General features: G+C 67.6%; 107 protein-coding genes, 5 tRNA genes, 1 pseudogene and 1 riboswitch (2 of these 114 only partly in view). Of the genes and pseudogenes, 46 read left to right on the top strand and 67 right to left on the bottom strand.

Annotated elements, in window-relative coordinates:
- The 5 genes from NBE95_RS15540 to NBE95_RS15520 all read right to left on the bottom strand — a co-directional run.
- Positions 1-1815, bottom strand: partial view of a heme lyase CcmF/NrfE family subunit gene (locus NBE95_RS15540; RefSeq protein ID WP_289895136.1) — the 5' portion only. It extends 147 nt beyond the left edge of the window; the window shows 1815 of its 1962 coding nt (coding positions 1-1815); its start codon is at positions 1813-1815; its stop codon lies beyond the left edge, outside the window.
- 88 nt (positions 1816-1903) lie between these two features.
- Positions 1904-2416 (bottom strand): holin family protein, encoded by a 513-nt coding sequence (locus NBE95_RS15535; protein WP_289895135.1) that lies wholly within the window; start codon positions 2414-2416, stop codon positions 1904-1906.
- The gene (locus NBE95_RS15530; RefSeq protein WP_289895133.1) at positions 2407-3018 is read right to left on the bottom strand and encodes a holin-associated N-acetylmuramidase; all 612 of its coding nucleotides are present in this window, start codon (positions 3016-3018) and stop codon (positions 2407-2409) included. The genes NBE95_RS15535 and NBE95_RS15530 overlap by 10 nt, the downstream gene beginning before the upstream one ends.
- 77 nt (positions 3019-3095) lie before the next feature.
- Positions 3096-3539, bottom strand: coding sequence for a cytochrome c maturation protein CcmE (ccmE, locus tag NBE95_RS15525; RefSeq protein WP_289895132.1), 444 nt, complete (start codon positions 3537-3539; stop codon positions 3096-3098).
- A gap of 18 nt (positions 3540-3557) precedes the next feature.
- A complete protein-coding gene (locus tag NBE95_RS15520; protein WP_289895131.1) occupies positions 3558-4370 on the bottom strand; it encodes an aspartate/glutamate racemase family protein in 813 nt (270 codons plus the stop codon).
- A gap of 401 nt (positions 4371-4771) precedes the next feature.
- Between NBE95_RS15520 and NBE95_RS15515 the strand changes: the two genes are divergently transcribed.
- Positions 4772-5692 carry a LysR family transcriptional regulator gene (locus tag NBE95_RS15515; RefSeq protein WP_289895130.1) on the top strand — a complete coding sequence of 307 codons (921 nt, stop codon included), beginning with the start codon at positions 4772-4774 and terminating at the stop codon, positions 5690-5692.
- Between the two features lie 340 nt (positions 5693-6032).
- The gene (purL, locus tag NBE95_RS15510; protein ID WP_289895128.1) at positions 6033-8204 is read left to right on the top strand and encodes a phosphoribosylformylglycinamidine synthase subunit PurL; all 2172 of its coding nucleotides are present in this window, start codon (positions 6033-6035) and stop codon (positions 8202-8204) included.
- A 315-nt stretch (positions 8205-8519) separates the two neighbouring features.
- On the opposite strand, the gene NBE95_RS15505 is transcribed toward purL, so the two are convergent.
- From NBE95_RS15505 to coaBC, 10 genes are all read right to left on the bottom strand, one after another.
- Positions 8520-8596 (bottom strand) — tRNA-Arg (locus tag NBE95_RS15505).
- A 47-nt stretch (positions 8597-8643) separates the two neighbouring features.
- Complete coding sequence (locus NBE95_RS15500; RefSeq protein WP_289895127.1) at positions 8644-9855, bottom strand: cysteine desulfurase; 1212 nt, start codon at positions 9853-9855, stop codon at positions 8644-8646.
- Positions 9852-10439: a YIP1 family protein gene (locus tag NBE95_RS15495; protein WP_289895126.1), complete on the bottom strand. Its 588-nt coding sequence runs from the start codon at positions 10437-10439 to the stop codon at positions 9852-9854. Before NBE95_RS15495 ends, NBE95_RS15500 begins: the two co-directional genes overlap by 4 nt.
- The gene (locus NBE95_RS15490; RefSeq protein WP_289895125.1) at positions 10436-10924 is read right to left on the bottom strand and encodes a hypothetical protein; all 489 of its coding nucleotides are present in this window, start codon (positions 10922-10924) and stop codon (positions 10436-10438) included. The genes NBE95_RS15495 and NBE95_RS15490 overlap by 4 nt, the downstream gene beginning before the upstream one ends.
- Positions 10921-12282 (bottom strand): SufD family Fe-S cluster assembly protein, encoded by a 1362-nt coding sequence (locus tag NBE95_RS15485; RefSeq protein WP_289895124.1) that lies wholly within the window; start codon positions 12280-12282, stop codon positions 10921-10923. Before NBE95_RS15485 ends, NBE95_RS15490 begins: the two co-directional genes overlap by 4 nt.
- On the bottom strand, positions 12282-13037 hold the full coding sequence (gene sufC, locus NBE95_RS15480; protein WP_289895123.1) for a Fe-S cluster assembly ATPase SufC: 756 nt from the start codon (positions 13035-13037) through the stop codon (positions 12282-12284). The genes NBE95_RS15485 and sufC overlap by 1 nt, the downstream gene beginning before the upstream one ends.
- Before the next feature lie 9 nt (positions 13038-13046).
- Positions 13047-13358: a heavy metal-binding domain-containing protein gene (locus NBE95_RS15475; protein ID WP_028712396.1), complete on the bottom strand. Its 312-nt coding sequence runs from the start codon at positions 13356-13358 to the stop codon at positions 13047-13049.
- Positions 13355-14881, bottom strand: coding sequence for a Fe-S cluster assembly protein SufB (gene sufB, locus NBE95_RS15470; protein WP_289895122.1), 1527 nt, complete (start codon positions 14879-14881; stop codon positions 13355-13357). The genes NBE95_RS15475 and sufB overlap by 4 nt, the downstream gene beginning before the upstream one ends.
- Position 14882: 1 nt before the next feature.
- Positions 14883-15950: a cysteine desulfurase family protein gene (locus NBE95_RS15465; RefSeq protein ID WP_289895121.1), complete on the bottom strand. Its 1068-nt coding sequence runs from the start codon at positions 15948-15950 to the stop codon at positions 14883-14885.
- Positions 15947-17218 carry a bifunctional phosphopantothenoylcysteine decarboxylase/phosphopantothenate--cysteine ligase CoaBC gene (coaBC, locus tag NBE95_RS15460; protein ID WP_289895120.1) on the bottom strand — a complete coding sequence of 424 codons (1272 nt, stop codon included), beginning with the start codon at positions 17216-17218 and terminating at the stop codon, positions 15947-15949. The genes NBE95_RS15465 and coaBC overlap by 4 nt, the downstream gene beginning before the upstream one ends.
- A 134-nt stretch (positions 17219-17352) precedes the next feature.
- Here coaBC and NBE95_RS15455 point away from each other — a divergent pair, with 134 nt between their 5' ends.
- Positions 17353-18867: a YifB family Mg chelatase-like AAA ATPase gene (locus NBE95_RS15455; protein WP_289895119.1), complete on the top strand. Its 1515-nt coding sequence runs from the start codon at positions 17353-17355 to the stop codon at positions 18865-18867.
- Positions 18868-20041: 1174 nt separating this feature from the next.
- Here NBE95_RS15455 and gshB read toward each other — a convergent pair.
- The 3 genes from gshB to rsmI all read right to left on the bottom strand — a co-directional run bounded on the left by gshB (position 20042) and on the right by rsmI (position 22379).
- Positions 20042-20992, bottom strand: a complete 951-nt coding sequence (gene gshB / locus NBE95_RS15450; protein ID WP_289895118.1) for a glutathione synthase — start codon at positions 20990-20992, stop codon at positions 20042-20044.
- A 68-nt stretch (positions 20993-21060) separates the two neighbouring features.
- A complete protein-coding gene (locus tag NBE95_RS15445; protein ID WP_289895116.1) occupies positions 21061-21474 on the bottom strand; it encodes a YraN family protein in 414 nt (137 codons plus the stop codon).
- Entirely contained in the window at positions 21471-22379 is a 909-nt protein-coding gene (gene rsmI, locus NBE95_RS15440) for a 16S rRNA (cytidine(1402)-2'-O)-methyltransferase (RefSeq protein ID WP_289895115.1), read from the bottom strand. Before rsmI ends, NBE95_RS15445 begins: the two co-directional genes overlap by 4 nt.
- 103 nt (positions 22380-22482) lie before the next feature.
- Between rsmI and NBE95_RS15435 the strand changes: the two genes are divergently transcribed.
- The 3 genes from NBE95_RS15435 to murJ are packed head-to-tail and all read left to right on the top strand — an operon-like array spanning position 22483 to position 28053.
- Entirely contained in the window at positions 22483-23685 is a 1203-nt protein-coding gene (locus NBE95_RS15435; RefSeq protein ID WP_289895114.1) for a penicillin-binding protein activator, read from the top strand.
- Between the two features lie 2 nt (positions 23686-23687).
- On the top strand, positions 23688-26498 hold the full coding sequence (locus NBE95_RS15430; protein ID WP_289895113.1) for a [protein-PII] uridylyltransferase: 2811 nt from the start codon (positions 23688-23690) through the stop codon (positions 26496-26498).
- Between the two features lie 10 nt (positions 26499-26508).
- Entirely contained in the window at positions 26509-28053 is a 1545-nt protein-coding gene (murJ, locus tag NBE95_RS15425) for a murein biosynthesis integral membrane protein MurJ (RefSeq protein ID WP_289895112.1), read from the top strand.
- Here the strand turns inward: murJ and NBE95_RS15420 are convergent.
- Positions 28044-28757 (bottom strand): rhomboid family intramembrane serine protease, encoded by a 714-nt coding sequence (locus NBE95_RS15420; protein WP_289895111.1) that lies wholly within the window; start codon positions 28755-28757, stop codon positions 28044-28046. The two genes, murJ and NBE95_RS15420, sit on opposite strands and share 10 nt — an antisense overlap.
- 83 nt (positions 28758-28840) lie before the next feature.
- Between NBE95_RS15420 and trpS the strand changes: the two genes are divergently transcribed.
- Positions 28841-29860 (top strand): tryptophan--tRNA ligase, encoded by a 1020-nt coding sequence (trpS, locus tag NBE95_RS15415; protein WP_289895110.1) that lies wholly within the window; start codon positions 28841-28843, stop codon positions 29858-29860.
- Positions 29861-29938: 78 nt separating this feature from the next.
- Complete coding sequence (gene bmt, locus NBE95_RS15410) at positions 29939-30898, top strand: betaine--homocysteine S-methyltransferase (protein ID WP_289895109.1); 960 nt, start codon at positions 29939-29941, stop codon at positions 30896-30898.
- Here the strand turns inward: bmt and NBE95_RS15405 are convergent, their stop codons facing one another.
- The gene (locus tag NBE95_RS15405; protein ID WP_289895108.1) at positions 30899-31981 is read right to left on the bottom strand and encodes a PA0069 family radical SAM protein; all 1083 of its coding nucleotides are present in this window, start codon (positions 31979-31981) and stop codon (positions 30899-30901) included.
- Positions 31982-32135: 154 nt separating this feature from the next.
- Between NBE95_RS15405 and NBE95_RS15400 the strand changes: the two genes are divergently transcribed.
- Complete coding sequence (locus NBE95_RS15400) at positions 32136-32303, top strand: hypothetical protein (protein WP_289895107.1); 168 nt, start codon at positions 32136-32138, stop codon at positions 32301-32303.
- Between the two features lie 83 nt (positions 32304-32386).
- Positions 32387-32470: transfer RNA gene (locus NBE95_RS15395), tRNA-Leu, on the top strand.
- A 164-nt stretch (positions 32471-32634) separates the two neighbouring features.
- Here NBE95_RS15395 and NBE95_RS15390 read toward each other — a convergent pair.
- Together NBE95_RS15390 and puuE are read right to left on the bottom strand one after the other, a co-directional pair.
- Complete coding sequence (locus tag NBE95_RS15390) at positions 32635-33462, bottom strand: bifunctional allantoicase/(S)-ureidoglycine aminohydrolase (protein ID WP_289895105.1); 828 nt, start codon at positions 33460-33462, stop codon at positions 32635-32637.
- 85 nt (positions 33463-33547) lie between these two features.
- The gene (gene puuE, locus NBE95_RS15385; RefSeq protein ID WP_289895104.1) at positions 33548-34960 is read right to left on the bottom strand and encodes an allantoinase PuuE; all 1413 of its coding nucleotides are present in this window, start codon (positions 34958-34960) and stop codon (positions 33548-33550) included.
- Between the two features lie 216 nt (positions 34961-35176).
- Between puuE and NBE95_RS15380 the strand changes: the two genes are divergently transcribed.
- On the top strand, positions 35177-36541 hold the full coding sequence (locus tag NBE95_RS15380) for an NCS2 family permease (protein WP_289895103.1): 1365 nt from the start codon (positions 35177-35179) through the stop codon (positions 36539-36541).
- A gap of 67 nt (positions 36542-36608) precedes the next feature.
- Here NBE95_RS15380 and alkB read toward each other — a convergent pair whose 3' ends face one another.
- Entirely contained in the window at positions 36609-37265 is a 657-nt protein-coding gene (alkB, locus tag NBE95_RS15375) for a DNA oxidative demethylase AlkB (protein ID WP_289895102.1), read from the bottom strand.
- 67 nt (positions 37266-37332) lie between these two features.
- Here alkB and NBE95_RS15370 point away from each other — a divergent pair, with 67 nt between their 5' ends.
- Entirely contained in the window at positions 37333-37962 is a 630-nt protein-coding gene (locus NBE95_RS15370; protein ID WP_289895101.1) for a DsbA family protein, read from the top strand.
- 17 nt (positions 37963-37979) lie between these two features.
- On the opposite strand, the gene trpB is transcribed toward NBE95_RS15370, so the two are convergent.
- The 10 genes from trpB to NBE95_RS15320 form a co-directional block, all read right to left on the bottom strand.
- The gene (trpB, locus tag NBE95_RS15365) at positions 37980-39212 is read right to left on the bottom strand and encodes a tryptophan synthase subunit beta (RefSeq protein ID WP_289895100.1); all 1233 of its coding nucleotides are present in this window, start codon (positions 39210-39212) and stop codon (positions 37980-37982) included.
- 69 nt (positions 39213-39281) lie between these two features.
- On the bottom strand, positions 39282-39734 hold the full coding sequence (locus NBE95_RS15360; protein WP_289895099.1) for a GNAT family N-acetyltransferase: 453 nt from the start codon (positions 39732-39734) through the stop codon (positions 39282-39284).
- A complete protein-coding gene (locus NBE95_RS15355) occupies positions 39731-40378 on the bottom strand; it encodes a phosphoribosylanthranilate isomerase (RefSeq protein ID WP_289895098.1) in 648 nt (215 codons plus the stop codon). Before NBE95_RS15355 ends, NBE95_RS15360 begins: the two co-directional genes overlap by 4 nt.
- 4 nt (positions 40379-40382) lie before the next feature.
- Positions 40383-40784, bottom strand: a complete 402-nt coding sequence (locus NBE95_RS15350; RefSeq protein WP_289895097.1) for a LapA family protein — start codon at positions 40782-40784, stop codon at positions 40383-40385.
- Between the two features lie 36 nt (positions 40785-40820).
- Complete coding sequence (gene ihfB / locus NBE95_RS15345; protein WP_199259836.1) at positions 40821-41108, bottom strand: integration host factor subunit beta; 288 nt, start codon at positions 41106-41108, stop codon at positions 40821-40823.
- 223 nt (positions 41109-41331) lie between these two features.
- Positions 41332-43011, bottom strand: coding sequence for a 30S ribosomal protein S1 (gene rpsA / locus NBE95_RS15340; protein ID WP_289895096.1), 1680 nt, complete (start codon positions 43009-43011; stop codon positions 41332-41334).
- 163 nt (positions 43012-43174) lie between these two features.
- Entirely contained in the window at positions 43175-44254 is a 1080-nt protein-coding gene (locus NBE95_RS15335) for a nitronate monooxygenase (RefSeq protein WP_289895095.1), read from the bottom strand.
- Positions 44251-44835, bottom strand: a complete 585-nt coding sequence (locus tag NBE95_RS15330) for a d(CMP) kinase (protein WP_289895094.1) — start codon at positions 44833-44835, stop codon at positions 44251-44253. The genes NBE95_RS15335 and NBE95_RS15330 overlap by 4 nt, the downstream gene beginning before the upstream one ends.
- 148 nt (positions 44836-44983) lie before the next feature.
- Positions 44984-45059 (bottom strand) — tRNA-Thr (locus NBE95_RS15325).
- A 59-nt stretch (positions 45060-45118) separates the two neighbouring features.
- A complete protein-coding gene (locus NBE95_RS15320; RefSeq protein ID WP_289895093.1) occupies positions 45119-45526 on the bottom strand; it encodes a response regulator in 408 nt (135 codons plus the stop codon).
- Between the two features lie 354 nt (positions 45527-45880).
- Between NBE95_RS15320 and rpsB the strand changes: the two genes are divergently transcribed.
- Positions 45881-46660 carry a 30S ribosomal protein S2 gene (gene rpsB / locus NBE95_RS15315; protein WP_289895092.1) on the top strand — a complete coding sequence of 260 codons (780 nt, stop codon included), beginning with the start codon at positions 45881-45883 and terminating at the stop codon, positions 46658-46660.
- Between the two features lie 109 nt (positions 46661-46769).
- Positions 46770-47681 (top strand): translation elongation factor Ts, encoded by a 912-nt coding sequence (gene tsf, locus NBE95_RS15310; protein WP_289895091.1) that lies wholly within the window; start codon positions 46770-46772, stop codon positions 47679-47681.
- A gap of 318 nt (positions 47682-47999) precedes the next feature.
- Here the strand turns inward: tsf and NBE95_RS15305 are convergent, their stop codons facing one another.
- Positions 48000-48878, bottom strand: a complete 879-nt coding sequence (locus NBE95_RS15305; RefSeq protein WP_289895090.1) for a LuxR family transcriptional regulator — start codon at positions 48876-48878, stop codon at positions 48000-48002.
- A 312-nt stretch (positions 48879-49190) separates the two neighbouring features.
- On the opposite strand from NBE95_RS15305, the gene NBE95_RS15300 reads away from it, so the two are divergent.
- Complete coding sequence (locus tag NBE95_RS15300; protein WP_289895089.1) at positions 49191-50066, top strand: hypothetical protein; 876 nt, start codon at positions 49191-49193, stop codon at positions 50064-50066.
- Positions 50067-50134: 68 nt separating this feature from the next.
- Here NBE95_RS15300 and NBE95_RS15295 read toward each other — a convergent pair whose 3' ends face one another.
- On the bottom strand, positions 50135-50386 hold the full coding sequence (locus tag NBE95_RS15295) for a DUF2312 domain-containing protein (protein ID WP_289895088.1): 252 nt from the start codon (positions 50384-50386) through the stop codon (positions 50135-50137).
- Between the two features lie 93 nt (positions 50387-50479).
- Between NBE95_RS15295 and NBE95_RS15290 the strand changes: the two genes are divergently transcribed.
- The 5 genes from NBE95_RS15290 to NBE95_RS15270 all read left to right on the top strand — a co-directional run bounded on the left by NBE95_RS15290 (position 50480) and on the right by NBE95_RS15270 (position 54650).
- The gene (locus NBE95_RS15290) at positions 50480-50707 is read left to right on the top strand and encodes a hypothetical protein (protein WP_289895087.1); all 228 of its coding nucleotides are present in this window, start codon (positions 50480-50482) and stop codon (positions 50705-50707) included.
- A 1-nt stretch (position 50708) separates the two neighbouring features.
- Positions 50709-51158: a D-aminoacyl-tRNA deacylase gene (gene dtd, locus NBE95_RS15285; RefSeq protein ID WP_289895086.1), complete on the top strand. Its 450-nt coding sequence runs from the start codon at positions 50709-50711 to the stop codon at positions 51156-51158.
- 182 nt (positions 51159-51340) lie between these two features.
- Positions 51341-52783: a DEAD/DEAH box helicase gene (locus NBE95_RS15280; RefSeq protein ID WP_289895085.1), complete on the top strand. Its 1443-nt coding sequence runs from the start codon at positions 51341-51343 to the stop codon at positions 52781-52783.
- A gap of 83 nt (positions 52784-52866) precedes the next feature.
- A complete protein-coding gene (locus NBE95_RS15275; RefSeq protein WP_289895084.1) occupies positions 52867-53445 on the top strand; it encodes a thymidine kinase in 579 nt (192 codons plus the stop codon).
- Complete coding sequence (locus NBE95_RS15270; protein ID WP_289895083.1) at positions 53442-54650, top strand: cytochrome b/b6 domain-containing protein; 1209 nt, start codon at positions 53442-53444, stop codon at positions 54648-54650. Before NBE95_RS15275 ends, NBE95_RS15270 begins: the two co-directional genes overlap by 4 nt.
- A 119-nt stretch (positions 54651-54769) precedes the next feature.
- Here the strand turns inward: NBE95_RS15270 and ndk are convergent, their stop codons facing one another.
- Positions 54770-55192 carry a nucleoside-diphosphate kinase gene (gene ndk, locus NBE95_RS15265; protein WP_289895082.1) on the bottom strand — a complete coding sequence of 141 codons (423 nt, stop codon included), beginning with the start codon at positions 55190-55192 and terminating at the stop codon, positions 54770-54772.
- Positions 55193-55356: 164 nt separating this feature from the next.
- On the opposite strand from ndk, the gene NBE95_RS15260 reads away from it, so the two are divergent.
- The 4 genes from NBE95_RS15260 (at position 55357) to NBE95_RS15245 (ending at position 59011) form a co-directional block, all read left to right on the top strand.
- Entirely contained in the window at positions 55357-57201 is a 1845-nt protein-coding gene (locus NBE95_RS15260; RefSeq protein ID WP_289895081.1) for an ABC-F family ATP-binding cassette domain-containing protein, read from the top strand.
- A gap of 103 nt (positions 57202-57304) precedes the next feature.
- Positions 57305-58039: a MipA/OmpV family protein gene (locus NBE95_RS15255; protein WP_289895080.1), complete on the top strand. Its 735-nt coding sequence runs from the start codon at positions 57305-57307 to the stop codon at positions 58037-58039.
- A gap of 67 nt (positions 58040-58106) precedes the next feature.
- Positions 58107-58466, top strand: a complete 360-nt coding sequence (locus tag NBE95_RS15250) for an SUF system Fe-S cluster assembly protein (protein ID WP_019352663.1) — start codon at positions 58107-58109, stop codon at positions 58464-58466.
- Positions 58463-59011 (top strand): sugar O-acetyltransferase, encoded by a 549-nt coding sequence (locus NBE95_RS15245; RefSeq protein ID WP_289895079.1) that lies wholly within the window; start codon positions 58463-58465, stop codon positions 59009-59011. The genes NBE95_RS15250 and NBE95_RS15245 overlap by 4 nt, the downstream gene beginning before the upstream one ends.
- Here the strand turns inward: NBE95_RS15245 and NBE95_RS15240 are convergent.
- Together NBE95_RS15240 and hemF are read right to left on the bottom strand one after the other, a co-directional pair.
- Entirely contained in the window at positions 59008-59568 is a 561-nt protein-coding gene (locus NBE95_RS15240) for a histidine phosphatase family protein (protein WP_289895078.1), read from the bottom strand. The two genes, NBE95_RS15245 and NBE95_RS15240, sit on opposite strands and share 4 nt — an antisense overlap.
- Positions 59568-60428, bottom strand: a complete 861-nt coding sequence (hemF, locus tag NBE95_RS15235) for an oxygen-dependent coproporphyrinogen oxidase (protein WP_289895077.1) — start codon at positions 60426-60428, stop codon at positions 59568-59570. Before hemF ends, NBE95_RS15240 begins: the two co-directional genes overlap by 1 nt.
- A gap of 80 nt (positions 60429-60508) precedes the next feature.
- Between hemF and NBE95_RS15230 the strand changes: the two genes are divergently transcribed.
- Positions 60509-60925 carry a hypothetical protein gene (locus tag NBE95_RS15230; protein ID WP_289895076.1) on the top strand — a complete coding sequence of 139 codons (417 nt, stop codon included), beginning with the start codon at positions 60509-60511 and terminating at the stop codon, positions 60923-60925.
- On the opposite strand, the gene NBE95_RS15225 is transcribed toward NBE95_RS15230, so the two are convergent.
- The 3 genes from NBE95_RS15225 to clpS are packed head-to-tail and all read right to left on the bottom strand — an operon-like array spanning position 60922 to position 63068.
- The gene (locus NBE95_RS15225; RefSeq protein WP_289895075.1) at positions 60922-61731 is read right to left on the bottom strand and encodes an SDR family oxidoreductase; all 810 of its coding nucleotides are present in this window, start codon (positions 61729-61731) and stop codon (positions 60922-60924) included. The genes NBE95_RS15230 and NBE95_RS15225 overlap by 4 nt on opposite strands.
- A complete protein-coding gene (locus NBE95_RS15220; protein ID WP_289895074.1) occupies positions 61728-62747 on the bottom strand; it encodes a methyltransferase in 1020 nt (339 codons plus the stop codon). Before NBE95_RS15220 ends, NBE95_RS15225 begins: the two co-directional genes overlap by 4 nt.
- 3 nt (positions 62748-62750) lie before the next feature.
- Entirely contained in the window at positions 62751-63068 is a 318-nt protein-coding gene (gene clpS, locus NBE95_RS15215; RefSeq protein WP_199259112.1) for an ATP-dependent Clp protease adapter ClpS, read from the bottom strand.
- 302 nt (positions 63069-63370) lie between these two features.
- Here clpS and NBE95_RS15210 point away from each other — a divergent pair, with 302 nt between their 5' ends.
- Entirely contained in the window at positions 63371-64993 is a 1623-nt protein-coding gene (locus NBE95_RS15210) for a serine hydrolase (protein WP_289895945.1), read from the top strand.
- Between the two features lie 83 nt (positions 64994-65076).
- Here the strand turns inward: NBE95_RS15210 and ccoS are convergent, their stop codons facing one another.
- The 8 genes from ccoS to ccoN form a co-directional block, all read right to left on the bottom strand.
- Entirely contained in the window at positions 65077-65235 is a 159-nt protein-coding gene (ccoS, locus tag NBE95_RS15205; RefSeq protein WP_019353195.1) for a cbb3-type cytochrome oxidase assembly protein CcoS, read from the bottom strand.
- 13 nt (positions 65236-65248) lie between these two features.
- On the bottom strand, positions 65249-67450 hold the full coding sequence (locus NBE95_RS15200) for a heavy metal translocating P-type ATPase (protein WP_289895073.1): 2202 nt from the start codon (positions 67448-67450) through the stop codon (positions 65249-65251).
- Between the two features lies 1 nt (position 67451).
- Positions 67452-67916 carry a FixH family protein gene (locus NBE95_RS15195; protein ID WP_289895072.1) on the bottom strand — a complete coding sequence of 155 codons (465 nt, stop codon included), beginning with the start codon at positions 67914-67916 and terminating at the stop codon, positions 67452-67454.
- A complete protein-coding gene (ccoG, locus tag NBE95_RS15190) occupies positions 67916-69373 on the bottom strand; it encodes a cytochrome c oxidase accessory protein CcoG (RefSeq protein ID WP_289895071.1) in 1458 nt (485 codons plus the stop codon). Before ccoG ends, NBE95_RS15195 begins: the two co-directional genes overlap by 1 nt.
- Before the next feature lie 288 nt (positions 69374-69661).
- The gene (gene ccoP, locus NBE95_RS15185) at positions 69662-70708 is read right to left on the bottom strand and encodes a cytochrome-c oxidase, cbb3-type subunit III (RefSeq protein WP_289895070.1); all 1047 of its coding nucleotides are present in this window, start codon (positions 70706-70708) and stop codon (positions 69662-69664) included.
- The gene (locus tag NBE95_RS15180; RefSeq protein WP_019352316.1) at positions 70708-70896 is read right to left on the bottom strand and encodes a cbb3-type cytochrome c oxidase subunit 3; all 189 of its coding nucleotides are present in this window, start codon (positions 70894-70896) and stop codon (positions 70708-70710) included. The genes ccoP and NBE95_RS15180 overlap by 1 nt, the downstream gene beginning before the upstream one ends.
- Positions 70897-70904: 8 nt before the next feature.
- On the bottom strand, positions 70905-71630 hold the full coding sequence (gene ccoO / locus NBE95_RS15175) for a cytochrome-c oxidase, cbb3-type subunit II (RefSeq protein ID WP_289895069.1): 726 nt from the start codon (positions 71628-71630) through the stop codon (positions 70905-70907).
- A gap of 9 nt (positions 71631-71639) precedes the next feature.
- The gene (ccoN, locus tag NBE95_RS15170; RefSeq protein WP_289895068.1) at positions 71640-73259 is read right to left on the bottom strand and encodes a cytochrome-c oxidase, cbb3-type subunit I; all 1620 of its coding nucleotides are present in this window, start codon (positions 73257-73259) and stop codon (positions 71640-71642) included.
- Positions 73260-73497: 238 nt separating this feature from the next.
- On the opposite strand from ccoN, the gene NBE95_RS15165 reads away from it, so the two are divergent.
- The gene (locus NBE95_RS15165) at positions 73498-74331 is read left to right on the top strand and encodes a universal stress protein (RefSeq protein ID WP_289895067.1); all 834 of its coding nucleotides are present in this window, start codon (positions 73498-73500) and stop codon (positions 74329-74331) included.
- 60 nt (positions 74332-74391) lie between these two features.
- On the opposite strand, the gene fnrL is transcribed toward NBE95_RS15165, so the two are convergent.
- The gene (gene fnrL, locus NBE95_RS15160; RefSeq protein ID WP_289895066.1) at positions 74392-75141 is read right to left on the bottom strand and encodes a transcriptional regulator FnrL; all 750 of its coding nucleotides are present in this window, start codon (positions 75139-75141) and stop codon (positions 74392-74394) included.
- A gap of 48 nt (positions 75142-75189) precedes the next feature.
- Here fnrL and hemN point away from each other — a divergent pair, with 48 nt between their 5' ends.
- Complete coding sequence (gene hemN / locus NBE95_RS15155; protein WP_289895065.1) at positions 75190-76545, top strand: oxygen-independent coproporphyrinogen III oxidase; 1356 nt, start codon at positions 75190-75192, stop codon at positions 76543-76545.
- Between the two features lie 2 nt (positions 76546-76547).
- On the opposite strand, the gene NBE95_RS15150 is transcribed toward hemN, so the two are convergent.
- From NBE95_RS15150 to NBE95_RS15140, 3 genes are all read right to left on the bottom strand, one after another.
- Complete coding sequence (locus NBE95_RS15150; RefSeq protein ID WP_289895064.1) at positions 76548-77474, bottom strand: cation diffusion facilitator family transporter; 927 nt, start codon at positions 77472-77474, stop codon at positions 76548-76550.
- A gap of 73 nt (positions 77475-77547) precedes the next feature.
- Positions 77548-80361, bottom strand: a complete 2814-nt coding sequence (gene polA / locus NBE95_RS15145) for a DNA polymerase I (protein ID WP_289895063.1) — start codon at positions 80359-80361, stop codon at positions 77548-77550.
- A gap of 155 nt (positions 80362-80516) precedes the next feature.
- On the bottom strand, positions 80517-80705 hold the full coding sequence (locus NBE95_RS15140; RefSeq protein ID WP_289895062.1) for a zinc-finger domain-containing protein: 189 nt from the start codon (positions 80703-80705) through the stop codon (positions 80517-80519).
- A 69-nt stretch (positions 80706-80774) separates the two neighbouring features.
- Between NBE95_RS15140 and NBE95_RS15135 the strand changes: the two genes are divergently transcribed.
- Positions 80775-81734 carry an ABC transporter ATP-binding protein gene (locus NBE95_RS15135; RefSeq protein WP_289895061.1) on the top strand — a complete coding sequence of 320 codons (960 nt, stop codon included), beginning with the start codon at positions 80775-80777 and terminating at the stop codon, positions 81732-81734.
- Here NBE95_RS15135 and NBE95_RS15130 read toward each other — a convergent pair.
- Positions 81722-82096: a histidine triad nucleotide-binding protein gene (locus tag NBE95_RS15130; protein WP_019352952.1), complete on the bottom strand. Its 375-nt coding sequence runs from the start codon at positions 82094-82096 to the stop codon at positions 81722-81724. The two genes, NBE95_RS15135 and NBE95_RS15130, sit on opposite strands and share 13 nt — an antisense overlap.
- Before the next feature lie 13 nt (positions 82097-82109).
- Entirely contained in the window at positions 82110-83687 is a 1578-nt protein-coding gene (locus tag NBE95_RS15125) for a DUF5928 domain-containing protein (protein WP_289895060.1), read from the bottom strand.
- A 162-nt stretch (positions 83688-83849) separates the two neighbouring features.
- Between NBE95_RS15125 and NBE95_RS15120 the strand changes: the two genes are divergently transcribed.
- The 4 genes from NBE95_RS15120 to NBE95_RS15105 all read left to right on the top strand — a co-directional run bounded on the left by NBE95_RS15120 (position 83850) and on the right by NBE95_RS15105 (position 87293).
- Positions 83850-84668: a sulfotransferase family protein gene (locus NBE95_RS15120; protein WP_289895059.1), complete on the top strand. Its 819-nt coding sequence runs from the start codon at positions 83850-83852 to the stop codon at positions 84666-84668.
- Positions 84669-84985: 317 nt separating this feature from the next.
- A complete protein-coding gene (gene rpmF / locus NBE95_RS15115) occupies positions 84986-85192 on the top strand; it encodes a 50S ribosomal protein L32 (protein WP_155037761.1) in 207 nt (68 codons plus the stop codon).
- A 17-nt stretch (positions 85193-85209) separates the two neighbouring features.
- The gene (plsX, locus tag NBE95_RS15110) at positions 85210-86322 is read left to right on the top strand and encodes a phosphate acyltransferase PlsX (RefSeq protein ID WP_289895058.1); all 1113 of its coding nucleotides are present in this window, start codon (positions 85210-85212) and stop codon (positions 86320-86322) included.
- Positions 86322-87293, top strand: a complete 972-nt coding sequence (locus NBE95_RS15105) for a beta-ketoacyl-ACP synthase III (RefSeq protein ID WP_289895057.1) — start codon at positions 86322-86324, stop codon at positions 87291-87293. The genes plsX and NBE95_RS15105 overlap by 1 nt, the downstream gene beginning before the upstream one ends.
- 4 nt (positions 87294-87297) lie before the next feature.
- On the opposite strand, the gene NBE95_RS15100 is transcribed toward NBE95_RS15105, so the two are convergent.
- Entirely contained in the window at positions 87298-87573 is a 276-nt protein-coding gene (locus NBE95_RS15100; RefSeq protein ID WP_289895056.1) for a DksA/TraR family C4-type zinc finger protein, read from the bottom strand.
- Positions 87574-87785: 212 nt separating this feature from the next.
- Here NBE95_RS15100 and ihfA point away from each other — a divergent pair, with 212 nt between their 5' ends.
- From ihfA to NBE95_RS15080, 4 genes are all read left to right on the top strand, one after another.
- A complete protein-coding gene (gene ihfA, locus NBE95_RS15095; protein WP_289895055.1) occupies positions 87786-88094 on the top strand; it encodes an integration host factor subunit alpha in 309 nt (102 codons plus the stop codon).
- Positions 88094-88705, top strand: coding sequence for a MerR family transcriptional regulator (locus NBE95_RS15090; RefSeq protein WP_289895054.1), 612 nt, complete (start codon positions 88094-88096; stop codon positions 88703-88705). The genes ihfA and NBE95_RS15090 overlap by 1 nt, the downstream gene beginning before the upstream one ends.
- Positions 88706-88829: 124 nt before the next feature.
- Positions 88830-88907 (top strand) — tRNA-Pro (locus NBE95_RS15085).
- A gap of 60 nt (positions 88908-88967) precedes the next feature.
- Positions 88968-90035, top strand: a complete 1068-nt coding sequence (locus NBE95_RS15080; RefSeq protein ID WP_289895053.1) for a 2'-deoxycytidine 5'-triphosphate deaminase — start codon at positions 88968-88970, stop codon at positions 90033-90035.
- 82 nt (positions 90036-90117) lie between these two features.
- Here NBE95_RS15080 and NBE95_RS15075 read toward each other — a convergent pair whose 3' ends face one another.
- The 6 genes from NBE95_RS15075 to argS form a co-directional block, all read right to left on the bottom strand.
- Positions 90118-90312 carry a hypothetical protein gene (locus NBE95_RS15075; RefSeq protein ID WP_289895052.1) on the bottom strand — a complete coding sequence of 65 codons (195 nt, stop codon included), beginning with the start codon at positions 90310-90312 and terminating at the stop codon, positions 90118-90120.
- Between the two features lie 18 nt (positions 90313-90330).
- Positions 90331-91005: an SMC-Scp complex subunit ScpB gene (gene scpB / locus NBE95_RS15070; protein WP_289895051.1), complete on the bottom strand. Its 675-nt coding sequence runs from the start codon at positions 91003-91005 to the stop codon at positions 90331-90333.
- A complete protein-coding gene (locus NBE95_RS15065; RefSeq protein ID WP_289895050.1) occupies positions 91002-91814 on the bottom strand; it encodes a ScpA family protein in 813 nt (270 codons plus the stop codon). Before NBE95_RS15065 ends, scpB begins: the two co-directional genes overlap by 4 nt.
- Positions 91815-91874: 60 nt before the next feature.
- Positions 91875-92861, bottom strand: coding sequence for a beta-N-acetylhexosaminidase (gene nagZ / locus NBE95_RS15060; RefSeq protein ID WP_289895049.1), 987 nt, complete (start codon positions 92859-92861; stop codon positions 91875-91877).
- Between the two features lie 10 nt (positions 92862-92871).
- On the bottom strand, positions 92872-94011 hold the full coding sequence (locus tag NBE95_RS15055) for an SPOR domain-containing protein (RefSeq protein ID WP_289895048.1): 1140 nt from the start codon (positions 94009-94011) through the stop codon (positions 92872-92874).
- Positions 94012-94079: 68 nt separating this feature from the next.
- A complete protein-coding gene (gene argS, locus NBE95_RS15050) occupies positions 94080-95825 on the bottom strand; it encodes an arginine--tRNA ligase (protein WP_289895047.1) in 1746 nt (581 codons plus the stop codon).
- A 281-nt stretch (positions 95826-96106) separates the two neighbouring features.
- Here argS and NBE95_RS15045 point away from each other — a divergent pair.
- The 3 genes and pseudogenes from NBE95_RS15045 to metK all read left to right on the top strand — a co-directional run.
- Positions 96107-97600: pseudogene (locus NBE95_RS15045) on the top strand (DEAD/DEAH box helicase); the annotation flags it as partial.
- Positions 97601-98308: 708 nt separating this feature from the next.
- The gene (gene lnt / locus NBE95_RS15040) at positions 98309-99823 is read left to right on the top strand and encodes an apolipoprotein N-acyltransferase (protein WP_289895045.1); all 1515 of its coding nucleotides are present in this window, start codon (positions 98309-98311) and stop codon (positions 99821-99823) included.
- 32 nt (positions 99824-99855) lie between these two features.
- A riboswitch (SAM-SAH riboswitch) is annotated at positions 99856-99903 on the top strand.
- 5 nt (positions 99904-99908) lie between these two features.
- Entirely contained in the window at positions 99909-101075 is a 1167-nt protein-coding gene (metK, locus tag NBE95_RS15035) for a methionine adenosyltransferase (RefSeq protein WP_289895044.1), read from the top strand.
- Between the two features lie 173 nt (positions 101076-101248).
- Here metK and NBE95_RS15030 read toward each other — a convergent pair whose 3' ends face one another.
- Positions 101249-101875, bottom strand: coding sequence for a DnaJ domain-containing protein (locus NBE95_RS15030; RefSeq protein WP_289895043.1), 627 nt, complete (start codon positions 101873-101875; stop codon positions 101249-101251).
- 69 nt (positions 101876-101944) lie between these two features.
- Between NBE95_RS15030 and NBE95_RS15025 the strand changes: the two genes are divergently transcribed.
- The 4 genes from NBE95_RS15025 (at position 101945) to NBE95_RS15010 (ending at position 105217) form a co-directional block, all read left to right on the top strand.
- Positions 101945-102196: a BolA family protein gene (locus NBE95_RS15025; protein WP_289895042.1), complete on the top strand. Its 252-nt coding sequence runs from the start codon at positions 101945-101947 to the stop codon at positions 102194-102196.
- A gap of 81 nt (positions 102197-102277) precedes the next feature.
- Positions 102278-103243 carry a class II fructose-bisphosphatase gene (glpX, locus tag NBE95_RS15020; RefSeq protein WP_289895041.1) on the top strand — a complete coding sequence of 322 codons (966 nt, stop codon included), beginning with the start codon at positions 102278-102280 and terminating at the stop codon, positions 103241-103243.
- 49 nt (positions 103244-103292) lie between these two features.
- A complete protein-coding gene (gene recJ, locus NBE95_RS15015) occupies positions 103293-105032 on the top strand; it encodes a single-stranded-DNA-specific exonuclease RecJ (protein ID WP_289895040.1) in 1740 nt (579 codons plus the stop codon).
- Between the two features lie 110 nt (positions 105033-105142).
- Positions 105143-105217 (top strand) — tRNA-Glu (locus tag NBE95_RS15010).
- Positions 105218-105301: 84 nt separating this feature from the next.
- Here NBE95_RS15010 and NBE95_RS15005 read toward each other — a convergent pair.
- Both NBE95_RS15005 and NBE95_RS15000 read right to left on the bottom strand, forming a co-directional pair.
- Positions 105302-105673 (bottom strand): tyrosine-type recombinase/integrase, encoded by a 372-nt coding sequence (locus tag NBE95_RS15005; RefSeq protein ID WP_289895039.1) that lies wholly within the window; start codon positions 105671-105673, stop codon positions 105302-105304.
- Between the two features lie 44 nt (positions 105674-105717).
- Positions 105718-106299, bottom strand: a complete 582-nt coding sequence (locus tag NBE95_RS15000) for a hypothetical protein (RefSeq protein ID WP_289895038.1) — start codon at positions 106297-106299, stop codon at positions 105718-105720.
- A 627-nt stretch (positions 106300-106926) separates the two neighbouring features.
- On the opposite strand from NBE95_RS15000, the gene NBE95_RS14995 reads away from it, so the two are divergent.
- Both NBE95_RS14995 and NBE95_RS14990 read left to right on the top strand, forming a co-directional pair.
- Positions 106927-107262 carry a helix-turn-helix transcriptional regulator gene (locus NBE95_RS14995; RefSeq protein ID WP_289895037.1) on the top strand — a complete coding sequence of 112 codons (336 nt, stop codon included), beginning with the start codon at positions 106927-106929 and terminating at the stop codon, positions 107260-107262.
- A complete protein-coding gene (locus NBE95_RS14990) occupies positions 107252-107500 on the top strand; it encodes a hypothetical protein (protein WP_289895036.1) in 249 nt (82 codons plus the stop codon). Before NBE95_RS14995 ends, NBE95_RS14990 begins: the two co-directional genes overlap by 11 nt.
- Positions 107501-107727: 227 nt before the next feature.
- On the opposite strand, the gene NBE95_RS14985 is transcribed toward NBE95_RS14990, so the two are convergent.
- Both NBE95_RS14985 and NBE95_RS14980 read right to left on the bottom strand, forming a co-directional pair.
- Positions 107728-109377, bottom strand: a complete 1650-nt coding sequence (locus NBE95_RS14985) for a type I restriction-modification system subunit M (RefSeq protein WP_289895035.1) — start codon at positions 109375-109377, stop codon at positions 107728-107730.
- On the bottom strand, positions 109374-109510 hold the final stretch of the coding sequence (locus NBE95_RS14980) for an anticodon nuclease (protein ID WP_289895034.1). 991 nt of this gene lie beyond the right edge of the window; the window shows 137 of its 1128 coding nt (coding positions 992-1128); its start codon lies off the right edge, out of view; the stop codon is at positions 109374-109376. The genes NBE95_RS14985 and NBE95_RS14980 overlap by 4 nt, the downstream gene beginning before the upstream one ends.

Genomic DNA, 109510 nt, shown 5'->3' with positions numbered 1-109510 from the left:
CACCGCCCAGCCGCCATTCTTCTGCTCGTCACCGATCACCAGGTAGAGATCGCGGAACAGCCCGTTCTGGATCGCCGCCTCGGTCGTCGGCATGGCCTGCACCGGATAGACCCGCTTTTCGGGATGCAGCAGCGCGACCTGCCGGCCGTCGCGGCTGACCTTCATCGTGGCGATGGTCGCGTCGTAGTTCGGGCCGGGGCGTTCCTCGACCGCCTCTAGCGTGATGTCATAGCCGGCGACGGTGAAGGTCTGACCGACCTGCGCCACGCGGATATCCTCGACCTGCCAGGCCATCAGCAGGCTGATGCCGATGAAGGTGACGCCCAGCCCGGCATGCGCCACCGCCTTGCCCCAATCGGCGCGCGGCAGGCGGCGCAGGCGGGAAAGGCCGGAATTTCCAGTGCGCAGCCACAGATCGACCACCGCGCCACCGACCAGCCAGGCGCCCAGCCCGGCGCCGATCACCGCCAGCGCCGAATGCCCGGTCGAGACGGCATAGACCAGCGCCATGACGGCGGCGGCAAGCAGCAGCGCGCCGCGCAGCGGATAAAGCACGCGCTTCAGCCGGCCGCGCTTCCAGGGCAGGATCGCGCCCAGCGGCAGGATGATCGCCAGCGCCACCATGAAGGGGGTGAAGGCCTTCTCGAAGAAGGGCGCGCCGACGGACAGCTTCTTGCCCCAGGCCATCTCGGCCACCAGCGGCCAGACCGTGCCGATGAAGACCACGAAGGCCGAAACCGCCAGCAGGATGTTGTTCAGCACCAGCGCCCCCTCGCGCGAGACCGGGGCGAAGGCGCCGCGCGCCTGCATCGAGGCGGCGCGCACGGAAAACAGCAGCAACGCGCCGCCGACGAAGAAGGCCAGGATCGCCAGGATGAACACGCCGCGCTCGGGGTCGCTGGCGAAGCTGTGGACCGAGGTGATGACGCCCGAGCGCACGATGAAGGTGCCGATCAGCGAAAAGCCGAAGGCCAGGATCGCCAACAGGATGGTCCAGCTTTTCAGCACTTCGCGCTTTTCCACCACGATGGCGGAATGCAGCAGTGCGGCGGCGATCAGCCAGGGCATGAAGCTGGCGTTTTCCACCGGATCCCAGAACCAGAAGCCGCCCCAGCCGAGCTCGTAATAGGCCCACCAGGACCCAAGCGCGATGCCGATGGTCAGGAAGACCCAGGCCGCCAGCGTCCAGGGCCTGACCCAGCGCGCCCAGGCGGCATCGACCCGGCCCTCGATCAGCGCCGCGACGGCAAAGCTGAAGGCCATGCTGAGCCCGACATAGCCGAGATAGAGGAAGGGCGGATGGAAGGCGAGGCCGGGATCCTGCAGCAGCGGATTCAGATCGCGCCCGTTGAAGGGCGGGCTGGCCATGCGCAGGAACGGATTCGAGGTGAACAGGATGAAGGCCAGGAAGGCGGCGCCGATCGCCGCCTGCACCGACAACACCCGCGCCCGCAGCCGGGGCGGCAGGTTGGCGTCGAAGCTGGCCGCCGCCGCGCCGAACAACGACAGGATCAGCACCCAGAGCAGCATCGAGCCCTCGTGATTGCCCCAGACGCCGCTGATCTTGTAGAGCATGGGCTTGGCGGTATGCGAATTCTCGTAGACCAGCGCCACCGAGAAATCCGAGGTCACGAAGGCCATGGTCAGCGCCGCGAAGGCGATGCCGATCAGTCCGAACTGCGCCAGCGCAGCGGGCCGGGCGCTGTCGATCCAGCCGCTCCAGCCCTTGGCGGCGCCGATCATCGGCACGGTCATCTGGAACAGGGACACGGCAAAGGCCAGGATCAGGGCGAAATGGCCGAGTTCGGCGATCATGGACTTCCTCCGGATGGCTGGCCCGTAGAATAGCCGCGGCGCGGGCGGCAAGCCAGCCCCCCGCGCCCACCAGATTGTCACAGCCTCGCTATTTCGCCGCTTCCGCCTCGGCCCAGTCGCGCAGGGCGGGGTTGTCAGCGAAGGGATCGCCCGCTTCCGCCGCCCGCGGGATCAGCGGCGCCTGCGCCGGCTTGGCAATGATCGGCCGGCTGCGGAAGTAATGCGCTTCGCGCGCGCCGAAATAGAAGCTGATGACGGCGCCCAGCAGCCACCACAGCGGCTCGGGCACCAGGTTCAGGTTCTGCATCCGCAGCCCGAAGCCCTCGGGCTCGGCCATGGCATAGCCGAACAGCGCCAGCGTTCCCAGCGTCATCAGCGGCCGCGGCAGCCGGTTCAGCCCGTTCATCATGCCGTCGAACCAGCCCCGCGGCGCGGCGGCAAATTCGGCACCGTGCTGGGCGATGGCGCGGGCATAGGCCTGCTCGTCCAGCTCCATGCGACGGGTGGCGTTCTCGCGGAAGACCTCGGCCATGCCGGTGGCGGCATTGGCGACGCTGGTGACGGCGGCGCCGGCACCCAGGAAACGGTCGATCACCCCCATGCCGCCACCCTTGCCCGATGTTCGGCCAGCGTCAGGTGATAGCGGGGCGAGACGAACGCCTCGGCCCGCAGGATCCAGCCGCCCTTGCCGCCCGACCGCGTGCGGGCATATTTGCGGCTGGCCGGGCGCGCATCGCCCAGCGAATAGTAATAATTACGCCGCGCGATGCCGTAGGCGTCGCCGAAATGGCCCGGCGCCGCCGCCTCGGCCTGCCGCGCCGCCAGGATGGTGCGCGGCCCGACCAGCCCGTCATCGGTCGCGGCGAAGCCCATGCGCGTCACCAGCCGCTGCAGGATCTTCACCGCATTGCTGCCGGCATTGACATACATGTCGAAGACCGACGCCTGCACCGAGGCGGGCAGCTCCGCCAGGCGCGGCCGGCGGAAATAATGCTCGACGAAGATGCGCTCGGCATCGGCGCGGGTCAGCGCCTTGACGTCGCGGATGTCAACGCGGCCGTCGCCGGTCCTGTCGATGCCCAGCCGCCGCAGCGTCGCCAGCGTCACGCCGAAATTCGTCGCCCCCCCCGGATCGTCGGGGTCGTTGACGTAGCCCCCCTCACGCGCGACGATCTCGGCCGCGATCTGTTCCACCGTCTTCATGACCAGCCCCCGTTTGCAAAAACGGGCCAAGGCTGGGGCAGCGCGGTTAACGGCCCGTTAAGCCGGCGCGCGTTGCATCAGGAATTCGGGTCCTCGTAGACGCCCTGTTCCTTGAGCGAGTCGATGACCTCGCGCGGCATGTAGTTCTCGTCATGCTTGGCCAGGATTTCGGTGGCGATGAAAGTGTCGCCCTCCATCCGGCCGGTGCCGATCATGCCCTGCCCTTCGGCGAACAGGTCGGGCAGCACGCCGGTAAAGCGCACCGGGATCGAGGCGCCGCCATCGGTGACGCGGAAGCTGACCGTTTCGCTGGCGCCGCGGACCAGGCTGCCGTCCTCGACCAGCCCGCCCAGGCGGAAGACCTCGCCGGCCTCGGGCGGGTTCTCGACCATCTGGCTGGGCGCGCGATAAAGGTTGATCCCGTCGCGGAACCCGTAGCCGATCAGCCCGACCGCCAGCACCAGGGCGATGGCCGCTGCGGCAAGAATCTGGATTCTACGTTTTTTCTTGAGCGATTTCATGATTTTACTGTTATAACCTCAGGCGCTTTCGAACCTGATCGGCTGGCGGAGGAATTGTGTGGCCTTGCCCGAGACCCGCTCGGCATCGCCAGTGGTCAGGAAGCGCGAGACCGTGCCGCGGCCGGGCATCTCGGGATGGCGATCAAGATAGTCGGCCAGGCTTTCGGCGACCAGATCGGGCTGGGAATAGACCTTGACCTGCGGCCCCAGCGCCTTCTGGAAAGCGGCCTGCACCAGCGGATAATGCGTGCAGCCCAGGATCGCCGCCTCGGGATGCGGCATGCGGCGCAGCAGCGCCTCGACATGGCTGGTCACCAGCGCCTCGGCCAGGATCTCGTCGCCCATCTCGATGGCATCGACGACGCCGCCGCAGGGCTGCGCCTCGACATCGACACCGATGGCGCGGAAGGCCAATTCGCGCTGGAAGGCGCGGCTGGCGACGGTGGCCGGGGTGGCGAACAGCGCCACATGCTTCACCGCCACCTCGCGCGGCGGCGAATTGTCGCCCCAGCGCCGCTCGGTCAGCGCCTCGATCATCGGCACGAACACCCCCAGCACGCGCTTGTCAGCGGGCAGCCAGGTTTCCTGCATGCGCTTGAGCGCCGCGGCCGAGGCGGTATTGCAGGCCAGGATCACCAGGTCGCAACCCTCGTCCCAAAGCCGCTCGACCCCGGCGCAGGTCAGGTCGAAAATGTCATCGGCATCGCGCACGCCATAGGGGGTATGGGCATTGTCGCCCAGATAGACCAGCGGCAGGTCCGGCAGCCGGGCAGCGACGGCGCCCAGGACCGTCAGACCGCCCAGACCCGAATCGAATACGCCTACTGCCATGACTAGCCTCCTGCTCGCGACGCGCCTTTTTAGGACGCAGCGGGACAGAACGCCATGATTTATGTCAGGAGAAGGCGGCGCGGAACCGCCGCCGCGCGGCGCTGAGCCGGCGGATTGCGGCAGAAGGTCGCGGCGCCGGCGGGTGGATCTGGAAGATCGGATCCCGGGCGACCATATGGGTCAAAAATGCGTGACGCGCCGCCCGGCCGAATCACCCGGCCAAAGAGGATTTCCGCCCGCTTCCCCAGCCTGCCGCAGCCGGCCGACTGGCATGGCGGCATAATGGGTCAGCAAGGCTGCCGGATAAAGGGTTTCCTTCGCGTTTTGCAGGGTTGTTCACCTTATCTTCTGTGATAAGGGTTGCACTGATTGCATGGCTGATGCCGCAAGAAAGCACTGTTATGGATTGGGATAAGTTAAGAATATTTCATGCTGTCGCCGACGCAGGGAGTTTGACCCATGCGGGCGATGTTCTGCATCTGTCGCAATCCGCCGTCAGCCGCCAGATCCGCGCGCTGGAGGATTCGCTTGCGACCACGCTTTTTCACCGTCACGCGCGCGGTTTGATTCTGACCGAACAGGGCGAGCTGCTTTTCGAGGCCACCTCGTCCATGGTGCGCAAGCTCGACACCACCGCCGCCCGCATCCGCGACAGCGAGGAGAACGTCTTTGGCGAACTGAAGGTCACCACGACCACCGGCTTCGGCACCATGTGGCTGGTGCCGCGGCTGGCCAAGCTCTACGAACGCTATCCGGACCTGAAGATCGACCTGATGCTGGAGGAGCGGGTGCTGGACCTGCCCATGCGCGAGGCCGACGTCGCCATCCGCATGAAAGAGCCCAACCAGCAGGATCTGATCCGGCGCCGGCTGCTGAACATCCGCATGCGGCTTTATGCGACGCAGCAATATCTGGAGAAGGCCGGCGTGCCCGACACGCTCGAGGATCTGAAGCCGCACCGGCTGATCTGCCAGAATCCGCAGACCCCGCAGGTCAGCTCGGGCGCGGTGCTGTCGCAGATGCTGCTGGGGCTGAACATGACCTCGACGCTGATGGTCAACAATTACTTCGGCGTGCTGCAGGGCGTGCTGAACCATGTCGGCATCGGCGTGCTGCCGGATTATCTGACCTCGGATTTCCCCAATCTGGTGCGGGTGCTGCCCAGCATCGAATCCGGCGAGGTTCCGGTCTTCCTGGCCTTCCCCGAAGAGCTGCGCACCTCGCGCCGGGTGACGGCGTTCCGCGACTTCGTGCTGGAGGAGATCCAGGCCATCCGCAAGCAGCAGAGCGAGGATCAGGCCGCCCTGCCCTCGGCCAAATGACGGCCCTGCGGGCAGGGCTTTGCCGCAGCTGCGAGAGATATTCGCAGAATGCATATCGGCCATGTCCCGCAATCGGCATTTGAACCTTGAACCGTTCGCCGACTGCACATATTTCCCATCTCGAAGGCGATGATTTGAAGCAATTCTCATCACCTTCAACCTCCCTGTTGGACTTGAGCCGGGCTTCGTGCCCGGCTTTTTTTTGCCCGCCTCGCGGACCTTCGCCGCAGCGCGGCAAAACCGCTTCGGACCATCGCTGCCCCGCACCGCGCGCGGCCCCTTTCCTAAAGCCCCGCCTGCGCTTAAAAGGCCGGGGAAACCGGGGAAAAGGGCGCCAGACATGAACGAACCGCAGATCACCGAGGACCTGATCGCCGCGCACGGGCTCAAACCCGACGAATACCAGCGCATCCTCGAGATCATCGGGCGAGAGCCGAGCTTCACCGAACTCGGCATCTTCTCGGCCATGTGGAACGAGCATTGCTCCTACAAGTCCTCGAAGAAATGGCTGCGCACCCTGCCCACCAAGGGCCCGCAGGTGATCTGCGGCCCGGGCGAGAACGCGGGCGTCGTGGACATCGGCGACGGCCAGGCCGTGGTCTTCAAGATGGAGAGCCACAACCACCCGAGCTATATCGAGCCGCACCAGGGCGCCGCGACCGGCGTCGGCGGCATCCTGCGCGACGTCTTCACCATGGGCGCCCGCCCCATCGCCGCCATGGACGCGCTGTCCTTTGGCCGGCCCGAGCACCCCAAGACCGCGCATCTGGTCAAGGGCGTGGTCGAGGGCATCGGCGCCTATGGCAATGCCTTCGGCGTGCCGAACGTGGGCGGCGAGGTGCGCTTCCACCGCAGCTATGACGGCAACTGCCTGGTGAACGCCTTTGCCGCCGGCCTCGCCGACAGCGACAAGATCTTCTATTCGGCCGCCTCGGGCGTCGGTATGCCCGTCGTCTATCTGGGCGCCAAGACCGGTCGCGACGGCGTCGGCGGCGCCACCATGGCCAGCGCCGAGTTCGACGACACCATCGAGGAAAAGCGCCCGACCGTGCAGGTCGGCGACCCCTTCACCGAGAAATGCCTGCTGGAGGCCTGCCTGGAGCTGATGCAGACCGACAGCGTGATCTCGATCCAGGACATGGGCGCGGCTGGCCTGACCTGCTCGGCGGTCGAGATGGGCGACAAGGGGGGCTTGGGCATCAAGCTGGTGCTCGACGCCGTGCCGCAGCGCGAAACCAACATGACCGCCTATGAGATGATGCTGTCCGAATCCCAGGAACGGATGCTGATGGTGCTGAAGCCCGAGAAAGAAGCCGAGGCGCGGGCGATCTTCGAGAAATGGGACCTGGATTTCGCCATCGTCGGCGAGACCATAGCCGAGGACCGTTTCCTGATCGTCCATGGCAACGAGGTCAAGGCCGACCTGCCGCTGTCCAAGCTCAGCTCCAACGCCCCGGAATACGACCGGCCTTGGGTCGAGACCCCGGCAGCGGCCAAGATGCCCGCCCTGCCCGCCATCACCCCCATCGCAGCGCTGAAATCGCTGATCGGCAGCCCGAACCACGCCCACAAGGGCTGGGTCTGGGAACAGTACGACACCCAGGTCGGCGCCGACACCATCCGCCGCCCCGGCCTTGGCGCCGGCGTCGTGCGCGTGCATGGCACCCGGAAGGCGCTGGCCTTCACCAGCGACGTGACGCCGCGCTACGTCAAGGCCAACCCCTATGAGGGCGGCAAACAGGCGGTGGCCGAGGCCTATCGCAACCTGACCGCCTGCGGCGCCCTGCCGCTGGCCACCACCGACAACCTGAACTTCGGCAACCCCGAAAAGCCCGAGATCATGGGTCAGTTCGTCGGCGCCATCAAGGGCATCGGCGAGGCCTGCGCGGCGCTCGACTTCCCCATCGTCTCGGGCAACGTCTCGCTTTACAACGAGACTGACGGCAAAGGCATCCTGCCCACCCCGACCATCGGCGGCGTCGGCCTGATCGCCGACCTTGCCGACCTCATCGCCGGGCTGCCGGCCGAGGGCGACGTGGCGTTGGTCATCGGCGAGACCCGCGGCCATCTCGGCCAGTCCGCGCTGGCGGCCGAGGCTTTCGGCATCGAGGCGGGCGACGCGCCGCATGTCGACCTGGCGGCCGAGCGCCGCAACGGCGAGTTCCTGCGCGCGCAGGGCAAGCTGCTCAGCTCTGCGACCGACCTGGCGGATGGCGGGCTGGCGCTGGCCGCCTTCGAGCTGGCCGAGGCAGCCGGCCTGGGCGTCACGCTGGACAGCGCCGAGATCGCCCAGCTTTTCGGCGAGGATCAGGCCCGCTATCTGGTCGCCTGCAGCGCCGAGAGCGCCGCGAAACTGACCGAGGCGGCGCAGGCGGCGGGCGTGCCGCTGGCCGAGGTCGGGCGCTTCGGCGGCGCAACCGTGTCCCTTGGCAGCGACTCGGCGGCGCTGGCCGAACTGTCGCAGCTCTATCGCGGCGCCTTCGAGAAGCAGCTGAGCCTGGAACTGGCCTGAAGCCTGACCGGCACCGGATACCCGGCAACCGCGCCACGGCGCCTTGCCGGGCTTCCTCCAGCCGCGGCCGGGCAGATCGGCGATGTTGACCCCGCGTCATAGGCAAACACGCCCATTTATCGCCAGCGGGGCGACGCCTAGATCTGTTCTGTAAAGATCGAAGCGTTCTCAGTCATCCAGGGCAGCGGAATTTCCTCCCCAATCCTCCTCCCGCCGCCGCTCGAACCCCGCTCCTGCCAGAGCGGGGTTTTCTTATAGCGTTCCGGCCCCGGCGATAACGCGGGGTGTCGTCTGTCGATGGCGAGAATGGAAGAATGGCGGTCCCAACACGATTCGAACGTGTGGCCTCTACCTTCGGAGGGTAGCGCTCTATCCAGCTGAGCTATGGGACCGCAAGCCCCCGTTGATTACCCGCAAACGCGTGGCTCTGCAATGGGGTTCAGGCAAAAAGCTCGCGGCAGAAGGTCAGCCCGTCGACCAGCGCATCGACCTCGGCGCGGGTGTTGTACATGGCGAAGCTGGCCCGCGCCGTGGCCGTGACGCCGAGGAAATCCAGCAGCGGCATGGCGCAATGCGTCCCCGCCCGCACGGCGACGCCGCGCTTGTCGAGGATGGTCGAAATGTCATGCGCATGCGCGCCCTGCATGGTCAGGGAAAAGATCGCGCCCTTATCAGCCGCATCGCCCTGCACCGACAGCCAGTTCAGGCTGCGCAGCCGGTCGCGGGCATAGTCGCGCAGGTCGCGCTCATGCGCGGCGATGTTCTCCATGCCGAGCGCCATCAGATATTCCAGCGCCGCGCCCAGACCGATCTGGTTGGCGATGCCGGGGGTGCCGGCCTCGAAGCGCAGCGGCGGGTCGGCATAATCGACGCTGTCGCGGGTGACGGTGCGGATCATGTCGCCGCCGCCCATGAAGGGGCGCATCTCGGCCTGGCGCTCGGCCCGGATCCAGATCGCGCCCGACCCCGAGGGGCCATAGAGCTTGTGCCCGGTGATGCAGTAGAAATCGACGCCAAGCGCTGACAGGTCCACCGGCATGTGCACGGCGGCCTGGCTGCCATCGGCCAGCACCGGCACGTCGGTCCCCCGCGCGATGGCGCCGACATCGACCACGGTGCCAGTCACGTTCGACATATGGGTGACGGCGATCAGCTTTGTCTTCGGCCCCACCGCCGCCAGAACCTTTTCCGGCGGCAGGCTGCCGTCGGGCTCGGGCTCGACCCATTTCAGCACCACACCCTGGCGCTCGCGCAGGAAATGCCAGGGCACGATATTGGCGTGATGCTCCAGCACCGACAGCACGATCTCGTCGCCCGCCTGCAGGCGCGGCCCGGCCCAGCCGTAGGAGACCAGGTTGATGCCCTCGGTGGCGCCCGATGTGAAGATCACCTCATCCTCGCGCGGGGCGTTCAGGAAGCGGGCGATGATGGCGCGGACGCGCTCGTAATTCTCGGTCGCGAGATTGGAGAGGAAATGCAGCCCGCGATGGACATTGGCATATTCCGCCTCATAGGCACGGGTGATGGCGTCGATCACCGCGCGGGGCTTTTGCGCCGAGGCGCCATTGTCCAGATAGACCAGCGGCCGGCCGTTCACCTGCCGCGACAGGATCGGGAAATCGGCGCGGACCTTTTCGACGTCGAAACTCATGGTGTCACCTCGGGGACGATGCCGAATGCCGCCGCGATCAGCGACAGCAGGAAGCCAAGCACGAAGATGCTGCCGATCAGGCCCAGCACCACCTTGCCGGTGCTGGTGAAGCCGTGCAGCGCCTTGGTCATGGTCACGGCAAGATAAAGGAAAAGGCCAAAGGCCAGCATGGACAGCAGCGTGGCCGTGGCCGGGAACAGCGCCATCATCACCACCTGCACCGCCTGCAGCCCGACCAGGATCAGCTCGACCCAGCCGACGACCAGCAACGCGTCGGCAAAGCTGCCATGGCCGCCGAACCAGCGGCCGATCTGCGCCACGCAAAGCGCCGACAGCACCATGGCGGCCAGCTGGATGCCGGCCAGCGTCATCGGCTCGGAGAGCATGCGCGAGACGGGGTTGTCCACCTCGATGGGAAACAGCAGCAGCGACAACCCGGCCAACAGCGTGGACAGGGTCACGGCCAGCAAGAGCACCATCCAGCGCGCCACCATCGGCAGGTCCAGGCCGCGCAACGCCCCAAGCGCCGCCTCGGGGTCGCGCAGGGTCAGGACCGTCAGGTCGCCAAGATCGCCCAGTTTCATCTGTTCCCCGCCAATGCGCGCAATCCCGCGCCCCATATCACGAGAAAGCCCAGACCCGCCACCGCCCGCGTCAGGCCAAGCGCCGGACCGGGGCCGACCAGCCCGGCGGTCAGCCCGGCCAGCAGCATCGCCGGCGCCACCGCCAGAAGCGCCCAGAACAGCGCCAGCCGCGAATCCTGCGGCGCCACGGGCCGGGAGGTCAGCCGCGACAGGGCCGCGACCAGCGCCGCCACCGCATAGGCCAGCAGCGGCATCATGAACATCACCGCCAGCAGCGCCCCGCCCATGCGCGCGCCCAGGGGCACCTCGGGCTGCAATTGCGCGTCCCGGGCATGGCCCGGGGCCTGCGCGATCAGAAACACCAGCATCGCCGCCATCAGCACGACGATCAGCGCCCGGTCGGGCATGCCGCGCAGGGATCGGACCACCCTGCCCGGCGCCCACCAGCTTTCCAGGATGCGCGGGACGATGCCGGCCCGGCTCATGCCTTGCCCGGATCCGCCTTGCCCGGATTGCCCGCGCGGGCCGTCAGCCAGTCTTCCAGCCGGCCGAGGATGTCGTCACGCAGCCGCTGGTCCTCGATCTCGTCCAGCGCGTCGGCGAGGAAGGACAGCACCAGCAGCACGACGGCGCGCTCTTTCGGCACCCCGCGCGAGCGCAGGTAGAACAGCGCCGTCTCGTCCAGCGCACCGGTCGTCGAGCCGTGCGAGCATTTCACGTCGTCGGCATAGATTTCCAGTTCCGGCTTGGCGAGAAACTGGCTGCCCTCGTCCAGAAGCAGCCCCTGGCTGATCTGGTAGCCGTCGGTCTTCTGCGCCCCGGGCTTGACCAGGATCTTGCCCTGGAAGATGCCCTCGGCACCGTTCTTCAGCACCTTCTTGAACACCTGCCGGCTTTCGCACCGCTCGGCGGCATGGATGATGAAGACGGTGTCGTCATGGTGGAAGCGGCCGATATCGCCGTCGCCCAGCACCGCGGCGGCGATATGCGCCACGGCGTCGTCGCCGGCGATCTCGATCACCGCTTCGTTGCGCATCACCGACCCGTTGACCGACAGGGTGAAGGACTTGAACAGCGCCTCGGCGGCAACGCGGGCGAAGATATGGCCCAACCCCAGCTTGGGATCATTGGCGCGCTTGGCGCTGATATGGTGGAAGCGGGCGCCCTGGCCCAGATCGGCCTCGATCACCACGTTCGAGCGCGCGCCGATCGCGCCGGTTTCCAGCAGCATCAGTTCGGCCCCGGCCTCGAGCTTGACGACGTGATGCAGAAGGACATCCGCATCGGCCGCCGAGCGGCGATAGGTGATGTGCACCGGCCGCGACGGCTTGCCGGTGACGCGGATCAGCACCCCCTCGGCGGCGGCCAGCGTGTTCAGCGTCGCGAAGGGACGCTTGACCGGCACCTGCCCGGCAGCTTCCAACCGGCCATAAACCCCGGTCGCCCAGTGATCGGCCCGCGCCTCGGCGGCGGCGAGACTTTCGATCTCGACCCCCTCGGCTTCCAGCGCGTCCGAGGCGGCGGCGTCGAAACGCCCGTCCACGAAGACGATGTTCAGCCGGTCGATGCCGGTGAACAGGGTCGTGGCATCGGCAGCCAGTTCAAGCGGCTGCGGCCGGGCGGCGTTGAAGGGCGCAGGATCGGTATAGCGCCAGTATTCGTCGCGGGCGCCGGGCAGGCCCATGGCCTGCAGCCGCCGCGCCGCATCCTCGCGCGCGGCGCGGGTAAAGCCGCCATGCGGCAGGTCCAGCGCATCCAGGCGCATCGCCAGGGCGGCCTCGCCGGGACGGGCCTTGCCCTCGACCGCGGGGATCTGCGCGGCAAGAACAGCGGTGTCCGCCATCACCCGACCTCCGCCAGAAGATCGCCGTAACCGTTCTGCTCGACCTCCAGCGCCAGTTCGGGCCCGCCGGTGCGCACGATGCGGCCGTCGGCCATGATATGCACCACGTCCGGCCGGATATGGTCCAGCAGCCGCTGGTAATGCGTGATCACCAGGAACGCGCGGTCGGGCGAACGCAGCGCGTTCACGCCCTCGGCCACCAGCCGCATCGCATCGACGTCGAGGCCGGAATCGGTCTCGTCCAGAATGCACATGCTCGGCTCCAGCATGGCCATCTGCAGGATCTCGTTGCGCTTCTTCTCGCCGCCCGAGAAGCCGACATTGACCGGGCGCTTCAGCATCTCGGCGTCGATCTTCAGCGTGCGGGCCTTTTCGCGGATCAGCTTCAGGAACTCGGCCGAGGACAGCTCCTCCTCGCCGCGCGCCTTGCGCTGCGCGTTCACGGCGGTGCGCAGGAAGGTCATGTTGCCGACGCCGGGGATCTCGACCGGATACTGGAAGGCCAGGAACAGGCCGGCGGCGGCGCGTTCCTCGGGCTCCATCTCCAGCAGGCTCTCGCCGTCCAGGGTCGCCTCGCCCTCGGTCACCTCATAGCCGTCGCGGCCCGAGAGCACATAGGACAGCGTCGACTTGCCCGAGCCGTTCGGCCCCATGATGGCATGGACCTGGCCAGCCGGGACGGTCAGATCGACGCCTTTGAGGATCTGCTTGTCCTCGTCCTCAAGCTTGACGTGCAGATTCTTGATTTCCAGCATGTTCGGTTCCTATTCGACGGTCACGGCGGTGCCGGAGGCCGACACCATCAGCATGTTGTTGATGACTTCATAGTCCAGATCGACGCCGACCACGGCATTGCCGCCCAGGGCGGTCGCGCGGTCCTGCATCTCGGACAAGGCGGTTTCGCGGGCCGAGGCCAGCGCGGATTCATAGGCGCCCGAGCGGCCGCCCACGATGTCGCGGATCCCGGCGAAAATGTCGCGGAAGATGTTGGCGCCGATGATGGTCTCGCCCGTCACCACGCCGTGATAGGCGCTGATGCGGCGGCCCTCGATGCCGGGGGTGGTGGTGACGATCATCCGACCGACCCTTCCAGCGAGATGGCGACCAGCGACTGCGCCTCCATGGCGAATTCCATCGGCAAGGCCTGCAGGACCTCGCGGCAGAAGCCGTTCACCACCAGCGCCACCGCCTCCTCCTCATCCATGCCGCGCTGGCGGCAATAGAAGAGCTGGTCGTCGTCCACCTTGCTGGTCGTCGCTTCGTGCTCGACCCGCGAAGAGGTGTTCTTCACCTCGATATAGGGCACGGTATGGGCGCCGCATTTGTCGCCGATCAGCAGGCTGTCGCATTGCGTATAGTTGCGGCTGTTCTTGGCGCGCGGGTGCATCGACACCAGGCCGCGATAGGTGTTCTGCGCCTGACCAGCGGAAATGCCTTTGGAAACAATGCGCGAGCGGGTGTTCTTGCCAAGATGGATCATCTTGGTCCCGGTATCCGCCTGCTGGTGGTTGTTGGCGATGGCGATGGAATAGAACTCGCCCTGGCTCTCGTCGCCGCGCAGGATGCAGGACGGGTATTTCCAGGTGATGGCCGAGCCGGTCTCGACCTGGGTCCACATCACCTTGGCCCGGGCCTCGCGGCAATCGGCGCGCTTGGTGACGAAGTTGTAGATGCCGCCCTTGCCTTCCTCGTCGCCGGGGAACCAGTTCTGCACGGTCGAATATTTCACCTCGGCATCCTCAAGGATGACGATTTCCACCACGGCGGCGTGAAGCTGGGCCACGTCGCGCTTGGGCGCGGTGCAGCCCTCCAGGTAGCTGACGTAAGAACCCTTGTCGGCAATGATCAGCGTGCGCTCGAACTGGCCGGTATTCTCGGCATTGATGCGGAAATAGGTCGACAGCTCCATCGGGCAGCGCACCCCGGGCGGGACATAGACGAAACTTCCGTCCGAAAAGACCGCCGAGTTCAGCGTGGCGAAGAAGTTGTCCGATTGCGGCACGACCGAGCCCAGGTATTTCTTCACCAGCTCGGGATGCTCGCGGATCGCCTCCGAGATCGAGCAGAAGATCACCCCGGCCTTGGCCAGCTCGTCCTTGAAGGTGGTGCCGACGCTGACACTGTCGAAGACCGCATCGACCGCGACCTTGCGGCCTTCGGCCGGCGCGCCCTCGGCACCCTCGATCCCGGCCAGGATCATCTGCTCCTTCAGCGGGATGCCCAGTTTCTCATAGGTGGCCAGCAGCTTGGGATCGACCTCGTCCAGCGATTTCGGCTTGACCTGCATGCTTTTCGGCCGGGCGTAGTAATACTGCTCCTGATAGTCGATCTCGGGATAATGCAGCATCGCCCATTTCGGCTCGGTCATGGTCTGCCAGCGGCGGAAGGCCTGCAGCCGCCACTCGGTCATCCATTCCGGTTCCTCGTTCTTCTTCGAGATCAGCCGGACGATGTCCTCGTTCACGCCCTTGGGGGCGTATTCCATCTCGATCTCGGTGTCCCAGCCGTATTTGTAGGACCCCATGCTTTGAACGGTCTCGACAGTCTCGCGGTCTACCCCCTCGCGGACTTCGATGGCCTCGCCGGTCTCAACAGACATCTCACACCCTTCCCGCGGTCGCCCGCTGATCATTCCTTTGCCGCCAGCGGTCGCGCGCCGCCAGCCAGGCATCCGCGAAACGCTGCACGTCCCGGGGGTCCGTGGTCGGCCCGATCGAGACGCGGATCGCATCGCCCGCCCGTTCCGGCGCGATTCCCATAGCCGTCAGGACAGAGCTTGGCCGGACCTTGCCCGAGGAACAGGCCGAGCCTGCCGATACGGCAAATCCGGCGAGGTCCATCTGCATCACCTGCGTCTCTCCGCGCCATCCCGGCGTCAGGATCGACAATGTATTCGGCAGGCGGCGGGATTCGCGCCCCGGGAATGTAACCATTTCCGCCCCGGATTCCAGAGCGGCCATCAGGGAATCGCGGATTTCCGACACTTTTTCCCCGATTCCTTGATCCAGATCATTCTGCGCCGCTTTCGCCGCCGCCGCAAAGCCCATGATGCCGATCAGGTTCTCGGTCCCGGCCCGGCGGCCCTGTTCCTGCCCGCCGCCCCGGATACGCGCCTCGACCTCGGTGCCGCGCTGGACCACCAGCGCGCCGATGCCGCGTGGTCCGCCGAGCTTGTGGGCCGAGACGAAACCGGCCTCGATCCCCAGCCAGTTGAAGGCGAAGGCGATCTTGCCGAAGGCCTGGGTCAGGTCGCTCGCTGCCAGCCCCTGGGGCAGATCCTGGATGACGCCGGTCTCGGAATTGGCCAGTTGCAGCGCCGCGCGGGCCGGATCGGGGACAATCACGCGGCCCGAGGGCTCGGTCTGCAGCGAATTGTCGCACCAGGCCGTTACCGCGGCATGTTCCACCGCCGCGCAGGCCAGCCCGCGGCCCTGCAACACCAGCGCCGCCGCCTCGGTGGCGCCCGAAGTGAAAATCACGTCCGCCCCCTCGGCGCCCAGGGCCGAGGCGATCTCCTCGCGCGCCCGCTCGAGTGCGGATTTCGCCGCCCGCCCCTCGGCATGGACCGAAGACGGGTTGCCGACGATCTCGGTCGCGGCCAGCATCGCCTCGCGCGCCTCGGGGCGCAACGGCGCGGTGGCGTTCCAGTCCAGATAGACCCGGTTCATGCCAAGCCCTCCGCCATGCCGTCGCCGGCGTTCAGCGCATCGGCGATGCGCGCGGCCAGCCGGTGCGCCACCTCGTCCTTGGAGAGTCGCGGCCAGCTTTCCGCACCGGCCTCGGAAATCAGCGTCACCGCGTTCTCGGTCCCGCCCATGATGCCGGTCGCCGGACTGACGTCATTGGCGACGATCCAGTCGCAGCCCTTGCGCTTGCGCTTGCGGGCGGCGTTGTCCAGCACGTCGTCGGTCTCGGCGGCGAAGCCCACCACCAGCGACGGACGCTCGCGGCCAAGCTGGCTGATCCAGGCCAGAATATCGGGATTCTCGGCGAATTGCAGCTCGGGCAGCGCGCCCGAGCCGTCCTTCTTGATCTTGCCCGGCCGGGCATTGGCGACATGCCAGTCGGCGACCGCCGCCGCCATCACCGCGGCATCGGCAGGTAAGGCGGCCTCGACCGCAGCGCGCATCTCGCGCGCGGTCTCGACGGCGACCACCGCGACGCCATCGGGCGGCGGCACCTCGGCCGGGCCGGTAATGAAACTGACCCGCGCGCCCAGATCGCGCAGCGCCGCGGCAATGGCCGCGCCCTGCGCCCCGCTGGAGCGGTTGGCGATATAGCGCACCGGGTCGATCGGCTCATGCGTCGGGCCCGAGGTCACGATGACATGCCGCCCGCTCAGCACCCGCGCAGGCAGCGAGACCACCGCCTCGGGCGGCAGGCGCAGCGGCTTGTCCCGTCCCAGCGCCGCGCGGATCGCCTGCAGGATCGCCCCGGGTTCGGCCATGCGGCCGGGGCCATATTCGCCGCAGGCCATGTCGCCATCGTCCGGGCCGACGAAGCGGATGCCGTCGTTTTCCAGCATGTCCAGGTTGCGCTGCGTCGCCGGGTGCTGCCACATGCGCACGTTCATCGCCGGCGCCGCCAACACCGGCTTGTCGGTCGCCAAAAGCAGGGTCGAGGCCAGGTCGTCCGCCATCCCCGCCGCCATCCGCGCCAGCAGGTCGGCGGTCGCCGGCGCAACCACCACCAGATCGGCGGCGCGCGACAGCTGGATATGCCCCATCTCGGATTCGCGGGTCAGGTCGAACAGTTCGGTATGGCAGGGCGCCTCGGCCAGCGCCGACAGCGTCAGCGGTGTGACGAATTGCCCCCCCGCCCGCGTCAGAACCGGCACGACCGCGCCGCCCTCGCGCCGGATCATGCGGATCAGCTCGGGGATCTTGAAGGCGGCGATGCCACCGCCGACGATCAGCAATATGCGGCTGCCTTGCATGGTCGCTTCCTCTGCCGTGACGCTCGTCCTGCACATAGGCGGAAGCGGGCCGCGGAACAAGCAAGCTGCACCCGTTAACCGATCTTTAAGCAACCGCGGGTTAACCAGAACCCGGTGTGACGTGGAGAGAGGTGATGGCGGCGATTGCCTATACCGTGGCCTTCGACGGGGTCGAGGCGCGGCTGGTCGAGGTGCAATGTTCGGTCTCGCCGGGCCTGCCGGGATTCGGCATCGTCGGCCTGCCCGACAAGTCGGTCAGCGAAGCGCGCGAACGAGTCAAGGCCGCCTTCGGGGCGCTTTCCATCGCCATGCCGTCGCGGCGGGTGACGGTGAACATGTCCCCAGCCGATCTGCCCAAGGAGGGCTCGCATTTCGATCTGCCCATCGCGCTTGCCGTGCTGGCCGCGCTGGAGATCGTGCCGGCCGAGGCGCTGGAGCGGGTGGTGGCGCTGGGAGAACTGGCGCTGGACGGCCGGCTCTCGCCGGTGGCAGGCGCCCTGCCCGCCGCCATGGCCGCCGCCGAGGACGGCCGGGCGTTGCTGGTGCCGCGCGCCTGCGGGGCCGAGGCGGCCTGGGTCGGCGCGGTGCCGGTCTTTGCGCCGCGCACCCTGCGCGAGGCGGTCGACCACCTGACCGACCGCGCGCCCCTGGCCCGCGCCGCGCCAGGCGAACTGGCCGAAACCGTGTTCGAGGCCGACCTTTCCGAGGTCAAGGGCCAGGAACGCGCCCGCCGCGCGCTGGAAATCGCCGCCGCCGGCCGGCATCACCTGCTGATGGTCGGCCCGCCCGGCGCCAGCAAGTCGATGCTGGCGACCCGCCTGCCCGGCATCCTGCCGCCGCTGACCCCGCCCGAGGCGCTGGAGACCTCGATCATCCATTCCGTCGCCGGGCTCTTGGCCGAGGGCGGCATCTCGCGCATGGCTCCCTTCCGCCAGCCGCATCACACCGCCTCGATGGCGGCGATGGTCGGCGGCGGCCGCAACGCCCGGCCCGGCCAGGCGAGCCTCGCGCATAACGGCGTGCTCTTCCTCGACGAACTGCCGGAATTCGAGCGCCGGGTCATCGACGCCCTGCGCGAACCCATCGAGACGGGCGAGATCCATGTCTCGCGCGCCAACGCCCATATCCGCTACCCGGCGCGTTTCCTGCTGGTTGCCGCCGCCAATCCCTGCCGCTGCGGCGAGATCGCCGACGCCGCCCGTGCCTGTTCCAAGGCGCCGCGCTGCGGGTCCGACTACCTGGGGCGGATCTCGGGGCCGATGATGGACCGCTTCGACCTGCGCATCGAGGTGCCGCAGGTCGCCATCGAGGATCTGGGCCTGCCGGCGACCGGCGAAAGCTCGGCCAGCGTTGCGGCCCGCGTCGCCGAGGCGCGCGCCGTGCAGGCCCGGCGCTTCGCCGGCCACCCGGCGGCACGGGTGAATGCCGACGCCTCGGGCCGGCTGCTCGAGGAGATCGCGCCGCTCGACAGCGAATGCCGGACGCTGCTGGTGCTGGCGGCCGAGCGGCTGGGCCTGACACCGCGCGGCTATCACCGCATCCTGCGCAGCGCCCGTACCATCGCCGACCTGGACGGCTCCCCGGTCATCCGCCAGCCGCACCTGGCCGAGGCGCTGTCCTACCGCTTGCCCTTCGGCCGGCCGGATTGAGGGCGTGCCCGCCGGTGCGTCGGCGGCAGGTCAGAGGCCGCGCGTCTTTGGGCTGGGTTCAGGCGACGTCTTGCCTTGCCGGCGTTATGGCCGCCTTGCGCTGGAGCTCGACGGCTTCCCGCGCCTGCGGAGGGGCGCGGAACCCAGATCCCTGCGCAGGATGCCTTCATGAGAGCCCAGAACAGCGCCAGGGAAACGAGAGTCTTCGCGCGGCGCCGACCTCGATCACGCCCCTTGCGCCAACGGCGTGCGGGGATCGACCTTGCCATGGCGAGGCTCGGCCGCCGGTCGAGGTGATGAAGCCGGTCATCGACGCGACTCATGCAGCGGCTTCACCTGTCGAAACTCGGAAGGTTCCCTGCCCGTCCGGAGGCAGCCCTCGAACCTGTGGCGGGCCGGTTCTGGCCCGTCATCGCCGCCGATGCCCGGACGATTGCCGGCCGCCATGCCGGCACCTCGGCACATGCCGGCTTTGCGCCCGATGCCCTAAAGAGGCGGTTCACCGCCGACCGGGCAAGAGCATGGGCATGGGCATGGGCATGGGCACCAAAGGCTGTCGCATCAGACAGCATCTGTCGATATGCACCGAACGCCTGCCCGCAGCGAGCATCGAGTCCCCAGTCGGCAGCGCCGACAACAGCGATCACAAAGCCTTGGCCGACGAACGTCCGCGTCCAAGGCCGAGGTCGCCCCGCGCGCGGGACGTGGCGCAGGGTCATCGCGGTGAAGCACCGCACGCCGGAAGAGGCGGGTGGGTTCAACAGCGGCCGTCTGCTCGAGCGATCGGGACATCCCGCCAATCGAAACCCACCTCGACGGAAACCGGCGCCATGGTCGCGGAACCAGCGTCAATCAGCCTCCGGCGAACCGGGTGCGGTCTCCTTCGTTGTGCAAAATGCCGGAAGCACCGCGATACGGACCGGATGTCGCCACCGGTGCGAAACCGGCCGCCATTTCCGGATGATCTGACAGCCCGGCTCTGATCCGCACCCGCATATTGCCAACCGGTGCTGCAGGCTCGCCATCCTTCAACCGGCAAATATCAGCGCCCCCGCAGGGTGCTGGGAATGCTGCAAGACGACGTCCAGCCACGGAACCATTCGCAATCGAGACTTCACCTGCCCGATAGTCCTGTCCGCCGCACGCCGTGTGTCGGTCCGGACGAACCCGGCCGTCAGCCTCGCTCAGCCAACCGCCGCTCGATCGCCTCCCAGATCAGCGCCGCTGCGTTGATGCCATCGAACCGCTCGAGTTCCTGGATGCCGGTGGGCGAGGTGACATTGATCTCGGTCAGCCAGCCGTCGATCACGTCGATACCGGTGAACAGCAGCCCCTTTTCGCGCAGAACCGGGCCGATGCGGGCGCAGATCTCGTATTCGCGCTCGGTGAGGCCGATCTTCTCCGGCCGCCCGCCGACATGCATATTAGAGCGCGCCTCGCCCGCCGCCGGCACACGGTTGATGGCGCCGACGGGCTCGCCATCGACCAGAATGATGCGCTTGTCGCCCCTGACCACCGCGGGCAGGTATTTCTGCGCGATGATCGGCTCGCGACTGTTGGCAAGAAAGGTCTCGACCAGCGAGGACAGGTTCGGATCGTCGGGCCGCATGTGAAAGATGCCGACCCCGCCATTGCCGTAAAGCGGCTTGAGGATGAAATCGCCATGCCGCTCTCGAAAGGCGCGGATTTGTGCCAGATCGCGGGTGATCAGCGTCGGCGGCGTCAGCTCGGGGAAATCCAGCACCAGAAGCTTCTCCGGGCTGTTGCGTACCCAGAACGGATCGTTGACCACATAGGTCGCAGGATGCACCCGCTCCAGCAAATGCGTGGTGGTGATGTAACCCATGTCGAAGGGCGGATCCTGCCGCAGCCAGACCACGTCGAATTCCGACAGGTCGACCTCGGCCCAGTCGCCGAACGTCACATGGTTGCCCTGCTCGCGCCGCAACGCAACGGGACGGCCGCGGGCCGTGACCCTTCCCTCGCAATAGCTCAGCCGGTCGGCGGTGTACTGGAACAGCCTGTGGCCGCGGGCCTCGGCCTCCAGCCCCAGCCGGAAAGTGCTGTCACCGTCGATCGAGACCTGCTCGATCGGGTCCATCTGCAGGGCCACATAAAGACTCATGTCATCATCCCCAGCCTGTTTCGAGCGATCTTGTCGCGCGCGCGGGCCGGGTTTGCAAGCCGCCGCGGTCAGTTCATGCCAAAGGCATTCTCGATGATCTCGACCCGGCCGAGTTGATCGACCAGTGCGGCATCGAACCGCATCACGGTCAGCAGCCCGGCCGGCAGGCGCCCGCAATATTCCAGCGCAGCCTGGCAGATCCGGGCGATCTGCCGGCCGCTGATCCGCTCGGCCGCGCGGGCATGACAACGCGATGTCTTGACCTCGACAAAGGCATATTCCTCGTCCTTGCGCAGGATGAGGTCGATTTCGCCGCCCCGGCCGTGCCAGCGCTCGGCCAGAACTTCATAGCCGCGCCGGCGATATTCCCGCGCCACCGATTCCTCGGCGAACCGGCCAGCCGACCAGGCGACGGCCCCGCGTCGTGCCCGGATGCCCGTGGCCGAGACAGGGGTTCCCTCGGAGATTCTTTCGAACTTCATTCCCGTTCCCTCTTCATCTCGACCGCCAGCGCATAGACCTCGCGCCGGGGCAAACCGAACCGCGCGGCGACCTCTGCCGCCGCCGCCTTCACGGGCAATGCGCCCAGCAACCCTTCCAGCGCCGCACGCAAGCTGCCCTCGTCCGCGACAACGGGTTCGGGACGCCCGAACAGCATCACAACCTCGCCACGCAATCCTTCCTCAGGGATTCTTTCGGCCAGCTCGGCCGCACTGCCCCGCATCACCTCTTCGAATTTCTTCGTCAGCTCCCTGCAGATCACCGTAGTCCGATTCGCCTCACTCTCGCACAGGTTTTCCAACAATTGCTTAACGCGTCTTGGGCTTTCGAAGACGATCACCGTCGCATCGATCTTTTGCCAGCTCGCGATCCATTTTCGACGCGCGCCTGCCGCTGCCGGCGGAAAGCCCACGAACAGGAAACGGTCGCTGGGCAGGCCCGAGACCGACAGCGCCGCCAGCGCCGCCGAAGGTCCGGGCAGCGCCCTGACGACAAATCCTGCCTCGGCAGCATCCCGCGCAAGCCGGTAGCCGGGATCGGCGACCAGCGGCGTGCCGGCATCCGAGGCATAGGCCACCGATTTCCCCTCGCCCAGCGCCGCAAGGATCGCCGGCCGCGCCCGGTCGGCATTGTGGTCGTGATAGGCGACGAGGCGCCGGCCCCGGACCGGAATGCCGTGAATATCCAGCAGGTGCCGGAGGTTGCGGGTATCCTCGGCGGCCAGCATATCGGCCGTGTTCAGCACGTCGAGCGCCCGGAGCGTGATGTCGCGCGCCGCCCCGATCGGGGTCGCGACCAGGTAGAGACCCGGCTCGGGCGGGACGGCCGAGACGGTCAGGGAAACCGGTCGTGCGCCCGTCCCGGTTGTGCTGGCGCCATCCTCCATCGCGGATCCCTTTCTCTCTGCCGGGGCAAGTTGCCATGTCCGGAATATGCCAATAACCTGCCCTCATCAAACCCCCAGCCTCGATCCAACAGGGAATCACGCCATGACCGTCCTGAAAACGATCCGCGGCGCCTTCGACCTGCGCCGTCCGCTGGCGCGCGTCGGAGCTGTCCTTGCCGCCGTGACGCTTGCCGCCTGCCAGCCCATCGAGATGGGGGCCTCGGGCCCGCAGACCGGCCAGAACATCGACCCGTCGCAGCCGGTCCCGGTGGCGCTTCTGGTGCCGGGCGGCACCGGCAGCGCGGATCTGGACTGGCTGGCGCGGTCGCTGGCCAATTCGGCCAAGATGGCGGCAGCCGATGCGCGCGGCGCGACCATCGACCTGCGGGTCTATGACGCCGGCTCCGAGCCCGGCGCCGCCGTCGCCATGGCCAACCGCGCCGCGGACGAGGGCGCCAAGATCATCCTGGGCCCGCTTTTCGCCGACAGCGCCAATGCCGTCGGCAATGCCATGGCGCCGCGCGGCGTGAACGTGCTGTCCTTCTCGAACAATACCGACATCGCCGGCGGCAATGTCTTCGTGCTGGGCAATACCTTCGACAATGTCGCCGACCGGCTGGTGAAATACGGCGTCAGGAACGGCAAGCGCCGCATCCTGATGGTGGCCGAGGACGATGCCGCCGGTCAGGTCGGCGCCCGCGCCATCCAGCGCGCCGTTCAGAAGAACGGCGCCACCCTGGCCGGTACGGCGGTGCATCCGCTGTCCAAGCAGGGCATCGACGGCATCGTGCCGAACGTCGCCTCGGCGGCGCTGTCGGGCAATGTCGATGCGGTGTTCCTGACCGCGAACCAGGGCGCGGTGCTGCCCTATCTGACCGACCAGCTGGTCAAGGCCGGCGTCAGCTCGGCCACGGTGCAGATGATGGGGCTGACGCGCTGGGACCAGCCCTCGGCCCGGCTGCAGCTGCGCGGCGTGCAGGGCGGCTGGTTCGCCATTCCCGACACCACCATGAAGGCGCAGTTCGACCAGCGCTATCGCGCCGCCCATGGCGAGGCCCCGCATGAGCTGGGCTCGCTGGCCTATGACGGCGTCTCGGCCATCGCCGCCCTGGTGCGCGCCGGCAAGCGCAATGCGCTGACCACCTCGGGGCTGACGCAGAATTCGGGCTTCGCCGGGATCTCGGGCGCGTTCCGCCTGAAGCGCGACGGCACCAACGAGCGGGCGCTGGCTGTGGCCACCGTGCGCAACAATCAGGTGGTGGTGCTGGATCCGGCACCGCGCAGCTTCGGCGGCTTCGGTTTCTGATCTTGAGCGCCAAGGATACCGACGCCCTGCCGCAAAGCGCCCCGGCCCTGCCCGGGGCGCATTCGCTGTTCAGCCCTGAAAGCTTCCTGCCCGCGCTGTCCGAGGCGCTGGCCGACGTCGCGGAGCCGCGCGAGATCCGCGCCCGGACGGTGGCAATCCTGGCCGCGGCCCGCGCCGCCGCCATGGCCGACATCGCCGCGGGCTTCATGTCCCACCCCCGCGCGGCGCGCGAGACGGTGCGCGCCATCGCCAGCCTGACCGACGCCACGGTCGCCGCCGTGCATCACGTCGCCACCACCATCCTGCATCCGGTGACCACCCCCACCGATGCCGAGCGGCTGGCGGTGCTGGCCATCGGCGGCTACGGCCGCGCCGAGATGGCGCCGCAATCCGACGTGGACCTGTTGTTCCTGACGCCGTGGAAAATCTCGGGCTGGGTCGAGAGCGTGGTGGAATCCATGCTCTACATGCTCTGGGACCTGAAGATGAAGATCGGCCAGGCCACGCGCTCGGTCGATGACTGTCTGCGGCTGGGGGCCGGCGACATCACCATCCGCACCAGCCTGCTGGAGCACAGGCTGGTCTGCGGCCATGCCGCCACCGCCGAGACCCTGCGCGACCGGCTGTGGGCCGATCTGTTCGACAACACCGTCCCCGAATTCATCGAGGCGAAGCTCGCCGAACGCGCCGAGCGCCACCGCCGCCAAGGCGGTCAGCGCTATGTGCTGGAACCCAATGTCAAGGAGGGCAAGGGGGGGTTGCGCGACCTGCAGACCCTCTACTGGATCGCGAAATACATCCATCGCGTCGACCGCGCCGTGGAACTGGTCGATCTGGGCTTCTTCACCCGCGAGGAGCACCTGACCTTCTGGCAGGCCGAGGATTTCCTTTGGGCGGTGCGCTGCCACCTGCACCTGATCGCCGGCCGGCCGCAGGACCAGTTGACCTTCGACATGCAGGTCGAGGTGGCCAAGCGCATGGGCTATCGCGACCTGGGAGGCCGCCGCGCGGTCGAGATCTTCATGCAGGACTATTTCCTGCATGCCACCAAGGTGGGCGAACTGACCCGCGTCTTTCTGGTCGCGCTGGAGGCGCGGCACCTCTACAAGGCGCCGATCATGAACCTGCTGTTCCAGCGCCGCCGCCGGGTCCGCGCCGGGTTCCGCGTGGATCGCGGCCGGCTGACCTATGTCGACGAAAAGCAGTTCCTGTCCGACCCGCTGAACATCCTGCGGCTGTTCGAGGAGGCGCTGCGCACCGGCATCCTGATCCATCCCGACGCCATGCGCGCCGTGGCGGCGAATCTCGAGACGATCGACGACCGCATGCGCTCGGACCCCGAGGCGGTGCGGCTCTTTCTGGACCTGCTGCTAAAGCACGGCAACCCGGAACGCTCGCTCAGACGGATGAACGAGCTTGGGGTGCTTGCGGCCTTCATCCCGGAATTCGCGCCGGTGGTGGCGATGATGCAGTTCAACGTCTATCACCATTACACCGTGGACGAGCACCTGATCCAATGCGTCGCCGCCCTGGCCGCCATCGAGCGCGGCGAGGATGCCGAGGATCTGCCGGTGGTCAGCAAGATCATGCGGGGCAAGATGAACCGGCGGGTGATCTACCTTGCCGTGCTGCTGCACGACATCGGCAAGGGCCGGGCCGAGGACCATTCGATCCTGGGCGCCCGGCTGGCGCGGCGCATCTGCACCCGCTTCGGCCTGCCGGCGGACGAGATCGAGACCATCGAATGGCTGATCCGCAACCACCTGCTGATGTCGGACGTGGCGCAGAAACGCGACATCGCCGATCCGCGCACGCTGCGCGACTTCGCCAAGGCGGTGAAGACGATCCGGCGGCTCGACATGCTGCTGGTGCTGACGGTCTGCGACATCCGCGGCGTCGGCCCCGGCACCTGGAACAACTGGAAGTCGATGCTGCTGCGCAAGCTGCACCAGGAAACCACGGCGGCGCTGGAGAACGGTCTTGAAGAGCTGAACCGCGACAAGCGCACCGGCGAGGCCAAGCGCTCGCTGCGGCACCTGCTGACCGCCAAGGGCTGGGAGCCCCGGGCGATCAAGGCGGAACTGGGCCGGCATTACGACAACTACTGGCCGGGCCTGCCGACCGACACGCATTACGTCTTTGCCGAGATGCTGAAGGATCTGGGCGATGACGAGATCCGCACCGACCTGCATCCCGACACCGACCGCGACGCGACCCGCGCCGCCTTCGTGCTGGCCGACCATCCCGGCATCTTCTCGCGCATGGCCGGGGCGCTGGCGCTGGTCGGGGCGAATATCGTCGATGCCCGCACCTATACCACCAAGGACGGTTTCGCCACGGCGGTGTTCTGGCTGCAGGATGCCGATGGCCATCCCTATGCCACCGACCGGCTGCCGCGGCTGCGCGCCATGATCCAGCGCACCCTGAAGGGCGAGATCGTCGCGCGCGAGGCGCTGGCCGGCCGCGACAAGCCCAGGAAGCGCGAGGCCGCCTTCCGCTTCCCGACCCATATCACCTTCGACAACGAGGGCAGCGACGTCTACACCGTCATCGAGGTCGATACCCGCGACCGCCCCGGGCTGCTTTACGACCTGACGCGGACCCTGGCCGACAACCATATCCAGATCGCCAGCGCGGTGATCGCCACCTTCGGGGCGCAGGTGGTGGACACCTTCTATGTCAAGGACATGTTCGGACTGAAGCTGCACCAGGCCGGCCGCCGCGAGTCGCTGGAAAAGAAGCTGCGCCAGGCGATCAAGGACGGCGCCGAACGGGCCGAAAAGGCCGAGCGACCGCTGGGCGGGACGTTCTGAGGGACCAAAGATGCAACCGATCAGACTAATCCGGGGCTTCCTCTCGGTGGGGGCGTGGACGCTGGGCAGCCGCGTCGTGGGCTTCGTCCGCGACGTGATGATCGCGGCCTATCTGGGCACCGGCCCGGTGGCGCAGGCCTATATCGTCGCCTTCACCCTGCCCAACATGTTCCGCCGCTTCTTCGCCGAGGGTGCCTTCAACACCGCCTTCGTGCCGATGTTCGCCAAGCGGCTGGAAAGCGACGAGAACCCGCGCGGCTTTGCCGAAGAGGCCTTTTCGGGGCTGTTCTCGGTGGTGCTGATCGTCTCGCTGGTCGCGCATCTGGTCATGCCCTGGCTGGTGCTGCTGCAGGCGGCGGGCTTTCAGGGCGACGAGCGTTTCGAGCTTGCGGTGATCTATGGCCGCATCTGCTTTCCCTATATCCTGTTCATCTCGCTGACGGCGCTGCTTTCGGGGCTGCTGAACGCCGGCGGCCGCTTCATGGCCGCCGCCGCCGCGCCGGTGCTGATGAATTTCGTGCTGATCGCCGCCATGCTGCTGGCCGATTGGCGGGGCTGGGACATGGGGCTGGCCATGGCCTGGTCCACGCCCATCTCGGGCATCGCGCAGCTTTTCACCGTCTGGTGGGCGGCGAAGCGCATGGGCTTCCCGCTGCGCCTGCGCCGGCCGCGGCTGACACCGGACATGCGGCGGCTGCTGGCCGTCGCCGCGCCGGCGGTGCTGGCCGGCGGCGTGGTGCAGGTCAACCTGCTGGTCGGGCGGCAGGTCGGCTCGTTCTTCGACGGCGCCATCGCCTGGCTGACCAATGCCGACCGGCTGTATCAGCTGCCGCTGGGCGTGGTGGGCATCGCCATCGGCATCGTGCTGCTGCCCGACATCTCGCGCCGGCTCAAGAACGACGATACCGGCGGCGGCCGCCATGCCTATAACCGCGCCGCCGAATTCGCGCTGTTCCTGACCGTTCCGGCCGCCGTGGCGCTGGTGGTGATGGCCTATCCGCTGATCTCGGTGCTGTTCCGGCGCGGCGCCTTCCTGACCGCCGATGTCGGGCCGACCGCCGTGGCGCTGGCGATCTACGGCCTGGGCCTGCCGGCCTTCGTGCTGCAAAAGGTGCTGCAGCCGCTGTATTTCGCCCGCGAGGATACCCGCACCCCGTTCCGCTTCGCGGTCTGGTCCATGGTGGTGAATGCGGTGGCGGCGCTGGGGCTGGCGCCCTTCATCGGTTTTTCCGCCGCCGCCTGGGGCACCACCATCGCCGGCTGGACCATGGCGGCGCAGCTTTGGCGCGGCACGAAAGCCTTTGGCGAGGCGGCCGAGTTCGACGACCGCTTCCGCCACCGCCTGCCCCGCATCTGCGCCGCATCCGCGGTGATGGGCGCGGTGATCTGGGGGCTGATGCTGGCGTTGGGCGACGCATTGGAGCAGTCCGGAACCCGCTATCTGGCGTTGGCCGCGCTGGTGCTGACCGGCATGGCGACCTATGGCGCCGCGGCGCTGGTGCTGGGCGCCTTCCGGCCCTCGGACCTGCGCGCGGGCTTCCGCCGTCAGCGCTGACGGATCTGGCGCATCACGCGCCCGATCCCGCCCGGCACCACCAGGAACGACAGAAGGAAGCCGCAGCAGAAGCCGGCGATCTCGGCGATCCAGGTCAGGCTGCCATCCTGAAACAGGATGCCGAAGACCAGCTGGAAGGCCAGCAGCATGCCGATCAGCGTGAAGGCGCGCAGGCGGTTGGCGTTTTCCTGCCCCAGCCGGGTCCAAAGCAGGAAGGTGAAGGCGCCGACGAAGCCGTAGACCGCCGGATAGCCGCCGATCAGTGGCTGAAAGCGGAATTGCGGCAAAAGCCCCGCGGCCAGCGTATAGACCAGCGCCCCGCCGATGGCCGAGCCGAAGAACAGCGCCAGCACCGCCCAGGCGCGGAACTGGCTCGCGATCAGGTTCCCCAGCGCCAGGGTGAAGACGATCACGAACAGCGCATGGGTCAGCGACAGATGCACGAAGGGATAGGTCAGGATGCGCCAGCTCTGGTCCAGCAGGAACAGCTTCATCTGCCACAGCCGCAGCACGAATTCCGGGATATAGGCGGTGCGCTCGACGGCGATCTGGCGCATGGCGAGGCCGGCCCCCTGCCCGCCGCCGCCGACGAAGCCAAGCTGGCCCAGCCCGAACACCGCCTCGCTGGCGATCATCGGCAGGGCGATCATCCAGACCACGGCGGGCACGGGATTCAGCGGCGATTCATCGTAACCGGGTCGCATCTAGGCTCCTTTCCAGTGGGCTGTTGCGCCCGGACGGGGCAAGAGGTAAGCCAGCCCCCGGGATTTTCCAAGCAGGTAGTGCCATGACCACGAGCTTCGCCAAGCGCATTTTCTCCGGCATCCAGCCCTCGGGCGGGCTGACGCTGGGGAACTATCTGGGCGCGCTGAAACGCTTTGCGGATTATCAGGGCAAGGGGGCCGAGACGATCTATTGCGTCGTCGACCTGCATGCGATCACCGTCTGGCAGGAGCCCGAGAAGCTGAGGCACAACACCCGCGAGGTGGCGGCGGCCTTCATGGCTTCGGGCGTCGACCCCGAGGTCTCGATCCTGTTCAACCAGAGCCAGGTTTCCCAGCACGCGGAACTGGCATGGCTTTTCAACACCGTGGCGCGGGTCGGCTGGATGTATCGCATGACCCAGTTCAAGGACAAGGCCGGCAAGAACAGCGAGAACTCGTCGCTGGGCCTTCTGGCCTATCCCTCGCTGATGGCCGCCGACATCCTGGCCTATCACGCCACCGCCGTGCCGGTGGGCGAGGACCAGAAGCAGCACCTGGAGCTGACCCGCGACATCGCCGCCAAGTTCAACCACGATTACGGGGTCGATTTCTTCCCGATCACCGAGCCCCTGATCGAGGGCACGGCGACCCGCGTCATGAGCTTGCGCGACGGCGGCAAGAAGATGTCGAAATCCGATCCCTCGGATGCCAGCCGCATCAACCTGACCGACGATGCCGACGCCATCGCGCAGAAGATCCGCAAGGCCCGCACCGATGCCGACCCGCTGCCCGGGGCGATGGAAGGCCTGAAGGACCGGCCCGAGGCGAAGAACCTCGTCAACATCTACGCCGCGCTTTCGGGCGAGACCGGCGACCAGGTGCTGGCGCGGTTCGAAGGCCAGGGCTTCGGCAGCTTCAAGCCCGCCCTGGCCGAGATCGCGGTCGAGGTGCTGGCGCCGATCACCCGGCGGATGACCGAGTTCATGGCCGACCCGGCCGAGATCGACCGCATCCTCGGCCGCGGCGCCGGTCAGGCGCAGGCCATCGCCGAGCCGATCGTCGCGCGCGCCAAGGACATCATGGGCATGATCCGCTCGCGCTGAGCGCCCGCAAATGTTCCAATGACTTCCCGGCAGGATGGGCTATGATTCCCCTCATCCTGCCGCAAAACGGGAAAGACCATGCCTGACCTGCTGTCGAGGATGCTCGGCGAACACCCCTGGCTTCTGGCCGACGGGGCGACCGGGACCAATCTCTACAACATGGGGCTGGCGCCGGGACAGGCGCCGGACCTGTGGTGCGAAACCCATCCCGACAAGGTGCGCGAACTGCACCGGCAGATGATCGCCTCGGGTGCCGACATCATCCTGACCAACAGCTTCGGCGCCAATGCCAGCCGGCTGCGGCTGGCCAAGGCCGAGGCCCGGGTCGGTGCGTTGAACCGCGCCGCCGCCCGGCTGGCGCGCGAGGCGGTGGCCGAGGCCGGTCGCGCGGTGCTCGTCGCCGGCTCGATGGGTCCGATCGGCGAGATCATGGCGCCGATGGGCCGGCTGACCGAGGCCGAGGCCACCACCATGTTCACCGAACAGGCGCAGGCGCTGAAGGAAGGCGGCGCCGATGTGCTGTGGATCGAGACGATCAGCGCCGCCGAGGAGATGCGCGCCGCCGCCAGGGCCGCGCAGGTCGTGCGCATGCCCTGGTGCGGCATGATGAGCTTCGAGCCGGGCGGGCGCAGCATGATGGGGGTGACGCCGCCGCAGCTCGCCGCGCTGATCGACCGGCTGCCCTATCCGCCGCTGGCCTATGGCGCGAATTGCGGCACCGGCCCGGCCGAGCTGCTGCTGGCGGTGGCGGGCTTCGCCGCCTCGGGCAACGAGCGGCCGCTGATCGCCAAGCCCAATGCCGGCGTGCCGCGCTATCAGGACGGCGGGCTGATCTATGACGCGACGCCCGAGGTCATGGCGGAATTCGCCGTGCTGGCCCGCGACATGGGCATCCGCATCGTCGGCGGCTGCTGCGGCACCACGCCCGCACATCTGGCCGCCATGCGCGACGCGCTGGTCGAGGCGCCGCGCGGACCGCGCCCCACCCCCGATGCGATCTCGGCCCGCATCGCCGAAGCCATGGGACCGGGCGAATAGTCAGAACAGCGGCAACTGGTCCCCCGGCCGGGGCGGCGGGCCGAAGCGGCTGCAATCCAGCACCTCGGCTTCGCGCACCAGCCCCAGCCGCTTACGGGCCAGCCGGAAACGCTGGCGCAGGAGTTCCGCCTCGACCCCCTCGCCCCGCATCCGGCTGCCGAAACGCGGATCGTTGTCGCGCCCGCCGCGCATCGCCTGCACCCGCGCCATGACATGCGCCGCCTTGCCGGGATGGTGACGGTCCAGCCAGTCGCGGAACAGCGGCGCCACCTCCAGCGGCAGCCGGACCTGGATCATGCTGGCGGCGCTGGCCCCGGCATCGCGGGCGGCCTGCATGATGCGCTCCATCTCGTGCTCGGTCAGCACCGGGATCACCGGCGCCACCATGACCCGCACCGGCACGCCCGCCTCGGCCAGGCCGCGGATCATCCGCAGCCGGGTCGAGGGCGCCGGGGCCCGCGGCTCCATCTGCCGCGCCAGCTCCGCGTCCAGCGTGGTGATCGAGACGCCGGCCATCACCTGTCCCTTGGCCGCCATCGCCCCCAGCAGGTCAAGGTCGCGCATCACCGTGGCGCCGCGCGTCACCAGGCTCAGCGGATGGTTCCAGTCATGCAGGACCTGCAGGCAACCGCGCATGATGCCCAGCTTCGCCTCGACGGGCTGGTAGGGGTCGGTATTGGTGCCGAAGGCGATGGGCGCCACCGCATAGCCGCGCCGGCCGATCTCGGCTTCCAGCAGTTCGGGGGCATTGGGCTTGGCGGTGATGCGCGTCTCGAAATCCAGCCCCGGCGACAGGCCCAGATAGGCGTGGCTCGGCCGGGCAAAGCAATAGATGCAGCCATGCTCGCAGCCGCGATAGGGGTTGATCGAGCGGTCGAAGGGGATGTCGGGCGAGGTGTTGCGAGTGATGATCGAGCGCGCCCGCTCCTGCGCGACCTCGGTGCGCAGCAGGGCCTGTTCCTCGGGGATGTCCCAGCCGTCATGCTGGCGCTCGGCCTGATAGGGCTCGAAGCGGCCGGCGGGGCGCGAGTCGGCGCCGCGGGCGCGCAGGATCTCGTCGGGGTTGCGGGGTGGCAGGGTCATGCCGCCACACTAGAACATTTAGCGAACATTTTCCAGCGCCGGCACGCATCCCCGCCCGGAATCGGCCGAAGCAGGCCCAACTGCCGCGCCGGTTGCGGCACGGGGCTTTTCGCCGGGGCATTTGCCACCCATATTGAGAAGAATGGAGGGTGCCATGCCGTTGCCGCATTTCCTGATCCTGATCCTTGCCGTGGTCCTGGCTGCGGGGCTGACGATCTGGGCGGCAAGCGCCGCGGGCGTTCCGCTGCTGGCCATCGGATTGCTGGCGCTGGCGGCGGCGGGCATCGCGCATCTGACCATGCGCGACCATCATTCCCGCTAGGAGCCACCCGGCAATTCCGCCGCCGCGAGCCGCGGAGATTGGCCTTGAGGGGGGTCCGGATTTGTGATTTGTAGAGGATCGTTGCGGGTGTGGTGGAATGGTAGACGCAGCGCACTCAAAATGCGCCGCCGCAAGGCATGTCGGTTCGAGTCCGACCACCCGCACCAATCCCCCCTCTGAATCGTTCCGGTAAATCGCGCCAAGCGGCGCGTCCCGCAGCCGGCCGTAGCACGGCCGGAGCTTCGGCGGTGCGGACGCGCGCCCCGGCTCACGCGCTGGCAGGAAAAAAAGCGGCAGCCGGCATGAGCATCATACCGGCTGCGTCGGAGCATCACTTCCAGATCGGCGCGTGGCGGTTCACGTCCTTGTAAAGCAGATAGCGGAAATTCCCCGGCCCGCCGGCATAGCAGCATTGCGGGCAGAAGGCGCGCAGCCACATGAAATCGCCGGGCCCGACCTCGACCCAGTCGCGGTTCAGGCGATAGACCGCCTTGCCCTCGATCACGAACAGCCCGTGCTCCATCACATGCGTCTCGGCAAAGGGGATCGAGCCGCCCGGCTTGAAGGTCACGATGGTGATATGCATGTCGTGGCGCATATCGGTCGGGTCCATGAAGCGGGTGGTGGCCCAGCTGTCATGGGTATCGGGCATCGGGATCGGGGCGATGTCGCGTTCGTTGGCGACGATGACGTCGGGCTTCTCCAGCCCCTCGACGGCCTGCCAGCGCTTGCGCCACCAGTGGAAGCGCGCGGTCTCGGCGCCGTTCCTGACCGACCAGGCCAGGCCGGCCGGGATATAGGCGAAGCCGCCGGGCTGCAGCTCATGCGCCTGGCCGTCGATGGTCAGCGTGATGGCGCCTTCGGTGACGAAGATCGCCGCCTGCACGCCCGCATCGTCCTCGGGCCGGTCCGAGCCGCCCTGCGGCTGCAATTCGACGATATACTGGCTGAAGGTCTCGGCGAAGCCCGAGAGCGGCCGGGCGATCATCCACATCCGCATCCCCGTCCAGCCCGGCAGGAAGCTGGTGACGATGTCGCGCATCGTGCTGGCGGGGATGACGGCATAGGCCTCGGTGAAGGTGGCGGTGTCCGTGGTCAGGTCGGTCTGCGGCGGCAGGCCGGCGAAAGGCCCGGCATAGGTCGGGGTCTTGGCGGTCATCTCAGGTCTCCGTTGCGCCGGGATCGCTTTGCCCCGGTCCGTCTGTGGCGGTCCCGGCCCGCCATGGCGGCGGCCGGGGTCGGGCTCAGTTGCTGCCCAGCATCTGCTGCAGGCGCAGCGCGCCGATGCGGCTGACCTGGCGCTCGGCCTCGACGCGCTCGGTGGCGGTGTCGTTGTTGATGCGCCGGCGCATGGCGGCCATGATCCCCGGCTTGTCGTGGTCGCGCACCGCGATGATGAAGGGGAAGCCGTGCTTTTCCACATAGGCGGTGTTCAGGCGGTCGAACTCGGCCCGCTCGGCATCGGTCAGGCTGTCCAGCCCGGCGCTGGCCTGTTCGGCGGTGCTGTCGGCGGTCAGGCGCTTGGCCGCGGCCAGCTTGCCGGCCAGGTCCGGGTGCGCCAGCAGCACGGCCAGCCGCTCCTCGTCCGAGGCGCTGCGGAACACCTGCGCCATGCGCGCCGCCAGCCCGGCGGCGGTGTCGTGGATGGCGCCCATCTCGCCGTCCCAGACCCGCTCGGCGATCCAGGGCGAATGCTCGTAGATGCCGCCGAATGTCTCGACGAACGCCGCGCGCTCCATCTGCGAGGGGCGCGGTCGGGGCTGCCAGGGATGCGTCCCGGCCCAGTGCCGCGCGATGTCCAGCCGGGTGGCGAACCAGACCCCCTCGTGGTTGCGGGCATGGTCCAGGAAGCGCTTGACCGCCATGGCCCGGCCCGGCCGGCCGGCCAGGCGGCAATGCAGGCCGATCGACATCATCTTCGGCGCCCCGGCCTCGCCCTCGGCATAAAGCACGTCGAAACTGTCGCGCAGGTAGTCGAAGAACTCGACCCCGGTGCCAAACCCCTGGCCCGAGGAGAACCGCATGTCGTTGGCGTCCATGGTATAGGGCACCATCAGCTGCGGTTTGCCGTTGTGGACATGCCAATAGGGCAGGTCGTCGGCGATGGTGTCGGCCAGGTATTCGAAGCCGCCCTCCTCGCATCCCAAGCCCACGGTGTTCATCGAGGTGCGGCCCTGGTAGAAGCCGCGCGGCCGCTCGCCGGTGACGCGGGTGTGCAACTCGACAGCGCGGGCGATATGCTCGGCCTCGACCTCGCGCGGGATGTCGCGGTAGTCGATCCATTTATAGCCGTGGGTGGCGATCTCCCAGCCGGCCTCCTGCATGGCGGCGACCTGTTCGGGCGCGCGCTCCAGCGCGGTGGCGACGCCGTAAACCGTAACCGGCACGTCCTGGAGCAGGCGATGCAGGCGCCAGAAGCCCGCGCGCGCACCATAGTCGTAGATCGATTCCATGTTCCAGTGCCGCTGGCCCGGCCAGGGCTGGCAGCCGATGATCTCGGACAGGAAGGCTTCCGAGGCGGCGTCGCCATGCTCGATGCTGTTCTCGCCGCCCTCCTCGTAATTGATGACGATCTGTACCGCGATCCGGGCGTTTCCGGGCCATTGCGGGTCCGGCGTCCGGGCCCCGTAACCGATCATGTCGCGGCTGTATCGCATCGCTTGCTTCCTTTTCCCTTTTCTGGCTGACTAGCACTCATCACCCTGCCGGCCTGTCAAGCAACCCGAGAATTTCTATAAACAGAACCAAGTTTTCCTTGAAAATGTGGTTTATAAACTCTCTGTTGAAACTCTGTCGCTAGACCCTGCATGGTCGTTGAAGATCGCCGGGCATAATCTGGCCACCATGGCGGGGATCCGCCAATGGGAGGAATCATGCCAGACAAGCAATCGGGCCTGACGGCCAGCGGCGCCAGCATCAGTCCAACGGGAGGAACAGTGCTAGACAAGCAATTCGGCCTGACGGCCCATGGCACCAGCATCAGGACCGAGGTGATCGCGGGGATCACCACCTTCCTGACCATGGCCTATATCATCTTCGTGAACCCCGACATCCTGTCCTCGACCGGCATGGACCGCAACGCGGTCTTCGTCGCCACCTGCCTGGCGGCGGCGCTGGGATCGGCGATCATGGCGCTGTGGGCGAACTGGCCCATCGGCATGGCGCCGGGCATGGGGCTGAACGCCTTCTTCGCCTTCACCGTGGTCGGCGCGCTGGGATTCACCTGGCAGCAGGCGCTGGGGGCGGTGTTCATCTCGGGCCTGGTGTTCCTGTTCCTGTCGGTGACCGGCATCCGGCGCTGGCTGATCGCCGGCATTCCCGCATCCATGCGCAGCGCCATCGCCGCCGGCATCGGCATGTTCCTGGGGCTGATCGCGCTGAAGAATTCCGGCATCGTGGTGGACAATCCGGCGACCTTCGTCGGGCTGGGCGACCTGACCCAGACCGGCACGCTGCTGGCGGTGCTGGGCTTCTTCATCATCGCGGCCCTGGACGCGCTGAAGGTGCGCGGCTCGATCCTGATCGGCATCCTGGTCATCACCGTGGTCTCGATCGCGCTTGGCGCCAGCCCGTTCGCCGGGGTGGTCTCGATGCCGCCCTCGATCGCGCCGACCTTCCTGCAGCTCGACGTGGCGGGGGCGCTGACCGTCGGCATCTTCCACGTCATCCTGGTCATGGTGCTGGTCGAGGTCTTCGACGCCACCGGCACGCTGATCGGCGTGGCCAAGCGCGCCGGGCTGCTGACCGAGGGGCCGGCCCATACCAATACCGGGCTGAGCCGGGCGCTGATGGCGGATTCCACCGCGATTCTGGCCGGCTCGATGCTGGGCACCAGCTCGACCACCGCCTATGTCGAAAGCGCCTCGGGCGTGCAGGCGGGCGGGCGCACCGGGCTGACCGCGCTGGTGGTGGCGGTGCTGTTCCTGCTGGCGATGTTCTTCGCGCCGCTGGCGGGCTCGGTTCCGGCCTATGCCACGGCGCCGGCGCTGCTTTACGTCGCCTGCCTGATGGTGCGCGAGTTCGAGGAAATCGAATGGGCCGACGTCACCGAATCCGCCCCGGCGGTGCTGACGGCGCTGATGATGCCCTTCACCTATTCCATCGCCAACGGCCTGGCCTTCGGCTTCGTCAGCTACGCGGTGATCAAGCTGCTGACCGGCCGCGCGCGCGAGGTGCATGCCGCGACCTGGGTGGTGGCCGCGCTGTTCGTGATCCGCTTCGCCTTCTTCATGGAATAAGCGGCGCTTTGGCCTGAAAACGGGGCTCGCCTGGCGGCGGGCCCTTTTGCGTTGCGTCCCCCGGACCCTAGCCCGCCCGGCGGAAGGTCAGGTTGATGCGGCAGGCGCCGGTCAGCGGATGTTCGCCCCGCCGCAGCGTCAGGATGCCGTGCCAGTTCAGCCGCGCCGGCCCGCCCCAGACCACCGCGTCGCCGTGGTTCAGCCTGTGCTTCGCCACCGGATCGCCGCGTTCCGGCCCGCCGAACTGGAACGTCGCCGGCAGGCCCAGCGAGACCGAGACGATGGGCGCGTCGAATCCCGCCTCGTCGCGATCCTGGTGCAGGCCCATCTTCACCCCCGGCACATAGCGGTTGATCAGGCAGGCATCGGGCCGGAAGCCGGGAAAGCCCGCAAGCGCCGCGGCCGTCTCGGCCAACTGCCGGAAGCGCGGCGGCATCTCGGGCCAAAGCTGGCCGGTCAGCGGGTCGCGCGGTTCGTAGCGATAGCCGCGGCGGTCGCTGACCCAGCCAAGCGCGCCGCAATTCGTCATCTCGACGCCGATCCGCCGCCCGCCCGGGGTCTGCATGTGGCGAAAGGGCGAAAGGCCGGCGATGCGCGCGACCTCATCGAGCATCGCGGGGTCAAGCGCGAAGCCGCGCAGGATCACGGCGCCGGGACCGATGGGTTCGTCGCGGCGGGTTCCGAACAGGTCTGGCTCCATGCTGCCCTCCCACGCTATTGTCATGCCACGGCCCTTGACCCACGCGCCCGGCAGTGGCTTTCAGGTTGGGCCACAGCAAAGGACTGATGCCATGCCCCGTCCCCTTGCCGCAATCGCCTTGGCGCTGCTTTGCGCCCTGCCGCTGGCGCCAGCCCAGGCCCAGGCCCAGGCCCAGGATCACAGCGCGGCCGAGATCGCGGCGATCAAGCAGGCGGTGTTCGGCAGTCCCGACCTGCCGGCGATGGGCAATGCCCAGGGCGATGCGGTGCTGGTCGAGTTCTCGGATTACAATTGCGGCTTTTGCCGGAAAAACGCGCCGCAGGTGGCGGCGCTGCTGGAATCGGATCCCGGGTTGAAGCTGGTGGTGCACGAGATCCCGATCTTCGGCGAGGGCTCGCGCTATGCCGCCATGGCGGCGCTGGCCGCGCAGGCGCAGGGCAAGTATCCCGAGTTTCACCGCGCCCTGATGGCGATGCAGGGCAAGGCCGAGCAGGCCTCGGTGCTGCGCGTCGCGCGCGAGGTCGGGCTGGACGTGGCGCGGCTGCAACGCGACATGCAGGCGCCCGAGATCACCCAGCGGATCGAGCGGTCGCTGGAACTGGCGGACGAGATCGGGTTGGTCGGCACGCCCAGCTTCATCGCCGGCGACCGGGCGGTGTTCGGCTATCTGAGCAAGGCCGAACTGGCCGAGCTGGTGGCCGAGGCGCGCGCCGCGAAATAGAGCGCGCGCCTTTCGCCTCAGGTGCGGATCTCGACGCCCAGATGCTTGGCGACGGTGAAGATGTCCTTGTCGCCGCGGCCCGACAGGTTCACCACCATGATGTGATCCTTGGGCAAGGCGGGCGCGATCTTGACGACATGGGCCAGCGCATGGCTGGGCTCCAGCGCCGGGATGATGCCTTCCAGCCGGCAGAGGGTCTGGAAGGCCGCCAAGGCCTCGTCATCGGTGACGCTGACATATTCGGCGCGGCCGCGTTCCTTCAGCCAGGCATGTTCGGGACCGATGCCGGGATAGTCGAGCCCGGCGCTGATCGAATGCCCTTCCAGGATCTGGCCTTCCTCGTCCTGCAAGAGATAGGTGCGGTTGCCGTGCAGCACGCCGGGACGGCCGCCGGTCAGGCTGGCGCAATGCTGCATGCGCTCGTCCACGCCCTTGCCGCCGGCCTCGACGCCGATGATGCGCACCGAGGGCTCGTCCAGGAAGGGATGGAACAGTCCCATGGCGTTCGAGCCGCCGCCGATCGCCGCGACCACGCTGTCGGGCAGCCGCCCCTCGCCCTCTTGCTCCTCGAGCTGCCAGCGGGTCTCGCGGCCGATGATGCGCTGGAAGTCGCGGACCATGGCCGGATAGGGATGCGGGCCGGCCACCGTGCCGATGCAGTAGAAGGTGTCGCGCACATTGGTCACCCAGTCGCGCAGCGCATCGTTCATCGCGTCCTTGAGCGTGCCGCGGCCCGAGGTGACCGGCACCACCTCGGCGCCCAGCAGCCGCATGCGGAAGACGTTCGGCGCCTGGCGCTCGACGTCATGGGCGCCCATGTAGACGATGCATTGCAGCCCGAAGCGGGCGCAGACCGTCGCGGTCGCCACGCCGTGCTGGCCGGCGCCGGTCTCGGCGATGATCCGGGTCTTGCCCATGCGGCGGGCCAGCAGGATCTGGCCCAGCACGTTGTTGATCTTGTGGCTGCCGGTATGGTTCAGCTCTTCGCGCTTCAAGTAGATCTTCGCGCCGCCCAGCTCCTCGGTCAGGCGGGGGGCGAAATAAAGCGGGCTGGGACGGCCGACGTAATGCTTCCACAGCGCGTCCATCTCGGCCCAGAAGGACGGGTCGTCCTTGGCGCGCTCGTATTCCGCCTCGAGATCGAGGATCAGCGGCATCAGCGTCTCGCTGACGAAGCGGCCGCCGAAGATGCCGAAACGGCCCTGCTCGTCCGGGCCGGTCATGAAGCTGTTGATGAGATCTTCGGCCATGGCTCTCCTCGCGGCGCGGTCGGAATGGGTATTTGGGAAACGGTGAAAGCCCGTCGGAGGGATAGCCCGTCAGAGGGATTTCTTATATCCGATATGCGAAGGGGTAAAGCCGAGCCTGTCGTAGAAGCGATGCGCGTCGCCGCGGCTGCGGTTGGTGGTGAACTGCAGCAGGCGGCAGCCGGCGGCGCGGGCGCGGGCCTCGGCGTCGCCGATCAGCGCCTCGCCGATCCGCTGGCCGCGCAGGTCGGGGCGGACCCGCACGCCCTCGATCTGGGCGCGGCGGGCGGCGGAAAGCGACAGGCCGGAGATGAAGGTGATCTGGTAGCAGGCGGCCAGCTCGCCGCCGATTGCGCCGACGATCAACTGGTTCGCGGGTTCGGCCTGCATGGCGTCGAAGGCGGCGAGATAGGGGCCGAGGTCATCGCGCTCGCGCGCCCGACCCAGCATGTCGTCGCGCAGCAGGGCGACCACCGCGGCCACCTCGTCGCGCCGCGCCGCGCGGAAAGTGACGGCGGGGCTCACAGGATCGGCGCCGTGGCGCGGGCGATGAAGCGGCGGATGCGTTCGGGATCCTTGACGCCCGGCGCGCTTTCGACGCCCGAGGAGACATCGACCCCCGGCGCGCGGGTCAGGCGCAGCGCCTCGGCCACGTTCTCGGGGGTCAGGCCGCCGGCCAGCAGCCAGGGTTTGAGGATCTGCCGCCCGGCCAGCAGCCGCCAGTCGAACGCGAGGCCGTTGCCGCCGGGCAGCACGGCATCCCTGGGCGGCTTGGCGTCGATCAGCAGCATGTCGGCCACGAGGCCGTAATCCCAGAGCGCATCCAGATCCTGCGGCTCGGCCAGGCCCACCGCCTTCATCACCGGCAGGCCGCTGCGCGCCTTGACCTCGGCCACCCGGGCCGGCGTCTCGGCGCCGTGCAGCTGGATCAGGTCCAGCGGCACCCGCGCCAGCACCGCATCCAGCGCCGCATCGTCGGGATCCACGAACAGCCCCACCTTGGCCACGCCCAGCGGCACCTGCGCGGCGAGCTCGGCCGCCGTTTCGGGCGAGACATGGCGCGGCGATTTCGGGAAGAAGACGAAGCCGACATAGCGCGCCCCGGCCTCGACCGCCGCCGCGAGGCCGGCGGCCTCGGTCAGGCCGCAGATCTTGACGGAAACAGTCATCGGCTCAGCGGGTCGCCGGCAGGTTCGCGCCGGCGGGCTGCGCCGCCGGCTTGCGGGCCGGCGCCTCGTCCAGGATGGCCAGAACCTCGTCGCGCGGCGCGGCATGGGTCTTGCGCAGGTGCCCCACCTCGCGCTGCAGATCGGCAAGGTGCTGGGCGCGGCGGTTCGATTCGGCGCGCAGATGCGACTCGCGCAGCCATTCCCAGACCAGCCCGACCAGCACGCCGAAGACCATGGCCAGGAACAGCGCCACAAAGGCCGGCATGGTCAGCGACCATTGCCCGCCGGCAAAGGGCGCGAAGGCCTCGGGCAGCAGGCTGACGGTGACGAGGTCGCGATTCGCCACCGCCAGCAGAATCAGCACGATGGCCAGAATGACAAGGAAGAAGATCCGGATCGCGCGCATGGCTTACTCCGCTGAATGGGTCGCGGACAATCTGGCCTATTCGGCCTCGCCGTTCAACCGCTCGCGCAAGAGCTTGCCGGTCTTGAAGAAGGGCACATGCTTTTCGTCGACGCTGACCGCCTCGCCGGTGCGGGGGTTGCGGCCCTGGCGCGCGTCGCGCTTCTTGACCGAGAAGGCGCCGAAGCCGCGCAGCTCCACCCGGTCGCCGCGTGCCATGGCGTCGATGATCTCCTCGAAGACGGTGTTCACGATCCGCTCGACATCGCGCTGGAACAGGTGCGGGTTCTCTTCGGAGATTTTCTGGATCAGTTCGGATCGGATCATTGCGTTTCCTGAATCTGGTGTTCCAACGAATTCCTGCCCCCGATCATAGGTCGGGCGTTGTGGCAATCAATCCGAGAACGCGCGGCGGCGGGTTTGGTTGCCGTGCTTTTCAAGCCTTTATGGGGCAATACGCGGAAATCCGCAATGAAAAGCGCCCCCGGGACGACCCGGGGGCGCAAGGATCAGCCGACGGGGCGCCTTGCCCCGGTCCGGGCGCGCGGCCTCAGCCGCGGCCCTTCAGCGCGGCGCCAAGGATGTCGCCCAGCGAAGCGCCCGAATCCGAGCTGCCATACTGGTCGATCGCTTCCTTCTCTTCGGCGATCTCGCGGGCCTTGATCGACAGGCCCAGACGGCGGGTCTTGGTGTCGATATTGGTGACGCGGACGTCGACATGGTCACCGACCTGGAAGCGCTCGGGGCGCTGGTCCTGACGGTCGCGAGCCAGGTCCGAACGACGGATGAAGGACTTCATGCCGTTGTATTCGACCTCGATGCCGCCATCCTCGATCGCCGTCACGGTGACGGTGATGACCGAACCACGCTTCACGCCTTCGACGGCTTCGGCCATCTGGTCGTTTTCCAGCGCCTTGATCGACAGCGAGATGCGTTCCTTGTCGACATCCACTTCCTGAACGACGGCTTTCACCACATCGCCCTTGCGGAAATCCTGGATCGCGTCTTCGCCGCGGGCATCCCACGAGATGTCCGACAGGTGAACCATGCCGTCGATATCGCCTTCGAGGCCGACGAACAGACCGAATTCGGTGATGTTCTTGACTTCGCCCTCGATGACGGTGCCGGCCGGGTGGGTTTCGGCAAAGACTTCCCACGGGTTGCGCATGGTCTGCTTGAGACCCAGCGACACGCGGCGCTTGGCTTCGTCGATTTCCAGCACCATGACGTCGACTTCCTGCGAGGTCGAAACGATCTTGCCGGGATGGACGTTCTTTTTGGTCCAGCTCATTTCCGAGACGTGGACCAGACCCTCGACACCGGCTTCCAGCTCCACGAAGGCGCCGTAATCGGTGATGTTGGTCACGCGGCCGGTATGGACCGAGCCGATCGGGAACTTCGAGCCGACGGTATCCCACGGATCGGCCTGCAGCTGCTTCATGCCCAGGCTGATGCGGTGGGTTTCCTTGTTGATCTTGACGACCTGGACCTTCACGGTCTCGCCGATCGACAGGATCTCGGACGGGTGGTTGACGCGGCGCCAGGCCATGTCGGTGACGTGCAGCAGGCCGTCAACACCGCCCAGATCGACGAACGCACCGTATTCGGTGATGTTCTTGACCACGCCCTCGACCGTCTGACCTTCGGTCAGGTTGGCGATGACTTCGGCGCGCTGTTCGGCGCGGCTTTCTTCCAGGATGGCGCGGCGCGACACGACGATGTTGCCGCGGCGGCGGTCCATTTTCAGGATCTGGAACGGCTGCTTCAGCCCCATCAGCGGGCCTGCGTCGCGCACCGGGCGGACGTCGACTTGCGAGCCGGGCAGGAACGCGACAGCGCCGCCCAGATCGACCGTGAAGCCGCCCTTGACGCGGCCGAAGATGGCGCCTTCGACGCGCTCTTCGGCGGCATAGGCTTTTTCCAGGCGATCCCAGGCTTCTTCGCGGCGGGCCTTCTCGCGCGAGATCGAAGCCTCGCCGCGGGCGTTCTCGACGCGGTCCAGATAGACCTCGACCTCATCGCCGACGGCGATGGCGGGGGCTTCGCCGGGATTTGCGAATTCTTTCAGATCGACGCGGCCTTCCATCTTGTAGCCGACGTCGATGATGGCCTGGCCCGCCTCGATGGCGATGACCTTGCCCTTGACCACCGAGCCCTCGTCGGGCGTGTCGATGGCGAGGCTTTCGTTCAGGAGGGCCTCGAACTCCTCCATGGTCGCTTTAGCGCACATATAGATCCAGTTTCCTTTTCGATTATTTCTGGCCATGCGGTTGGCTCCGCCGGTCTCTTTGTAGGCGCCGGGATAAGCGCAAAGGGTCGCGGCATGCGCCCGACCCTGTGTGAAGCGGCCTGTTCTGGCCCCATCGCTTACCCTGACGGGCGCGATATAGCCTTCATTCGCCGCTCTGGCAAGCGCCGAGGCCGGGGAAATGCGCCCGGATCTCCTGCGCCAGCAGGGCCACCAGCGCGGCCGCCGGCATGGCGCGGGCACGCGGCGCCCCGGTCCCGCACCATTGCGCCGCGTAATCCGAGCCGCCCGCCACCGCCTGCAGGCGCTTCGCGGCATCATAGGTGATCGGGTAGTCCGGCAGCGGCGGCGCGGCCTCGGCCTCGCCCAATGCGGTCAGCCGGTTGGCAAGCCCGCGCGCCGGCCGACCCGAGATGGCGCGGGTCATCACCGTGTCGCCGGGCCGGGCCGCCGCCAGCCGGGTGCGATAGGCGTCGTTCGCCGCCGATTCCGGGCAGGCGACGAAGGCCGTGCCCATCTGCACCGCCGCCGCCCCGGCCCGCAGGAAGCGCGCGGCATCGGCGCCGTCCATGATGCCGCCGGCCGCGACCACCGGCAGGCCCAGCTCCAGCAGGTCGCGCATCAGCGCCTCGGTCGACAGCCGCGCGTCGGGACCGTCGGGCTCGAAGATGCCGCGATGCCCGCCGGCCTCGTAGCCCTGGGCGATGATCAGGTCGAGCCCGGCGTCGCGGATCGCCAGCGCCTCGGCGCGCGAGGTGGCAGAGGCGCCCAGCATGGCGCCGCTGCCGCGCAGCGCGGCGATGCGCTCGGCCGCGGGCAGGCCGAAATGGAAGGTGACCAGCACCGGCCGCGCCGCCAGCACCGCGCGCAGCATCTCGTCATGGTCGAGGAAGCTGCGATAGATCTCCTCGATGCGGGCCGGGGGCTCGGCGCCGTAACGACGGAACTCGGGCGCCAGATAGTCGAGCCAGCCGGCCTCGCGCGCCGGATCGGCCTGGGCGGGGCGATGGCAGAACAGGTTGACGCCATAGCGGTCCGAGCCCAGCCGCTCGCGCGTCTCGGCCATCATCGCCGCGGCCTGGGCGGGATTAGCGGCAGCGAGGCCGATCGAGCCCATGCCCCCGGCCCGGCTGACCTCGGCGGCCAGACGCGGCGTCGCGGTGCCGGCCATCGGCGCCTGGATCACCGGCACCCGCAGATCGGAAAACTGAAAAACGCTCTTCATGCCCCTGCCTCCCTGGCGCAGGCGATGGCGCGGGCCACCGCTTCCTCGATGCTCATTTCGCTGGTGTCGAACAGCAGCGCATCCGCGGCCGGACGCATCGGCGCCACGTCGCGGGCGGCGTCGCGGGCGTCGCGCTCGCGCAGCTCGGCCAGGATGCGCGCCTCGTCGGCGCCCAGTTCCAGCGCCCGGCGGCGGGCGCGGATCTCGTCGCTGGCGGTGACGTAGAGCTTCAGCTCGGCCCCGGGGCAGATCACCGTGCCGATGTCGCGCCCGTCCAGCACCGCCCCCGGCTCGGAGCGGGCGAAGCGGCGCTGGAACTCGACCAGCGCGGCCCGCACCTCGGGGATGGCGGCGACGCGGCTGGCGGCCTGTCCGGCCTCGGCGCTGCGCAGGTCGTCGCGGGCCAGATCCTCGGGCGCCAGGCTGCGGGCCGCGGCCACGGGATCGCCGCGCTTGGCACCGACGGCGCGGTAAAGCAGCCCGGTATCGAGATGGGCAAAGCCGAACTGCCGGGCCAGCGCCCGGGCGATGGTGCCCTTGCCCGAAGCCGCGGGTCCGTCGATGGCGATGGTGAAGGGCATGGGTCCTCGATTTCGGCGCGGGCGTTTTCGACTCGGGCGATTTCGACTTGGGCGGCACCGGCCCGGCAGGCCCTTGCGGCCCGGATCGTCGCGGGCCGGAAGCGATGCCGGCTGCCAGCCCCGGACGACGGCCCGCCTTGCTGGATCATGGTGCCGGTTGCAGGAATCGAACCCGCGACCTTCTGATTACAAATCAGCTGCTCTACCAGCTGAGCTAAACCGGCCTTTTCCATTCCGATAGCCTCTGGAGCGGGCGGGCGCAAGCGCGGGCTGGCCGCCGCCCTCATCCGGTGACCGCCCGGACGCTCGCCACCAGCTGGCGCGCGTCGAAAGGCTGCGGCAGCCAGCCGGCGGCGCCGGCATTGCGCGCCCGGCTTTTCAGCTCCGGCAGCGTCGCCGTCGAAAGCACCAGAATCGGCACCGCCCGCAATCGCTCCTGCCGCCGCACCGCCTCGATGAAGCCGAAGCCGTCCAGCCCGGGCAAGGCGATCCCGGTGATGATCGCATCGACCCGGCGGTCCTGCAGCAGCGCCAGCCCCTCGCTGCCGTCGCCGGAAAGCGCGACCGCCATGCCCGCCTGGCGCAGCGCCCCCGCGGTGCGTTCGCGCAGATCGGCGCTGGCATGCAGGACCAGCACCGTCAGCGCCATGCCCGCGCCCGCGTCCACGCCCGCGTCCACGTCCGCGTCCACGTCCGCCCCGGCCCGTGCCTCGGGCCGCGAATCCGGCGCTTGTCTCTGGATCTTCCTGCACTCATGCGGCATATCTCCGGCTGGTATCCCCCGTTCCGGCGCCAGCATGGCGCAGAGAGGTTAAGGCCAGGTTGACGGGCAACGGATTCCGGTTTCCGTCCGACCCTGCCCGGCGCGGGCCGGGCGCCGCGGCGGCCTTCGCGCCAAAGTGCTTGCATTCTCTGCCGGAAGGGACTATGTCGCGCGCACTTCACAGGCGGGGTCGGGCCCCGGAGGGAGACATCCTTCGACGGTCCACCGGTTGGGGTAAGCCCCTGAAAGCCCCGCCAAGGCGCAAACCGGAAAGGACATGACATGGCGCTTCCCGATTTCTCCATGCGTCAGCTGCTTGAAGCTGGCGTTCATTACGGCCACCAGACCCAGCGCTGGAACCCCCGCATGGCCGAGTTCATCTATGGTGAACGCAACGGCATTCACATTTTCGACCTGACCCAGACCGTGCCGATGCTGGACGCGGCGCTGCAGATCGTGCGCGACACCGTCGCCAAGGGCGGCCGCGTCCTGTTCGTCGGCACCAAGCGTCAGGCCCAGAAGGCCATCGCCGAAGCCGCCGAAAAATCGGCCCAGTATTACATGAACCACCGCTGGCTGGGCGGCACGCTGACCAACTGGAAGACCGTCTCGCAGTCGATCCAGCGCCTGAAAGCGCTCGACGAGACGCTGTCCTCGGGCGCCGAGGGCCTGACCAAGAAAGAACGGCTGCAGATGGAACGCGAGCAGGCCAAGCTGCAGGCCTCGCTGGGCGGCATCCGCGAGATGGGCGGCCTGCCCGACCTGCTGTTCGTCATCGACGTGAACAAGGAAGACCTGGCCATCCTGGAAGCCAAGAAGCTGGGCATCCCGGTCGTCGCCGTGGTCGACACCAACTGCTCGCCCAAGGGCGTTGACTACATCATCCCGGGCAACGACGACGCCGCCCGCGCCATCGCGCTGTATTGCGACCTGGCCTCGCGCGCCGCGCTGGACGGCATGACCGCGCAGATGGGCGCTGCCGGCGTGGACCTGGGCGCGCTGGAAGCCGGCGTCGAGGAAGAGCTGGCCGGCGAGGCCACCGAAGAAGCCGCCGAAGCCTGATCGGCGGGGCCCGCGCCACGGGCCCGCCACCCCCTGCGGGGATTTACGGAACAGTCATCAGGCGGGGATAAGCCCCGCCTGACGCATTGAAAAGCAAGGAGACACCCGGATGGCTATCACCGCTGCGATGGTGAAAGAGCTGCGCGAAACGACCGGCGCAGGCATGATGGACGCCAAGAAGGCGCTGACCGAGACCGACGGCAACATGGAAGCCGCCATCGACTGGCTGCGCACCAAGGGCCTGGCGAAAGCCGCCAAGAAAGCCGACCGCGTCGCCGCCGAGGGTCTGGTCGGGGTGCAGGTGAATGCCGGCCGCGGCGTCGCGGTCGAGATCAACTCGGAAACCGACTTCGTCGCCAAGAACGCCGATTTCCAGCAGCTGGTGCGCGAGATCACCCAGGTCGCGCTGGAAACCGCCACCGATGTCGAGGTGCTGCGCGCCACGCATCTGAACGGCAAGCCGGTCGCCGACGTGCTGACCGACGCCATCGCCCGCATCGGCGAGAACATGACCCTGCGCCGGATGCACCTGCTGGAAGGCGATACCGTCGTCTCCTACGTCCACAACGCCGCGGCCGATGGCCTGGGCAAGATCGGCGTGCTGGTCGCGCTGAAGGGCGACGCCGAGAAGGCGCAGGCCATCGGCAAGCAGTTCGCCATGCATATCGCCGCGACCAACCCGGTCTCGCTGTCGGAAGCCACGCTGGACCCGGCGCTGCTGGCGCGCGAGCTGGAAGTGCAGACCGCCAAGGCCCTCGAGGAGAACGCCGCCTCGGCCAAGCCGAAGCCCGAGGCCGTGATCCAGAACAACATCATTCCCGGCCGGATGAAGAAATTCGTGGCCGAGAACACGCTGCTGGGCCAGCCCTTCGTGGTCAATCCCGACCTGACCGTCGAGCAGGCCGCGAAAGAAGCCGGCGTCGAGATCACCGGCTATGCCCGGGTGATGGTCGGCGAAGGCATCGAGAAGAAGGAAGAGGACTTCGCCGCCGAGGTCGCCAAGACCCGCGCCGGCGCCTGATCCTTCCGGGCCATGCACTGACGAACGCCGGCCCTCGCGGCCGGCGTTTTCATGTCGGGGCCCTGGCGCTCGCGCCGCGTTCGTCCCGCTTGCGCCGCGTTCGTCCCGGCTGTCCCTTCCTCGCCCATCGCCGCGTCATTGCCAGAGGTCGCGCCGGATCGGCGCCCGACAGGCTTCGCGGTGCAGTCCGGTTGGCGGATGCGATGCGGCCGGCGGCCCCTGCGGTCCCTGCGCCGGACCGGCGCGGGCCGGGCTTTCCCATGCGTATGATCGTGTACGCCCGGTGTACGCAGGGTGCACGGCCTGCGCCGCCGGTTTTCAGATCTCCCCCTCGCCGGCGTCCAGCACCACCCGATCCCTGGGCAGCGCCTCGGCAAAGGACAGGAAGCGCCAGGGCTCGGCGCCGGATCTGGCGGACTGGGCGCCGCCTTCCGCCTGGTTGCAGGGTTCGCCCGGGTCGATGAAGATCTGCCGGCGATAGGCGGCATGCAGGATCGCCTGCGCGGTGGTCCGGGCCCCCAGCGCCTTGCGCGCCAGCCGCAGGTGCTTCTCGACCGTGGCCGGGGTCAGGTCCAGCATCTCGGCGATCTCGGGCGTGGTGCGGCCGGCGGCGATATGTTCGAGCACTTCGCGCTGGCGCAGGGTCAGCATGGTCTCGGGCGGCGTATAGGGCAGGGTCGAGAGGCGCAGATGCATCAGCCCGGTCAGGGCCTCAACCTCCTGCCCGCAACGGCGCCAGACCGCGTCCAGCCCGTCCTGGCGCATGCCGATCGCGCCGCTCAGCAGCACCCCCGCCCGCACCCGCTGCACGCTGTCGCTGAGGCTGACCGCATAGCCCGAGGCATGGCCGTGCCGGGCGAACAGGTCCATGATCCGCTCTTCCAGCCGGGTCAGGCGGCCGGCAAGCCGCCGCCGGTGCATCCAGGCCCAGCTTTCGCTGCCGGTGCTCTGGGTCATCCAGCGATACATCGGCACGCTTTCGAACCCGCCCTGCGCGAGGATTTCCTGGAACAGCCGCGGCGAATAGCTGGACAGGAAGATGCTGTCGTCGATCATCCGCTCGCCCGAGGCTTCAAGAAGCCGGGCGCCGTAATAGGAGACATGCGGAAAGCCCAGCCCGGCCAGCCGCCCGACATAGTGCCGCCAGACAGCCTCGGCCGAACGCGCGGCCAGGATGGTCTGTATGTCATTCAGCATTTTCCCCCTGCCCCGGTCGTCGAAATGCGTTCGTATAAATTGCTGGTGGCCTGCAATGATTGAAATAATATTTTCGAATATCCCGCAGCATGCAATCCCGCCGCGGATCTTTCGATTGACGCCGGGGTAACTACAGCGTGATAGAAACACAATACAATTGAAAATCCGCAAAAATTCCCGAAAGGCGCGCTTGACCTCGCGGCAATCGGCAGCGGATCTGGTGTTTGCGTCCCGAGTTTCAACCAGGAGGTTTTCCTGGCCGGCATTGCTGGTTACTGTGCCGCCGAAAACGAGTCAGGAGTGGCGGGCAGCATGCAGGTCGTCTTTCATTGCGGAGTTCACGGCACCGATCTCTACCGCATGGTCAAGACCTTGTTGCAGAACCGCGACTGGCTGCTGCGCAACGGCATCGAGCCGGTCACGCCGAACCGTCACCGCGAGGTCTTCGGCGAGGCGCTGAGCGCCCTGAACGGCTCGCAGGCCACGGATGACATGGAACAGGTGATGCTGGACGCGATCCTGGAATCGGACGATCCGCACCGAATCATCTGCAGCACGCCCACCTTCCTCGGCAAGGCCGAGCGGGCCATCTCGTCCGACGGGCTCTATGCCAATGCCGGCGAGAAGATGGCGGCGCTGGCGAACCTGTTTCCCAGCGCCGAGATCGAGTTCTTCATGGCGCTGAAGAACCCCGCCACGCTGATCCCCTTCGTGCTGGCGCAGGAAGGCAGCGGCACCTATGCCGAGGTGATGGGCGGCATCGACCCGATGAGCCTGCGTTGGGCCCCGGCCATGCGCCGCATCCTGGCCGCGCTGCCCGGCCGCCGCATCGTGGTCTGGTGCCACGAGGACACCTCGCTGATCTGGCCCGAGGTGGTGCGCCGCATCTCGACCATGCCCAGCGATGTGCCGCTGAAGGCGGGATTGCAGATCCTGGGCGATATCCTGCATCCGGACGGGATCAAGATGATCCGCGACGCCCTGGCCCAGGAACAGCGCCTGACCATCGAGAGCCGGCGGCGGATCTTCTCGGCCGCGCTGCAAAAGCACGCCCTGCCCGAACAGATCGAGGTGCAGCTGAACCTGCCGGGCTGGACGCAGGAGCTGGTCGACCGCATCACCGCCGCCTATGACGCCGACATGGCCGAGATCGCCGCCCTGCCGGGGATCGAGTTCATCACCCCCTGAGCGCATGAAAACCCGCGCATGAAAAAGGGCCGGTCGCCCGACCCCGCCTGCAAGCGCCCTTCGCGGCGTCAGGCCATGCCGAGCGCGGCCTTGTACATTTCCAGGATCGCCTCTTCCTCGGCGATGTCGTCCTTGTCGCGCTTGCGCAGCGCGATGACCTTGCGCATGACCTTGGTGTCGTAGCCGCGCGCCTTGGCCTCGGCCATCAACTCCTTCTGCTGCTCGGTCACGTCCTTCTTTTCCGCCTCGAGCTGCTCGTATTGCTCGATGAACTGACGCAGCTCGCCGGCGGCGATGCCATAGGCATTCTCGTCCTGCATGTTCCGCTCCTTCGGGTTTTGGCGCGGGTCTAGGCGGTCTTGCGGGCGGGTGCAATCGCCGCTAGGCCGTCAGCGGCAGACGGAGGCGAAAACATGACGATCTGGGACGGGCTGATCTGGGGCGGAACCGCGCTGACGGCGATCGGGCTGGTCGCGCTGGCCTGGTGCATCCTGACCGCGGCGCGGGCCAAGGCGCGGATCCGCGACGATGCCGGAATGCGCGCCGCCATGCGCAAGGTCGTGGCGGTGAACATGGCGGCGCTGGCGGCCTCGGTCCTGGGGCTGATGCTGGTCGTCCTTGGCATCATGCTGGGCAAGTGACATGCGGGCGCTGATCCAGAGGGTCTCGGAAGCCGAGGTCGCGGTCGAGGGCCGCAGCATCGGCCGCATCGGGCCGGGCCTCATGGTGCTGGTCTGCGCCATGCAGGGCGACCCGGACGACGCCGCCGCGAAGCTGGCCGCACGCATCGCCAAGCTGCGCATCTTCCGCGACGACGCCGGCAAGATGAACCGCTCGGTCCAGGATATCGGCGGCGCGGTGCTGGTGGTGAGCCAGTTCACCCTGGCCGCCGACACCCGCACCGGCAACCGGCCCGGCTTTTCCTCGGCCGAGGCACCCGAGCGCGGCGAGGCGCTGTATCGGCGCTTTGCCGAGGCGTTGCGCGATCTGGGCCTGGCGGTCGAAACCGGATCCTTCGGCGCCGACATGAAAGTGTCGCTGGTCAATGACGGCCCGGTGACGATCTGGATGGATTCCGCAGACCGCGCTTGACTTTCGCCGTCCGAACCCTCATTTGCGACACGTTGCCGCCCGCTGCCGCGTGAGTAGCCGGCGCCCCTGCGCCAAGGTCGGCACCGATTTTCCAGTTTCCCATTCACGCGGGGAGGCTGCGGGCATCACCGTATCCACGCCCGCCCCTCGCAACCAGCCGTGCGCTTCGCACGGTCCCAGCCATGCGCGCCGATACGCGGGCGACCTGGCCGAAAGACGACATGACCAACGAGACCACCCGTCCGAACCGTTCGGGCAATCCCCGCCCCCAGCAGGGCGGCAAGCCGCGTGTCCGCAACGACAAGCCCAACACCAACCACCGCCGACACCGCGCCGAGCCGGAAGAGAAATTCATCCGCCGCGCCATCCCCGAGATCGACACCCCCTTCACCCGCATGGGCATCGACCCGCGCGTGGCGATCAACCTGCCGGGCCTGGGGATCGAGACCCCCTCGCCCATCCAGGAAAAATCCATCCCCGGCATCGTCGAGGGCCGCGACCTGCTGGGCCTGGCCCAGACCGGCACCGGCAAGACGGCCGCCTTCGGCCTGCCGATGCTGACCCGACTGCTGAACATCGGCCGCAAGCCCGAGCCCCGGACCTGCCGCGCGCTGATCCTGGCGCCGACCCGCGAGCTGGCGACCCAGATCGCCGAGAACATCGACAACTATGCCATCGGCACGCCGATCCGGCAGTTCCGCGTCGTCGGTGGCGCCTCGATCAACGTGCAGACCCAGCGGCTGGAGCGCGGCGTCGACGTGCTGATCGCCACCCCCGGCCGGCTGATCGACCTGATCGAGCGCGGCGCCGTGGACCTGTCGCAGACCAAATACCTGGTGCTGGACGAGGCCGACCAGATGCTGGACATCGGCTTCATCCACGCGCTGCGCCGCATCGCCAAGATGCTGCCGCGCGAGCGCCAGACGCTGCTGTTCTCGGCCACCATGCCGAAGCTGATGGAGGAGCTGGCCGACAGCTACCTGAACGATCCCCTGCGCGTGGCGGTGAACCCGCCCGGCCAGGCGGCGGCCAAGATCGACCAGGGCGTGCATTTCGTCAATCAGGGCGACAAGGCGACGCTGCTGGCGGAATACCTGTCCAAGCATGTGGACGAGCTGGCCATCGTCTTCGGCCGCACCAAGCACGGTTCGGAAAAGCTGTCGAAACTTTTGGAGAAATGGGGCTACAAGGTCGCGGCGATCCACGGCAACAAGAGCCAGGGCCAGCGCGAGCGCGCCCTGGCCGGCTTCCGCGCCGGCGACACCAAGGTGCTGGTCGCGACCGACGTGGCGGCGCGCGGCCTCGATATCCCCGAGGTGGCGCATGTCTATAACTACGACCTGCCCAACGTGCCGGAAAACTACGTGCACCGCATCGGCCGCACCGCCCGCGCCGGCCGCGACGGCCGCGCCATCGCCTTCTGCGCCCCGGCCGAGATCGGCGAGCTGCGCGCCATCGAGAAGGCGATGAAGGCCAAGATCGCCGTGGTCGGCGGCGAGGAGCCCTTCGAGGCGGCCAAGATCCGCGAACGCGGCGGCCCGGCCGGTCGCCCGGCCCAGGGCGCGGCGCGCAAGCGCCCGGCCCGCCGGCCCTCGCGCGCGCCGAAATCGGCGCCGCGGGCCTGATCCCGCCGGGATGCGCGCAAACGTGAGCCGCCGTCATCGCACGGCGGCTTGCGACCTCCGGCCCGGCGCGGCTATCTGCCGGCATGGCCAAGCTTTATTTTCATTATTCCACGATGAATGCCGGCAAGAGCACGCTGTTGCTGCAGGCGTCCTACAATTACCGCGAACGCGGCATGGCGACGCTGCTGCTGACCGCGGCGCTGGACGATCGGGCCGGCCCGGGGCGCATCGCCAGCCGCATCGGCATCGCCGAATCGGCGCTGGGTTTCACCCCCGATGCCGACCTTTTCTCTCTGATCCAGGCCGAAGGCCGCGATGTCGCCTGCATTTTCGTCGACGAGGCGCAGTTCCTGACCGAGCAGCAGGTCTGGCAACTGGCCCGCGTCGCCGACGACCTTGGCCAGCCGGTGATGTGCTACGGGCTGCGGGTCGATTTCCGCGGCCGGCTGTTTCCCGGCTCGGCGGCGCTTTTGGCGCTGGCCGACGACCTGCGCGAGGTGCGCACCATCTGCCATTGCGGCCGCAAGGCCACCATGGTCGTGCGCCAGGACGAACAGGGCCGCGCGCTGCGCGAGGGCGCGCAGGTGCAGATCGGCGGCAATGAAACCTATGTCTCGCTTTGCCGGCGGCATTGGCGCGAAGCGATGGGGGAAATCCGATGAAAGCCAGCAACACCGCCCGCGCCTATGGCTGGGTCGCCCGCATGTTCCACTGGACGGTCGCCGTGCTGATCCTGGCCGCCATCGCCATCGGGCTTTACGCCGACACCCTGCCCGAGGGCGGGGAATCGCAGCTGCAGGCGATCTTCACCGCCTATTCCGTGCACAAGACCGTGGGCATGGCGGCGCTGGCCTTGGCCGCGCTGCGCATCCTGTGGGCGCTGACCCAGCCGAAGCCGCGCCCGCTGCACCCCGAGCGGCGGCTGGAGAGCTTCGGCGCCGAGGCGGTGCATTGGGCGCTATGGCTCGGCATGGTCGTCATGCCGTTGTCGGGCTGGCTTCTGCACTCGGCCGCGCCGGGCGGCTTTGCCCGCATCCTCTGGCCCTTCGGCCAGCGCCTGCCCTTCGTCCCCGAGAACGCAGCGCTGTCGGAACGTTTCGCAGCCTTCCACGAATTCGGCTGGTGGCTGCTGGCCGGGCTGATCCTGCTGCATGTCGCGGGGGCGCTGAAGCACGCGATCCTCGACCGCGACGGCACCATGCGCCGCATGGCCGGCAATCCCGAGCGCGCGCCCGAGCCCCCGGCCGCGCAGCCCGGCCTCCTGCCGCATGTCCTGGCCGCCCTGGTGGGGCTGGCGATCTGGATCACGCCGGCCTTCATTCCCGCCGCCACCCCGGAGGCGCAGGAAGCGCCAGCCGCCGCATCCGCCCCCGCGGCCACCGCCGGATCCGATTGGGTCGTGGAGCAAGGCAAGCTGGAGATCGAGGTCACCCAGGCCGGGAACGCGGTCACGGGGCAGTTCGGGCAATGGCAGGCCGACATCGCCTATAACCCGGAAACCCAGACCGGGCGGGTGACGGTCGATGTCGACATCGCCTCGCTGACGCTGGGCGCTGTCAGCGACGCGGCCAAGGGCCCGGATTTCCTGAACGCCGCCGCCCATCCCGCCGCGCGTTTCGAGGCCGAGATCCTGCCGCCCCCGGCCGAGGGCCAGCCGCATGTCGCGCAGGGCCGGCTGGCCATTGCCGGCCAGACCGTCGAGGCCGACCTGCCCTTCGCGCTGACGCTTCAGGGCGATGTGGCCCAGGCGAAGGGGCAGATGCGCGTCGATCGCCGCGATTTCGGCATCGGCGCCGGCTATGCCGATGAAAGCACCGTCGGTTTCGGCGTCGAGATCGGCTTCGAGCTGACCGCGAAACGGCGATAGACGCCCGCCCCGGCGGGCGCCTTTTCCGGGTATTTGGGAAACGGTGAAAGCGCGATGCAAAAGGCCGCCTCGATGGGCGGCCTTTCCGTTGAGGGGGTGGGGATCGAAGACCCCGGGGCTCAGCCGACCAGTTCGAGGCCCGAGAAGAAGAAGGCGATTTCCTCTTTCGCGGTTTCCGGCGCGTCCGAACCGTGGACCGAGTTCTCGCCGACCGAGAGGGCGAATTCCTTGCGGATGGTGCCTTCGTCGGCATTGGCCGGGTTGGTGGCGCCCATCACTTCGCGGTTCTTGGCGATGGCGTTCTCGCCTTCCAGCACCTGCGCCACGACCGGGCCCGAGGCCATGAACTCGACCAGCTCGCCGTAGAAGGGGCGGTCCTTGTGGACGATGTAGAACTGGCCGGCCTGGGCGGGCGACAGGTGGATGCGCTTCTGCGCGACGATGCGCAGGCCGGCATCCTCGAACTTGGCGTTGATCTTGCCGGTCAGGTTGCGCTTGGTGGCGTCGGGTTTGATGATCGAGAGCGTGCGTTCGATGGCCATGGGGGTCGTCCTTTTCCTTGTTCCGGCCGCGATGGCCCGGAAATCCGCGCCCCGTTAGCATGGGCGGCGGCGCTTGAAAAGCCGGCGCGGCCCCGGCCCGCACCCCGACGCGGGCCTTTGATGTCGGCATTGACGCCCGCCGCCGCTTGCGCCATGCGGGGCGCATGCTGCGCATCGACGACATATCCTATTCCATCGCCGGACGGCCGCTGTTCGAGCACGCCTCGGCCACCATCCCGGACGGCCACAAGGTCGGCCTGGTCGGCCCGAACGGCGCCGGCAAGACCACGCTGTTCCGGCTGATCCGGGGCGAGCTGGGCCTTGACGGCGGCGCCATCGCCCTGCCGCCGCGTGCCCGCATCGGCGGCGTCGCGCAGGAGGCGCCCGGCACCGCGACCAGCGTGCTGGACACGGTGCTGGCGGCCGATACGGAACGCGCCGGGCTGATGGCCGAGGCGGCGACCGCCACCGACGCCCATCGCATCGCCGAGATCCAGACCCGGCTGGCCGATATCGACGCCTGGTCGGCCGAGGCGCGGGCGGCGACCATCCTGCGCGGCCTGGGCTTTTCGACCGAGGACCAGGCCCGGCCGACCGCCGACTATTCCGGCGGCTGGCGGACGCGGGTGGCGCTGGCGGGGGTGCTGTTCTCGCAACCCGACCTCTTGCTGCTGGACGAGCCGACCAACTACCTGGACCTGGAAGGCGCGCTGTGGCTGGAAAGCTATCTGCAGCGCTATCCGCATACCGTCATCGTCATCAGCCACGACCGCGACCTGCTGAACCGCGCCGTGGGCCATATCCTGCATCTCGAGGACCGCAAGCTGGTGCTCTATTCGGGCGGCTACGACATCTTCGCACGCACCCGGGCCGAGAAGCGCGCCTTGCAGGCCGCCGAGGCGAAGAAGCAGGACGCCCGCCGCGCGCATCTGCAAAGTTTCGTCGACCGCTTCCGCGCCAAAGCCACCAAGGCCCGGCAGGCGCAGGCCCGCATCAAGATGCTGGAACGGATGGAGCCGATCACCGCCCCCGAGGAAGCCAAGTTCCACCGCTTCGGCTTTCCGCAGCCCGACCAGCTGTCGCCGCCCATCGTCTCGCTGGACGGGGTGACGGTCGGCTATGACGGCCGGGCGGTGCTGCGCCGGCTGGCGCTGCGCATCGACCAGGACGACCGCATCGCGCTGCTGGGGCGCAACGGCCAGGGCAAGTCGACGCTGTCGAAGCTGCTGGCCGGGCGGCTGGAGGCGATGGAGGGGCGGATCGCGCGTTCGGGCAAGCTGCGCATCGGTTATTTCGCCCAGCACCAGGTCGATGAGCTGGACCTGGGCGAGACCCCCATAGCCCATGTCCGCCGGTTGCGCCCGGACGAACCGCCGGCGAAGCTGCGCGCCCGGCTGGCCGGGTTCGGGCTGATGGAGGCGCAAGCCGAGACCCGCGTCGGCCAGCTTTCGGGCGGGCAGAAGGCGCGGCTGTCCTTGCTGCTCGCGACCATCGACGCGCCGCATCTGCTGATTCTCGACGAACCGACCAACCACCTGGACATCGAGAGCCGCGAGGCGCTGACCGAGGCGCTGAACGACTATACCGGCGCCGTGGTGCTGGTCAGCCACGACATGCACCTGCTGAACCTGGTGGCCGACCGGCTGTGGCTGGTCGATCAGGGCGGGGTCAGCCCGTGGCAGGGCGATCTGGACGATTACCGCCGGATGCTGCTCTCCGGCGAGGAGAAGCCCGCCCCGAAACCCGAGAAACCGGCGACGAAACGCCCCTCGCGCGACCAGGTTCTGGAGCTGCGCGCCGACGCCAGGCGTGCCGAGGAGCGGGTCGAGAAGCTGACCGCCATGCTGGAGAAGCTGGACGCCATCATGGCCGATCCGGCGACCTATGACGATGCGCAGAAGGCCGAGCAATGGGGCCGCAAGCATGCCGAGGCCAGCGAGGCCATGCTGCGCGCCGAGTCGCTGTGGATGGAGGCCTTGGAGCGGCTGGAGGCGGCGGAACGCGCCTGAATGTCACACATTCCCGCTTTTCGCCCCTTGCGGCGCATTGCGGGCTTGCTCCGCTGGCCGGTTTCGCTCAATGCGTTTCGACACCTTCGATAAGGATTCGCCCATGACCCGGATGATCGCGTTCGCCCTGCTCTCTGCCACCGCGCTGAGCACGCCGGTCATGGCAGAGTCCCTGGGCGAACGTGAGTTTTCCTTCGATGCCGGCCTGGGGGTGAAATACAGCCCCGAGTTCATCGGCTCGGACAATCTCGACCCCTCGCCCTGGTTCATCCTGCGCAATGCCGATGCCGACCGCGACAAGCCGGACGGGTTCTCGGTCCTACCGTCGCTGAACTATGTCGGCAAGCGCGACGCCGATGATTACGACGACCTGCGCGGCATGGACGACATCGGCTATGCCGGCGAGATCGGGGTGAAGCTGTCCTATCGCATGGGCGAACTGACCAGCTATGGCGCCATCCGCAAGGGCTTCGGCGGCCATCACGGCGTGGTGGGCGAGCTGGGCGCGAAATATCGCTTCGAGGCCAGCGACAAGTTGACGCTGTGGACCGGGGCCGAGTTGGGCATGGGCAGCGACGACTTCACCGGCACCTATTTCGGCGTCACCGCGGACGAATCGCTTTCCAGCGGCCATCGCGCCTATGATCCCGATGGCGGCGCCTATATCGCCCGGCTCAGCGTCGAGGCCCGCTATGAATTCCTGCCCGACACCGCGCTGATGGGCCGCGTGACCTATGGCCGGCTGCTGGGCGATGCCGGCGACAGCCCGCTGGTCGAGACGCGCAACCAGCCCTCGATCAGCATCGGCGTGGCGCGTCGGCTGAATTTCCGCTTCTAGGCAGCGCACTGGACCCTGCCCTGTCCAGGTCCTATATACACGTCAGGCTTTTGACAGGACGTGCCGCATGACCGAAGACACCCTCAAGGAAGGCGATCCACTGATCGCGCCGTCAACCACCGAGCACCCGCTGTATGAAAGCGTGGTCGAGGCCTGCAAGTCCGTCTACGACCCCGAGATCCCGGTGAACATCTTCGACCTCGGGCTGATCTATACCATTGACATCAGCGAGGAAAACGCCGTACGCATCGTCATGACCCTGACCGCGCCGGGCTGTCCCGTCGCGGGCGAAATGCCTGGCTGGGTTGCCGATGCCATCGAGCCCCTGCCCGGCGTCAAGCAAGTGGATGTCGAGATGACCTTTCAGCCACAATGGGGCATGGACATGATGTCCGACGAAGCCCGACTGGAGCTTGGATTCATTTGACGGCGCATGAGGACATGCTGGCCGGCCGCCCCTATGAACCGGGCGACGGCGAGTTGGTGGCGATGCGCAAGGTCGCACAGGGCTTGATGCGCGACTACAATGCCACGATCATCGGCGACAAGACCCGCGCCCGCACCCTGACCCAGCTGCTGGGCACCTGGAACGGCACGGTGATCCGCACGCCCTTTCATGTCGATTACGGCAAGCACATCCATTTCGGGCCGGACTGCTTTGTCAATTACGGCTGCTTCTTCATGGATATCTGCGAGATCAGGATCGGCGCGCGCTGCCAGTTCGGCACCGCCGTGCAGTTGCTGACCGAGGACCGGCCGCGTGACGCCGCCGGCCGCGCGGCGGGTCTGGAATGGGGCAAGCCCATCACCATCGGCGACGATGTCTGGGTCGGCGGCGGCGCGGTCGTCCTGCCCGGCGTGACCATCGGCGACGGTGCCATCGTCGGCGCCGGGGCGGTGGTGACGCGGGATGTGCCGCCCAATGCCACGGTGGTCGGAAACCCGGCCCGCCCCCTGCCACCCCGCGCCTAGAAGAACATCCGGTGCCGGCCGCGGCTGACGAGATGCAGCGCGCCCTGCGCAACCGGCATCTCGGCAAGCCGTTCGCGCGGCAACCCCATCGCCACCAGCCGGATCATGCGCAGGGTGATGCCGTGGGTCACGATCAGCGCCGGGGCGGTGAGATCCTGCAGAAAGGACCGGACGCGCGCCTCCAGCCCGGCGAAATGCTCGCCTTGCGGCGCCCGGTCATACCAGTCCAGCCCGCCGCCCGCGAAGAGCTCGGGGCGCTCGGCGCGCAGCTCGTGCCAAAGCCGGCCGGTGAAGTCGCCGATGTCGATCTCGTGCAGCCGTTCGTCGCTGACGAAATCCTGCCCCGCGAACACGATCCGAGCCGTCTGCTGCGCCCGCCCGGCGGTGCTGGCATGGCGCGTCAGGCCGCGCAGGTCGCGCACCAGCCAGCCCTGCCGCCGCGCCTGCATGACGCCCAGCGGCGTCAGCAGCGAATCCAGCCGGCCCTGCATCCGCCCCTGGACGTTCCATTCGGTCTGGCCGTGCCGCATCAGGTAGAGGTCGGGCCAGTCCCGCATCAGACCCATTTCGCCAGCGGCGGCAGGCTCATCAGCACCGCCTCGGGGTCGTGGCCGGAGGCCAGGCCGAACTTGGTGCCGCGGTCATAGACCAGGTTGTATTCGGCATAAAGGCCGCGATGGACCAACTGCGCATCCTTCTCGGCCTCGCCCCAGGGCTGGGCCATGCGCTTTTCGGCCAGGGGCAGGAAGGCGGGCAGGAAGGCCTCGCCCACCGCCCGGGTAAAGGCGAAATCGGCACGCCAGTCGCCGCTGTTCAGGTCGTCGTAGAAAATGCCGCCCACGCCCCGCGCCCGGCCGCGATGCGGGATGAAGAAATACTCGTCCGCCCAGGCCTTGAAGCGGTCGTAGTAATCGGCGCCATGGGCCGCGCAGGCGTCGCGCAGGGTGGCGTGGAAATGCGCCGTGTCCTCGGCGACTTCCAGGCAAGGGTTCAGATCGGCGCCACCGCCGAACCACCAGGCGCCGGGGGTCCAGAACATGCGGGTGTTCATATGCACCGCCGGCGCATGCGGGTTCTGCATATGCGCGACCAGGCTGATGCCCGAGGCCCAGAAGCGCGGGTCGGTCTCGATCCCCGGCACGCCGCGCGCCGCCATGGACTGGCGGGCGGCGGCGGACAGGTCGCCATGCACCGCCGACCAGTTCACGCCCACCTTCTCAAAGACCCGGCCGCCGCGCATCACCGACATCAGGCCGCCGCCGCCCTCCTTGCCGCGCTTGGTCTCGCGCATTTCGAAACGGCCGGGCGGGACGGAGCCGGGACCGCGATCCTCCAGCGCCTCGAAGGCCGCGACGATCCGGTCGCGCAAGGCCCGGAACCAGACCGCGGCCTCCTGTCGCTCGTCCTGCATTTCCATGGGCTTGCCTCCGGATTCGTGAATTGCCCCGCCAGGGGGACGGGCCTATGCTTCGGGCAAAACAACTAGAGATCCCGGCCATGACCCGCAACATCCTGCTTGCCCTGATGCCTGTCCTGGTTGTCGCAGCCTGCGGCACGCCGCAAGAGCAATGCATCAGCCGCAACACCCGGGAGTATCGCACGATCTCGAGCCTGCTGGCCGAGGTCGAAGGCAACCTGGCGCGCGGTTATGCCTGGGAGGAGCGCAGCGTCACCCGCACGGAATGGGACGACTGCCCCTATGTGGTGCGCGACAAGGACGGCAATGCCCGCATCCTCTATCGTTCCTGCATGCGCGACGTGACCGATACCGAACGCTACCGGGTGCCGATCGACCCGGCGGCCGAGACCCGCAAGCGCGACAACCTGCTGGCCCGCAAGCAGGCGCTGACGCCTTCCGCCCGCGCCGCGGTCCAGGCCTGCAAGACGGCCTATCCGGAGGAGGAGCGGTCCTAGTAGACCCCCGGCGCCAGCGGGTCGCCCAGGCTGCGCCCGCCATCGACGCGCAGGATCTGCCCGGTGACGAAGCTCGAGGCGTCGCTGGCCAGGAACTGCACCGTCGCCGCCAGCTCGTCCGCGCCGGCGATGCGGCCCAGCGGCGTGGCCGCGATCATCCGGTCGCGCAGGCCCGGATCCTCGCGCAGCTTCAGCTGCATGTTGTTCGACATGATGCTGGCGAAGGCGACGCCGTTGACGCGGATGCGCCTGGGCGCCAGGGCCGAGGCCAACGAGCGCGTCGCCTGCGCCTGCGCGGCGCTGGCGATGGAATAGGCCAGCATCTGCGGCTGCGGCCAGTCGGCAGCCAGCGAGGTCAGGTTGACGATGGCGCCGTTCTGGATCGCCTCGCTCTCCTCGGCGTCGGCCTGCGTCATCATGCGCTTGGCGACCATCTGCGACAGGCGCAGCCCCGAGACCATGTTCTGCCGCAGCATCTCGGCCAGCTGGTCCTCGTTCACCGCCAAAGGATCGCAGCCCTGCACCATGCGATGCGCATTCACCAGGATATCCACCCGGTCGAAGGCGTCGATGGTGGCCGAGACCAGGTTGGCCAGCGTCAGCTTCTGGCCAAGGTCGCCGGCAAAGGCGCGGATCGGCCCGTCGCCGGCGGCTTCGGCGCCCAGTTCGGCATCCAGCGCCGCCTCGTCGCTGTCGGCGAACATGACATTGGCGCCCGCCTCCTCGAAATGCCGGGCGATGGCCAGGCCGATGCCGCGCGCGGCCCCGGTCACGATGGCGGTCTTGCCCTGGATCGACAGGCTCATCGTCTTCCACCTTTCGGCTGCGTCCGGCCGGCCGCGTCGCGGCGCGCGCCCGAAGCGGTCAGGATCTTGAACCGGGAATCGCCGCCCAGCTCGGTGACGTCGGCGAAACAGTCCCGCAGCGCCTGCTCGTAAGGCAGGTGCCGGTTCGCGACCATCCACAACCGCCCGGCCCCGGTCAGCAGCCCCGCCGCGGCACGGATGAAGCCGGCGCCGATCCGGGGATCGGCCGCGCGCCCCTCGTGGAAAGGCGGGTTCATGATGACGCCGTTCACCGGCTCGGGCAGCCGGAAGTCCAGCGCATCCGCCCAGTGAAAGCGGGCCCGCGGGTCGGCGATGTTGCGCCGCGCGCAATCCAGCGCGGCGGCATCCGCCTCGACCAGGTGCAGCAGCTCGACGCCGGGATGCTTGAGGATCTCGGCCGAGAGCCAGCCCCAGCCCGCGCCCAGATCGACGATGCGGGTCGGCAGCTTCTCGGGCAGCGCCGCCGCCAGCGCCTGCGAGGCCGGGTCCGGCCCGTCGGCCGAGAACACCCCGGGCCGCGTCACCATGCCGGGCGCCGCCTCATGGTCGCTTGCGACCCAATCCGCAGGCAGCCAGCCGGCCGCCGGCAGGGTCACGCGGAAGATCTTGCCATGGGCGCGCGAATGGACTTCATCCACCGGCGCCAGCGCGCGCATCTCCTTCAGCACCGCATCGATACCGTCGGTCTTCTGCCCGTCGATCCAGAGCGCCGCGCCGGGCGCCAGCCGCGAGGCGGCCTCGGCGAGGCGGGCCCGCGCCGCCGCCCGCGCGCGCGGCAGGAAGACCACAGCCGTGTCGAACGTTCCGGTCGCCGTGGTCGCCACGTCGAAACCGCGGGCGCGCAGGGCCGCGTGGTCGGGATAAAATCCCTGCAGGATCTGCGTCCTGCCCGCGTCGAACGGCTCCAGATCGGTCGAGGCGCCGGCGCCGACAAGCAACAAGCGCCCTTCGGGCGGCATGCCGCCAAAGACAAGTTCCAGCCGTGATCCAGCCAATTTCTACTCTTTTTCCATGGTGCATTGCAGCGGATGCTGCTGACGGCGGGCAAGTTCCATCACTTGCGCCACCTTGGTTTCGGCGATCTCGTGCGAGAAGACGCCGACGACGGCCACCCCCTTGCGATGAACGGTCAGCATGATCTCGATCGCCTGGGCGTGGCTCATGTTGAACAGCCGCTCAAGCACATGCACGACGAATTCCATCGGCGTGAAATCATCGTTCAGCAGCAAGACCTTGTACATCGGAGGCCGCTGCGTGCGGGGGCGGGTTTTCACCCCCAGTTCGACCTCGTCTCGGTCTCCGGGTCGGTTGGTCATCAGCGGATTGGTCACGACGCTTGCAACAGGATGTGGACGTTCTGCGACCGAATATAGGGGTTTTCGTCGGCCTTGATAAGCCCTGCCCCCACCGCCTCCGCCGAAAGGCCGTGCAACCCAAGGAAGATTGCGCGGGAAGCCCTGCAAACTTACAGTTCCCGTACGAGGAAAGCCGTGTTATTGTGCTTTTATTAATGAAGGGTCCGCATAATGAACGGGCCCTCAGAGGCAGAAAGACCGGGACCGTGAGCAGAATCACCAAGAAAGTCCGCTTGGGACTGATGATCCTAATTGCCTGGGCCATGCCCCTGGCGGTGGCCGCAGCGCCTTTCGCGGCCTTCGTCATGGATGCGCGCAGCGGGCAGGAAATCTATGCCCGGAACGCGGATACGCGTCTGCATCCGGCTTCGCTGACCAAGATGATGACGCTTTACCTGGCGTTCAACGCCATCGAGCGCGGTCAGGTGCGGCTGGACAGCAAGTTTCTCGTCAGCAGCCACGCCGCCTCGCAGCCGCCGTCGCGACTTGGCCTCAAGGCCGGCCAGCGGATCGAGCTGCGCTACCTGATCCGGGCCGCAGCGGTGAAATCGGCCAATGACGCCGCCACCGTGATCGGCGAGGGGCTGGCCGGGTCCGAACCAAAATTCGCCGCGCAGATGACGCAGATGGCCAGGGCGCTCGGCATGCGCAACACGCATTTCCGCAATGCCAACGGCCTGACGACCGAGGGGCATTATTCGACCGCCCGCGACATGACCATCCTTGGCCGCCGGCTGTTCTATGATTTCCCGCAGTATTATTCGATCTTCTCGCGCCGCTCGGCGGATGCGGGCATCGCCACCGTCTCCAGCACCAACCGGCGTTTTCTGGACAGCTACGAGGGCGCGGACGGCATCAAGACCGGTTACACCCGGGCGGCCGGCTTCAACCTGACCGCCTCGGCCAAGCGCGGCTCGAAGCGCATCGTCGCAACCGTGCTGGGCGGCACCTCGACCGCACATCGCAACGCCACGATGGTCCAGTTGCTGGACGCCGGCTTCGGAAAGGCCCCCAACCGTGTGCGCGAGGTAAAGCCCGCGCCGCCGGTCTTCGTGGCCGAGAAGAAGGTGCGCCGCACCGTGCAGGTCGCCAGCGTCGCGCCAAGAACCGCATCCAGCGCCTCGACCGTGCGGCTCTCGTCCTCGGATCGCCCGGTGGCGCGGGCGTCGACCGTGGCCGTGGTCACGCCCGCGGCGATTTCCGCCGCCATCTCGCGCGCTCAGGCCGCCGCGGCGCCCAAGGCCAGCAGCAGCGGCGCGACACTTGCGGCCAGCGCACGGCCCAACCGCAAGCCGGGTACCGGCGCGGTCGTCACCAATGCCGCGGTCGATCCCGAGGTCCTGGCCCGCGCCGCCCGTCCCGAAGCCCGGCCCGAGGAAGGCGATGCCTCTGAACCCAGCGCAAGCGCGATCGACGCGGCTCGCCCTGCCCCGGCGCCGCGCGACGACCGCTCCGCCAGCCTGGCCGCGCCCGCCGAGACCGGCTCGCCCTCGCTTTTCGTGCAGACCGCCACGCCGCAGCCGGAAAGCATGGCCCTGTTCGAGGCGCCGGCACCGGCGCCGCGCTCGGACGCGATCATCCTGACCTCATTGGAACCCGAAGCCGGCAGCGAGCCCGAGACGACCGAAATCGTCACGCGCGAGGGCAGCACCGGCGGGAATTGGGGCGTGACGCTGGGCCTCTTCCGTTCGCAACGCGAAGCCGAACAGCTGCTGCTCAGGACCGCCCTGCAGGAAAGCGCGTCGCTGGGCAGCGCGCTCAGCCGGGTCGCCAATACCAAGCGCGGCTTCGAGGCGAATTTCGTCGGCATGTCCAAGGAAACGGCCGAGCTGGCCTGCAACCGCATTGCCGCCCGTCAGCAGGATTGCCGGGTGATCGGACCCTGATCCTGCACCGCCACCGACAAATTGCAGAAAACCCCGGCCGCAAGACCGGGGTTTTCCGTTTTCCCGCCCGGACGGTCGCGGCGTCACGGCTTGGGATGGTCGTCCCATTCCGAACTGAGGATCCGCTGCGAATCGCCCTTCGGATCCTCGTATTGGCGGCCGCGCAGCGCCCAGATGAAGGCCAGCAGGCCAAGCCCGCCAAGGGCCAGCGAAACCGGAATCAGGATGCCCAGGATCTGCATGATCTTCCCTTCCTTACCGCAGCCGCAGCGCGTTCAGCGTCACGCTGATCGAACTCAATGACATGGCCAGCGCCGCCATCAACGGGGTCGCGAAACCGGCGATGGCGAATGGCACCGCCACCACATTGTAGCCCAGCGAAATGGCGAAGTTCTCCTTGATCCGCCGCCGGGCATTGCGCGCAAGATCGAGAGCCTCGGCAACCGGAGCAAGATCGCTGCCCATCAGCACGATATCCGACGCGGTGCGCGCCGCATCCAGCGCCGAAGCGGGCGAGATCGAGACATGCGCCTCGGCCAGGGCGGCGGTATCGTTCAGCCCGTCGCCGACCATCAGCGCATGCAGCCCCTGCATGTCGAGATCGCGCAGCGCCTCGGCCTTGTCCAGCGGAGTGACGCCGGCCCGCCAATCCGCGATGCCCAGCCGCTGCGCCAGATCCCGAACCACCGGCGCCGCATCGCCCGACAACAGCATCACCCGCCGGCCCGATGCAAGCAGCCGCGCCACGCAGGTCTCGGCGCCCGGCCGCAGCCGGTCCGAGAATTCCAGCCGGATCGGCATCGCCTCTTGCCCAAGCGACAGCCAGCTTGCCGAAAGCGTCGCATCGCCATGCTCGGCCCCCATCCAGTCGGCGCGGCCCAGCCGCAGCTCGCGCCCCTGCCAGGTTCCGGCGATGCCATAACCCGGCACCTCGCGCAGATCGGTCAGCGCGGCGGGCTCGGTGCCGGCCTCGCGCAGCGCCTGCGTCAGCGCCTGCGACAAGGGATGCCCCGAGCCCTGCGCCAAGGCCAGCGCCGCGGGGCGGGCATCCATCGGGATCGGGTCGAGCGACACCAGTTGCGGCACGCCCATGGTCAGGGTGCCGGTCTTGTCGAAGACCACGGCATCGACCTCGGCCAGCCGCTCCAGCGCGGTTCCGTCCTTGATCAGCATGCCGCGCCGGAACAGCCGGCCCGAGGCCGCGGTGATCACCGCCGGCACCGCCAGTCCCAAGGCGCAGGGGCAGGTGATGATCAACACCGCCGCCGCCACGTTCACCGCCAGCCGCAGGTCGTGCGTGGTCAGATACCAGCCGAGAAAACTGCAGAAGGCCAGAAGATGCACCAGCGGCGAATAGAGCCGCGAGGCGCGGTCGGCGAGGCCGGTGTAATGGCCACGCGCCGATTCCGCCGCCGCCACCAGCGCCGTCAGCCGCGCCAGCGAGCTGTCGCGCCCGGCCGCGGTCACCCGCATGACCAGCGGTCCGGTCAGGTTCACCTCGCCCGCCGAAAGTGCGAGGCCGGGACCGGCGGGAACCGGAATGCTCTCGCCGGTCAAAAGCGAGCGGTCGATCTCGCTGCTGCCCTCGGCGATCTCGCCATCGGCAGGGATGCGGGCGCCGGGGCGGATGCGGATCAGGTCGCCGGGGCTCAGCTCGGCCACCGGCACCGGCTCGTCGCCCGCGGCGGTGACGCGGAAGGCGCGCGGCACCTCCAGCGCGGTCAGTTCCTCGGCGGCAGAGCGGGCGACGGCGCGGGTGCGATAATCCAGATAGCGCCCGATCAGCAGGAAGAAGCACAGCATCACCGCCGCGTCGAAATAGGCGTGATGGCCGGAATGCAGCGTCTCGTAGACCGAGATGGCGCTGGCCAGGATCAGCGCCAGCGAGATCGGCACGTCCATGCCCAGCCGGCCGTGCCGCAGCCCCCGCCAGGCGCTGGAGAAGAAGGGGCGGCCGGCGAAGGCCACGGTCGGCAGGGCGATGGCGCCGGAGATCCAGTGGAACATGTCGCGCGTCGCGGCCTCGGCCCCCGACCAGACCGCGACCGACAGGATCATGATGTTCATCATCGCAAAGCCCGACACGCCGATGCGCATCAGGATGTCGCGGCCCTGGCGGTCGGCGGCACTGGCCGACAAGGCGGCGGGGTCGAGCTCATGCGCCTCATAGCCGATGCTTTCGACCACCGGGATCAGCTCCTCGGCGGTCAGGCCGGGCGCATCCACGGCGACGCGGCGCAGCGTCAGGTTGACCCGCGCGGCGCGGACGCCGGGATGGCGGTTCAGCACCCGTTCGACATCGGTGATGCAGGTCGCGCAATGGATGGTCGGCAGCGACAGGATCACCTCGCCCTGCCCGCCCTTGGCCGCGGCGATCCGCTGCGCCAGCGGCGCCGCATCGCAGGCCGGACAGGCCGAAAGCCGGGCGTCGTGATCGTGCAGCGTGGCGTCCGACATCTCAGTTCACCCGGTTGCCGTGGTAATGGTCGATGCGCTGGCGAAACACGGTGCCATCCGGCGCGGTGGCGGTCAGGTGGATGTTCCACAACCCCGGTGCCAGTTCCAGCGGCGCATGGAACAACCCGCCCCGGTAGGTGAATTGCGGACGCTGGTCCTCGCGCAGATGGGTCGGGCGGCCGACTGTCACCTCAAGGGTGCTAACCGGGGCCGGGTTGCCCTGGCCGTCGCGGATCGCCAGCACCAGTTCCTGCCCGTCGTAATCCGGCGTCACCGTCCAGTTCAGCGCCGCCTGCGCGTTGCGGTCGCGGTCGAAGCTTTGCGAGGCGACATAGCTGTTCTTGACCTCGAGCCCCGGAAAGGTGCCGACCGCCTTGATCGCCATGAACAGGTTCACCGCGATGATGGTGCCGAATGCGGCCAGCGTGATCATCAGCACGTGGCGGCCGGTGAGTTCACGGGACATCATTCGCTCCTTCCGTGGAAGACGGTATCGACATGGGCGCGCTGCCCATCGGTGGCATCCTCGACCCAAAGCGTCAACTCTGCCTGGCCGCCCTCGGCCAGCGCCGAGGCCTTTTCGGCGGTGATATAGACCCGCTGGGTGTGGGTGCTGTCGGCCGTCACCCCGACCGCGGCACCCGGCAGACCCTCCAACACCAGGCTGACGCCCGGCGGCACCGCGCCGTCGGGGCCGGTGACCGAGACGGTGAAGTCGCGCGCATCGCCCTGCTTGTTGCGCAGCCGCAAGGCATAGGTGTTGCGGATCGCGCCATCGGCCATGGTGACGTAAAGCGGGTTGCGCACCGGCGTCACGTTCAGGTCGAAGGGCGAGCGCAGGAACAACGCCACCACCAGCGCCACGCCAATCCCGGCCCATAGGGTGAAATACAGCACCGTGCGCGGCCGCAGGATGTGCTTCATCAACGGCTTCGGCGCGGCGCCGGCGCGCTCGGCGGTCTCGTCCTTCAACGCCATGTAGTCGATCAGCCCGCGCGGCTTGCCGATCTTGTCCATCACCTCGTCGCAGGCGTCGATGCAAAGCGCGCAGGTGATGCATTCCATCTGCTGGCCGTCGCGGATGTCGATGCCCATCGGGCAGACGTTCACGCAGGCCATGCAGTCGATGCAGTCGCCCTTGGCGCCGCCGTCGGATTTCGTCGCCTCGCCCTTGTGCAGCTTGCCGCGCGGCTCGCCCCGCCAGTCGCGATAGGCGACGGTCAGCGTGTCCTCGTCCATCATCGCGGCCTGGATGCGCGGCCAGGGGCAGGCATAGATGCAGATCTGCTCGCGCGCGAAGCCGCCGAAGACGAAGGTGGTCGCGGTCAGGATGGCCATGGTGGTGTAGGCGGCCGGATGCGCCTGGCCGGCGAGCAGGTTGCCCAGAAGCGTCGGCGCATCGGTGAAATAGAAGATCCAGGCGCCGCCGGTCGCCAGGGCGATCAGCAGCCAGATCAGCCATTTCGTCACCCGCAGCCGCGCCTTCTTCGCGTCCCAGGGCGCGTTCCACAGCCGCAGCCGGGCGTTGCGGTCGCCCTCGACCCAGCGCTCGGTCAGGATGAACAGATCGGTCCAGACCGTCTGCGGGCAGGCATAGCCGCACCAGACCCGCCCCAGCGCCGACGTGAACAGGAACAGCCCCAGCCCGGCCATGACCAGCAGCCCGGCCACGAAATAGAATTCATGCGGCCAGATCTCGATCCAGAAGAAATAGAAACGGCGGTTGGCCAGATCGACCAGCACCGCCTGGTCGGGCATGCCGGGGCCGCGGTCCCAGCGGATCCAGGGCGTGACGTAATAGATCGCCAGGGTCACCGCCATGATGATCCATTTCAGGTTGCGAAACCAGCCCTTGACCCGGCGCGGGAAGATCGGCTCTCGGGCGGCATACAGACGTGGCGGGTCGATGTCGGGATTCGACATGGTTGGCTCCTGTTCGCGTGTCTCGGGTATAGGACCTGACCGTGCGGGCGCATTGATCTGTGTCAAGCGCGGGCGCGTCGGCTTATACCGAAGGCGAGACCGCTGCGGCATGGGCCGCATTGTCGCATCCCGCAGCCAAAAAAAGCGGGGGCCGGCTTGTGCCGGACCCTGCCCTGGCCTTTGATAGGAACACCGGCCCCCCTGGAAACGCGCGAACAGGACGGGGGGCCGGTGCCTCCGGGGCCGGTCGCCCGGCCGCGGATCTCGGGATTTCTGCGCCTCGGCGGCCTATTCGCCGCCGCCGAGGCTGTGGACATAGGAGGCCACGGCGCGGATGTCGGCCTCTGACAGCCGGCCGGACCAGGCCGGCATCACGCCATAAGGCCCGTCATGCACGATCCGGGAGATCGTTGCCTGGTCGGAACCGTAGAGCCAGACCGCATCGGTCAGGTCCGGGGCGCCCTGGGCCCGGTCGCCACTGCCGTCCTCGGCATGGCAGGACGAGCAGTTGTCGGCAAAGACCGTCGCGCCCTCGGCCGCCAGCGCGGCGTCATGCGGCAGGCCACCCAGTGCCAGAACATGGTTCACCACCTGGCCGATCTGCGCGTTCTCCAGCAACTCGTCGGTGCCGAAGCGCGGCATCTCGGAATAGCGGGTCTCCTCGTCCTTGGGATCGCGGATGCCGTGCTGGATGGTGGTGTGGATCTCCTCCAGCGTGCCGCCCCAGAGCCAGTCGTTGTCCAGCAGCGTCGGATAGCCCGAAGCCCCGCCGGCACCCGAGCCGTGGCATTGCGCGCACCAGGTCCGGAAGATCGCGGCGCCGGCATTGGCGGTGTAATTCGCCAGATCCGGATCGGCGGCGATCTCCTCCAGCGGGGTCTCGACCAGCCTGGCCTGGATCGGGGCATTGGCTTCGTTGAAGCGCTGGATCTCGACCGCGACGTCGGCGCGGTAGTTCTGACCCAGCAGGCCCTGAGTGGCGCCGGTCAGCAGCGGAATCGCCGGATAGGCGACGACATAGGCCAGCCCCCAGACGATGGTGGCGTAGAAGGTCCAGAGCCACCAGCGCGGCAGCGGGTTGTCATATTCCTCGATCCCGTCCCAGCTATGGCCGGTCGAGGGCACCTCGACCACCTTGCGCGCGCCCTTGCGGTCCCGCACGACGCGGGTGGCGCCGGGGCGCGGCATCGGCTTGTGCAGCGGCTCACCCTCGGGCCCCTTGGGCGGATGCGCCAGGATCTGGGCCTCGTGCTTCGCATCCGCGGCCAGGCGCTCCAGTTCGATGCGGTTGTCGGGATTCTGGGGGCTGGTGTGCTCGTCATCGGTGTCGGCCATCACTCGACCTCCTTTTCGCGCGCGGCGGCGGGCGTTTTCTCATTGCGGAAGATGCTTTCCGCCGCGTCGCGGTGCAGCGGGCGCGAGCCGGGCCGGAAGGCGAAAACGACCGTGCCCAGGAAAAACAGCACCAGCAGCAGCAGCACCCAGCTGTCGGCCAGTTCGCGCAGGAAGGAATAGCTGTCCATGGCGGGCCTCAGCGGTTCGGATCGGGCTCGAAGGTCGAGAAATCGACCATGGTGCCCAAGACCTGCAGATAGGCGACCAGGGCGTCCATCTCGGACACGCCGGGGCGGCGGTCGAAATTGCGCTGCTGCGCGCCGGGATAGCGCTCCTCGAGCCCCGAGGCATCGGCATCCGGATCGGCCTGGGCGCGGAAGTCGGCGGCGGCATTCGTCACCATGACCTCGTCATAGGGCACGCCGACCAGCGCATCGGTCCTGAGCCGCTGCCCCATGTTCGAGGCGTCGATGAGCCGGTCGTGCAGGAAGCCGTATTTCGGCATGATCGATTCCGGCACCACCGCCTGCGGGTCGGTCAGGTGGTCGATATGCCATTCGTCCGAATAGCGGCCGCCGACGCGGGCCAGGTCCGGCCCGGTGCGCTTGGACCCCCATTGGAACGGGTGGTCATACATCGACTCGGCCGCCAGGCTGTAATGGCCGTAACGCTCCACCTCGTCGCGCATCGGCCGGATCATCTGGCTGTGGCAGACATAGCAGCCCTCGCGCACGTAGATGTCGCGGCCCTTCAGCTCGAGCGGCGTATAGGGGCGCATGCCCTCGACCTTCTCGATGGTGTTCTGCAGGTAGAACAGCGGCGCGATCTCGACGATGCCGCCGATGGTGACGACGAGGAAGGAAAAGACCAGCAGCAGCGTGGCGTTCTTTTCAAGGACCTTGTGCTTTTCAAGAATGGCCATGATCCGTCCTCACTCTGCCGGGACCGCGACCGTGGTCGCCTGGGTCTTGGGTTGCTTGGCGACGGTGGCCCAGAGGTTGTAGCACATGATCAGCGCACCGCTGAGATAGAGCACCCCGCCCAGGCCACGGACAACGTTCATCGGGAATTTCGCGGCGACCGTGTCGGCGAAGGCGTTGACCAGGAAGCCCTGGCTGTCGACTTCGCGCCACATCAGCCCCTCCATGATGCCCGAGACCCACATCGAGGCGGCGTAGAGCACCAGGCCGATGGTGGCGAGCCAGAAATGCCAGCTGACCAGCGCGGTCGAATAGAGCCGGTCCCGACCCCAGAGCCGCGGCGTCAGGTAATAGAGCGCGCCGAAAGTGATCATGCCGTTCCAGCCCAGGGCCCCGGAATGGACGTGACCGATGGTCCAGTCGGTGTAGTGGCTCAGCGAGTTCACCGCCTTGATCGACATCATCGGCCCTTCAAAGGTCGCCATGCCGTAGAAGCCGACGGCCACCACCATCATGCGGATGATCGGATCGGTGCGCAGCTTGTCCCAGGCGCCCGAGAGCGTCATCAGCCCGTTGATCATGCCGCCCCATGAAGGCATCCACAGGATGATCGAGAACACCATGCCCAGCGTCGAGGCCCAGTCGGGCAGCGCGGTATAGTGCAGGTGGTGCGGACCGGCCCAGATATAGAGGAAGATCAGCGCCCAGAAGTGGATGATCGACAGCTTGTAGCTGTAGACCGGACGCTCGGCCTGCTTGGGGATGAAGTAATACATCATGCCCAGGAAGCCGGCGGTCAGGAAGAAGCCCACCGCGTTGTGGCCATACCACCATTGCGTCATCGCATCCTGCACGCCCGAGAAGAGCTGCACGGATTTCGAGCCGAAGGGGCTGACCGGGATCGCCAGGTTATTGACGATATGCAGCATGGCGATGGTCACGATGAAGGACAGGTAGAACCAGTTCGCCACGTAGATATGCGGCTCTTTCCGTCTCAGGATGGTGCCCAGGAACACGGCCAGATAGACGACCCAGACCACGGTCAGCCACCAGTCCACATACCATTCGGGTTCCGCATATTCCTTGGACTGCGTGGCGCCCAGGATATAGCCGGTCGCCGCCAGCAGGATGAAAAGCTGGTAGCCCCAGAACACGAACCAGGCCGCGTTGCCGCCCCAGAGCCGCGCCGCCGAGGTGCGCTGCACGACATAGAACGAGGTGGCGATCAGCGCATTGCCGCCAAAGGCGAAGATTACCGCCGAAGTATGCAGCGGCCGCAGCTTGCCGAAATTGGTATAGCCCATGGTCCAGTCGCTGAGGTTCAGCGCCGGGAAGGCCAGCTGGAAGGCGATGATCACGCCGACAAGGAAACCCACCACGCCCCAGACGGCGGTCGCGATGACGCCGGCGCGCACCACACCATCCATGTATTGCGTCTCGGGATGCGGTTCGAGCGAGGGTTGCCCGTTGCCCATCTGGCGCAGCACCCGCAGGAACATGACGCCCGCGGCCAGCATGACGATCAGCGCGTTCACCATATAGGCGGGATCGTCGGGTCGCGCGTAATTGGCGCCGAGCGCGGCCAGAACCGCAATCGTGCCAAGCGCGATCAGCTTGATGGTATCCAACATAAAATCCGTGTCCTTCATCCTGTGCCGACCGTCTCCCGAATCGCGTGGCGCCGCGCCCCGGAATCAGATCGACATTGCCCCTTCTACCGTTGCACGGTTTTGTGAGACTTTGATCTGTATCAATCGGTACCCGTTAATAAGGTGTAAAATCGCCGCATATCCGGCAGGATGTCGCAGCCAGCCCATCCCGCACCGGAGAGCGACGACAGGCGCACCAAAGCGCCGAAAGGAGAGGATAATGGGCTACAAGACCATCCTGACCGTCTTGACCGACATGTCGCAGCATCATCAGCTTGATGCCGCCGTCGCCATGACCCGACGCGAGGATGCGCATCTCGACGTGTTCTGCATGGGCGTCGATCACACGCAGAGCGGCTATTACTATGCCGGCGCCTCGGCCTATGTGTTCCAGGAATCGATCGACAAGGCGATGGCCGCCGCCAGCGAGCTGGAAGAAAAGGTCCGCGAGAAGCTGAACCCCGAGGACGTGCGCTGGTCGGTCGATTCGGCAGTCGCGCAGGTCGGCGGGCTGTCGACGCTGGTCGGGATGCGGGCGCGCTATTCCGACCTGGTGGTGTTGAACCGCCCCTATGGCGACGGCGCCACCCCCGATGCCGAGGCGGTGACCGAGGCGGCGTTGTTCGAGGGTTCGGCGCCGGTGCTGATCGTGCCGGACGACCTGAAGGAACCGTTCGGCAAGAAGATCATGATCGCCTGGAACCAGTCGAACGAGGCGATGGCCGCCGTGCGCAGGGCCATGCCGCTGCTGATGGCGGCCGAAAACGTCGAGATCACCGTGATCGACCCCTCGCCCAACGGACCAGAACGCTCGGACCCCGGCGGGGCGCTGTGCCAGATGCTGACCCGCCACGGCGTCAAGGCCGAGATCGCGGTGCTGGCCCGCACTCTGCCGCTGATCAGCGACATCCTGAACCGCCGCGCCACCGAGATCGGCGCCGACATGCTGGTGATGGGCGCCTATGGCCATTCGCGATTCCGCCAGGCGATCCTGGGCGGCGCGACGCGCAACATGCTGGAAAAGGCGCAGGTGCCGGTGCTGATGGCGCGCTGAGCGGCGCAGCAAAAAGCCCCCGGAAGCCTCCGGGGGCGCTTCGGCACCGATTCGAGACGGTCAGCTCAGCGGTCCGCCGTCGGAATCGTCGCCGCTTTCCAGCACCAGCTTCTGGAACGAGGGCACGATCACCCGCCGCTTGCCTTCCAGTTCGATCACCCCTTCGCGCTTCAGCGCGCTCATCTGCCGGCTGACGGTTTCCAGCGTCAGGCCCAGGTAATCGGCCATCGCCTCGCGCGTCAGCGGCAGCTCCAGGGCGATGCGGCCCTCGGGCCGGCGCTTGAGCAGCGCCGCCTCGCGCCGGGCCAGGATGACCAGAAGCGAGGCGATCTTTTCGCGCGCCGATTTCCGGCCCAGAAGCAGCAGCCAGTCGCGGGCGGCGTCCAGCTCGTCCAGCGTCATTTCCAGCAGCCGGCTGGCAATGCGGGGATTGTCGATCAGCAGCTTCTCGAAGGGCTTGCGGCGAAAGCAGCACAGCATCAGGTCGCTGGTCGCCGTGACCGTATAGGCGGCGAATTCGCGCCCCGGCCGGCCAAGGAAGTCGCTGGGCAGCAGCAGCCCGACCATCTGCGTGCGCCCGTCCTCGAGCTGCTGGGTCAGGCCGGCCATGCCCGAGACGACCGAGCCCACGAAATCCATCCGGTCGCCGGCCCAGGTGACGACCTGCCCGGCATCGTAGCGCCGGTAGAATTTCATGCCTTCCAGCTCGTCCAGCTCATCACCTTCGCAATGTGCGCAGACGGCCCGGTAGCGGATGGGGCAGATTTCGCAGGGTTGCTGCGTCGCACAGATGGCGGCGGTCTGTTGCATTTGATTTGTGTCAAGGTCCTGGCGCGGGTTCTGGGCATATATAGCATTATGGAACAGCAATCGCAACTTGAGCGGCTGGGACTGTTTGACGCGCGGGTGCCGCGCTATACCAGCTATCCCACCGCCCCGCATTTCACCACCGCCGTGGGCGAGCCGGTCTTTCGCGACTGGATCGCCGCGATCCCGGCCGGCGCCTCGATCTCGTTGTATATGCACGTACCTTTCTGCCGGCGGCTGTGTTGGTTCTGTGCCTGCCGCACGCAGGGTACGCAGTCGGACGAGCCGGTGCGCGCCTATGCCCAGGCCCTGCTGGCCGAACTCGACATGCTGAAAGCAGCCCTGGCGCCGGGCGTCAGATTGTCGCGGCTGCATTGGGGCGGCGGCACGCCGACACTGATGCCGGCCGAGATGATGCGGCTGGTCGCCGGCGCCGTGCTGGACAGCTTCCCGCTGGCCGAAGGCGCGGAATTCTCGGTCGAGATCGATCCGAACGAGATCGACGAGGCGCGCATGGATGCGCTGGCCGAGGCCGGACTGACCCGCGCCTCGATCGGCGTGCAGGATTTCGATCCCGAGATCCAGAAGGTCATCGGCCGCGAGCAGAGCTTCGAGGTGACGAAACGCGCCGTGGACATGATCCGCGACCGCGGCATCGCCAGCCTGAACGCGGACATTCTTTACGGCCTGCCGCATCAGGATCCGCACCGCATCGCCGAATCGGTGCAGAAGCTGCTGGCGCTGTCGCCCGACCGGGTGGCGCTTTACGGCTATGCGCATGTGCCCTGGATGGCCAAGCGCCAGGTGATGATCCCCTCCGAGGCGCTGCCCGACCCGCATGGCCGGCTGCGGCTGTTCGAGACGGCGCGCGCGTTGTTCCTGGCCGACGGCTATGACGAAATCGGCATCGACCATTTCGCCCGCCCCGGCGACGGGCTGGCGCGCGCGCAGAAGGCCGGGCTGCTGCGCCGCAACTTCCAGGGCTATACCGACGACCGGGCCGAGGTGCTGGTAGGCTTGGGCGCCTCGTCGATCTCGCGCTTCCCGCAAGGCTATGCGCAGAACGCCCCGGCCACCGGCGCGCATCTGGGCAAGATCCGCGACGGCCGCTTCTCGACCACGCGCGGCCACGCCTTCACCGCCGAGGATCGCTGGCGCTCGCGGATGATCGAGGCGCTGATGTGCGATTTCGAGATCCGGGCCGAGGAATTCATTCGCGACCATGGTTTCGACGCGGCAAGCCTGGGCCGGGTCTTCGCCCCGGTGGTGGCGCATTTCGGTGAGATGGTCGAAGCCGACGCCGCCGGTTTGCGCATCACCCCCAGGGGACGGCCGTTGACCCGGATGATCGCCCGGATGTTCGACGGCTACGACATGGCGGCCTCGGGTCATTCCGCCGCGATCTGACGTTAATGGCGATGGCCGTCATGGTCGTCGCCGCAAGCCTCGCCCGCGCGTTCGGTCTCGATGGTGGCATGGTCGATGCCGAAATCGCGCCGCAGCAGGGCCTTGACCCGGCGCACCGTCAGCACCGGATCGGCACCCCCGGCGATGACCAGATGCGCCGACAGCGCCGTGCGCCGTTCGTCGATCTGCCACAGATGCAGGTGATGCGCGGCGGCCACGCCCTCGACACCGGCCATGGCGCCGATCAGCGCCGCGTGGTCGACCCCGGCGGGCGCGGCCAACATCAGCATGCGCATCACCGGCCCGATCTCCCGGCCGATATGCCACAGGATCACCGCCGAGATCAGCAGCGTCAGCACCGGGTCGGCGAGATTCCAGCCGAAGGCCCAGATCAGCGCCCCGCCCAGGATCACCGCGACCGAGACCGCCGCATCGGCCAGGTTGTGCAGGAAGGCGGCGCGGATGTTCACACTGTCCTTCGAGGCACGCCAGACCAGCGCCGCCGTGGCCATGTCCACCAGCAGCGCGAAGCCCGCCAGTGCCATGACCAGCCCGCCCGCGACCTGCGGCGGCTCGACCAGCCGCCCCAAGGCCTCGATCCCCAGCCAAACCGAGACCGCGATCAGCGCGATATAGTTGACGAAGGCCGCGACGATCTCGGCCCGCCCCCAGCCATAGCTCATCTCGGGGCTGGCGGGCCGCCGCGCCAGCCGCCGGGCACCGAAGGCCAGAACCAGCGCCAGCGCATCCGAGAGATTATGCACCCCGTCCGCGATCAACGCCGTGGAATCGGCGACATAGCCGCCGAGGATCTGCGCCCCGGTCAGCATCAGGTTGACCACCACCGCAATCAGGATGGTGCCGTCGCCCGCCCCACCCGGCAGATGCGAATGACCGTGCCCGCCCTCATGCGCATGCGAATGGCCCATTCCACCCTCCCTTGCCGGCTTCTTCGTTGCCCCAACACCCCTGCGGCCGCGCAGCCCGCGCGCCCGCCGGCCGTCAATGCGCCTCGGCCCAGTTCAGCCCGTGCCCGGCATCGACGATCAGCGGCACGTCCAGCCGGACCGCGGGATCGGCCGCACCCTGCATGACCCCGCGCGCCGCCTCGACCAGTTCGGGCACCGCGCTTTCCTCGACCTCGAAGACCAGTTCGTCATGCACCTGCAGCAGCATCCTGGCCGGCAGACGCGCGACGGCCTCCGGCATGCGGATCATCGCCCGGCGGATGATGTCGGCCGCCGCGCCCTGGATCGGGGCGTTGATCGCGGCGCGGCGCGCGCCGCCGGCCGCCGGCCCCGACTGGTTGATGCCCGGCGTCATGATCCGCCGCCCGAACAGCGTGCGCACGAACCCGTCCTGCTTCGCGCCGGCCACGGTGCGGTCCATATAGGCGCGGATCTCGGGGAACCGCTCGAAATAGGTGTCGATGAAGCTCTGCGCCTCGGCACGCGGGATGCGCAGGTTGCGCGCCAGGCCGAAGCCCGAGATGCCGTAGATCACCCCGAAATTGATCGCCTTGGCGCGGCGGCGGATCATCGGGTCCATGCCCTCGACCGGCACGCCGAACATCTGGCTGGCGGTCATGGCATGGATGTCGATGCCGTCATGAAAGGCCTGTTTCAGCGCCGGGATCTGCGCCACATGCGCCAGGATCCGCAACTCGATCTGGCTGTAGTCGAGGCTAACCAGCCGCATCCCCGGCCCGGCGACGAAGGCTTCGCGGATGCGCCGCCCCTCATCGGTTCTGACCGGGATGTTCTGCAGGTTCGGATCGGTCGAAGCCAGCCGTCCGGTCTGTGCGCCTGCGATGGAATAGCTGGTGTGCACGCGCCCGGTCTCGGGGTTCAGATGCAGGGGCAGCGCATCGGTATAGGTCGATTTCAGCTTCGAGATCGCGCGCCAGTCCAGCACCCGCGCCGGCAAGGCGTGGCCCTCGGCGGCCAGATCCTCCAGCACCTCGGCGCCGGTGGAAAAGGCGCCGGTCTTGCCCTGCTTGCCGCCGGCCAGGCCCATGCGCTGGAACAGGATCTCACCCAGCTGCTTGGGGCTGCCGACGTTGAACGGACCGCCGGCCAGCTCGTGGATCTCGGCCTCCAGCCCGGCCATCTTCTGCGCAAAGGCGTTGGACATGCGCTTCAGATGCTCTGAATCGATGCGGATGCCGGCCATCTCCATATCGGCCAGCACGCCGATCATCGGCCGCTCCAGCCGCTCATAGGCGGTGGCGACACGGTTCGGGGCCAGCTTCGGGCGCAAGTGATGCCACAGCCGCCAGGTCACCTCGGCATCCTCGGCGGCATATTCGCTGGCCTTGTCGATCGCCACCTGCGCGAAGCTGATCTGCGCCTTGCCCGAGCCGATCAGCTCCTTGATCGGCAGACAGCGATGGCCCAGATACAAGTCGGCCAGCTCGTCCATGCCATGGTTATGCGCCCCGGCGTTCAGCGCATAGGACAGCAGCATGGTATCGTCCAAAGGCGCCATGCGGATGCCATAGCGGGCCAGCACCTTCCAGTCATACTTGATGTTCTGGCCGATCTTCAGCACCGAAGGATCCTCCAGCACCGGCTTCAGCATCGCCAGCGCCCGGTCCAGATCCATCTGCCCCGCGGCCCGGGCGCCCGAGCCGAAAAGGTCGGCGGCGCCATCGACATGGCCCAGCGGCAGATAGGCCGCCCGCCCGGGCCCGGTGCAAAGCGAAACCCCGACCAGTTCGGCCCGCATCTCGTCCAGCCCGGTGGTCTCGGTGTCGATGGCGACCACGCCTTGCCCGGAGATCTCGGCCAGCCACTCGGCCAGCGTGGCCTCGTCGCGGATGGTGACGTAAAGGCCGCGGTCGATGGCCGGCAGTTCGGCGACGGGCGCAACCGGCTCGGCGCTGGCCGCCGGGGCCGCCACCTCGGCCAGGGTCGGCGCCTCGGTCCCGAAACGCTCGGCCACCCGCTTCGACAGGGTGCGCAGCTCCATCCGGGTCAGGAATTCCAGCAGCGTCTCGGGATCGGGCTCGCGGATCTCCAGGCTTTCCAGGCTGAAATCCAGCGCCATGTGGCAATCCAGCTCGACCAGGCGCTTCGAGATGCGGATCTGCTCGGCATGGTCGATCAGGGTCTGGCGACGCTTGGGCTGCTTGATCTCGCCCGCGCGCGCCAGCAGGCTCTCCAGGTCGCCATATTCCTCGATCAGCTGCGCGGCGGTCTTGATGCCGATCCCGGGCGCGCCCGGCACGTTGTCGACGGAATCGCCGGCCAGGGCCTGGACGTCCACCACCCGCTCGGGCCCGACGCCGAACTTCTCGCGCACCTCGTCGGGGCCGATGGGCTTGCCCTTGATCGGGTCCATCATCTCGACGCCGCCGCCGACCAGCTGCATCAGGTCCTTGTCGCTGCTGATGATGGTGACGCGCCCGCCGGCATCGCGCGCCCGGCAGGACAGCGCCGCGATGATGTCGTCGGCCTCGTAGCCCTCGGTCTCGATGCAGGCGATGTTGAAGGCCCGCGTCGCCTCGCGGGTCAGGGGAAACTGCGGCCGCAGATCCTCGGGCGGCTCGGGCCGGTTCGCCTTGTAGAGCGGATAGATGTCGTTGCGGAAGGTCTTGGCGCTATGGTCGAAGATCACCGCGGCATGGGTCGGCTGGTCCGAGCCCGAGCCGTCCTGGATATATTTCCACAGCATGTTGCAGAAACCGGCGACCGCCCCGATCGGCAGCCCGTCCGAGCGCCGGGTCAGCGGCGGCAGCGCGTGATAGGCGCGAAAGATGAAGGCCGAGCCGTCGATCAGATGCAGGTGATGGCCCTTGCCGAATACGTCCGTCATCTGCGCCCCATCCTTCTGCCGGCAATCCACGGCCCCTTGATGCCATGAAGCGCCGACCGGGCCAAGACCGGCCCCCGCCTTCACTGTTTCACAAATACTCCCGCCGGAGGCCGGCAACCGCGCCGTCCCCGGGCAAGGCCCGCCATGATGCGGGATCAGTGATCGTCGTGGGCGTGTTCGCGATCGACGACGAAGCGCTTGTCGCAATAGCCGCATTCGACCCAGCCGGTATCCTGCGGAATGGCCAGCCAGACGCGCGGATGGCCCAGGCCCCGCGCCTCGTCGCCGTCGCAGGCGACCTTCCAGCGGGTGACGGTCTGGATCTCGGGGGCCGGGATGGTCATGGCGGTTCCTTGAGCTTTGACGACAAACGCGGTTAAACCGGCGGCGATCATAATGAACGCGAAGAGCCGATGCCAGCCCCCGCAAGCAGTCCGAACGCCATCGAAATCACAGGCCTGACCAAGACCTATGCCGCCGCCGGCAAGGCGCCGGCGAAACAGGCGCTGAAGGGGCTCGACCTGGCGATTCCCGCCGGCTCGATCTTCGGCCTGCTGGGGCCGAACGGTGCCGGCAAGTCGACCACGATCAACATCCTGGCCGGGCTGGTGCGCAAGACCGCCGGCCGGGTGACGATCTGGGGCTTCGACCAGGACGTGAACCCGCGCCAGTCCCGCGCCGCCATCGGCGTCATGCCGCAGGAGCTGAACATCGACCCGTTCCTGACCCCCCGCGCCAGCCTCGAGGTGCAGGCCGGGCTCTACGGCGTGCCAAGACGCGAGCGCTGGACCGACGAGCTGCTGGAGCTGGTCGGGCTGACCGACCAGGCGGAAAGCTATTCGCGCCACCTGTCGGGCGGCATGAAACGGCGGCTGCTGCTGGCCAAGGCGCTGGTGCACCGGCCGCAGATCCTGGTGCTGGACGAACCGACGGCGGGCGTCGACATCCAGCTGCGCGAGATGCTGTGGCGCAACGTGCGGCGGCTGAACGACCAGGGCATGACCATCATCCTGACCACGCATTACCTGGAAGAGGCCGAGCAGATGTGCGACCGCATCGCCATCATCGACCATGGCGAGCTGATCCTCTGCGAGGAAACCGCCGCCCTGCTCGGCCGCGCCGATTCCAAGACGCTGGTCGTCGATACCGGCGATGCCCGCGCCCTGCCCGCCCTGCCCGAGGGCGTGCGGGCCGAGCGGCGCGGCGACGGCCGGCTTGCGCTCAGCTACGCGCCATCGCGCATCCCGGCAGACCGGCTGATCGACGCGCTGCGCGAAGCCCGGCTGCCGATCCGCGACGTCGCGGTCGAGGCGCCGGACCTCGAGGACGTCTTCGTCCAGCTGACCTCGCGCCCGCCGCCTCAGGCCGGCTGAACCATCCGCCCCATCGGCCGGCCGCCCAGGATATGCATGTGGAAATGCGGCACCTCCTGCACGCCATGTTCACCGGCATTGGTGATGGCGCGGAAGCCTTGCCCGCCCTCCAGCGTCACGCCCAGATCGCGCGTGACCCGGGCGACGGCGCGGTGGAAATCCACGATCTCGGCTTCCGAGGCATTGGCGGCGAAATCGTCATAGCTGACATAGGCGCCCTTGGGGATCACCAGAACATGCACCGGCGCCTGCGGGCGGATGTCGCGGAACACCAGCGTATGCTCGGTCTCCAGCACCGTGTCATTGGGGATCTCGCCGCGCAGGATGCGGGCGAAGATGTTGCTGTCGTCATAGGCGGGCATGGCGGTTCTCTCCTCAATCATCGAACAGATATTCGGTCGCGGCCAGCTTCAGCGCCGCATCGGGCGGCAGATCGAGGAAGCGGGCGAGCTGCGCGGCATTCTCCTCGGCCGAGCGCCAGGGGGCCACGGAATGGAAGGCCGAGAAATCCATGTCGCGCAGGCGTTCGGCCTCGTGCTCCAGATCGGCGCGCACCGTCGGCAGCAGCCGCTCGACCACCTCGGGCGCGGTCTGCGCGCCGGCCAGCCCGACCCGGTCGATATGGCCGCGCAGGTAATCGTCGTCGAATTGCGAATCGATCAGCAACAGCCGGGTGTCGGCCTTGTCCGACATCAGATCCTGGATCAGATGCAGCGCCGAGGGGTCCAGGCAGATCACCAGCTGATTCGATTCGAACTGCTCGAACAGCAACCGGATCAAGGCGCGGCGATGCCGGTCGCGCTTTTCGATCGTGGTCTCGACCCCGCCCAGGTCGGGCAGATGCGCCTCGGGCTCGTTGAACAGGAAATCCACCGCCGGGATGGTGCTGTGCTGCCGGATCGCCGCGGTCAGCCGCTTGGCCGCATGCCATTTCTTTGCCACCACCAGCAGCAGCGTGTTGTCGCGGCCCAGGCTGCCCTCGGTCTCCCAGAAGCGCTGGCCGAAGCGGCGCCCGACCCGGCCCCGCGCGGTCAGGAAGCGAAACAGCCCGCTCGCCTCGTTCGAGATCGGGAAATGCACCCCGGTGGCGGCCCAGAGCGCCCCCAGCCGCTCGCGCAGGCGGATCGCTTCGGGGCTGATCTTGCGGGCGAACAGGTAGTTCTGCCCGATCAGCAGGTCGTAATGGTCGTTATAGAAGGTGACCGGCATCCCGTAATCGGTGAAGACCAGATAGGTCAGCGTCCGGGCACGGAGCTCGCGCCGCGGCACCACATGCGGCACGATGGTCTGGAAGAAGGTCTCGTCCGGGATCCAGGTGGTCGAGAAGAACCGCAGCACATCCGGACGGCTGGCGCAAAATTCCAGCACCTTCTCGACGGTCTGGCGGCGCAGGCACCACCATTGCGAGCCGATCATGACCTGGATGTCGGCCGGCACCTTGCGGCTGAAGCCGAAGCGCTTCTGCAAATCGTAGCTGGTGTAGAACAGCCATTTCCGCGTGCGTTCGTTGAACCAGTGCCGATAGATCAGCCGCTCTTCCTTGAAGCCGGTCTTGATCCAGTCCGATTCGAAGAAGTCGAAATTCTCGATATAGTCGCAATCCTCGGCGTCCAGGAAGGCATGGGCGTATTCGGCCGATTTGATCGGCATGCAATCGCCCGACAGCATGTAGAAATGCGTGGCCTGCGGAAAGGCGACGACGGCGGCGCGCACCGCCTCCAGCGTGGCGCCGACCAGCGACCACTCGCCCCAGCCGCATTTCCAGCGCCGCTGCGCGAAGACCACCGAGGGATTGTCCCCCAGCGCCGCGCGAATCCGTTCGAAATCCCGGGAACTGGCGCGGCCGTCGAAATGGATCGAGACATAGTCGCCCGAGGCGGTCAGCCGCTGCGCCTGCGCGATGACGCCCTTGGGGTCCTTGTGGCAGAGCAGAATGAAGGCGATCCGTGCCATGCTATTTCACCGTCCTGTCCGATCCACGCGCCCGAACGCTCTGCAGCAGGTTGAATCTCTGCCGGCGATTTGCTTTGTGTCCTTACCGATTTTGGCTGGACGGGCAACCCGGGCGTGTGCCTTGCCCATGCCAGGCGCAGAGATTTGAAGGGGAAGATGAGAATGGGTTTCCCAGGAACCTGGATGACGGAAAGCGCCAGCATGGTCTATCGCGTGGTCCCGAAATGCGCCTGCTCCTCGATCGGGCAGATCATGTTCTATTCCGACCATGGCCGCTATTTCGACGGCGACATCCACGATTCCACCAGCGGCCTGCACAAGTGGAACCAGGACGAGAGCCAGCCGCTGATCGAGGCAAACGTCAAGGCCCACAAATCCCTGACCTTCACCTGCGTCAGGAACCCCTATGCGCGCATCCTGTCCTCGTTCTTCGACAAGATCGCCGGCATCCAGAGAAACGGCAAGCGCTATCGCGGCAACCTGGTGCCGCAGCTGATCCAGCGCTACGGCGTCGACGTGGGCAGCCCCGAGAACAGCTTCGAATTCGACCAGGTCGCCAGCTTCCGCCGCTTCCTGCTGTTCGCGCGCGACACCATCCGCTGGCGCCGGCCGATGGAGCCGGACATCCACTGGTCGGCCATGTCCGGCCATATCTCGACCTTCATCGTGAACGGCGGCCGCTACGACCAGATCTTCTTTACCGAGAAGTTCAACGACGGCATGCAGAAAGTGCTGGACGCCGCGCCGACGCCGGTGAAGCTGGACGTGAACGACGTGCCCAAGTTCAACGAATCGGAAGGCCACGGGCCCAAGCGCGCCCACAAGGTCAGCGACTATTTCGACGACCTGTCGCGGCACTTGGTCTGGGAAATCTACAAGAAGGATTTCCAGCTGTTCAAATACGACTTCGACGATCCCGACAACAAGCTCCCCCGGCACGAGATCGACCTGGACGAGATCCACGCCAAGCTGGGCCGCTGAGCCCCCGCGGGGCCGGTCCGGGGCTCCGGCCGCCGCCTTCCGTTTGCCCGATATTCCCGTCGGGCCAGCGCCGCGACGCAAGGCTTTCGCCTTCCTCGCGCCGCGGCCAAGTTTTCCCTTGCGAAAAACCAGAAACGCGCTATTTTCCCGCCTTCATTCGACCGGCGGGGGATGACCCGGACCGTTGCCCCCGTGCGCGCTGCCCTGTTTCGCGCCTTGCGGCCGACGCTCTCTTGGCCTATGCCCCGCCCCAGAACCGAAATCAGAATCCGGGGCCGCCCAGCCGGGTTGCCCCCCGAACCCCTTGAGGTTGAGACATGGCCGTCCCTCAGAACCGAGTTACCCGGTCCCGCCGCAACATGCGCCGTTCGCATGACGCGCTCGTTGCCGGCAACCCGAACGAATGCACCAATTGCGGCGAACTGAAGCGCCCGCATCACGTCTGCCCCTCCTGCGGCCATTACGCCGATCGCGAGGTCGTCGCGCAGGCCAACGAGGTCGACCTGGACGAAGACGCGGCCTGAGCGGACTGACCGCGGATATGGCTTCGGCAGATACCAGCGCTCTGCCGCGCGCCCCCGGCGACGGGGACGGCGTGGTGATCTCGGTTGACGCGATGGGTGGCGACCGGGGCCCGGCGACGGTGATCGCCGGCATGGCCGAGAGCGCCGGAAAGAACCCCGATATCCGCTTCATCGTCCACGGCCCCCGGGCCGAGCTGCAGCGGCTGATCGGCCGCCGCGGCGACCTGCTGCAGCGTTGCGACATCCGCGACGCGGCCGGCGTGGTGTCCATGGGCGACAAGCCCAGCCAGGTGCTGCGCAAGGGCGAGGGCACCTCGATGTGGTCCGCCCTCGAATCGGTGCGTCAGCGCGAGGCGACCGCCGCCGTCTCTTGCGGCAATACCGGCGCGCTGATGGCGCTGTCCATGCTGCGGCTGCGCAAGCTGCCCGGCGTGAACCGGCCGGCCATCGCCTGCCTGTGGCCCTCGCGCAATCCGCAGGGTTTCAACGTCATGCTGGATGTCGGCGCCGATATCCGCGCCGATGCGCAGGATCTGCTGACCTATGCTCTGATGGGCGCCTCTTACGCCCGCAACGGTTTCGGGCTGGAGCGGCCGCGCGTTGGCCTGCTGAATGTCGGCACCGAGGAACACAAGGGCCGGCCCGAGCTGAAACAGGCCCATGAACTGATCCCCACCACGGCGCAGGCGGCGAATTTCGACTATGTCGGTTTCGTCGAGGGCGGCGACCTGCCCTCGTCCCGCGTCGATGTGATCGTGACCGACGGCTTCACCGGCAATGTGGCGCTGAAGACCGGCGAGGGCACCGCGAAACTGGTCGGAGATCTTCTCAAGGAAGCCTTCGGCAAGTCGGTGATGTCGAAATTCGCCGCGCTTCTCGCCATGGGCTCGCTCAAGCGGCTGCAAAAGCGGATCGACCCGCGCCGCGTCAACGGCGGCGTCTTTCTGGGGCTGAACGGGACGGTGGTGAAATCGCACGGCTCGGCCGATGCGACCGGCGTCTCGGCAGCCATCAAGCTGGCCTTCCGGCTGGCGCAATCCGGATTCCAGGACCGGCTGGCGGCGCGCGTGGCGCAATCCGTCGCGGCGGCAGGCCAAATCAACGGCAGCAAGGAAAGCGAGGCGTCCTGATGCGGCGTGCGATCGTCCGGGGAACCGGCCATTACCTGCCCGAACGCGTGATCGAGAACAGTTGGTTCGAGGACAAGCTGGACACCAGCGACGAATGGATCCGCACCCGCACCGGGATCGAGCGGCGCCATTTCGCGGCCGAGGGCCAGCGCACCAGCGACCTCGGCATTCTCGCCGCCCGGGCCGCGCTCGACAAGGCCGGCATCGCCGCCGACCAGATCGACGCGGTGATCGTGGCCACCTCGACCCCCGACCTGACCTTCCCCTCGGTCGCGACCATGGTCCAGGCGGGGCTCGGGATGCGCGGCGGCTTCGCCTATGACCTGCAGGCGGTCTGCGCCGGCTTCGTCTATGCGCTGGCCAATGCCGATGCGATGATCCGCGCCGGCTTGGCCGAGCGGGTGCTGGTCATCGGCGCCGAGACCTTCAGCCGCATCATGGACTGGACCGACCGCGGCACCTGCGTGCTGTTCGGCGACGGCGCCGGCGCGGTGGTGCTGGAGGCGGCGGAAGGCGACGGCACCTCGGCCGATCGCGGCATCCTCGCCACCGATCTGAACAGCGACGGGCAATATCGCGACCTGCTTTATGTCGATGGCGGCGTCGCCTCGACCGGCACGGCCGGGCATCTGCGCATGCAGGGCAACCTGGTCTTCCGCCACGCGGTCGAGAAACTGGCCGACACCGCCCACCGGGCGCTGGACAAGGCCGGGCTGACGCCCGAGGACGTGAGCTGGCTGGTGCCGCACCAGGCCAACCTGCGCATCATCGAGGCCACCGCCAAACGCATGCACCTGCCGATGGCAAAGGTGGTGCTGACCGTGGCCGATCACGGCAACACCTCGGCCGCCTCGATCCCGCTGGCGCTGTCGGTGGCCGATGCCGAAGGCCGCTTCAAGCCCGGCGACGTGCTGGTGGCCGAGGCCATCGGCGGCGGCCTGGCCTGGGGTTCGGTCGTCCTGCGCTGGTAAGCCGTTATTTCAGCTGCGAATCCTTCGAGCCGCGCCGATTGATCCCGGCCGCCGGCCGCCAGGCCTTGTCGCGGCCCGACTGACAGTCCACGCAAAGCCGCACCCCGGGAATCGCCTGCCGCCGCGCCTCGGGGATCGGCTCGTCGCATTCGTCGCAGAACGCCGCACTCTCGCGCGTCACGCGCTGCGCATTGCGTTGCCGCATCCGCTCGATCGCCTCCCGAGTCGAGACGTCGATCTGTTCGTTCACCGCGTCGTCGCGGGCCCAGCCACCAGCCATGACATTCCCGTTTCACTTGTGCTTCTTCTACCAAGATAGGACGAGAATCCCGCCGTTCCAAGCGGCAGGCAGCGCAGCTTGCGCAGCGCCCCGCCGGTAAGGCGCGAATAATGCGGAACAAAATCGGGGTTCCAGGGAACGGAATCGGGTCGGGGTTGTTGACTTGGCGCCGTAAAGAAATCATCCTTCCCACCATTCAAGAGGTTTCCGAGATGAGCGACACTACCCTGACCCGCATGGACCTGGCCGAGGCGGTGTTCCGTGAGGTGGGCCTCTCCCGCCACGAATCGGCCCAACTTGTCGAAAGCGTGCTCGGCCATATCTCGGACGCGCTGGTGCGCGGCGAGCAGGTCAAGATCTCCTCTTTCGGCACCTTCTCGGTGCGCGACAAGAATGAACGCATCGGCCGCAACCCCAAGACCGGGGAGGAAGTCCCCATCACGCCCCGCCGGGTGCTGTCCTTTCGCCCCTCGCATCTGATGAAGGACCGCGTGGCCGCCGGGAACAGGCGCAAGGGCTGATGAGCAAATCCCCCGACGCCTTTCGTTCCATCGGAGAGGTTTCGCGCCTCGTGGGCGTCGCGCCGCATGTGCTGCGCTATTGGGAAACGCAATTTTCGCAGCTTTCGCCGGTCAAGCGCGCCGACGGGCGCCGCTATTACCGGCCCGATGACGTGCGCCTGGCCGCCGGCCTTTGCCAGGTGATGCGCGAGGAAGGGCTGAGCATTCGCGGCGCCAAGCGATTGATCGCCGCCGACCGCGGCGCCGGCCTGCGCGAGATCGGCGCCGCGCGCCTGGGCGAAAGCCTTGCCGAGGAGACTGCGGCCGAGCGTCCCGTCCGCACCCCGGCCGTGCGTCTGGCCGTCCCCGATCCGCAGGCCGAAACCCCGCAAGGGGCGGATATCCCGGCCGTGCCCGCCGCTTCGGCCGCGAAACCGCCCCGCCCCGCGCCCCGCCCCCCCCGGCAGACCGAATCGCTGCCGCTTTTCGCCGGTCTGGAACGGCCGCTGGCGACCGGCTGGCTCGGCCGCCTCGCCGCCACCGCGGCCGGCCTGCGCGGCTGCGAATTGCAGGGCCGGCCCCTGCCCGCCCAAGCCGGGGCCCTGCGCGCCGCGCTGCAGGGCGCCCGCTAAGCCGCATGGCGGATGCGTTTCCCGCCCAGGGCCGCAGCCTGTCCGCAGCAATCAGGATTCTTGCCGAAATTTCCGTGCTTCGCCCCTTGTGCTGGCCGCCCGCTTCGCTCTATATGCCCCTCGTCGGGCCGTGGCGCAGCCTGGTTAGCGCGTCCGTCTGGGGGGCGGAAGGCCGCGAGTTCGAATCTCGCCGGCCCGACCATTCCGAAAACGCCCATCCCCGTCCGGGGGTGGGCGTTTCCTTTTGCCGAAAGGGTTCCGTGTGAACGGTGTGCTTCCCGATTCGTCCCTGCGCCGGCTGATCGCCAGCGGCGCGATCTCGGCCACCCAGCCCATCCTGCCCGAACAGGTCCAGCCCGCCAGCCTCGACCTGCGGCTGGGCACGACGGCTTGGCGGCTGCGCGCCTCGTTCCTGGCCGGACGCGGGCGCAAGGTCAGCGACCGGCTCAAGGATTTCGAGATGCACCGGATGGACCTGACCGGCGGCGCGGTGCTGGAAAAGGGCTGCGTCTACCTGGTGCCGCTGATGGAGCGCCTGTCGCTGCCGACCGGTCTCGACGCGGTCGCCAATGCCAAAAGTTCGACCGGCCGGCTGGATCTGCTGACGCGGCTGGTCACCGACGAGGGCACCGAGTTCGACCGTCTGCCCGAAGGCTATGACGGCCCGATCTATGCCGAGATCTGCCCGCGCAGCTTCTCGGTGCTGGTGCGGCCCGGCATGCGGCTGAACCAGCTGCGGCTGCGCCAGGGCCAGGCGGTGCTGACCGATGCCGAGCTGCGCGGCCTGCACGCGGCCGAGCCGCTGGTCACCGGCCAGGCGCTGATCGACGACGGCCTTGGCTTCTCGGTCGATCTGCGGCCCGAAACCGGCGACCTGGTCGGCTACCGCGCCCGCCCGCATAGCGGCGTCATCGACCTCGACCGTATCGGCGCCTATCAGGCCCGCGACTTCTGGGACGAGTTGCGCAGCAGCGACGGCCAGCTGATCCTCGACCCCGGCGCCTTCTACATCCTGGTCAGCCGCGAGGCAGTGGCGATCCCGCCCGATTACGCCGCCGAGATGGCGCCCTATCTGGCCATGGTGGGCGAGTTCCGGGTGCATTACGCCGGCTTCTTCGACCCGGGCTTCGGCCATGGCGCGGCCGGACAGGGTGCGCGCGGCGTGCTCGAGGTGCGCTGCCACGAGGCGCCCTTCGCGCTGGAACACGGCCAGACCGTCGGCCGGCTGGTCTACGAGCGCATGGCCGCCCGGCCCGAGCGGCTCTACGGCAGCGGCATCGCCTCGAACTACCAGGGCCAGGGGCTGAAGCTCGCCAAGCAATTCGCCTGAACCGCGACGCCGCCCGCCCATCCTTCACCGTTGTCCAAATACCCCGGGGGAGGCGCGCGCAGCGCGCCGGGGGCAGCGCCCCTTAGCGCAGCCGCCGGGTGATCCGCGCCGCCTGGCGGGCGCGCTTCACCGCCGCGCGGGCGGCCTGCTCGCGGGCGCGCTGCTGCGGGCTCTGCCGGCTGCCGGGCCTGGGCGCGTTCGCCCGACGAATGCCCCGGTTCAACAGCCGGTTGGTGACCATGCGGATCAGAATCTTGATGAACTGGTTTACGTTCATCGGCTTATGCTCCGTACCTCAGTCATCTTCGAACAGATCCTCGGCCGTGGCCCCCGAATCTTCGCCGTCCTCATCCTCGCCGTCTTCGGCGCGGAACAAGCCGGGGGGCATGCCCTCACCGGCTGGGCGCGCTTCCAGCAAGCCGGCGGCGCGAAGCTCGGCCAGGCCCGGCAGGTCGCGGGCGCTTTCCAGGCCGAAATGATCCAGAAAGGTCTCGGTCACCACGAAAGTCACCGGCCGGCCGGGAGTCTGGCGGCGGCGGCCGATGCGAACCCAGTCCAACTCGATCAACTGGTCCAGGGTGCCGCGGCTGACGGCGACGCCGCGGATCTCCTCGATCTCGGCGCGGGTGACGGGTTGGTGATAGGCGATGATCGCCAGGGTCTCGGTCGCGGCGCGCGACAGGCGGCGGCTTTCGATCACGCTTTCCTGCATCAGGAAGCCCAGGTCGGCGGCGGTGCGAAAGGCCCAGGCGTCGCCCAGGCGCGCAAGCTGCACGCCCCGTCCCTCGTAGCGGTCGCGCAGGGCCCGCAGCGCCTCGGCCACGTCGCTGCCGGCCGGCAGGCGCGCGGCGATCTCGCGGCCGCTCATCGGCTCGGCCGAGGCAAACAGGATCGCTTCGACCATGCGCTCCTGCTCGGAAAGCGGCAGCGGGAAACGCTGCGGACCGGGGGCGGTGTCGTCCTGGCTCATTGCGGGCGCCTGCGGATGGTGATGGGGGCGAAGGTGCCGGCCTGGGCGATCTCGACCGCGCCCTGCCGCGCCAGTTCCAGCGTGGCGGCGAAGGTCGCCGCGGTGGCCGAGCGGCGGCGCTGCGGATCGGCCTCCCAACCGTCGGGCAGAAAGGTGGAAAGCGCGGTCCAGTCGCCGGCGAAGCCGATCAGCCCGCGCACCCGGTCCAGCGCCTGCTCCATGGTGAAGACATCGCGGCGATCAAAGGCGTAGGGCCGGAACTCGTCGCGGGTGCGCAGCCGGGCATAGGCGCGCATCAGGTCGATCAGCCCGGCCTGCCAGGCGACCTGGCGCTGGCGGGCCACGGTTTCCGGCGCGCCGCGCGGGAAACGGTCCTGGCCCAACCGGTCGCGGGCCATCAGCCGCGCCGCCGCCTCGCGCATGGCGTTCAGCCGCTCGAGCTGGAAGGCCAGATGCGCGGCCAGTTCCTCGGCCGAGGGCCCTTCGGCCTCGGAGTCCGGCGGCAACAGCAGGCGCGATTTCAGATAGGCGAGCCAGGCCGCCATGACCAGGTAATCCGCCGCTAGCTCGATGCGCAGCGCCCGCGCCTCCTCGACGAAGGCAAGATACTGGTCGGCGAGGTCCAGCACCGAAATCTGCATCAGATCGACCTTCTGCGTGCGCGACAGCGTCAGCAGCAGGTCCAACGGCCCCTCGAAACCCGAGACGTCGACGACCAGAACCTCCTCGGCGCGACGCTCGGACACCGGCTGCGGCGCGGGCCCCGGTTCGCGGTCCGGCACGGGGGTCAGATAGGGCACCTTGGTCATGACGCTTCCGGGCAAGAGGGTGCGCGCAGAATCCGTCATGGGCCGGGTTTAGTCAACCGATCAGGCCGCCAGCCCGCCAAGCGCCGTCAGTTCGGCCCGCAGCGCGGCGGTATCCCCGACCAGAGGCGCCCGGCGCAAGGCCAACGCCGCTTCCGCCCGCTCCCGGGCGCGCGGCGACATGGTGCCGGCCGCGGCCACGATCTCTTCCATCTGCGCCGGCGTCTCGTTGCAGGACAGCACCAGGTCGCAGCCGGCGGCGATGGTGGCGGCTGCGCGCTCGGCCGGGCTGCCTGACAGCGCCTGCATGCCGATGTCGTCGGACATCAGCAGCCCGTGAAAGCCGATCTCGCGGCGAATCAGGTCGATCACCGCGGCCGAGGCGGTGGCGGGCGCATCGTCAATGGCGGTAAAGCGGATATGCGCGGTCATCGCCATCGGCAGGTCGGCCAGCGCCCGGAACGGGGCGAAATCCGTGGCGCGCAGCTCGTCCAGCGCGGCCTCGACCACCGGCAGGTCCTTGTGGCTGTCCACCCGTGCCCGGCCATGGCCCGGCATGTGCTTGACCACGGGCAGCACCCCGGCCGCCAGCATCGCCTGCGCGGCGGCGCGGCCCAAGCGGATCACGGTATCGGCATCCGCACCGAGGCAGCGATTCTTCAGAAAGGGATGCGTCTCGTCGCGGGCGAGGTCGAGCACCGGGGCGCAATCGGCGTCGATGCCGACGGCGCGCAATTCCTGGGCCAGCAGGTGATGGTGCAGCCAGATCGCCCGCTCGCCGCGCCCGGCCTGATCCAGCGGCGCCGGCCAGTCGGTCCAGTGCGGCGCCCGCATCCGCTGCACGCGTCCGCCCTCCTGGTCGATCAGCACCGGGGCATCGCGGCCCACCGCTTCGCGCAGCGCCTGGGTCAGCCGGCGCAGGCGGTCCGGCGTGTCGACATTGCGCGCGAACAGGATGAAGCCCCAGGGATCGGCGGCGCGGAAAAAATCACGCTCGGCCCGGCTCAGTTCCGGGCCGGCGATACCGCCAAGGATGGTGGCGCCGGTCATCTCCAGCGGCTCATTTCGCGGTGGCGGGGATGCAGTCCACCCCTTCGGCGATCAGCGCCGCGCAGAACCGGCGGGCTTCGTCCTTCGAAGCGAAGCCGGCGGCGCGCAGGCGCCAGAAGGTGCGGCCATTGGCCTTGTGCTCCTGCACCACCATCGACTTGCCCGAGAAAAGCGCGCCGAACTTGCCCGAAACGCGGTTCCATTCGCCCTGGGCCAGCGAGTCGCTGTCGAAGGCGCCGATCTGCACCAGCGAGACGCCCGAGGCGACCTGCGCGGGGGCGGAAGCCGGAGCCGGGGCCGGGGCCTCGGCCGGGCGGCTTTCGGCAGCGGCAGCGGCCGGACTCGGCGCGGCATCGCTGGCGACGACGGGGGCGGCGGCGACGCGACGCGGGCGCGGCGCCGGCCGTGCCGATTGCGCGATGATACCGGCGGCGGGCGCGGCGCCCGCCTCGGCCAGGGCGTTGGAGATCGCCACGTCGCGGGTCTCGTTGCCGGCCAGATCGGTCACCACCTCGTTCACCGGCGCCTCGGCGGCCGGGGCATCCGAAATCACGGCGTTCTCGACTGCGTTGGGCGCGGGTTCGCCATCGGGGCGGGCGATGACACGGGCGGTGTCCTCGGCCAACGGCAGCTCGACCGGGTGCGAGGGTGCCTGCGCGGTAGCGCCGAATTCGCCCATCGGCAGATCCTGCTCGGTCAGCGGCGTGGTTGCGGGGGCGATGGCGACGCGATCGACGGGAACCGGCTCTTCGCCGGCAGCAACGGTGTTCACCGCCAGGCCGGTGCGTTCGGTCAGCTCGCCGCCCGGATTGTCGGGGGCGGTGCGGGCCTCGCCCTCGATGGCGCGGATCACCGGCACGCCCGAAACGTCGCGCACCACCAGCTTGAAGCCCCAGACCGCCAGGATCACGATCAGCCCGACCGAGACCAGCGCGCCCAGGTAATGCGTCAGTCGCGACAGCCGCCCCAGAAGCGAAGGCGATTCGGCCAGCGGCTCGGCATGGGCGTCATAGTGGTGGTCGTCCCAGCCTTCCTCTTGCCAGTCGTCCCGATACCCCTGCTGGCCGTCGGCATGGGGATAATCATGCGCCAGCCTGCCCGGCTGCGCCCCTTCAAACCCGCCCGAGGAGCGGAAATCTACTACCGTCATTCCTGCCTGCCTGCCGGTTGTTCCGACGCTGCTCGTTTATCTGCTCGTCCCCGGCAGGGCACCGTTTTTCAGCGCATTTCCTTGGCCGGAGTCACCCCCAAGATACCAAGACCGGCCGAAATGACAACGCCGACGGACCGCACGAGGGCGATTTTCGCCGCCGTGGCCGCCGCATCGCCCTCTTGCAGGAAGCGCAGCCCCGGCTCGTCATTGCCACGGTTCCACAGCGAATGCAGGTCCGAGGCGATGTCATAGAGGAAAAACGCGATCCGGTGCGGTTCATGCGCGCGGGCGGCGATTTCCACGGTGCGTGGCCATTCTGCAACTTTCCGGGCCAGTTCCAGCTCGGCCGGATGCGAAAGCTGCGCCAGATCGGCCCCGGCCAGCGCCGTATCCGAAACGTCGACGCCCTGCCCCGCCGCCTTGCCCAGCACCGAGTTGATCCGGGCGCTGGCATATTGCACGTACCAGACCGGATTGTCCTTGGATTGTTCCAGCACCTTGTCGAAGTCGAAATCCAGCGCCGCGTCGTTCTTGCGCGTCAGCATGTGGAAACGGGTCACGTCGGCGCCCGCCTGCTCGACCACGTCGCGCAGGGTGACGAAGGTGCCGGCGCGCTTGGACATCTTGAAGGGCTCGCCGTTCTTGAACAGCTTGACCAGCTGGATCAACTTCACGTCCAGCGGCACCCGGCCGTCCGACAGCGCCCGGACCGCCGCCTGCATCCGCTTGACATAGCCGCCATGGTCGGCGCCGAACACGTCGATCAGCTCGTCGAAGCCGCGGTCGATCTTGTCCCAGTGATAGGCGATGTCGGGGGCGAAATAGGTCCAGGAGCCGTCCGACTTCTTCACCGGCCGGTCGACGTCGTCACCATGCGCGGTCGAACGGAACAGCGTCTGCTCGCGCGGTTCCCAATCCTCGGGGGTCTTGCCCTTGGGCGGCTCCAGCACCCCCTCGTAGATCAGCCCCTGCTGGCGCAGGCGCTCGATGGCGGCTTCGATGCGGCCGGTGCCGTAAAGCGCCTTCTCGCTGGAAAACACGTCCATGTGGACGTTGAGCAGCGCCAGGTCGGCGCGGATCATCTCCATCATCGCCTCAGTGGCGAAGCTGCGGATCTCGGCCAGCCATTCGCTTTCCGGCCGGTCCAGCAGCCGGGTGCCGTATTCCGCCTTCAGCGCCTCGCCCACCGGGATCAGATAGTCGCCGGGATAGAGCCCCTCGCGGATCTTGGGCTCCAGCCCATTGGCCTCGCGATAACGTTCATAGGCGGAGCGCGCCAGCACATCGACCTGCGCGCCGCCGTCGTTGATATAATATTCGCGGGTGACGGCATGGCCCGAGAAATCCAGAAGCGCCGCCAGCGCGTCGCCGAAGACCGCGCCGCGCGTATGGCCAACATGCATCGGCCCCGTCGGGTTGGCGCTGACGAATTCCACGTTGATCTTGCGGTCCCGGCCCATGTCCGAACGGCCGTAATCCGCGCCCTCGGCCAGCGCCGCACGCACGACGGCCTGCCATTCGGCCGGGGAGAGTCGCAGGTTCAGGAAGCCAGGCCCCGCCACCTCGGCCGAGGTGATGCGCGGGTCGGCGGCCAGCCGCGCCGCCAGGGCCTCGGCGATGTCGCGCGGCTTTTTGGCGGCGGGCTTGGCCAGCACCATCGCGGCATTGGTCGCCATGTCGCCATGCGCGGCGTCCCGCGGCGGCTCGACCGTCACATGGGCGGTGTCGAGGCCCGCGGGCAACTCGCCCGCCTGCTCCATCTGCGCCAGCGCATCGAGGACCAGCGCGCGGATATCCGAGAATAGGTTCATGGCTTCCATCCGTAAGATCGCGTCGGGATAGCGCCTGCCCAAGGGGGCCGTCAACCGCGCCGCGACGCCAGGCAAATCGACCCTGCTGCGCGAAAACCGCGCATCAGATTGACGCAGACCGGGTTTTCGGCTAGGTCCGCGCTGTCTGCATCCGGCAGGCAAGGCGAGGGGCGTGCGGAAATTGCGTCCCGAACCGCCGCGAAACCCCGGTCTCCGGGACGGGCGGCGATGGACGCAAGCACGGCGCGGGCTGGTTCCGCGCATTGATACGAAAGCCCTGAATGACCAAATTTTCCGATCTGAAGCTGGACCCCAAGGTTCTGAAAGCCATCGCCGAGGCGGGGTACGAAACCCCGACCCCGATCCAGGCCGGGGCGATTCCCCCGGCGCTGGAAGGCCGCGACGTGCTGGGCATCGCCCAGACCGGCACCGGCAAGACCGCCAGCTTCACCCTGCCGATGATCACCCTGCTGGGCCGCGGCCGCGCCCGCGCCCGGATGCCGCGTTCGCTGGTGCTGTGCCCGACCCGCGAACTGGCCGCCCAGGTGGCCGAGAACTTCGACATCTATGCCAAGCATACCCGGCTGACCAAGGCGCTCTTGATCGGCGGCGTCAGCTTCGGCGAACAGGACAAGCTGATCGACCGCGGCGTCGATGTGCTGATCGCCACGCCCGGCCGGCTGCTGGACCATTTCGAGCGCGGCAAGCTCCTGCTGACCGGCGTGCAGATCATGGTGGTCGATGAGGCCGACCGGATGCTCGACATGGGCTTCATCCCCGATATCGAGCGTATCTTCCAGCTGACGCCCTTCACCCGGCAGACGCTGTTCTTCAGCGCTACCATGGCCCCGGAAATCGAACGCATCACCGACACCTTCCTGCACGCGCCCGAGCGCATCGAGGTCGCCCGCCAGGCCACCACCAGCGAGACCATCACCCAGAAGCTGATCGAGATCACCCCCACCCGCCGCGACCAGACCGCCAAGCAGAAACGCGAATTGCTGCGCGCCCTGATCCGGGCCGAGGGCGAGGGGCTGAAGAACGCCATCATCTTCTGCAACCGCAAGACCGAGGTGGACATCGTCGCCAAGTCGCTCAAGGCGCATGGCTTCGACGCCGCGCCGATCCACGGCGACCTGGACCAGCGCCACCGCATGGCGACGCTGGACGGCTTCCGCGAAGGGACGCTGCGCTTCCTCATCGCCTCGGACGTGGCGGCGCGCGGGCTCGACATCCCGGCGGTCAGCCATGTCTTCAACTTCGACCTGCCCAGCCATGCCGAGGATTACGTCCACCGCATCGGCCGCACCGGCCGCGCCGGTCGCCAGGGCACCGCGATCTCGATCGCCACGCCGGCGGACGAGAAATATCTCGGCGCCATCGAATCGCTGGTCAAGCAAAGCCTGCCACGCGCCGCGGTGCCCGAGGGCTTCACCCTTTCCTCGGCCGCCCAGGACGCGCCGCGCCCGGCGCGCGAGAGCGGGCGCCGCGAACGCGGCCGCGACCGTGATCGCCGCGGCCGCCGCGACGACAGCGAGCAGCGCGCTCCTGCCCCCGAGCCCCGTGCCGAGGCGAAGCCGGCGGAAACCGCCGAGCGCCGGCACGACCGCCCGGCGCGCGACGAGCAACGCCGCGAAGACCGGCGCGAACGCCATGGCGAGCGCGGCCACGACCGTCATGACCGTCATGACCGGCGCGAGGATCGCCGCGGCGACCGCCATCCGGTGATGGGCATGGGCGACCATGTGCCGGAATTCCTGACCCGCACCTTCCGCCCCGGCTTCACCGAACCCGCCGAGGAGATCACCGAGCAGGCCGATCTGCGGCCGGCAGCCGAGCCCGCCGCCGAAGCGCCGGTCGCGCCGACGCCGGTGACGGAAAGCCCGGCGGCGGAAAGCCGCGCCACGGAAACGGCGGCCTCTGACGCTTCTGCCGCCGAAAGCCCGGCCGCGGACGCGCCCGCCGCGGTAGAAAAGCCCAAGCGCTCGCGCAGCCGCAAGGCCAAGCCGACCGCCGAAGCCGCGCCCGAGGCGCCGACCGGAACGCAGCCCGAAACGCAACCCGAAACGCAGCCGCCGGCGGAACCGGAAGCAGGCCCCGAGACGGCGGCACCGGCCGAAGCGGCCGAGCCGGCCGCCCCGGCCAAGCCCGTGCGCAAGCGCAAGCCGCGTGCTCCGAAGGTCGAACCGGTCCAAGCCGCGCCCGCAGAGCCTGCGGAACTCGCGGCCGAGACGCCGGCCGAGACCGAGCCGGCCGCGAAGCCCGCCCGCAGAACGGCAAGGACACCGGCCAAGCCCCGCGCGCCGCGCAAGCCCAAGGCCGTCGCCCAGGCCGAAGCCGAGGCGACGCCGGCCGAAGCCGGCAGCGATGCGACCCAACCCGAGGCTGCCGGCAGCCCGGACGACAGCACCGCCGAGGCCTGAGCCGGCCGCATGGTCTCGCCGGTCTTTCCAGGACCAACGCGGCAGCTATCGCGGGCGCCCTTGCAAAGGCGGCGCCCGTCCTGGGCGGCGCTCGCGCTGGATCTGGCACTGGGGACGCTGGCGGCACTGGGACAGGCGCCCTGGAATCTATGGTTTCTGACGGTTCTGGCGCTTGCCGGACTCTGCTGGCAGATCGGCCGCGCCGGAGGCGGCCGCGCCGCCGCCTGGCATGGCTTTGCCGCCGGCCTCGGGTATTTCGCCCTGGCCATGTGCTGGATCGTCGAGCCGTTCTTCGTCGAACCCGAGATCTATGGCTGGATGGCCCCCTTTGCGCTGTTCTTCATGGCGGCGGGCGGGGCGCTGTTCTGGGCGGTTCCCGCCTGGCTGGCCGCGCGCCTCGCCCCGGGCTTTCCCCGGCAGGGGCTGGTCTTTGCCGGGCTGATGGTATTTTCCGACTGGCTTCGCGGCTGGATCTTCACCGGCCTGCCCTGGGCGCTGACCGGCCATGTCTGGATCGACACCCCGGCCGGCCAGCTGGCCGCGACGCTCGGCTCGATCGGCCTTTCGGGGCTGACCATGCTGGCGGCGGCCCTGCCGCTGGCCTTCTGGCGGGGTGGACCCGACCGCCCGCGCGCCGCCCTGCCCGGCGCGCTGCTGGCCGCCCTGGCCATCGCCGCGGCCTGGAGCGCCGGCATGGCCCGCCTGGCCCAGCCACTGCCCGCCGACAGCGCCCTGCATCTGCGTCTGGTCCAGCCCAACGCCACCCAGGCGCTGAAATGGGATCCCTATTGGTCCGAGGTGTTCTTCCGCCGGCTCCTCGACCTTTCCGCCATCCGCGATCCCGGCCGGCCGGCCCCCGATGCGGTGATCTGGCCGGAAACCGCGGTGAACTTCCTGCTCGAACAATCCGGCACCGCCGCCCAGGACATCGCCGGCTTCGCCGGCGCGCCGGTGATCCTCGGCATCCAGCGCGCCGAGGGCGAACGCTATTTCAACAGCCTGACCGCGTTTTCGGACCGCGGCATCGGCCCGGTCTATGACAAGTTCCACCTCGTGCCCTTCGGCGAATACACGCCCTGGGGCGATGTCATGGCCCGGTTCGGCATCCGCGCTTTCGCCGCGCAGCACGGTTTCGGCTATTCCGCCGGGCCGGGGCCGCAGGTCATGACCCTGCCCGGCCTGCCGCCCCTGCAGCCGCTGATCTGCTACGAGGCGGTGTTCCCGCAGCACCTGGTCACCAGAGCCGACCGCCCGGCCTGGCTGCTGCAGGTCACCAACGACGCCTGGTTCGGTCAGCTTTCCGGTCCCTGGCAGCACCTGGCGCAGGCGCGGCTGCGCGCCATCGAATCGGGCCTGCCGCTGCTGCGGGCGGCGAATACCGGCGTCTCGGCGGTGGTCGATGCCCGCGGACAGTTGCGCGCCACGCTGGGCCTGAACCTGACCGGCCGCATCGACGCGGCTCTGCCCGGCGCCCTGCCGCCCACGCCCTGGTCGCGCTGGCGCGACTGGCCGGCGCTCGGCCTTGCCGCGATCGGCCTGCTGCTTGCGGCACGGCGCCGCAATCTCCGAGGTTGACGGCAACCGGCGCCTCCACTAACGCTTCGGGTTGACCGTCACAACGGCTTCCTGGCGTGGCGGCGTCATTCAACGGAGCATCTTCATGGCCAGACAGGACTATGTGTTCACCTCGGAATCCGTCTCCGAGGGTCACCCCGACAAATTGTGCGACCAGATCTCGGACGCGGTGCTGGACGCGCTTCTGGCCGAGGACCCGGCCGCCCGCGTCGCCTGCGAGGCCTTTGCCACCACCGGCACCGTGGTCATCGGCGGCGAAATCGGGCTGAGCGACAAGAAGAAGCTCGGCGAATACATGGGCCGCATCGCCCAGATCGCCCGCGATACCATCCGCGACATCGGCTACGAGCAGGAAAAGTTCCACTGGAACACCTGCCACGTCCACAACTACCTGCACGAGCAATCCGCCCATATCAGCCAGGGCGTCGACCGCGACGGCGCCGGCGACCAAGGCATCATGTTCGGCTATGCCGTGGACGAGACGCCCGAGCTGATGCCGGCGCCGATCCAATATGCCCATGCCATCCTGCGCCGCCTGGCCGAGGCGCGCAAATCCGGCGCCGAACCGATGCTGGGCCCGGATGCCAAATCCCAGCTGAGCCTGCGCTACGAGAACGGCAAGCCGGTCGAGATCACCAGCCTGGTGCTCTCGCACCAGCACAAGGACGAATCGCAGAGTTCGGACGACATCCGCGCCATCGTCGAGCCCTATATCCGCGAGGTGCTGCCCGCCGGCTGGCTGACCGAGAAGACGGAATGGTGGGTGAACCCGACCGGCACCTTCGTCATCGGCGGCCCGGACGGCGACGCCGGGTTGACCGGGCGCAAGATCATCGTCGACACCTATGGCGGCGCGGCCCCGCATGGCGGCGGGGCCTTTTCGGGCAAGGATCCGACCAAGGTCGACCGCTCGGCCGCCTATGCCGCGCGCTACCTGGCCAAGAACGTGGTGGCGGCGGGGCTCGCCAAGCGCTGCGTGATCCAGCTTTCCTACGCCATCGGCGTGGCGAAGCCGCTGTCGATCTATGCCGACACCTTCGGCACCAGCAAGGTTCCCGAAACCGAGATCGAGCGCGCCATCTCCCGCGCCATGGACCTGACGCCGCGCGGCATCCGCGAGCATCTGGACCTGTGCCGGCCGATCTATCGCCGCACCGCCGCCTATGGCCATTTCGGCCGCACCCCCGAGGCGGATGGCGGCTTCTCTTGGGAACGCACCGATCTCGCCGAGGCGCTGACGCGCGAGCTTTAAGGCCCGGACCGGCCCGTCCTCGCCGAAAGACCGCCCGGATCCTGTTCCGGGCGCTCGGAAGCCCCGCTGAGCATCTGCAGAATCGGGCAGGACCGGCATGCGGCGCCGGTCCCTTCACCGTTGTCGAAATACCCTGGGGGAGCGCGGAACGCGCGGGGGCAAAGCCCCCGTCTTCAGTCCTTGAAGCTGCGACTGTCCTTGATCTGGTCCCAGGCCCAGACCACCTCCTGCAGCCGATCCTCGTCCGACCGGTCGCCGCCGTTCATGTCGGGATGCAGATCCTTGACCAGGGACTTGTATTGCTTGCGGATCTCCGTCCGGGTCCAACTGTCCTTGGCTTCGAGGATCTCCAGCGCCTTGCGCTCCGTCGGCGGCAGCTTGCGGCTGACGGCCTTGCGCGCCTCGGGGTTGGTGCCGTTGGCACCCAGGATCTCCAGCGGGTCATCGATGCCGTGGCGCGCCCACTTCTGTTCCTGGGCGGCGCGGCCGAAGGGCTTGGTCGGCCGTTCCCAGACCGTGGCATTGTCCAGGAATTCCTGGAACTCGGCCTCGGACTGGCCCTGGAAATAGTTCCAGTTCAGGTTGTATTCGCGGACATGCTCCTTGCAGAACCAGTAATACTCGTCCAGCGCCCGCGGCGATTTCGGCGCGCGGTACTGGCCCGGCTGGTTGCAGCCCTCCTTGTCGCAGCGTCGCGTCGAGGTCTCGAAGGCGCCGGACATGCCCCGCCGCCCCTTGGACCGGCGTTTCTTGTCCGAGGCTGCGGATATGTCGAATCCGAACGGGTCGCTGTTGCTCATCTGCCTGCCTTGTCCTGAACGGGACAGGCAGTTTAGGCTATTTCGCAGGACATGAAAGGGGGCAAGCGAATGATTGCCGACGAGATGCGAGAAAGACTGGCCGAACTGCAGCCGCTTCGGCTGGAAATCATCGACGAAAGCGAAAGCCATCGCGGCCATGGCGGCTGGCGCGAGGGCGGCGAGACGCATTTCCGCATCCGCATGGCCAGCCCGCAATTCTCCGGGCTGGGCCATGTCGCGCGGCATCGGCTGGTGCATGCCGCCTTGGGTGACGTCGTGCCGCGCATCCATGCGCTGGCGCTGGAACTGGCGGAAAACTGACCCGTTAGCGCGCGCAGTCTTGCCCGCCCCTGGCGCCGGGCGTAGAAGCCCGGAAAGGCAGAAAGCACAAGGAATTTCCGCATGACCTCGCCCAAGGATTTCAACGACCGCATGCTGTCGCTCGGCCTCGCCCGGGTCAGCGAGGCGGCCGCCCATGCCTCGGCGCGGCTGATCGGCCGCGGCGACGAGAAGGCTGCCGACCAGGCCGCCGTCAATGCCATGCGCGAGCAGCTGAACATGCTGGACATCAAGGGCGTCGTCGTCATCGGCGAGGGCGAGCGGGACGAGGCGCCGATGCTTTACATCGGCGAAGAAGTCGGCTCGGGCGACGGCCCCGAGGTCGACATCGCGCTGGACCCGCTGGAGGGCACCACGCTGACCGCCAAGGACATGCCGAATGCCCTGACCGTGATTGCCATGGCGCCGCGCGGCACTCTGCTGCACGCGCCCGACGTCTACATGGAGAAGCTGGCCATCGGGCCGGGCTATCCGAAGGACGTCGTCAGCCTCGACATGACCCCGGCCGAGCGCGTCCGGGCGCTGGCCAAGGCGCGCGGCGTCAAGGACAGCGACATCACCGTCTGCATCCTGGAACGTCCCCGGCACGAGGATCTGGTGGTAGAGGTGCGCTCGACGGGCGCGGCCATCCGGCTGATCACCGACGGCGACGTGGCGGGGGTGATCCATTGCGCCGAAGCGGAACTGACCGGCATCGACATGTACATGGGCTCGGGCGGCGCGCCCGAGGGGGTTCTGGCCGCCTCGGCGCTGAAATGCATGGGCGGGCAGATGTGGGGCAAGCTGCTGTTCCGCAATGACGACGAAAAGGCCCGCGCCGCCAAGGCCGGCATCACCGACCTGGACCGCATCTATTCGCGCGACGAGCTGGTGACCGCCGACGTGATCTTCGCCGCGACCGGGGTGACGAACGGCTCGATCGTGGCCGGCGTCAAGCGCGAGCCGCATTACCTGCAGACCGAAACCATCCTGATGCGCTCCAAGACCGGCTCGGTGCGGCGCATGATCTATCGCAACCCGATCAAGTAAGCGAGCCGACAGGCTTGAACAGCGGGCGGTCATGGGGGATGAAGCCGCCATGACCGCCTTTCTTTCCGTCACCGCCTCGCTGACCGGCCGCCTCTGGCGCGGCCCCGACGCCGCCCTGGAACGCGCCGCCGAGGCGCTGGCGCAGGACAGCCGCCTGCCGCTGCCCGTCAGCCGGGTGCTGGCCGCCCGCGGCGTGCCCGCGCATGAAACGCCGCTTTACCTCGACCCCAAGCTGCGCGACCTGCTGCCCGATCCCTCGGGCCTGCGCGACATGGACAAGGCCGCCGAACGGCTGGTCGCCGCCGTGTTGGCCGGCCAGCGCATCGCCATCTTCGCCGATTACGACGTGGATGGCGGCGCCTCGGCCGCGCTGCTGCTGGACTGGCTGCGCCGCCAGGGCCGCGACGCGACGCTTTATATCCCCGACCGCATCGACGAGGGTTATGGCCCGAACGCCCCGGCCATCGCGGCGCTGTCGCGCGATCACGACCTGATCGTCTGCGTCGATTGCGGCACGCTCAGCCACGAGGCGCTGGCGGCCGCCGCCTGCGATGTGATCGTGCTGGACCACCACCAGGGCGGCGAGACCCTGCCGCCGGTGCTGGCGGTGGTGAATCCGAATCGCGCCGACGAGGATGGCAGCCTCGGCCATCTCTGCGCCGCGGGCGTGGTGTTCCTGGCGCTGGTGCGCTGCAACGGCCTGCTGCGCCGGGACGGCCATCCGCAGCCCGACCTGATTCCGCTGCTCGACCTGGTGGCGCTGGCGACGGTGGCGGACGTGGCGCCGCTGGTCGGCGTGAACCGCGCCTTCGTGCGGCAGGGATTGCTGGTCATGGCCCGCCGCGAACGCCCCGGCCTGGTGGCGCTGTCGGACGTGGCGCGGCTCGATTCGGCGCCGAATGCCTTTCACCTGGGCTTTCTGCTGGGGCCGCGCATCAATGCCGGCGGCCGGGTCGGCAAGGCGGATCTCGGGGCGCTCTGCCTCTCTTGCACCGATGCCCGGCAGGCCGAGCGGCTGGCGGCCGAGCTGGACGCGCTGAACCGCGATCGCCGCGCCATCGAATCCGCCGTGCGCGAGGCGGCGCTGGCGCAGGTCGAGGCCCGGGGCGCCGAAGGCATCGCTTGGGCCGCGGACGACGGCTGGCATCCGGGCGTCGTCGGCATCGTCGCCGCGCGGGTGAAGGAGGCGACCGGCCTGCCCTCGGTGGTGATCGGGGTCGAGGGCGGCATCGGCAAGGGCTCGGCCCGCTCGGTTCCCGGCGTGGACCTGGGCCGCGCCATCCAACGCCTTGCCGCCGAAGGATGGCTGCTGAAGGGGGGCGGCCATGCCATGGCCGCCGGTCTGACCGTCGAGGAGGCGAAGATCCCCGGCGCCATGGCCCGGCTGTCGCAACTGCTCTCGCGCGAGATGGCCGAGCGGCCCGGCGCGGGCGAGCTGCGCATCTCGGGCCTGCTGGACCCCGCCGGCGCCACGGTCGAGCTGATGCAGATGCTGGAGCGCGCCGGCCCCTTCGGCCAGGCCGCACCGGCGCCGCGCTTCGCCTTTGCCGGACAGCTGATCGACAGCGCCGGGACGATGGGTGACAGCCATCTGCGCCTGCGCTTCCGCAGCCCCGGCAGCCCGGTGCTGGAGGCGGTGGCCTGGGGCGCGATGAACGGCCCGCTGGGCCCGGCGCTGCTGGGCGCCAAGGGCCGGCGCTTCCATCTGGCGGGCAAGCTGGAACTCTCGCAATGGGGCGGGCGCGAACGGGTGCGGTTGCGCCTGGACGATGCCGCGCCGGCCGGCTGAGCGGGGCGAAAAAACTTGCGGGGCGGGCGATTTTTCCGCTTGCAGGCCCGCAACAGCTGGCCTAAACACCGCTCCACACCGCGCGGCACGGTCCGGCGGAACGAAAGAGTGGCCCGTTCGTCTATCGGTTAGGACGTCAGGTTTTCAACCTGAAAAGAGGGGTTCGACTCCCCTACGGGCTGCCACTTCCTCCAATTTTTCATGATTTTCCCTTTTCTATCATATGGATACACGCGCGTGTCCCAGTCGCGAGCATACTGTGTCCCAGATTACGCGCCCTCAACGATAAGCCGAACAATCTGCTGACGGTCGACAGCCCGCGTATAGCGCTCTACCTCCCCAAGGGTTAGATGGCCCGCCATCGCCGCGATCTGATGTGTGGATTTCCCCTGCTCCGCCCAGTAGACGCAGAATGCCTTGCGCAACCCATGCAACCTTGCCTTCATGCCGGCAGCGGCGGCGGCATCACGAAAAAGGTTACCTAGGCTTTCAGGAGTATAAGGCTTTCCATATTTGTTCAGGATGAAGGTCGGTGCGATGTCAGGAGTCCGAGCAATTACAGAGCGCAGCTCCTTGGTCAGCGGAACATTGCATGTGACCCCTGTTTTCTGTCGATCGAACGTTAGCAGCCCACCGCTCATATTGCGTCGACCAATTCTCACCAGATCGACACGAGCCGCGCCGGTTAAAGCGCCAAATCGAATATCAGGCGCCCGACCGTTCCTATATCCCAGCGGGCAATGAACGCGCCTATGTCGGCGGCGTCAGCAGTAGGAAAGCCTTTCGATTTTGGTCGGTCCAATTCCATTCCGGTCATCGGATTCCGTTCAATGATATGCAAGCGACGCGCATGTTCAAATACCGGCTTGAGGGCCTTGTATTCGCTGACAGCAGCTTGGCCGCCCTTTTGGTAGAGCGCGATCTCTATGGCTTTCTGAGTGATGTCGGAGAGCAAGCGATCCCCTTGGGCGGAAACATAACGGCGCAGGATTGCCAAGCGTGCTTTTTGGGTGTTTCTTGCGTATCTTGCCCACTCCTTGTTTCCAGAAAGATACAGATCAACCGCCCATGCAAAGCTATTCTTTTGAGGCCTTTGTGCCTCTTGGGGGCTATGCTCCCAACGCACATGTTCAGCCCAGTACGCCGCCATAACTCGCGGATCGTTCGGCGGCAATCCATGAACATTTAACGAAATCTCCTTTCCGTTTCGCCGATAGTAATGAAACCAACGGCCTCGACGTTTGCGCGATCTGAGATAACCTGCCATTACGGCTAATCTCCGTTGAATGGACGGTCGGCAGAGTAGGTAATGGTCTGCGCGTTATACTCAAAGGTCACTCCGTCTGGACCTATCCGCACAATTCGCGCATCAGCACGAAAGCTTGACACAATTTCGTAAATATCGCGCACCTGCTTTTCAGTTGGTAAGGATGGGGCGACAGGACGACTCATCGGATGGACCTCAATCACAGTAGCGTACTAATCGCGTGATAATCGCGTCACGCACGGCACAAGCCATAAAACTTCATTCAGGATCTACCATGTTGCACTCAACATATTCCACGAGAGCAGTTGAGGGCAGATAGTAATTGCGCCCAACCATTACGAAGCGAACCTTCCGGTCCCTTATAAGGCGGCGAATCCTTCCGATGGGCCATCCCGTGATTTTTGACAGCTTCTGGGGTGATACAAAGTCTTGCGACAACAGCACATTTTGTGTCATATCTGATCTCAACGATGGAAATTCATCAAGGCCCACGCAATTGCGCTACGATTCGATCAAATATAACACATATGTATTGCGAGTCAAGACTTGAGGCCTAAACTCGACAACGTGGCAATCGGCACGCGACTGAGCCTGTTACGCCAAAGCAGACATCTGTCTCAGGGTGACATGGCTAAGGAATTGGGCGTCTCCGTCGCCGCCTACCGAAACTACGAATGGGGCAATCGTGAGGCTCCCATCTCAGTGCTAGCCAAAGCTGCGGAGATGGCGGGCACCACAATCGATAACTTGGCTCTAGGGGAGGTTGGGCACTCAACTGAAGCAATAGCAAAACAACTGTCACGTATTCTTCCGCTCTTGCCCCAAGCCCAGCGAGATGACTGCTCACGGCATATAGGAGCGATTGCTTTCTTGCTTAAGCAAACGCTGTCGAAGCCTGAATTCAGCGACCGCGACATCGAAGAGTACATGGCATCCCGGGAGAAAACAGCCGATGAAAGATAAAGAATTTCTGTCCAGCTACAACAACAATCTAATAAGTGGATTGACGCACAACATTACGAAAACCGCAAAACTCTGCTACTTTCTTATGGCGTTACTCATCCCCGCCCTTGTCATTAGGCAGGAGCAAGCCGAAACGTCCCTCATCCTATTTCTTTTGAGCCTTATAGGTGCGTTTGGTGTCGTTATTCTCACTTGGGTTATCTACGGCTTAGAGAAAAAACGGGCGCCGCAGCACTAGCTTTCGCCGCATACGCTCAAAGGATGAGCCGTCGACACAAGGCGAAATGCAGACAATCACTACGCTTTGAAAAGGTACTCCTACGGCACAGCAATGCCAACTGAGTTCCGGTCACGGCTGGTGGGCAGGTCTCGTCCGCATTCAAACTGTGGTTCAATATGGCCCGGTTGTACGCCCCCTTCTAGCATCCTGTTCAATAGCAGATTCACGCCTTGCTCATACAGCCATCAATCAGATTTGACGTCATCACCGAAACGCAAAGGAGGCAGACCGAGCTCATAAAGATACCGATTATGCTTATTGGCCGCCGACTGGATCCGTTCGTTCAGATTATTTAGCTGGTGATGCACGGCTGCTAGATCGACGTCCTGCGCAATTTCAGCAGTGCTTACATAGCGGGAAATGTTGAGATTGAAGTCGTGTTCTTTCTCGATCTCCTCCAGGGTGACCACCCGCGAATAACGGTTCTCTACTTTGCGGTGCTTGTAGGTCTCCACGATCTTGTTGATGTGCTCGGGCAGGAGCACGTTTTGTCTCTTGCCCGGATGATAGTGCTCAGCCGCGTTGATGAACAGCACGTCATCGGTTCGCTTGCACTTCTTCAGCACCAGAATGCACACCGGAATGCCGGTCGAATAGAACAGCTTAGCCGGCAGGCCGATTACCGTATCGATATTGCCGTCCTTCAGAAGTTTGCTGCGGATCGTCTTCTCGGCCCCGCCCCGGAACAGAACGCCGTGCGGCAGGATGATCGCCATGGTTCCGTCTTTCGCCAAGAAATGGAACCCGTGCAGCAGAAAGGCGAAATCTGCCGCCGACTTGGGCGCAAGCCCATAGTCTCTGAAGCGAAAATCCTTAGCCATCTCCTCGGTCGGATTCCAGCGGTAACTAAAGGGCGGGTTGGCGACCACAGCGTCGAACTCGATCTTCTTCGCCGGATTCGGCTCGCGCAGGATGTCCCAATCGTTTTCTAGGCTGTCGCCGTGATGGATTTCGAACTCTGTGTCTCGCACACCGTGCAGCAGCATATTCATCCGAGCGAGGTTGTAGGTGGTGATATTCTTTTCCTGCCCGTAGATTTTGCCGATACCATGCTTGTCCATGTGGCGACGCACGTTCAAGAGCAGCGAGCCCGAGCCGCAGGCGAAATCATAGACCCGTTTCAGCTTCTCACGCTTGCCCGAGACCGGGTCTTGGCCGTCGAGCGTGACAATGCCCGACAGGATGCTGGAAATCTGTTGCGGAGTATAGAACTCGCCTGCCTTCTTGCCCGAGCCGGCGGCGAACTGACCGATCAGATATTCATAGGCATCTCCCAGAAGATCACGCTCGCTAGGGAAGCCCGCCAACCGCTCAGCGATCTTCTGGATGATCGTGCAGAGCCGGGCATTGCGCTGCTTATAGTCCTTGCCCAGCTTTTCGGAGTCCAGGTTGATCTCGGAGAAAAGGCCCTGGAAGCTGCTGGAGAAAGATTCGTTCTCGATGAACTTGAAGCCGCGCTGGAGCGTGCGCAAGAGCCCGTCGCTGTGGGTGCGCGCCATCTCGGCGATGGAACTCCAGAGATAGGGCGGTTCGATAACATAATGCACCTTGCGGCGCATCACCTCTTCAAATTCTTCCGTGTCACCGGGGTTTTCTTCATACCAGACCTGAAGTTGGCTTGAGGCACCGCTTTTCCGCAAGACGTCGGGCGGTAGATCCGGCCAGTCGGCCCCGAGCTCAGCTTTCGCGGCCTCCTCGTAACTGTCGGAAAGATAGCGCAGGAACAGAAACGATAGCATATAGTCGCGGAAGTCATCTGCGTTCATCGCCCCGCGCAGCTCGTCGGCGATGGCCCAGAGCGTCCTGCCCAGTCTGATCTGGTCTTGCTCGGTCATACGGGCGCCTCCGCTGCCTCAGCCTCGGGGAATAGCTCGGGGTTGAACCGGTAATCTCTCATGAAGTTGTCCAGTACCTTGCGGAAAATGTCCTTGTTCTCTGGCATCATTTCGGTCGGCTCGAATAAGTGAT

This window comes from Paracoccus sp. TOH (genome assembly GCF_030388245.1).
GTDB classification, from domain to species: domain Bacteria; phylum Pseudomonadota; class Alphaproteobacteria; order Rhodobacterales; family Rhodobacteraceae; genus Paracoccus; species Paracoccus simplex.
The sequence above is the reverse complement of the archived record's forward strand: the minus strand, read 5'-3'. Positions and strand labels throughout refer to the sequence as shown.

Bases quoted from the DNA above. Each gene is read 5' to 3' on its own strand.
- hemF (WP_289895077.1), bottom strand. From the start codon at position 60,428: ATGGAAATGCAGGACGAGCGACAGGAGGCCGCGGTCTGGTTCCGGGCC.
- scpB (WP_289895051.1), bottom strand. From the start codon at position 91,005: ATGAGCCAGGACGACACCGCCCCCGGTCCGCAGCGTTTCCCGCTGCCG.
- NBE95_RS14995 (WP_289895037.1), top strand. From the start codon at position 106,927: ATGGCTAAGGAATTGGGCGTCTCCGTCGCCGCCTACCGAAACTACGAA.
- NBE95_RS15230 (WP_289895076.1), top strand. From the start codon at position 60,509: ATGACCCGCAACATCCTGCTTGCCCTGATGCCTGTCCTGGTTGTCGCA.
- NBE95_RS15130 (WP_019352952.1), bottom strand. From the start codon at position 82,096: ATGCCCGCCTATGACGACAGCAACATCTTCGCCCGCATCCTGCGCGGC.
- trpS (WP_289895110.1), top strand. From the start codon at position 28,841: ATGACCACGAGCTTCGCCAAGCGCATTTTCTCCGGCATCCAGCCCTCG.
- NBE95_RS15290 (WP_289895087.1), top strand. From the start codon at position 50,480: ATGACGATCTGGGACGGGCTGATCTGGGGCGGAACCGCGCTGACGGCG.
- NBE95_RS15335 (WP_289895095.1), bottom strand. From the start codon at position 44,254: ATGAAGAGCGTTTTTCAGTTTTCCGATCTGCGGGTGCCGGTGATCCAG.
- puuE (WP_289895104.1), bottom strand. From the start codon at position 34,960: ATGCGATACAGCCGCGACATGATCGGTTACGGGGCCCGGACGCCGGAC.
- gshB (WP_289895118.1), bottom strand. From the start codon at position 20,992: ATGAGTCTTTATGTGGCCCTGCAGATGGACCCGATCGAGCAGGTCTCG.
- ccoN (WP_289895068.1), bottom strand. From the start codon at position 73,259: ATGTTGGATACCATCAAGCTGATCGCGCTTGGCACGATTGCGGTTCTG.
- NBE95_RS15490 (WP_289895125.1), bottom strand. From the start codon at position 10,924: ATGAGCCGGGCCGGCATCGTCCCGCGCATCCTGGAAAGCTGGTGGGCG.
- NBE95_RS15400 (WP_289895107.1), top strand. From the start codon at position 32,136: ATGCCGTTGCCGCATTTCCTGATCCTGATCCTTGCCGTGGTCCTGGCT.
- ccoP (WP_289895070.1), bottom strand. From the start codon at position 70,708: ATGGCCGACACCGATGACGAGCACACCAGCCCCCAGAATCCCGACAAC.
- NBE95_RS15465 (WP_289895121.1), bottom strand. From the start codon at position 15,950: ATGAACCGGGTCTATCTGGACTGGAACGCCACCGCGCCGTTGCGCCCC.
- NBE95_RS15005 (WP_289895039.1), bottom strand. From the start codon at position 105,673: ATGAGCGGTGGGCTGCTAACGTTCGATCGACAGAAAACAGGGGTCACA.
- tsf (WP_289895091.1), top strand. From the start codon at position 46,770: ATGGCTATCACCGCTGCGATGGTGAAAGAGCTGCGCGAAACGACCGGC.
- NBE95_RS15370 (WP_289895101.1), top strand. From the start codon at position 37,333: ATGCCCCGTCCCCTTGCCGCAATCGCCTTGGCGCTGCTTTGCGCCCTG.
- NBE95_RS15435 (WP_289895114.1), top strand. From the start codon at position 22,483: ATGACCGTCCTGAAAACGATCCGCGGCGCCTTCGACCTGCGCCGTCCG.
- ccmE (WP_289895132.1), bottom strand. From the start codon at position 3,539: ATGAAATCGCTCAAGAAAAAACGTAGAATCCAGATTCTTGCCGCAGCG.
- glpX (WP_289895041.1), top strand. From the start codon at position 102,278: ATGACCTCGCCCAAGGATTTCAACGACCGCATGCTGTCGCTCGGCCTC.
- rsmI (WP_289895115.1), bottom strand. From the start codon at position 22,379: ATGGAGGATGGCGCCAGCACAACCGGGACGGGCGCACGACCGGTTTCC.
- sufC (WP_289895123.1), bottom strand. From the start codon at position 13,037: ATGCTGGAAATCAAGAATCTGCACGTCAAGCTTGAGGACGAGGACAAG.
- ihfA (WP_289895055.1), top strand. From the start codon at position 87,786: ATGAGCGACACTACCCTGACCCGCATGGACCTGGCCGAGGCGGTGTTC.
- NBE95_RS15355 (WP_289895098.1), bottom strand. From the start codon at position 40,378: ATGACTGTTTCCGTCAAGATCTGCGGCCTGACCGAGGCCGCCGGCCTC.
- NBE95_RS15225 (WP_289895075.1), bottom strand. From the start codon at position 61,731: ATGAGCCTGTCGATCCAGGGCAAGACCGCCATCGTGACCGGGGCCGCG.
- NBE95_RS14990 (WP_289895036.1), top strand. From the start codon at position 107,252: ATGAAAGATAAAGAATTTCTGTCCAGCTACAACAACAATCTAATAAGT.
- NBE95_RS15025 (WP_289895042.1), top strand. From the start codon at position 101,945: ATGATTGCCGACGAGATGCGAGAAAGACTGGCCGAACTGCAGCCGCTT.
- NBE95_RS15405 (WP_289895108.1), bottom strand. From the start codon at position 31,981: ATGACCCTGCCACCCCGCAACCCCGACGAGATCCTGCGCGCCCGCGGC.
- NBE95_RS15495 (WP_289895126.1), bottom strand. From the start codon at position 10,439: ATGAAACTGGGCGATCTTGGCGACCTGACGGTCCTGACCCTGCGCGAC.
- polA (WP_289895063.1), bottom strand. From the start codon at position 80,361: ATGACGGACGTATTCGGCAAGGGCCATCACCTGCATCTGATCGACGGC.
- NBE95_RS15350 (WP_289895097.1), bottom strand. From the start codon at position 40,784: ATGCGCGCGATCCGGATCTTCTTCCTTGTCATTCTGGCCATCGTGCTG.
- NBE95_RS15515 (WP_289895130.1), top strand. From the start codon at position 4,772: ATGGATTGGGATAAGTTAAGAATATTTCATGCTGTCGCCGACGCAGGG.
- NBE95_RS15305 (WP_289895090.1), bottom strand. From the start codon at position 48,878: ATGCTGAATGACATACAGACCATCCTGGCCGCGCGTTCGGCCGAGGCT.
- NBE95_RS15240 (WP_289895078.1), bottom strand. From the start codon at position 59,568: ATGCGGGACTGGCCCGACCTCTACCTGATGCGGCACGGCCAGACCGAA.
- NBE95_RS15000 (WP_289895038.1), bottom strand. From the start codon at position 106,299: ATGGCAGGTTATCTCAGATCGCGCAAACGTCGAGGCCGTTGGTTTCAT.
- ccoG (WP_289895071.1), bottom strand. From the start codon at position 69,373: ATGTCGAATCCCGACATCGACCCGCCACGTCTGTATGCCGCCCGAGAG.
- alkB (WP_289895102.1), bottom strand. From the start codon at position 37,265: ATGACAATAGCGTGGGAGGGCAGCATGGAGCCAGACCTGTTCGGAACC.
- NBE95_RS15455 (WP_289895119.1), top strand. From the start codon at position 17,353: ATGGCGGCGATTGCCTATACCGTGGCCTTCGACGGGGTCGAGGCGCGG.
- hemN (WP_289895065.1), top strand. From the start codon at position 75,190: ATGGAACAGCAATCGCAACTTGAGCGGCTGGGACTGTTTGACGCGCGG.
- NBE95_RS15055 (WP_289895048.1), bottom strand. From the start codon at position 94,011: ATGACGGTAGTAGATTTCCGCTCCTCGGGCGGGTTTGAAGGGGCGCAG.
- rpmF (WP_155037761.1), top strand. From the start codon at position 84,986: ATGGCCGTCCCTCAGAACCGAGTTACCCGGTCCCGCCGCAACATGCGC.
- NBE95_RS15300 (WP_289895089.1), top strand. From the start codon at position 49,191: ATGCAGGTCGTCTTTCATTGCGGAGTTCACGGCACCGATCTCTACCGC.
- NBE95_RS15090 (WP_289895054.1), top strand. From the start codon at position 88,094: ATGAGCAAATCCCCCGACGCCTTTCGTTCCATCGGAGAGGTTTCGCGC.
- NBE95_RS15195 (WP_289895072.1), bottom strand. From the start codon at position 67,916: ATGTCCCGTGAACTCACCGGCCGCCACGTGCTGATGATCACGCTGGCC.
- ccoO (WP_289895069.1), bottom strand. From the start codon at position 71,630: ATGGCCATTCTTGAAAAGCACAAGGTCCTTGAAAAGAACGCCACGCTG.
- NBE95_RS15530 (WP_289895133.1), bottom strand. From the start codon at position 3,018: ATGAAGACGGTGGAACAGATCGCGGCCGAGATCGTCGCGCGTGAGGGG.
- NBE95_RS15255 (WP_289895080.1), top strand. From the start codon at position 57,305: ATGACCCGGATGATCGCGTTCGCCCTGCTCTCTGCCACCGCGCTGAGC.
- purL (WP_289895128.1), top strand. From the start codon at position 6,033: ATGAACGAACCGCAGATCACCGAGGACCTGATCGCCGCGCACGGGCTC.
- rpsA (WP_289895096.1), bottom strand. From the start codon at position 43,011: ATGTGCGCTAAAGCGACCATGGAGGAGTTCGAGGCCCTCCTGAACGAA.
- NBE95_RS15445 (WP_289895116.1), bottom strand. From the start codon at position 21,474: ATGAAGTTCGAAAGAATCTCCGAGGGAACCCCTGTCTCGGCCACGGGC.
- NBE95_RS15125 (WP_289895060.1), bottom strand. From the start codon at position 83,687: ATGGCACGGATCGCCTTCATTCTGCTCTGCCACAAGGACCCCAAGGGC.
- NBE95_RS15330 (WP_289895094.1), bottom strand. From the start codon at position 44,835: ATGCCCTTCACCATCGCCATCGACGGACCCGCGGCTTCGGGCAAGGGC.
- NBE95_RS15135 (WP_289895061.1), top strand. From the start codon at position 80,775: ATGCCAGCCCCCGCAAGCAGTCCGAACGCCATCGAAATCACAGGCCTG.
- NBE95_RS15100 (WP_289895056.1), bottom strand. From the start codon at position 87,573: ATGGCTGGTGGCTGGGCCCGCGACGACGCGGTGAACGAACAGATCGAC.
- NBE95_RS14985 (WP_289895035.1), bottom strand. From the start codon at position 109,377: ATGACCGAGCAAGACCAGATCAGACTGGGCAGGACGCTCTGGGCCATC.
- NBE95_RS15180 (WP_019352316.1), bottom strand. From the start codon at position 70,896: ATGGACAGCTATTCCTTCCTGCGCGAACTGGCCGACAGCTGGGTGCTG.
- recJ (WP_289895040.1), top strand. From the start codon at position 103,293: ATGACCGCCTTTCTTTCCGTCACCGCCTCGCTGACCGGCCGCCTCTGG.
- NBE95_RS15120 (WP_289895059.1), top strand. From the start codon at position 83,850: ATGGGTTTCCCAGGAACCTGGATGACGGAAAGCGCCAGCATGGTCTAT.
- rpsB (WP_289895092.1), top strand. From the start codon at position 45,881: ATGGCGCTTCCCGATTTCTCCATGCGTCAGCTGCTTGAAGCTGGCGTT.
- NBE95_RS15275 (WP_289895084.1), top strand. From the start codon at position 52,867: ATGGCCAAGCTTTATTTTCATTATTCCACGATGAATGCCGGCAAGAGC.
- ccoS (WP_019353195.1), bottom strand. From the start codon at position 65,235: ATGCAGATCCTGGGCATCCTGATTCCGGTTTCGCTGGCCCTTGGCGGG.
- NBE95_RS15420 (WP_289895111.1), bottom strand. From the start codon at position 28,757: ATGCGACCCGGTTACGATGAATCGCCGCTGAATCCCGTGCCCGCCGTG.
- NBE95_RS15165 (WP_289895067.1), top strand. From the start codon at position 73,498: ATGGGCTACAAGACCATCCTGACCGTCTTGACCGACATGTCGCAGCAT.
- NBE95_RS15500 (WP_289895127.1), bottom strand. From the start codon at position 9,855: ATGAGTTTCGACGTCGAAAAGGTCCGCGCCGATTTCCCGATCCTGTCG.
- NBE95_RS15030 (WP_289895043.1), bottom strand. From the start codon at position 101,875: ATGAGCAACAGCGACCCGTTCGGATTCGACATATCCGCAGCCTCGGAC.
- NBE95_RS15280 (WP_289895085.1), top strand. From the start codon at position 51,341: ATGCGCGCCGATACGCGGGCGACCTGGCCGAAAGACGACATGACCAAC.
- NBE95_RS15390 (WP_289895105.1), bottom strand. From the start codon at position 33,462: ATGACCGCCAAGACCCCGACCTATGCCGGGCCTTTCGCCGGCCTGCCG.
- NBE95_RS15150 (WP_289895064.1), bottom strand. From the start codon at position 77,474: ATGGGCCATTCGCATGCGCATGAGGGCGGGCACGGTCATTCGCATCTG.
- NBE95_RS15520 (WP_289895131.1), bottom strand. From the start codon at position 4,370: ATGGCAGTAGGCGTATTCGATTCGGGTCTGGGCGGTCTGACGGTCCTG.
- NBE95_RS15535 (WP_289895135.1), bottom strand. From the start codon at position 2,416: ATGGGGGTGATCGACCGTTTCCTGGGTGCCGGCGCCGCCGTCACCAGC.
- ndk (WP_289895082.1), bottom strand. From the start codon at position 55,192: ATGGCCATCGAACGCACGCTCTCGATCATCAAACCCGACGCCACCAAG.
- dtd (WP_289895086.1), top strand. From the start codon at position 50,709: ATGCGGGCGCTGATCCAGAGGGTCTCGGAAGCCGAGGTCGCGGTCGAG.
- ihfB (WP_199259836.1), bottom strand. From the start codon at position 41,108: ATGATCCGATCCGAACTGATCCAGAAAATCTCCGAAGAGAACCCGCAC.
- plsX (WP_289895058.1), top strand. From the start codon at position 85,210: ATGGCTTCGGCAGATACCAGCGCTCTGCCGCGCGCCCCCGGCGACGGG.
- bmt (WP_289895109.1), top strand. From the start codon at position 29,939: ATGCCTGACCTGCTGTCGAGGATGCTCGGCGAACACCCCTGGCTTCTG.
- clpS (WP_199259112.1), bottom strand. From the start codon at position 63,068: ATGACCAACCGACCCGGAGACCGAGACGAGGTCGAACTGGGGGTGAAA.
- NBE95_RS15140 (WP_289895062.1), bottom strand. From the start codon at position 80,705: ATGACCATCCCGGCCCCCGAGATCCAGACCGTCACCCGCTGGAAGGTC.
- coaBC (WP_289895120.1), bottom strand. From the start codon at position 17,218: ATGCAAGGCAGCCGCATATTGCTGATCGTCGGCGGTGGCATCGCCGCC.
- NBE95_RS15200 (WP_289895073.1), bottom strand. From the start codon at position 67,450: ATGTCGGACGCCACGCTGCACGATCACGACGCCCGGCTTTCGGCCTGT.
- NBE95_RS15380 (WP_289895103.1), top strand. From the start codon at position 35,177: ATGCCAGACAAGCAATCGGGCCTGACGGCCAGCGGCGCCAGCATCAGT.
- argS (WP_289895047.1), bottom strand. From the start codon at position 95,825: ATGAACCTATTCTCGGATATCCGCGCGCTGGTCCTCGATGCGCTGGCG.
- NBE95_RS15105 (WP_289895057.1), top strand. From the start codon at position 86,322: ATGCGGCGTGCGATCGTCCGGGGAACCGGCCATTACCTGCCCGAACGC.
- NBE95_RS15075 (WP_289895052.1), bottom strand. From the start codon at position 90,312: ATGAACGTAAACCAGTTCATCAAGATTCTGATCCGCATGGTCACCAAC.
- fnrL (WP_289895066.1), bottom strand. From the start codon at position 75,141: ATGCAACAGACCGCCGCCATCTGTGCGACGCAGCAACCCTGCGAAATC.
- NBE95_RS15260 (WP_289895081.1), top strand. From the start codon at position 55,357: ATGCTGCGCATCGACGACATATCCTATTCCATCGCCGGACGGCCGCTG.
- metK (WP_289895044.1), top strand. From the start codon at position 99,909: ATGGCCAGACAGGACTATGTGTTCACCTCGGAATCCGTCTCCGAGGGT.
- nagZ (WP_289895049.1), bottom strand. From the start codon at position 92,861: ATGACCGGCGCCACCATCCTTGGCGGTATCGCCGGCCCGGAACTGAGC.
- NBE95_RS15270 (WP_289895083.1), top strand. From the start codon at position 53,442: ATGAAAGCCAGCAACACCGCCCGCGCCTATGGCTGGGTCGCCCGCATG.
- sufB (WP_289895122.1), bottom strand. From the start codon at position 14,881: ATGTCTGTTGAGACCGGCGAGGCCATCGAAGTCCGCGAGGGGGTAGAC.
- NBE95_RS15485 (WP_289895124.1), bottom strand. From the start codon at position 12,282: ATGGCGGACACCGCTGTTCTTGCCGCGCAGATCCCCGCGGTCGAGGGC.
- trpB (WP_289895100.1), bottom strand. From the start codon at position 39,212: ATGGCCGAAGATCTCATCAACAGCTTCATGACCGGCCCGGACGAGCAG.
- NBE95_RS15295 (WP_289895088.1), bottom strand. From the start codon at position 50,386: ATGCAGGACGAGAATGCCTATGGCATCGCCGCCGGCGAGCTGCGTCAG.
- NBE95_RS15065 (WP_289895050.1), bottom strand. From the start codon at position 91,814: ATGACCAAGGTGCCCTATCTGACCCCCGTGCCGGACCGCGAACCGGGG.
- NBE95_RS15210 (WP_289895945.1), top strand. From the start codon at position 63,371: ATGCCCCTGGCGGTGGCCGCAGCGCCTTTCGCGGCCTTCGTCATGGAT.
- murJ (WP_289895112.1), top strand. From the start codon at position 26,509: ATGCAACCGATCAGACTAATCCGGGGCTTCCTCTCGGTGGGGGCGTGG.
- NBE95_RS15250 (WP_019352663.1), top strand. From the start codon at position 58,107: ATGACCGAAGACACCCTCAAGGAAGGCGATCCACTGATCGCGCCGTCA.
- NBE95_RS15475 (WP_028712396.1), bottom strand. From the start codon at position 13,358: ATGATCGTCACCACCACCCCCGGCATCGAGGGCCGCCGCATCAGCGCC.